The sequence below is a fragment of the Neobacillus sp. S1227 genome, from assembly GCF_055385255.1.
This window is the reverse complement of the sequence record NZ_AP038276.1, coordinates 5,212,239-5,327,581: the sequence shown is the minus strand read 5'-3', so window position 1 is coordinate 5,327,581 and position 115,343 is coordinate 5,212,239. Positions and strand designations below refer to the sequence as shown.

General features: G+C 42.9%; 98 protein-coding genes, 2 pseudogenes and 1 riboswitch (2 of these 101 cut by a window edge). Of the genes and pseudogenes, 76 read left to right on the top strand and 24 right to left on the bottom strand.

All coding sequences use genetic code 11. From position 1 onward, the window contains the following. The 10 genes and pseudogenes from ACZ5AE_RS26575 to ACZ5AE_RS26530 form a co-directional block, all read left to right on the top strand. On the top strand, nucleotides 1–1,056 hold the 3' portion of the coding sequence (locus ACZ5AE_RS26575; protein WP_464567646.1) for an NADH dehydrogenase subunit 5. It extends 489 nt beyond the left edge of the window; the window shows 1,056 of its 1,545 coding nt (coding positions 490–1,545); its start codon lies beyond the left edge, outside the window; the stop codon is at nucleotides 1,054–1,056. Then, nucleotides 1,041–3,659 carry a DUF2309 domain-containing protein gene (locus ACZ5AE_RS26570; protein ID WP_464567644.1) on the top strand — a complete coding sequence of 873 codons (2,619 nt, stop codon included), beginning with the start codon at nucleotides 1,041–1,043 and terminating at the stop codon, nucleotides 3,657–3,659. Before ACZ5AE_RS26575 ends, ACZ5AE_RS26570 begins: the two co-directional genes overlap by 16 nt. 81 nt (nucleotides 3,660–3,740) lie before the next feature. After that, nucleotides 3,741–4,106, top strand: a complete 366-nt coding sequence (locus tag ACZ5AE_RS26565; protein ID WP_464567642.1) for a Na-translocating system protein MpsC family protein — start codon at nucleotides 3,741–3,743, stop codon at nucleotides 4,104–4,106. Between the two features lie 43 nt (nucleotides 4,107–4,149). Next, entirely contained in the window at nucleotides 4,150–4,641 is a 492-nt protein-coding gene (locus tag ACZ5AE_RS26560) for a carbonic anhydrase (RefSeq protein ID WP_464567640.1), read from the top strand. 516 nt (nucleotides 4,642–5,157) lie between these two features. After that, the gene (locus ACZ5AE_RS26555) at nucleotides 5,158–5,808 is read left to right on the top strand and encodes a GntR family transcriptional regulator (RefSeq protein WP_464567638.1); all 651 of its coding nucleotides are present in this window, start codon (nucleotides 5,158–5,160) and stop codon (nucleotides 5,806–5,808) included. A 27-nt stretch (nucleotides 5,809–5,835) separates the two neighbouring features. Beyond that, nucleotides 5,836–7,155, top strand: coding sequence for an MFS transporter (locus ACZ5AE_RS26550; protein ID WP_464567636.1), 1,320 nt, complete (start codon nucleotides 5,836–5,838; stop codon nucleotides 7,153–7,155). Then, complete coding sequence (locus ACZ5AE_RS26545; RefSeq protein WP_464567634.1) at nucleotides 7,155–8,543, top strand: amidase; 1,389 nt, start codon at nucleotides 7,155–7,157, stop codon at nucleotides 8,541–8,543. The genes ACZ5AE_RS26550 and ACZ5AE_RS26545 overlap by 1 nt, the downstream gene beginning before the upstream one ends. 227 nt (nucleotides 8,544–8,770) lie before the next feature. Continuing rightward, the gene (locus ACZ5AE_RS26540; protein ID WP_464567632.1) at nucleotides 8,771–9,190 is read left to right on the top strand and encodes a DUF1801 domain-containing protein; all 420 of its coding nucleotides are present in this window, start codon (nucleotides 8,771–8,773) and stop codon (nucleotides 9,188–9,190) included. Between the two features lie 183 nt (nucleotides 9,191–9,373). Then, nucleotides 9,374–9,574 (top strand): annotated as a pseudogene (locus ACZ5AE_RS26535) (transposase); the annotation flags it as partial. Continuing rightward, nucleotides 9,573–9,794, top strand: a pseudogene (locus tag ACZ5AE_RS26530) (transposase); the annotation flags it as partial. The pseudogenes ACZ5AE_RS26535 and ACZ5AE_RS26530, both read left to right, overlap by 2 nt. Before the next feature lie 632 nt (nucleotides 9,795–10,426). Here the strand turns inward: ACZ5AE_RS26530 and ACZ5AE_RS26525 are convergent. After that, the gene (locus ACZ5AE_RS26525; RefSeq protein ID WP_464567630.1) at nucleotides 10,427–10,648 is read right to left on the bottom strand and encodes a YdbC family protein; all 222 of its coding nucleotides are present in this window, start codon (nucleotides 10,646–10,648) and stop codon (nucleotides 10,427–10,429) included. Nucleotides 10,649–11,297: 649 nt separating this feature from the next. Between ACZ5AE_RS26525 and ACZ5AE_RS26520 the strand changes: the two genes are divergently transcribed. The 6 genes from ACZ5AE_RS26520 to ACZ5AE_RS26495 all read left to right on the top strand — a co-directional run bounded on the left by ACZ5AE_RS26520 (nucleotide 11,298) and on the right by ACZ5AE_RS26495 (nucleotide 17,884). Continuing rightward, a complete protein-coding gene (locus tag ACZ5AE_RS26520; RefSeq protein ID WP_464567628.1) occupies nucleotides 11,298–12,038 on the top strand; it encodes a hypothetical protein in 741 nt (246 codons plus the stop codon). Nucleotides 12,039–12,812: 774 nt separating this feature from the next. Next, nucleotides 12,813–14,090, top strand: a complete 1,278-nt coding sequence (locus tag ACZ5AE_RS26515) for an IS110 family RNA-guided transposase (RefSeq protein WP_464567626.1) — start codon at nucleotides 12,813–12,815, stop codon at nucleotides 14,088–14,090. A gap of 385 nt (nucleotides 14,091–14,475) precedes the next feature. After that, a complete protein-coding gene (locus tag ACZ5AE_RS26510) occupies nucleotides 14,476–15,408 on the top strand; it encodes an ABC transporter ATP-binding protein (RefSeq protein ID WP_464567624.1) in 933 nt (310 codons plus the stop codon). Beyond that, nucleotides 15,401–16,345: an ABC transporter permease gene (locus ACZ5AE_RS26505; RefSeq protein ID WP_464567622.1), complete on the top strand. Its 945-nt coding sequence runs from the start codon at nucleotides 15,401–15,403 to the stop codon at nucleotides 16,343–16,345. Before ACZ5AE_RS26510 ends, ACZ5AE_RS26505 begins: the two co-directional genes overlap by 8 nt. 868 nt (nucleotides 16,346–17,213) lie before the next feature. Further along, the gene (locus tag ACZ5AE_RS26500; RefSeq protein ID WP_464567620.1) at nucleotides 17,214–17,375 is read left to right on the top strand and encodes a hypothetical protein; all 162 of its coding nucleotides are present in this window, start codon (nucleotides 17,214–17,216) and stop codon (nucleotides 17,373–17,375) included. A gap of 332 nt (nucleotides 17,376–17,707) precedes the next feature. After that, nucleotides 17,708–17,884: a hypothetical protein gene (locus ACZ5AE_RS26495; protein ID WP_464567618.1), complete on the top strand. Its 177-nt coding sequence runs from the start codon at nucleotides 17,708–17,710 to the stop codon at nucleotides 17,882–17,884. A 158-nt stretch (nucleotides 17,885–18,042) separates the two neighbouring features. On the opposite strand, the gene ACZ5AE_RS26490 is transcribed toward ACZ5AE_RS26495, so the two are convergent. Beyond that, nucleotides 18,043–18,942 carry an EamA family transporter gene (locus tag ACZ5AE_RS26490; RefSeq protein WP_464567616.1) on the bottom strand — a complete coding sequence of 300 codons (900 nt, stop codon included), beginning with the start codon at nucleotides 18,940–18,942 and terminating at the stop codon, nucleotides 18,043–18,045. 301 nt (nucleotides 18,943–19,243) lie between these two features. Between ACZ5AE_RS26490 and ACZ5AE_RS26485 the strand changes: the two genes are divergently transcribed. The 6 genes from ACZ5AE_RS26485 (at nucleotide 19,244) to ACZ5AE_RS26460 (ending at nucleotide 25,134) form a co-directional block, all read left to right on the top strand. After that, the gene (locus tag ACZ5AE_RS26485; protein WP_464567614.1) at nucleotides 19,244–20,218 is read left to right on the top strand and encodes an HD-GYP domain-containing protein; all 975 of its coding nucleotides are present in this window, start codon (nucleotides 19,244–19,246) and stop codon (nucleotides 20,216–20,218) included. A gap of 86 nt (nucleotides 20,219–20,304) precedes the next feature. Continuing rightward, complete coding sequence (locus ACZ5AE_RS26480) at nucleotides 20,305–20,928, top strand: diguanylate cyclase (protein ID WP_464567612.1); 624 nt, start codon at nucleotides 20,305–20,307, stop codon at nucleotides 20,926–20,928. Between the two features lie 161 nt (nucleotides 20,929–21,089). After that, nucleotides 21,090–21,599: a CBO0543 family protein gene (locus ACZ5AE_RS26475; protein WP_464567610.1), complete on the top strand. Its 510-nt coding sequence runs from the start codon at nucleotides 21,090–21,092 to the stop codon at nucleotides 21,597–21,599. Then, entirely contained in the window at nucleotides 21,590–22,135 is a 546-nt protein-coding gene (locus ACZ5AE_RS26470; RefSeq protein WP_464567608.1) for a CBO0543 family protein, read from the top strand. Before ACZ5AE_RS26475 ends, ACZ5AE_RS26470 begins: the two co-directional genes overlap by 10 nt. 80 nt (nucleotides 22,136–22,215) lie before the next feature. Continuing rightward, nucleotides 22,216–23,421 (top strand): DUF3298 and DUF4163 domain-containing protein, encoded by a 1,206-nt coding sequence (locus tag ACZ5AE_RS26465; protein ID WP_464567606.1) that lies wholly within the window; start codon nucleotides 22,216–22,218, stop codon nucleotides 23,419–23,421. Between the two features lie 117 nt (nucleotides 23,422–23,538). Further along, complete coding sequence (locus ACZ5AE_RS26460) at nucleotides 23,539–25,134, top strand: FMN-binding glutamate synthase family protein (protein ID WP_464573742.1); 1,596 nt, start codon at nucleotides 23,539–23,541, stop codon at nucleotides 25,132–25,134. 245 nt (nucleotides 25,135–25,379) lie between these two features. On the opposite strand, the gene ACZ5AE_RS26455 is transcribed toward ACZ5AE_RS26460, so the two are convergent. Then, nucleotides 25,380–25,862 (bottom strand): DUF6376 family protein, encoded by a 483-nt coding sequence (locus tag ACZ5AE_RS26455; protein WP_464567604.1) that lies wholly within the window; start codon nucleotides 25,860–25,862, stop codon nucleotides 25,380–25,382. Nucleotides 25,863–26,155: 293 nt separating this feature from the next. Here ACZ5AE_RS26455 and ACZ5AE_RS26450 point away from each other — a divergent pair, with 293 nt between their 5' ends. Then, nucleotides 26,156–27,271, top strand: a complete 1,116-nt coding sequence (locus ACZ5AE_RS26450) for a mechanosensitive ion channel family protein (protein ID WP_464567602.1) — start codon at nucleotides 26,156–26,158, stop codon at nucleotides 27,269–27,271. 695 nt (nucleotides 27,272–27,966) lie between these two features. Here ACZ5AE_RS26450 and ACZ5AE_RS26445 read toward each other — a convergent pair. From ACZ5AE_RS26445 to ACZ5AE_RS26430, 4 genes are all read right to left on the bottom strand, one after another. Beyond that, the gene (locus ACZ5AE_RS26445) at nucleotides 27,967–28,434 is read right to left on the bottom strand and encodes a thioesterase family protein (RefSeq protein WP_464567600.1); all 468 of its coding nucleotides are present in this window, start codon (nucleotides 28,432–28,434) and stop codon (nucleotides 27,967–27,969) included. Between the two features lie 40 nt (nucleotides 28,435–28,474). Beyond that, a complete protein-coding gene (locus ACZ5AE_RS26440; protein WP_464567598.1) occupies nucleotides 28,475–29,437 on the bottom strand; it encodes an L-carnitine dehydrogenase in 963 nt (320 codons plus the stop codon). Continuing rightward, nucleotides 29,437–30,333: a beta-keto acid cleavage family enzyme gene (locus tag ACZ5AE_RS26435; RefSeq protein ID WP_464567596.1), complete on the bottom strand. Its 897-nt coding sequence runs from the start codon at nucleotides 30,331–30,333 to the stop codon at nucleotides 29,437–29,439. The genes ACZ5AE_RS26440 and ACZ5AE_RS26435 overlap by 1 nt, the downstream gene beginning before the upstream one ends. Nucleotides 30,334–30,476: 143 nt before the next feature. Further along, nucleotides 30,477–31,013 carry a GbsR/MarR family transcriptional regulator gene (locus ACZ5AE_RS26430; protein ID WP_464567594.1) on the bottom strand — a complete coding sequence of 179 codons (537 nt, stop codon included), beginning with the start codon at nucleotides 31,011–31,013 and terminating at the stop codon, nucleotides 30,477–30,479. A 259-nt stretch (nucleotides 31,014–31,272) separates the two neighbouring features. On the opposite strand from ACZ5AE_RS26430, the gene ACZ5AE_RS26425 reads away from it, so the two are divergent. The 5 genes from ACZ5AE_RS26425 (at nucleotide 31,273) to ACZ5AE_RS26405 (ending at nucleotide 36,594) form a co-directional block, all read left to right on the top strand. Further along, nucleotides 31,273–32,412, top strand: a complete 1,140-nt coding sequence (locus ACZ5AE_RS26425) for a betaine/proline/choline family ABC transporter ATP-binding protein (RefSeq protein WP_464567592.1) — start codon at nucleotides 31,273–31,275, stop codon at nucleotides 32,410–32,412. Between the two features lie 12 nt (nucleotides 32,413–32,424). Further along, nucleotides 32,425–33,078 (top strand): ABC transporter permease, encoded by a 654-nt coding sequence (locus ACZ5AE_RS26420; protein WP_464567590.1) that lies wholly within the window; start codon nucleotides 32,425–32,427, stop codon nucleotides 33,076–33,078. A gap of 18 nt (nucleotides 33,079–33,096) precedes the next feature. Then, a complete protein-coding gene (locus ACZ5AE_RS26415; RefSeq protein WP_464567588.1) occupies nucleotides 33,097–34,020 on the top strand; it encodes an osmoprotectant ABC transporter substrate-binding protein in 924 nt (307 codons plus the stop codon). A 4-nt stretch (nucleotides 34,021–34,024) separates the two neighbouring features. Continuing rightward, the gene (locus tag ACZ5AE_RS26410; protein ID WP_464567586.1) at nucleotides 34,025–34,711 is read left to right on the top strand and encodes an ABC transporter permease; all 687 of its coding nucleotides are present in this window, start codon (nucleotides 34,025–34,027) and stop codon (nucleotides 34,709–34,711) included. A gap of 140 nt (nucleotides 34,712–34,851) precedes the next feature. After that, nucleotides 34,852–36,594, top strand: coding sequence for a CocE/NonD family hydrolase (locus ACZ5AE_RS26405; protein ID WP_464567584.1), 1,743 nt, complete (start codon nucleotides 34,852–34,854; stop codon nucleotides 36,592–36,594). A 429-nt stretch (nucleotides 36,595–37,023) separates the two neighbouring features. Here ACZ5AE_RS26405 and ACZ5AE_RS26400 read toward each other — a convergent pair whose 3' ends face one another. After that, nucleotides 37,024–37,869, bottom strand: coding sequence for a MurR/RpiR family transcriptional regulator (locus ACZ5AE_RS26400; RefSeq protein ID WP_464567582.1), 846 nt, complete (start codon nucleotides 37,867–37,869; stop codon nucleotides 37,024–37,026). A 271-nt stretch (nucleotides 37,870–38,140) separates the two neighbouring features. Between ACZ5AE_RS26400 and ACZ5AE_RS26395 the strand changes: the two genes are divergently transcribed. The 9 genes from ACZ5AE_RS26395 to ACZ5AE_RS26355 all read left to right on the top strand — a co-directional run bounded on the left by ACZ5AE_RS26395 (nucleotide 38,141) and on the right by ACZ5AE_RS26355 (nucleotide 48,136). Beyond that, on the top strand, nucleotides 38,141–39,718 hold the full coding sequence (locus ACZ5AE_RS26395) for an ABC transporter substrate-binding protein (protein ID WP_464567580.1): 1,578 nt from the start codon (nucleotides 38,141–38,143) through the stop codon (nucleotides 39,716–39,718). Between the two features lie 27 nt (nucleotides 39,719–39,745). Continuing rightward, a complete protein-coding gene (locus ACZ5AE_RS26390) occupies nucleotides 39,746–40,696 on the top strand; it encodes an ABC transporter permease (RefSeq protein ID WP_464567578.1) in 951 nt (316 codons plus the stop codon). 17 nt (nucleotides 40,697–40,713) lie between these two features. Beyond that, nucleotides 40,714–41,619 carry an ABC transporter permease gene (locus ACZ5AE_RS26385; protein ID WP_464567576.1) on the top strand — a complete coding sequence of 302 codons (906 nt, stop codon included), beginning with the start codon at nucleotides 40,714–40,716 and terminating at the stop codon, nucleotides 41,617–41,619. Nucleotides 41,620–41,641: 22 nt separating this feature from the next. Continuing rightward, a complete protein-coding gene (locus tag ACZ5AE_RS26380; protein WP_464567574.1) occupies nucleotides 41,642–42,655 on the top strand; it encodes an ABC transporter ATP-binding protein in 1,014 nt (337 codons plus the stop codon). Then, nucleotides 42,636–43,628, top strand: a complete 993-nt coding sequence (locus ACZ5AE_RS26375) for an ABC transporter ATP-binding protein (protein ID WP_464567572.1) — start codon at nucleotides 42,636–42,638, stop codon at nucleotides 43,626–43,628. Before ACZ5AE_RS26380 ends, ACZ5AE_RS26375 begins: the two co-directional genes overlap by 20 nt. Before the next feature lie 16 nt (nucleotides 43,629–43,644). After that, complete coding sequence (menC, locus tag ACZ5AE_RS26370; protein ID WP_464567570.1) at nucleotides 43,645–44,757, top strand: o-succinylbenzoate synthase; 1,113 nt, start codon at nucleotides 43,645–43,647, stop codon at nucleotides 44,755–44,757. Between the two features lie 66 nt (nucleotides 44,758–44,823). Continuing rightward, on the top strand, nucleotides 44,824–45,975 hold the full coding sequence (locus ACZ5AE_RS26365; protein ID WP_464567568.1) for a M20 peptidase aminoacylase family protein: 1,152 nt from the start codon (nucleotides 44,824–44,826) through the stop codon (nucleotides 45,973–45,975). Nucleotides 45,976–46,089: 114 nt separating this feature from the next. After that, entirely contained in the window at nucleotides 46,090–47,202 is a 1,113-nt protein-coding gene (gene menC / locus ACZ5AE_RS26360; protein WP_464567566.1) for an o-succinylbenzoate synthase, read from the top strand. Between the two features lie 472 nt (nucleotides 47,203–47,674). Beyond that, entirely contained in the window at nucleotides 47,675–48,136 is a 462-nt protein-coding gene (locus ACZ5AE_RS26355; RefSeq protein WP_464567564.1) for a staygreen family protein, read from the top strand. 16 nt (nucleotides 48,137–48,152) lie between these two features. On the opposite strand, the gene psiE is transcribed toward ACZ5AE_RS26355, so the two are convergent. After that, nucleotides 48,153–48,593 (bottom strand): phosphate-starvation-inducible protein PsiE, encoded by a 441-nt coding sequence (psiE, locus tag ACZ5AE_RS26350; RefSeq protein WP_464567562.1) that lies wholly within the window; start codon nucleotides 48,591–48,593, stop codon nucleotides 48,153–48,155. Nucleotides 48,594–48,977: 384 nt separating this feature from the next. On the opposite strand from psiE, the gene ACZ5AE_RS26345 reads away from it, so the two are divergent. After that, entirely contained in the window at nucleotides 48,978–49,538 is a 561-nt protein-coding gene (locus ACZ5AE_RS26345; protein WP_464567560.1) for a hypothetical protein, read from the top strand. Between the two features lie 132 nt (nucleotides 49,539–49,670). Here the strand turns inward: ACZ5AE_RS26345 and ACZ5AE_RS26340 are convergent, their stop codons facing one another. Then, nucleotides 49,671–51,884 carry a glycerophosphodiester phosphodiesterase family protein gene (locus tag ACZ5AE_RS26340; protein WP_464567558.1) on the bottom strand — a complete coding sequence of 738 codons (2,214 nt, stop codon included), beginning with the start codon at nucleotides 51,882–51,884 and terminating at the stop codon, nucleotides 49,671–49,673. A 435-nt stretch (nucleotides 51,885–52,319) separates the two neighbouring features. Here ACZ5AE_RS26340 and ACZ5AE_RS26335 point away from each other — a divergent pair, with 435 nt between their 5' ends. Next, the gene (locus tag ACZ5AE_RS26335) at nucleotides 52,320–53,093 is read left to right on the top strand and encodes a transposase (protein WP_464567556.1); all 774 of its coding nucleotides are present in this window, start codon (nucleotides 52,320–52,322) and stop codon (nucleotides 53,091–53,093) included. A gap of 253 nt (nucleotides 53,094–53,346) precedes the next feature. Here the strand turns inward: ACZ5AE_RS26335 and nfsA are convergent, their stop codons facing one another. The 4 genes from nfsA to ACZ5AE_RS26315 form a co-directional block, all read right to left on the bottom strand. Further along, on the bottom strand, nucleotides 53,347–54,099 hold the full coding sequence (gene nfsA / locus ACZ5AE_RS26330) for an oxygen-insensitive NADPH nitroreductase (RefSeq protein WP_464567554.1): 753 nt from the start codon (nucleotides 54,097–54,099) through the stop codon (nucleotides 53,347–53,349). Between the two features lie 89 nt (nucleotides 54,100–54,188). Continuing rightward, complete coding sequence (locus ACZ5AE_RS26325; protein ID WP_464567552.1) at nucleotides 54,189–55,028, bottom strand: fumarylacetoacetate hydrolase family protein; 840 nt, start codon at nucleotides 55,026–55,028, stop codon at nucleotides 54,189–54,191. Nucleotides 55,029–55,049: 21 nt separating this feature from the next. Further along, nucleotides 55,050–55,979: a VOC family protein gene (locus ACZ5AE_RS26320; RefSeq protein WP_464567550.1), complete on the bottom strand. Its 930-nt coding sequence runs from the start codon at nucleotides 55,977–55,979 to the stop codon at nucleotides 55,050–55,052. Between the two features lie 81 nt (nucleotides 55,980–56,060). Then, nucleotides 56,061–57,644, bottom strand: a complete 1,584-nt coding sequence (locus tag ACZ5AE_RS26315; RefSeq protein WP_464567548.1) for a bifunctional 3-(3-hydroxy-phenyl)propionate/3-hydroxycinnamic acid hydroxylase — start codon at nucleotides 57,642–57,644, stop codon at nucleotides 56,061–56,063. Between the two features lie 468 nt (nucleotides 57,645–58,112). Here ACZ5AE_RS26315 and ACZ5AE_RS26310 point away from each other — a divergent pair, with 468 nt between their 5' ends. From ACZ5AE_RS26310 to pcaD, 12 genes are all read left to right on the top strand, one after another. Next, nucleotides 58,113–59,411, top strand: a complete 1,299-nt coding sequence (locus ACZ5AE_RS26310; RefSeq protein ID WP_464567546.1) for an MFS transporter — start codon at nucleotides 58,113–58,115, stop codon at nucleotides 59,409–59,411. A gap of 184 nt (nucleotides 59,412–59,595) precedes the next feature. Then, the gene (locus ACZ5AE_RS26305) at nucleotides 59,596–60,342 is read left to right on the top strand and encodes an IclR family transcriptional regulator (protein ID WP_464567544.1); all 747 of its coding nucleotides are present in this window, start codon (nucleotides 59,596–59,598) and stop codon (nucleotides 60,340–60,342) included. A 298-nt stretch (nucleotides 60,343–60,640) separates the two neighbouring features. After that, entirely contained in the window at nucleotides 60,641–61,573 is a 933-nt protein-coding gene (locus ACZ5AE_RS26300) for a 3-hydroxyacyl-CoA dehydrogenase NAD-binding domain-containing protein (RefSeq protein ID WP_464567542.1), read from the top strand. Nucleotides 61,574–61,739: 166 nt separating this feature from the next. Beyond that, a complete protein-coding gene (locus ACZ5AE_RS26295; RefSeq protein WP_464567540.1) occupies nucleotides 61,740–62,417 on the top strand; it encodes a cyclase family protein in 678 nt (225 codons plus the stop codon). 289 nt (nucleotides 62,418–62,706) lie between these two features. Then, nucleotides 62,707–63,768: a zinc-dependent alcohol dehydrogenase gene (locus ACZ5AE_RS26290; RefSeq protein ID WP_464567538.1), complete on the top strand. Its 1,062-nt coding sequence runs from the start codon at nucleotides 62,707–62,709 to the stop codon at nucleotides 63,766–63,768. A gap of 164 nt (nucleotides 63,769–63,932) precedes the next feature. Further along, entirely contained in the window at nucleotides 63,933–64,277 is a 345-nt protein-coding gene (locus tag ACZ5AE_RS26285) for a DUF3870 domain-containing protein (RefSeq protein WP_464567536.1), read from the top strand. Nucleotides 64,278–64,621: 344 nt separating this feature from the next. Then, nucleotides 64,622–65,959 (top strand): short-chain fatty acid transporter, encoded by a 1,338-nt coding sequence (locus ACZ5AE_RS26280; RefSeq protein ID WP_464567534.1) that lies wholly within the window; start codon nucleotides 64,622–64,624, stop codon nucleotides 65,957–65,959. A gap of 244 nt (nucleotides 65,960–66,203) precedes the next feature. After that, complete coding sequence (locus ACZ5AE_RS26275) at nucleotides 66,204–66,887, top strand: CoA transferase subunit A (RefSeq protein WP_464573741.1); 684 nt, start codon at nucleotides 66,204–66,206, stop codon at nucleotides 66,885–66,887. Continuing rightward, complete coding sequence (locus ACZ5AE_RS26270) at nucleotides 66,884–67,540, top strand: 3-oxoacid CoA-transferase subunit B (protein ID WP_464567532.1); 657 nt, start codon at nucleotides 66,884–66,886, stop codon at nucleotides 67,538–67,540. Before ACZ5AE_RS26275 ends, ACZ5AE_RS26270 begins: the two co-directional genes overlap by 4 nt. A 9-nt stretch (nucleotides 67,541–67,549) precedes the next feature. Next, nucleotides 67,550–68,749 (top strand): thiolase family protein, encoded by a 1,200-nt coding sequence (locus ACZ5AE_RS26265; protein ID WP_464567530.1) that lies wholly within the window; start codon nucleotides 67,550–67,552, stop codon nucleotides 68,747–68,749. 81 nt (nucleotides 68,750–68,830) lie between these two features. Beyond that, nucleotides 68,831–69,571, top strand: a complete 741-nt coding sequence (locus ACZ5AE_RS26260) for a carboxymuconolactone decarboxylase family protein (protein WP_464567528.1) — start codon at nucleotides 68,831–68,833, stop codon at nucleotides 69,569–69,571. A gap of 85 nt (nucleotides 69,572–69,656) precedes the next feature. Continuing rightward, the gene (gene pcaD, locus ACZ5AE_RS26255) at nucleotides 69,657–70,442 is read left to right on the top strand and encodes a 3-oxoadipate enol-lactonase (protein WP_464567526.1); all 786 of its coding nucleotides are present in this window, start codon (nucleotides 69,657–69,659) and stop codon (nucleotides 70,440–70,442) included. Nucleotides 70,443–70,669: 227 nt separating this feature from the next. On the opposite strand, the gene ACZ5AE_RS26250 is transcribed toward pcaD, so the two are convergent. Beyond that, nucleotides 70,670–71,200, bottom strand: a complete 531-nt coding sequence (locus ACZ5AE_RS26250; protein WP_464567524.1) for a hypothetical protein — start codon at nucleotides 71,198–71,200, stop codon at nucleotides 70,670–70,672. Between the two features lie 378 nt (nucleotides 71,201–71,578). Between ACZ5AE_RS26250 and ACZ5AE_RS26245 the strand changes: the two genes are divergently transcribed. After that, nucleotides 71,579–72,118 (top strand): CBO0543 family protein, encoded by a 540-nt coding sequence (locus ACZ5AE_RS26245; protein WP_464567522.1) that lies wholly within the window; start codon nucleotides 71,579–71,581, stop codon nucleotides 72,116–72,118. 62 nt (nucleotides 72,119–72,180) lie between these two features. Here ACZ5AE_RS26245 and ACZ5AE_RS26240 read toward each other — a convergent pair whose 3' ends face one another. The 3 genes from ACZ5AE_RS26240 to ACZ5AE_RS26230 all read right to left on the bottom strand — a co-directional run bounded on the left by ACZ5AE_RS26240 (nucleotide 72,181) and on the right by ACZ5AE_RS26230 (nucleotide 74,138). Continuing rightward, nucleotides 72,181–72,726, bottom strand: coding sequence for a PadR family transcriptional regulator (locus tag ACZ5AE_RS26240; protein WP_464567520.1), 546 nt, complete (start codon nucleotides 72,724–72,726; stop codon nucleotides 72,181–72,183). Between the two features lie 85 nt (nucleotides 72,727–72,811). Next, nucleotides 72,812–73,423 (bottom strand): L-2-amino-thiazoline-4-carboxylic acid hydrolase, encoded by a 612-nt coding sequence (locus ACZ5AE_RS26235; RefSeq protein ID WP_464567518.1) that lies wholly within the window; start codon nucleotides 73,421–73,423, stop codon nucleotides 72,812–72,814. Nucleotides 73,424–74,000: 577 nt separating this feature from the next. After that, on the bottom strand, nucleotides 74,001–74,138 hold the full coding sequence (locus ACZ5AE_RS26230; protein ID WP_464567516.1) for a hypothetical protein: 138 nt from the start codon (nucleotides 74,136–74,138) through the stop codon (nucleotides 74,001–74,003). A 23-nt stretch (nucleotides 74,139–74,161) separates the two neighbouring features. After that, nucleotides 74,162–74,246, bottom strand: a riboswitch (cyclic di-GMP riboswitch). Between the two features lie 176 nt (nucleotides 74,247–74,422). Between ACZ5AE_RS26230 and ACZ5AE_RS26225 the strand changes: the two genes are divergently transcribed. After that, nucleotides 74,423–76,618 (top strand): heavy metal translocating P-type ATPase, encoded by a 2,196-nt coding sequence (locus ACZ5AE_RS26225; RefSeq protein ID WP_464567514.1) that lies wholly within the window; start codon nucleotides 74,423–74,425, stop codon nucleotides 76,616–76,618. Nucleotides 76,619–76,932: 314 nt separating this feature from the next. Here ACZ5AE_RS26225 and ACZ5AE_RS26220 read toward each other — a convergent pair whose 3' ends face one another. From ACZ5AE_RS26220 to ACZ5AE_RS26210, 3 genes are all read right to left on the bottom strand, one after another. After that, the gene (locus ACZ5AE_RS26220) at nucleotides 76,933–78,075 is read right to left on the bottom strand and encodes an IS91 family transposase (protein WP_464565186.1); all 1,143 of its coding nucleotides are present in this window, start codon (nucleotides 78,073–78,075) and stop codon (nucleotides 76,933–76,935) included. Then, nucleotides 78,072–78,944, bottom strand: a complete 873-nt coding sequence (locus ACZ5AE_RS26215; RefSeq protein ID WP_464565188.1) for a tyrosine-type recombinase/integrase — start codon at nucleotides 78,942–78,944, stop codon at nucleotides 78,072–78,074. Before ACZ5AE_RS26215 ends, ACZ5AE_RS26220 begins: the two co-directional genes overlap by 4 nt. A 381-nt stretch (nucleotides 78,945–79,325) precedes the next feature. Then, entirely contained in the window at nucleotides 79,326–79,463 is a 138-nt protein-coding gene (locus tag ACZ5AE_RS26210; RefSeq protein ID WP_464567512.1) for a hypothetical protein, read from the bottom strand. Between the two features lie 918 nt (nucleotides 79,464–80,381). On the opposite strand from ACZ5AE_RS26210, the gene ACZ5AE_RS26205 reads away from it, so the two are divergent. From ACZ5AE_RS26205 to ACZ5AE_RS26175, 7 genes are all read left to right on the top strand, one after another. After that, nucleotides 80,382–81,287, top strand: coding sequence for a LysR family transcriptional regulator (locus ACZ5AE_RS26205; protein ID WP_464567510.1), 906 nt, complete (start codon nucleotides 80,382–80,384; stop codon nucleotides 81,285–81,287). Between the two features lie 197 nt (nucleotides 81,288–81,484). Then, nucleotides 81,485–82,000 carry an acyl-CoA thioesterase gene (locus ACZ5AE_RS26200; RefSeq protein ID WP_464573740.1) on the top strand — a complete coding sequence of 172 codons (516 nt, stop codon included), beginning with the start codon at nucleotides 81,485–81,487 and terminating at the stop codon, nucleotides 81,998–82,000. Between the two features lie 24 nt (nucleotides 82,001–82,024). Further along, complete coding sequence (locus ACZ5AE_RS26195; protein ID WP_464567508.1) at nucleotides 82,025–82,387, top strand: hypothetical protein; 363 nt, start codon at nucleotides 82,025–82,027, stop codon at nucleotides 82,385–82,387. 273 nt (nucleotides 82,388–82,660) lie between these two features. Beyond that, nucleotides 82,661–83,860 (top strand): sensor histidine kinase, encoded by a 1,200-nt coding sequence (locus ACZ5AE_RS26190; protein WP_464567506.1) that lies wholly within the window; start codon nucleotides 82,661–82,663, stop codon nucleotides 83,858–83,860. After that, entirely contained in the window at nucleotides 83,857–84,522 is a 666-nt protein-coding gene (locus tag ACZ5AE_RS26185; protein WP_464567504.1) for a response regulator transcription factor, read from the top strand. The genes ACZ5AE_RS26190 and ACZ5AE_RS26185 overlap by 4 nt, the downstream gene beginning before the upstream one ends. Before the next feature lie 797 nt (nucleotides 84,523–85,319). Beyond that, a complete protein-coding gene (locus tag ACZ5AE_RS26180; protein WP_464567502.1) occupies nucleotides 85,320–86,093 on the top strand; it encodes a CPBP family intramembrane glutamic endopeptidase in 774 nt (257 codons plus the stop codon). 593 nt (nucleotides 86,094–86,686) lie between these two features. Continuing rightward, nucleotides 86,687–89,746 (top strand): efflux RND transporter permease subunit, encoded by a 3,060-nt coding sequence (locus ACZ5AE_RS26175; RefSeq protein WP_464567500.1) that lies wholly within the window; start codon nucleotides 86,687–86,689, stop codon nucleotides 89,744–89,746. A gap of 137 nt (nucleotides 89,747–89,883) precedes the next feature. Here the strand turns inward: ACZ5AE_RS26175 and ACZ5AE_RS26170 are convergent, their stop codons facing one another. Beyond that, nucleotides 89,884–90,201, bottom strand: coding sequence for a hypothetical protein (locus tag ACZ5AE_RS26170; RefSeq protein ID WP_464567498.1), 318 nt, complete (start codon nucleotides 90,199–90,201; stop codon nucleotides 89,884–89,886). A gap of 287 nt (nucleotides 90,202–90,488) precedes the next feature. On the opposite strand from ACZ5AE_RS26170, the gene larB reads away from it, so the two are divergent. From larB to ACZ5AE_RS26115, 11 genes are all read left to right on the top strand, one after another. Then, the gene (gene larB, locus ACZ5AE_RS26165; RefSeq protein ID WP_464567496.1) at nucleotides 90,489–91,247 is read left to right on the top strand and encodes a nickel pincer cofactor biosynthesis protein LarB; all 759 of its coding nucleotides are present in this window, start codon (nucleotides 90,489–90,491) and stop codon (nucleotides 91,245–91,247) included. Continuing rightward, complete coding sequence (gene larC / locus ACZ5AE_RS26160; protein WP_464567494.1) at nucleotides 91,244–92,209, top strand: nickel pincer cofactor biosynthesis protein LarC; 966 nt, start codon at nucleotides 91,244–91,246, stop codon at nucleotides 92,207–92,209. The genes larB and larC overlap by 4 nt, the downstream gene beginning before the upstream one ends. Before the next feature lie 583 nt (nucleotides 92,210–92,792). After that, nucleotides 92,793–94,127 (top strand): gluconate:H+ symporter, encoded by a 1,335-nt coding sequence (locus ACZ5AE_RS26155; protein WP_464567492.1) that lies wholly within the window; start codon nucleotides 92,793–92,795, stop codon nucleotides 94,125–94,127. Between the two features lie 327 nt (nucleotides 94,128–94,454). Next, nucleotides 94,455–95,276: an ATP-dependent sacrificial sulfur transferase LarE gene (larE, locus tag ACZ5AE_RS26150; RefSeq protein ID WP_464567490.1), complete on the top strand. Its 822-nt coding sequence runs from the start codon at nucleotides 94,455–94,457 to the stop codon at nucleotides 95,274–95,276. 42 nt (nucleotides 95,277–95,318) lie between these two features. Further along, nucleotides 95,319–97,094, top strand: coding sequence for a PrpR N-terminal domain-containing protein (locus ACZ5AE_RS26145; protein ID WP_464567488.1), 1,776 nt, complete (start codon nucleotides 95,319–95,321; stop codon nucleotides 97,092–97,094). Between the two features lie 285 nt (nucleotides 97,095–97,379). Next, nucleotides 97,380–98,735 (top strand): four-carbon acid sugar kinase family protein, encoded by a 1,356-nt coding sequence (locus tag ACZ5AE_RS26140; RefSeq protein ID WP_464567486.1) that lies wholly within the window; start codon nucleotides 97,380–97,382, stop codon nucleotides 98,733–98,735. 56 nt (nucleotides 98,736–98,791) lie between these two features. Then, entirely contained in the window at nucleotides 98,792–99,799 is a 1,008-nt protein-coding gene (gene pdxA / locus ACZ5AE_RS26135) for a 4-hydroxythreonine-4-phosphate dehydrogenase PdxA (RefSeq protein WP_464567484.1), read from the top strand. Between the two features lie 104 nt (nucleotides 99,800–99,903). Continuing rightward, nucleotides 99,904–101,157, top strand: a complete 1,254-nt coding sequence (locus tag ACZ5AE_RS26130) for a nickel pincer cofactor-dependent isomerase, group 22 (RefSeq protein ID WP_464567482.1) — start codon at nucleotides 99,904–99,906, stop codon at nucleotides 101,155–101,157. 412 nt (nucleotides 101,158–101,569) lie between these two features. Beyond that, nucleotides 101,570–101,956 (top strand): MmcQ/YjbR family DNA-binding protein, encoded by a 387-nt coding sequence (locus tag ACZ5AE_RS26125; RefSeq protein ID WP_464567480.1) that lies wholly within the window; start codon nucleotides 101,570–101,572, stop codon nucleotides 101,954–101,956. Nucleotides 101,957–101,991: 35 nt separating this feature from the next. After that, a complete protein-coding gene (locus ACZ5AE_RS26120; RefSeq protein WP_464567478.1) occupies nucleotides 101,992–102,486 on the top strand; it encodes a DUF456 domain-containing protein in 495 nt (164 codons plus the stop codon). Nucleotides 102,487–102,658: 172 nt separating this feature from the next. Next, nucleotides 102,659–102,958 carry a hypothetical protein gene (locus ACZ5AE_RS26115; RefSeq protein ID WP_464567476.1) on the top strand — a complete coding sequence of 100 codons (300 nt, stop codon included), beginning with the start codon at nucleotides 102,659–102,661 and terminating at the stop codon, nucleotides 102,956–102,958. A gap of 59 nt (nucleotides 102,959–103,017) precedes the next feature. Here the strand turns inward: ACZ5AE_RS26115 and ACZ5AE_RS26110 are convergent, their stop codons facing one another. Both ACZ5AE_RS26110 and ACZ5AE_RS26105 read right to left on the bottom strand, forming a co-directional pair. Continuing rightward, nucleotides 103,018–103,704 (bottom strand): glycosyltransferase family 2 protein, encoded by a 687-nt coding sequence (locus ACZ5AE_RS26110; protein WP_464567474.1) that lies wholly within the window; start codon nucleotides 103,702–103,704, stop codon nucleotides 103,018–103,020. Nucleotides 103,705–103,719: 15 nt separating this feature from the next. Beyond that, nucleotides 103,720–105,054, bottom strand: coding sequence for a glycosyltransferase family 2 protein (locus ACZ5AE_RS26105; protein WP_464567472.1), 1,335 nt, complete (start codon nucleotides 105,052–105,054; stop codon nucleotides 103,720–103,722). Nucleotides 105,055–105,425: 371 nt separating this feature from the next. Between ACZ5AE_RS26105 and ACZ5AE_RS26100 the strand changes: the two genes are divergently transcribed. The 5 genes from ACZ5AE_RS26100 to ACZ5AE_RS26080 form a co-directional block, all read left to right on the top strand. Next, nucleotides 105,426–109,607 carry a S8 family serine peptidase gene (locus ACZ5AE_RS26100; RefSeq protein ID WP_464567470.1) on the top strand — a complete coding sequence of 1,394 codons (4,182 nt, stop codon included), beginning with the start codon at nucleotides 105,426–105,428 and terminating at the stop codon, nucleotides 109,605–109,607. A 135-nt stretch (nucleotides 109,608–109,742) separates the two neighbouring features. Next, nucleotides 109,743–110,993, top strand: a complete 1,251-nt coding sequence (locus tag ACZ5AE_RS26095; protein WP_464567468.1) for a helix-turn-helix domain-containing protein — start codon at nucleotides 109,743–109,745, stop codon at nucleotides 110,991–110,993. Between the two features lie 169 nt (nucleotides 110,994–111,162). Further along, nucleotides 111,163–113,514, top strand: a complete 2,352-nt coding sequence (locus tag ACZ5AE_RS26090; RefSeq protein ID WP_464567466.1) for a hypothetical protein — start codon at nucleotides 111,163–111,165, stop codon at nucleotides 113,512–113,514. A 21-nt stretch (nucleotides 113,515–113,535) separates the two neighbouring features. Continuing rightward, a complete protein-coding gene (gene murQ / locus ACZ5AE_RS26085) occupies nucleotides 113,536–114,438 on the top strand; it encodes an N-acetylmuramic acid 6-phosphate etherase (protein ID WP_464567464.1) in 903 nt (300 codons plus the stop codon). A 694-nt stretch (nucleotides 114,439–115,132) separates the two neighbouring features. Further along, nucleotides 115,133–115,343: the 5' portion of a PAS domain S-box protein gene (locus tag ACZ5AE_RS26080; RefSeq protein ID WP_464567462.1), read on the top strand. It continues 3,719 nt past the right edge of the window; the window shows 211 of its 3,930 coding nt (coding positions 1–211); it begins with the start codon at nucleotides 115,133–115,135; the stop codon falls past the right edge of the window.

Here is a 115,343-nt window from a genome sequence, read left to right as displayed (position 1 = left end):
ATATTTTTACTCAGCTGGTTTATTCTGCTGTTAGCAGTAATCTGGATTTCACAAACAACAGGACAATGGCAATTATCGGCTGTTCTTGAAAAAGGTAATCTTGCTCAACTTGCATCGTGGGAGAGGACCTGCATCAGCCTCCTATTGATTGTGGCGATGATCATTCCATCGGCACAGTTTCCTTTCCAGCGCTGGCTGCTAGACTCGGTCGTGGCTCCAACGCCGGTTTCGGCTGTCATGCATGCCGGCATCGTCAATGCCGGCGGTCTGATGTTTACTCGTTTTGCACCGCTTTTTAACGGCGGCGATTCAGCACAGCTAGTTCTGCTTGTTCTGTCCGGCATTTCCGTCCTGCTGGGGACCGGTATTATGCTGGTCCATGTCGACTATAAACGGCAGTTGGTCGGCTCCACCATTGCCCAAATGGGATTTATGCTGATCCAGTGTGCTTTAGGCGCCTATTTGGCAGCGATTATTCATGCAGTACTACATGGGCTTTTTAAAGCGAGTCTTTTTCTACAGGCCGGATCTGCCATCCAGCACCAGGAGACTCATTCCTTCAAGGGCCGTCCGTTTCCCTTTTTGTGGACGATCACAGGAGTGGCATTAGGTCTCATTTTGTCGATTGGCTATTGGCTGAATTCCGGTGGGGAGGGTTATCACATCATCAGCACCCTCATTTTGGGCTGGTCAGTGATCTTTGCTTGGGTCGGACTCGTTGCCTTCGGGGCAGGCCGAATTGGCCGGGTTGCAGGGCTTGTGTTCCTTGCGGGAGCGGTCATCATGTTTACATTCATCCACTCGCTTTTAGACGGTCTGTTACATGAAACGGTTCTATCAGGTGTGCAGCCACCTGCACCTGCCGTTATCTTGGTCCTTTTACTCTTGCTCGGTGGCAGCGCTTTTGGCTTATGGCTTGCGCACCATCACTCCTCAACGGCATTTACGGTTATTTATCTTTGGCTTGTCCATTTGGGCGAGCCTCACAAAGATTTAGTAGAAAGTCATCCCACATACTTGTCTTATAGGAGGTCATTCAGATGGCAACGACATTAGCCAAACCATTACAGTGGGAAGAGGTACAGGAAGATCTTAGTCTTGATATTCATGAATTGGTAAAGGCAGCGAGCGACGTCATCGCGCCGCTCGGCCCGATCAGCAAGTTTGCGGCACGCAGCCCCTGGGCCGGCTTAGAGCGGCAATCCTTTGAAGAGACAGCACGCCGTTTCAAAGATATTTGTGATATCGAGCTATTTCCCCATGATTCTGTATTAAAATCGGCACTGGATCAAGGCGAAATTGATGGGAAATTTTTAGAAGAAGGGGTGCGGAAATGGCTTGAGCAGCACTCTTTGGGACTCCCGCTCACTGATGCGGAGCAGTTTTGCCGCGCGGCACTAACAAAGGAGCAGCCATCTACTGATTTGACGGCACTTCCCGAAGTGAAAAGATTGGCCAATAAACTCAGTGGCTTTAAGTACCATTTGAAGGCAAGGCAATCCATGAAAACCCTTAGTCAGCGGTTCGAACAGATAGGCGGTGAGTCGGTGTTGCGGGATCTCAACCGCCATCTAATTAAATGGTGTAAATTGTTCTTGGATGAGTCCCAGGCTGTTTGGTCAATGCCAAACCGCGAGGAAGGCTTCTACCAGGCATGGCGGAGAATGGCTTCCTTAGACCCGGCCTTATCGCTTGAGGAACGCAGACAGATCAAAAATTTGCCGAAAGAAGCGGATTTTGCTTTAAATGAGGCCTTGTCCCATTTAGGAATCCACCCTTCAGAGACTAGAGGATATCTAGAAGCTCATTTGCTGGCCCTGCCAGGCTGGGCGGGAATGATGCTTTGGCGCTCGCAGCAACATAGTAACGAAAGCTCCTTGCTAACTGACTATTTGGCAGTAAGAATTTCAATGGAGCAACTATTGATGAAGCCATATCTTCCTATACCCACCCAAGGAACGGAAGAGGGCGTGCTCTTGGAATCGTTAATTGCTGCCTGGCTTCATTGGGGGAAGTTCCCCATCATGGCATGGCCGCAATTGCCTCCTGGTGAACAAAAAGCTCGTTTGAACCTCGCTTGGCAGTTTGATCAAATGGTCCGTAATAGACTTTGGATGGAAGCTTGGGAAAAAACATATGAACAGCAATTGATGGAAGAAATCGTCTCGAAGCAGCGGTTGTCCTCTGAGCCTAAGTCGCCTTCATTGGCACAGTTTGTTTTTTGCATCGACGTAAGGTCAGAGCCTTTCCGTCGCCAACTGGAACAGACAGATGGCTTCGAAACGTTCGGGGCAGCCGGGTTTTTCGGCTTGCCGATTGAAACCTGCAAACTGGATAGCGAACATAGCCATCCTTCTTTGCCGGTATTGTCCAAACCGCAATTCAAGGTAAAAGAATACCTGCTTGAATCGCAATACCAACCATTTCACGAGCGGCTACAGGCGGTCCATTCACTAAAAGGTACCTTTAAAACCATGAAGCACAACCTGCTTGCCAGCCTATTGCTGCCGGAGGTAAGCGGACCATGGCTTAGTATGCAGACGCTGGGCCGAACTTTTTTACCAAGAAGGGCTGGGCGCACATTCAAGAAACTGCGTGACACCTGGTTCAGGAAACCGGATGTGAAGCTGACGCTTGACCGTATGGAGGACCCTGAAACGGAGATCCCGGTTGGTTTTTCAGAAGAAGAGAAAGTGCAGTATGTGGAGCAGGCGTTAAAAACGATCGGGCTCACCGAACATTTCGCGCCACTCGTGGTCATTTGCGGGCACGGAAGCCACAGCACCAATAATCCATATGCTGCTTCGCTCGACTGCGGGGCGTGCGGCGGGGCATCAAGTGCTTTTAATGCGCGGGTGCTGGCGGAGATGTGCAACCTCCCCAATGTCAGGCAGTCCCTCAAAGCAAGAGGGATTTCTATTCCGGAGGAGACCGTTTTTGCGGCGGCCGAGCATATTACCACACTTGATGAATTGCATTGGGTTTATCTTCCGAAACTTTCGGATAAAGCTGAAGAAGCATATACACAAATCCAGGCGGCACTGCCAAAAGTGAGCGAGCAGGCTGTCCTTGAGCGAATCCGGGAATTGCCTGGTCTTAAAGGCAGCTTGAAAAATCCAAAAGCTGAAGCAGAGCGGCTTGCTGAGGATTGGAGTGAGATCCGTCCAGAATGGGGACTGGCAGGCAATGCGGCGTTTGTGATCGGGGAGAGAAGCTTGACCGAGGCGTGCAATCTCGAGGGAAGAGTGTTTCTTCATAACTATAACTGGAAAAAGGATAAAAGCGGTTCGCTGCTTAGCGGTATCATTGCTGGGCCGGGAACGGTCTGCCAAATGATTAATCTGCAATATTACGCATCGGCCGTTGCGCCTCATTATTATGGCAGTGGAAATAAAGCCACCCAAACCGTGACAGCAGGAATCGGCGTGATGCAGGGGAACGCCAGCGATTTATTATCCGGACTCCCATGGCAGTCCGTGATGCAATCGGACGAAACAGTCTATCATGCACCATTAAGGCTGCTGGTAGTCATCCAGGCACCAAAGGAATATGTGGAACGATTGTTGAATCAAGACCGGGCCTTTCAGCAAAAAGTCAAGAACGGCTGGCTGCGGCTTGCCTCCATTGATCCGGTAGGAAACTGGAAAAGCTGGTCGTAACGCTCGATGTAAAATATTTTTAGCCAGCTTTGGTTATAAAGTAATATAGCTATTTATGGCAGAGAAGGGATAAAAGTCGATATGGAGAAATCAAAAGGCGCTATTGAGGCTGAAATTAGTAAAGCATTAACGCAATGGGAGAAAAGTTACCTTGGACGGGGTTCCCTTTCTGTAAAGACTGATATTTTGCGGGATATGGTGATCGTTGTATTAAATGGCATCTTAACCCCCGCTGAATATGCTTTATGCAAAGATAAAGAAGGATTGTTATCCATAAAAACAACCCGAAACGGCTTGGTGGAATCAGGCCAAGAGGAGTTAAAACAAATTATTTTTTCGCTAACAGGTCAGGAACTCATCAGTTTTCATACCGACATCAGCACCCAAACCGGTGAACGGGTCATGGTTTTTAAACTATCAGGAAATTTGGGGAAAGAACTATCTTAATTGCGATTTCGTCTGTATTCAATTTAAAAATGAGGTGAACGTAATGAAAATGGCCGATAATAAAAAAGTGCTGTTTGTGATGGGAATGGAGCAAAGTCCGGAAAGTATCATGAACGAGATGAGTGGTCTTCATCCGGATCATATTTTAGTCTTGCAATCGTATGGGCCCGCCATTGAACCCTTTAGTGATCTCATGCGGGACCTCATTATTGCTGTCTATCGGGAAAATGTTGAAGAAATATTCGTTGCCGTTCCAACGGCTAATCGAAAGAATGCTAGAGAGACTCTAAAGAAAATATATAATAATAAAGAATTACAAGAGAAAATTCAAACATTGGATTATCTGTTTAAAAATAGTATGCCAGAACTTCCAAAAGGCAGCATCAGAGAATGGCTGGAGGGCAACGAAGCCTCTGCCAACAGCATGCAAAATAGTGCTGAAGTCATTCGAAACCACCCGTTAATGCCTTCCAACGTAAAAGTGACAGAATTATTGATTGAGAGTGAAAATCTATCAAAAGCAGCCGTTTTGTGAGTCATGGGGAGTCATGGGGACGGTTCCCATGCATCACTTTTTTTAGTCATGTGGACGGTTCTTTAAGCTGACAAACCAAAGTTTTGCGCGTAAAAGGGCACAGCTAGCGATCTTATGCTAGCTGTGCCTTAGTGTTTTTTTGTGAAACATCAAGTTGCGCGAAAGAAAGAAATGCCTATGTAACTTTTTTGAGTAATTGCCATTTATTTGGATATACTTTCCGAAATGATGCGGTTACTTTCCCATTTGATGATTTTACTATCAGATCTTGACCAAATACTTTCCTATTATCCACTATTACTTTCCAGTTTTGGTCATTTACTTTCCAACATTTTTGAGGATAAGGATGAGATGAGCATGCAAAAGCAAAATGCGAAGCCCATCCATAAGGTTAAATTAGGAGATTTTCCTTTATATAACTTCTCTAAGTAAAATTCAGAAAATTCCGTATTATATATAATATATTTACAGATAATTTTTATTATTATAAAATTTCATTTAAAGGGGGGGGCAAATATGAGGAACTATTTAGTCAGCCCAAAATCGTTAAAATCACAATCCTATCATGTTATTAAAGAAGCCATTATTAAGGGGGTATTATCTGATAATGAAGCGTTAACTGAAATGAAGGCAATGGAGCTGTTTGGTATTAGCAGAACCCCGTTTAGGGAAGCCATTCAAAGATTAGAAGCAGAAGAGTGGGTGATTTCCATTCCTTACAAGGGCACTTATGTAAGCCCTTTAACCATGAAAGATGTAGAAGAAATTTTACAAATTAGATTAATCATTGAAACGGCCTTGGCAAAAAGTGCAGCAGAAAATATGACAAGCGACAAAATAGAAGCACTGCAACATATTATGAGCAAAATGGAATCAGTTTCCTCTCTTCAATCAGACTACGAGTTTACATTGATTGATGAAGAATTTCATAAAACTATTAATCTATTTGGCGGTAATAAAAGACTCAATTCCATGAGTGATCAAGTATACGATGTCATGCGGAGAATTGCGATGACAGTCTTAAAAAGTCCGATTAGAAGAAAAGAAGTCATAGATGAACATTTGAAAGTGATAGAAGGTTTAAAAACGAATGATGTGGAAAAAACCTTGAGTCACCATTATGACCGTGTGAAATTTGAAGCACAAAAGTATTTTTCAAGTTTATAAAATAGGTAAGGAAAGAGCAGGTGTTATATGAAGAAAAATTATCGTTATCAAATTATGTTCATGATGGTACTGATGGTTATCATCAACTACATCGATAGGGGAGCCATTTCGTACGCTCAAAAAGATATAATTGGCGAGTATGGATTTGACCCTATTTCTTGGGGAGCCGTACTTGGCTATTTTGGGTTTGGTTATTTATTTGGATCTCTCTTTGGAGGAATTCTCGCAGATAAAAAAGGGCCGAAATTTGTTTGGATCTTTATCGGTGTGGGCTGGTCCGTTTTTGTCATAGCCACTGCCTTTGCCGGAGATATTGGTTTAGCCTTATTTGGCGGTTCGGCTCTAACTGGATTCGCCGTGATCCGTATCTTATTTGGTTTTGCAGAAGGACCGACTTTTTCAACGATTAATAAAACAAATGCAAACTGGGCTACACCTAAGGAACGCGGGTTTGCTGTATCGATGGGCCTTTTAGGAACACCATTGGGAGCCATGTTAACTGCTCCTGCTGCAGTATTACTGTTAACTGTAACAAGCTGGAAAGTGATGTTTCTTATTCTTGGCAGTTTAGGTATTGTATGGGTTATTTCATGGTCAAAAATGTTTACCGATTTACCTGAGCAAAATCCGAAAGTATCGAAGGAAGAGCTTGAAAGGATTCGTTCCGTTAAGGATTTATTGCCTAATGAAAAAGTGGTCGGTCAGCATGACGACTCTATTAAGTGGTATCATTTCTTTAAAAATCCAACACTTATTTTTAATGCTCTAGGTTATTTTGCATTCCAATATATAAATTTCTTATTACTAACTTGGACACCAAAATACTTGCAAGATCAATTTGGCTTTCAATTATCCTCGCTCTGGTATTTAGGAATGATTCCTTGGGTTGGAGCTTGTTTTACAGTCTTGCTTGGCGGGAAAATCTCGGATTATTTACGAATGAAAACTGGAAATTTGCGCATCGCACGATCAGGTTTAGCTGTCGTTTCGTTATTATTAACAGCAACATGCTTCATATTAATCCCTACTCAAGACACGATTGTCGGAGTGATGGTCTTAATGTGTATTGGTAACGCCTTCAATTCGCTTCCGAATTCTGTTTATTGGTCCGTCATTATTGATACAGAACCAAGTCGTGCCGGAACATTTGGCGGGATTACCCATTTTATTACGAATACTGCAACCATTATCGCACCAATTTTAACCGGTTTCTTAGTAGTTAGCTTTGGTTACTCTTCCATGTTTGTAGCAGCAGGAATTGCGGCTGCCGCTGGAATGGTAGCAATGTCCTTTGTTAAACCAGGTCAACGGCAAGTAAAAAACGAAGTAAAAAGGGTGACTGCCTAATGGATATTTTGTCCACCTCAAAATTGCTTGAAAATAAAGAATTATCACCAATTGACTTAGTCAAAAAAGCGTTAGACAAAATTTCGGAAGAAAACCCGAAAAACAATGCCTTTATTACAGTTTGTGAAGAAGAATCCTTACAAGCAGCACAGGAATTAGAGCAAGAATTATTGGCTGGAAAAATTAGAAGCCCGCTTCACGGTATCCCAATCGCTGTCAAAGATTTAATTTTTACAAAAGGAATTCGCACAACGATGGGGTCAAAGGTGTATGAGCAATTTGTTCCTGATGTAGATGCAACAGTCGTCCAAAAATTAAGGGATGCAGGTGCCATTATTATTGGAAAAACGAATACCCATGAATTTGCCTATGGACCAATTGGCGATCGTTCCTATTTTGGTCCATGCCGTAACCCGCATAATTTAGACAAAATTACTGGCGGTTCTAGCAGTGGATCGGGTGCGGCAGTTGCCTCTGGAATGGTTTTCGGTGCATTAGGAACGGACACAGGTGGTTCAATCCGGATTCCGTCTTCTGCATGCGGAATAGTTGGAATGAAACCAACCTTTGGATTAGTAAGCAAAAAAGGGGCTTTTCCTTTAGCCTATACCCTTGATCATATCGGCCCTATGACAACGAATGTGAGGGATAACGCATTAATGTTGAATATACTGGCTGGCTATGATGCTGAGGATTCCTATTCGCTGCATACGGAAAGCAGGGATTATTCCAGTCTAATTGGTCATGCCGTTAAAGGAAAAGTGATTGGCATCCCATCTGTTTATTTTGAAATGATTGATGAAGAAGTGCATGCTGCGGTCATGAATTGTATTCATCTTTATGAGCAGGCTGGAGCAGTCATTATGAAAGTGGAAATTCCTAATATGGCCAAAGTGGCAAAAGCTCAGGTTGTGACCATTCAATCGGAAGCAGCGGCGGTCCATGTTGATACATTAAAGCACCACAAAGATGATATAGATGATGAAGTTTTTGAGAGATTAGCAGCAAGTCAAGAAGTCAAAGGATATGAATATGTTCAATCCCAAATCGAAAGGAAACAAATCATTGCGGAGTTTAATCAGGTCTTTGATCAAGTCAATGTCTTATTGACGCCGACACTGCCCATCCTTCCGACGAATATTGGTCAGCGAGAAGTACAAATACAAAACAAAATAGAGGCGGTCCGCCACGCTTTGTTAAGGTTGACGTCGCCAACAAACTATACAGGCAATCCCTCATTATCAATTCCTTGTGGAATGTCAGCTAGTAAACTGCCGATTGGTGTCCAATTAATCGGAAAACATGGTCATGAAGCAGAATTGTATCAATTTGGGTATGTTTTAGAGCAAATATTGAATAAGGGTCATTTTTCGATGACAGTTTCTTAAAAGGGAATTTTTTAGAGGAGAAGGTACAATTCTCCTCTATTCATTTTGTCTACTGATTTTACCTTAGATTGATAGGTTTTTCTGATTGGGTGAAAATGGTAAAATGGGGCTGCAACTAAATTAATGTAGGCTGGCGTGGTTGTCACTCTTCTTTTCGTACTTCTATCGGAGAAACGACTTAAAAATGAGAAAACCACTCAAGCTTAAAAAAGGAGTGTTTCCCCAAAATGTATGAACAGAAAACCAAAGAAACCGGCAATAGTGTTGTAGAGTTTATTGAAACTGTTGACAGCCCTAGGAAGCGTGAAGATGCCTATAAATTATTAGAAATTTTTACAGAAACAACAGGGTTTGAAGCAAAAATGTGGGGGCCAAGCATTATCGGCTTCGGTTCCTATCACTATAAATACGCTTCCGGTCATGAAGGCGACGCGCCGCTGGTAGGTTTTTCGCCTCGTAAAGCCAAAATCAGCTTGTATTTTGCTCCAGGTGAAACCAAGCGCGAGGAATTACTGGGAGACTTTGGAAAATATTCAACAGGAAAAGCATGTGTGTATATCAATAAAGTAGCGGATATAAATGTTGACGTCCTAAAAGCCTTAATTAATGAATCGATCCGATTTTTGCAGGAAAAGTACCCGAGTTGATTATGTGGACGGTTCTGCTGGCTTTTTGGGCCCGGCAAATGATGTACGAAAACCGTCCGAGACCACTAAAAAACACTTCCATATAATTGGAAATACCATGAATAAATAGATAGAAAAGCCCTCAAATTTGGTATAATGGAGTTGACTAGAAACCAAAAAACCAAATTAGGAGGACTTTTCTATATGCTTAAAGAAAAAAATATGCAGTTAAGCATCTATTCATTATTATACGATAAAATTCCAGATAATCATATTCTTAGATTAATTAATGATGCCGTTGACTTTAGTGTTATTAATAAACTCCTTGAAAAATCCTACTTTAAATATTATGGAAGACCTGACAAAGAACCTGAACTAAAGGTGAAATTGCTGGTTCTACAAAATCAGCGCCCCGGAATTCTATGAGTATAGCCAAAAGCAAAAGACGGAGGAATTCAAAGAAAAATACAAAAAAAGGGCTTGCCAAGAATGGAAGAACGGGGAAATGAAAAATTTCCACGGGCTAGATCGTGCCAGGGGGTACGGTCTAAAAAGCATGTCCACACAAGCAAAGCTAACTGCTTTTGCGGTAAATTTAAAGCGGATAGCAAACATCCTATCCGCTTAAAACCCACATATTATTACATATTAAGCTCGATTCTTGAAAAAAGTCGATAATTTTATGGATTTTAAACAAAAGGCTCTTTTCTCAGAGATTGTTGCTTTTAACTATATTGAAAACACCGAGTGGATTGGAGCGAAAGGCGCTTGACTCCTGCGGGAAATAGAGGAAAGGTCGAGACCCCGCAGACGGAACGTCGAGGAGGCTCGACTTCCTCCCCGCGGAAAGCAAGCGCCTGTAGCGGAAAGGAACGGACAGTGTTATTCCCAAAAACAACAAACTTTACGAAAAGAGCCAAACAAAAAAACGTGAACCGTCTAACCAATGTAAAAAAAAATACCGACTTTTTCAGTAGTCTCGGACGGTTCTCGTGCCTCATTTTAGGTGTGATTCAGGGGGAGAAATAGGAGAATTTTAGAGGGGATTTCCACTTATTTGGATATACTTTCCGGAATGGTCCGGTTACTTTCCAAATTGATGATTTACTTTCTCTTTTTGACCAGATACTTTCCTATTCTCCCCTTTTACTTTCCAAAATTCTTAGTTTACTTTCCAACCTGATATTTTCCCATTTTCTCTTTAACCCCAAGAATAAGGGCTGACCCCTTTAAGTAGTCAGCCCATTATTATCAAGATTACAATTCCATCCCATTTAATAAATCTTTCAATGCCTGCAGTTCTTCTTTTGAAAGTGTGACTCCCTTACCCATCTTTTCATGGTTAGGTGCCCAATCCCGCAAATCATACTTGGGTTCTTTTCCGTTCCAGCTAACGAGATTCAGCTCCTTGCTCCATCCCTTAGGAGATTCGGATAGTTTGCCTATTGATGAAGTAATCTCATACTTAATCTCCGCCATACTGTTCCCCCCATTTCCTCTGCTGTCTATTATTATGGTCAAGGCTGTACGGCAATAAACGTAAGCCGCAAATTGAGCCTGCCCGTTAGCGCTATAAGATTACAGCCTGCACTCTTCAAAAACTTTCAGAAAAACCGTTCCGATTGGTATCGGTCCTCTGTGGAAGGGGGTCATTTTGTCCCAAGACCGTAAGAAATCAGTGAGCAACATCCTCATCAAGCTTCAAGTGGTAGACAGGACGGAGGCAGCCCTAAGGACAAAACAAGCAGGGCTTTGATGCAGGGGGACGGTTCTCGTGCATCTTTTAGTTAGCGGATTCCCTGGAAGGATGGAAGTTTTCCATGCTCTTTTCTTTACCCTTCGCTATTAACAAAGCAACAAACCTTGTATCACTAGTGGCGAAATAGCCAAGAGCCGGAGACAAGGATTCAGCGAAACACTGATCCAGAGACAAACCAAGGTTCCTTTTTAGAAAATAGCGGTGCTTGTGGTGTGATGATGTATGATTAGAGTCATACAGAGGCAGCCGAGAATTTCGTTGAAAGTTATTATGGTAGTATTATATATGAGTGAGTTTGGCAATAGACAAGTGCTATTACAATTCCTTACCCTGCACAACAGGAGCAATACTTCACTGGAGGAATTCAACATGAATGACGAATGGTACGATAACTATGACGGCGGCGTGTATACCGGCAGCGGTAGTAAGGGATCAAAGAGGAAAACGGTGACTAGAATACCGCGGTTTAAAAGTTTTATCCGTAAAGGACATCGCGGAAGGCGTTCCAGACGAGGTAAGGTAAGCGATCCGGAAACAACGATTGCCATATGGGTCGTTATTACAGTATTGGTGTCAGCATTTTTTCATGTGGAATTGATATTCGCTTCACTATATGCATTATTTGTTCTTTATACGCTTGTAACAAAGGACGTCTGGCCAATCCGATATGTATCAGTGGTCCTTACAACAATGGGCATCCTATTCTTTGTAGCAATCAGTTTGGCTGTAGTAGTAAATTTACTAATCGGCAGTAACATATTACAAGACCCCGCTACACAGGTCGCTTACAAATACATTATTAAAGTTCCATTATTAAGCTGGTCGATTGTTTGGCTGCTTGAGAATGGGATTGACTGGCTTCATCAAAGAAAATACGCAAAAGGGAACTTTGTAGAAAAGAAAAAGCTCCTGCTGCAAAAAATACCTAAGATTTGCCTCGCCTCTTCAACGGTACTACTTTTAGTTAATGTACTTCATTCCGTTTACGCTCTATTCCATTGGGGCATTTGGGGGTTACCTATGCTTAGTATCATCAACTCTTGGACAACCACCTTCATAATCGGACTCACTATATTAGGTAAAATTACACAATGGCGGCAAGCAAAATGAGACATGGGGACGGTTCGAGACCACTGAAAAAGGTGGATTAAAGACATTTTCAACCTCAGTCGAGGCGGTTTTGTCTTTAATAAGCCAATGTTAGGCGTGTTTTTTCAGTGATCTCGGACGATTTGTGCATCATTTTTTTCAATTTAGAAGGAGTGAGACATGAGAACCGTCCCCATGTACCGCTCTAGAGCATTTCTTTCAAATAAGGAATGCTTTTTATTTTTTGTCTGAATCCGTGATTGTTAAACAACAAAAATAACATAAAAATAAATAAAAAATTATTGATAATCGATAAAAAATGTGTTAAATTCCAAATAACCATAAATATGTGAGGTGCATGAGGCATAAGAGTGTCAGCCGAGATATTAGAATTCAAAATTTATGAAGACATTCATGGATGATTAAGTAAGAATCGTTAACATTTGCTGACAAAAGGAGAAGACGTCCAAATCCATTTCCGTGGTGATGTTAATTAGAAAAAGATTAAGAGAGGTACCATCCCTAGTTCTTTCATACTGCTTGTTAAGATTTGCTGGGTATCCTGATCTCAGGATGAAAAATAAAGAGGAGATTGGATTTCCGAATAGTATGAGTAAGTTAGGGTAGTTAAAATTTTTCAGCAAGAGGACAAGAGGTCCAAGTCCATTATTAAAGGAGCATTCCTGTTAGAAGGATTTTCGGGGACTTGAACAAAAAAGAGCCCTCTTGGTATGATACGGGGTGTCAAAATCTGCAGAAATTGACCCCTAATTTGTTAACCAAGGAGGACTCCATATGGATTTTAAACAAAACCATAAAATAAATCAAGTCACTGAAAAAACACTCGTTGTCGGAATCGATATTGCGAAGAGAAAACATTTCGCCTACTTTGTAGATGATCGAGGGCGAGTGCTCCAAAAATCATTTTCTATATTACAGTCTAATGATGGTTTCCAGCATTTTTATCATCGTATTCTAACTGCGATGAAAGAACACGAAAAAACAGAAGTCATCGTTGGGATTGAACCTACTGGCCATTACTGGCTTAATTTAGCTTATTTCCTTGAGGAACGAGGCATTCCCCTCGCAATGGTTAATCCTTTGCACGTCAAGCGCTCAAAAGAGTTGGACGACAATTTACCAACCAAACATGACCGCAAAGATGCGCTGGTGATCGCTCGTCTCATAAAAGATGGACGCTTTAGTTATCCACGTATTTTGAAAGACATTGAGGCGGAGCTTCGTGTTGGGTCAACATTTAGAGGTAAGTTGACAGAGGAATTAGGTGCTGTCAAAAACATGATGATTCGCTGGTTAGATCGCTATTTCCCTGAATTCACTCAGGTGTTTCCGTCATTCGGCAAAATGGCTCTGGCTGTGCTTGAATGTACTCCATTTCCAAGTGATCTTTTTCAAAAGCAACCCGATGAAGTCTTATCACTTTACCGACAGGTTGAGGGGCTAAAATCTCCACAACGACCAAAAGCAATACAACTTATTGAAGTCAGTTCTAACTCCATCGGAGTAACAGAAGGACGTGAGATGGCCCGTATTGAAATTGCCACGCTCGTTCGCCGTTACAACCAGTTGGAACAAGAAATTGAAAGCATTACACAGCAATTAGTCACGCTTGTACAAACGTCTGTAGAATACGAATGGCTCTCAACGGTTCAAGGACTGGGTGATACCACAATCGTTGATTTGTTGGCTGAAATCGGTAGCTTTTCACACTATGAAGATCCACGCCAAATCATTAAACTTGCGGGATTAACTTTACGTGAAAACTCTTCCGGCCAGCACAAAGGGCAAAAACATATCTCCAAACGGGGAAGAAGAAAGCTCCGTGCCCTCCTTTTCCGAGTAATGATGCCAATGGTTCGCCATAATGAAGCCTTTCGAAAGCTGCATGAATATTACACTAACCGTAAGGTTAACCCGTTACGGAAGAAGCAATCTATTGTGGTTCTATGCGGAAAACTATTAAAAGTCTTACATGGAATAAGTACAAAGCACAAAGCGTTTGACGCACAGCGAATGATGAAGGATATTCCTAGTCTCGCAGAGGCTATGTAAAGTCTACATCCCCTTATAGACCTAGACAACAGGATGACACGGAGAAGCTGGCAATATTTTTCCCATCCGACCTCGAGTCCCTAAAGGAGCTTCGCTAGCCTCTGCCTTATGACTAGACCGAACGAAGGAATGTAGGCACTTAGATGCCCAGAGACATGGGAGGGTACGTCATCATAAGCTACGCAGAGATCCATTGTGCATTGCATAATTCCAGAGCACTACTTACCATCATTATCCAGTAGTGACCGCGTAGCGTACCCATACATTGGAATAGTTTCACATAATATGAAAAATTTATTAGGATTAGTGTCGAAAAATATTTTATCGACACTCCACCAACGGGTCAAACCGTTGATAAATCAACATTTATAGAGGGAGGAACTATATGAGCAACGAACCTATCATCAGCTTGCGGAATGTGACCAAACGGATTGGCCGGACCACAGTCATCGACAATCTTACGTTTGACGTGCCGCAAGGTGAAATTTTCGGTTTCCTTGGTCCGAATGGGGCCGGTAAAACCACTACAATCCGTATGATCGTCGGCCTGATGTCGATTACCAACGGTGAGGTCTTGATTAAGGGGAAAAATATTAAAACTGAATTCGAGCAAGCAATCCGCCACGTCGGTGCCATCGTGGAAAGTCCCGAAATGTACAAGTATTTGAGCGGGTACCGTAACCTTGTGCATTACGCCCGTATGGTGCCGGGGGTAACCAAGGAACGGATTGACGAAGTGGTGTCGCTGGTCAAGCTGGAAAACCGCATCCATGACAAAGTCAAAAAGTACTCGCTTGGCATGCGCCAGCGTCTGGGAGTCGCCCAAGCACTGCTGCATCGGCCATCTCTACTGATCCTTGATGAGCCGACGAACGGGCTGGACCCGGCAGGGATTCGCGAGTTGCGCGATTATTTGCGACATTTGACCCGAACGGAAGGAATTTCGGTTATCGTTTCCAGCCATCTGTTGACCGAGATGGAGCTCATGTGCGACCGGGTTGCCATCCTCCAGCAGGGCAAGCTGGTCAATATAATGCCGGTTGAGCATTTTATCCGGGGAAACGATCGAACCCAAAGGTATCTGATCCAAGCACAGCCGCCGGAACAGGCATTGGCGGCTATCAGACAGATGGATGGGGTTCAGGAGCTAAAGCTCGCACAGGGGGGGATTGTCGAGGTAACAACCGAGCGGGAACGGATCCCGGATATTCTGGCAGGGTTGATGCAGAACCATATTCGCATCTATGGCGTTCAATTGGTTAGCCAGTCTTTAGAAGATCGATTCTTGGAAATAACGGGGGTTGCACAAATTGGTTAATCTAGTACTCAATGAAAATATGAAGATATACCGGCGGGTGAGAACATGGATCCTGGTCGGCCTGATGGCGGCTTTTGTGCTTTTTGTCAACATCATTGATTGGCATTCCGATGGAAAAAAAGCGCAAGGCGAAAAGTGGCGGGCAGAACTGAAGCAGGAGAATCAGCAATGGAGCGAAATTCTGAAGCAGCCCAAGCTGGGTGAAGAGGATCGAACGTTCTACGAGCAGCGGATTGCTATCAATGAATATCACTTGAAGCACAATATTCGCTCGACAGATGGAACGATGTGGGGTGGCGTAAACGGTTCGGCCAGCATGATGATCGTGATTACCATTTTCACCATCATCATTGTGGGAGACAGTGTGGCTGGCGAATTTTCGTCCGGTACCATCAAACTGCTGCTTATCAGGCCGGCTAGCCGGGTCAAGATCCTCGTCTCCAAGTATATCTCTTTTCTGTTGTTCAGCATGTTGTTGTTACTCACGCTGTTTGTTATATCCGTCGCAGTGAATGGGATCCTATACGGCTTTGGGTACATGGATTTACCGTTGATCAACATGACGGCGGATGGGAAAATTGTCGAAAGGAATATGGTCCTCAATCTATGGAAAACGTATATGCTTAACGGTGTATCCACGGTCATGTACGTAACCATGGCCTTTATGATTTCGTCCGCCTTCCGAAGCAGCGCGATGGCTATCGGGTTTTCCATCGGTGCCTTGTTTGCGGGCAATATTGTTATGGAAGCACTGCAGCGTTTCGATTGGAGCAAATACCTGTTGTTCGCCAACACCGATCTCACCCAGTACCTGACCGGACGTCCTTTCCAAGAGGGAATGACCTTGTCCTTTTCCATCTGGGTGCTAGCTGTCTATTTCCTTGTATTCAATCTAATCTCCTGGCTCCTTTTTACACGTAGAGACGTGGCGGCATAAAATTTGGGGGGCATGGGTGAGGCACTGGGACGGTTTAAGCCACAGAAAAAACACACCCATACCTCGGTTTTATTAAGATAAAGGCTCTTTTCGTAAAGTTTGTTGTTTTTGGGAATAACACTGTCCGTTCCTTTCCGCTACAGGCGCTCAGCAAACCCGCGGGGAGGAAGTCGAGCCTCCTCGACGTTCCGTCTGCGGGGTCTCGACCTTTCCTCTATTTCCCGCAGGAGTCAAGCGCCTTTCGCTCCAATCCACTCCGTGTTTTCAATATAGTTAAAAGCAACAATCTCTGAGAAAAGAGCCAAGATAAAAAAGAAAGGCAGAGTTGGGTAGGTTAAAATGTGTCTTTACCCCCCTATTTAAAAGACCATCTAAAGGTCAATGAGGACCAAAACAACTTATTTAGGGGACAAAAATGTCTCTCATTCGCCTTTTAAGGAAGTTCAGTGTCTCGAGCAGTGCTCTTGCCGCAATCTACCCCCCGCTTCTGTTAGGGGAGGAAAGAGGATTTTTTCTAATTTTATAAGAAAAAGTGGGTTTGCCGTACTGGGCATACCCCTTTTTCTGTTTAGAATAATTGCCTTCCAGACCACCAGGTATTTTTCAAGGGAATACTTCCTTTTTCCAAATAGATGGCCACTTCATACGTATAAGGTCTCAAAAACTTCATCGAGGCGAAAAAATTAAATGCGAGATCTCAGAAAAATAAAAGAAAGGAGGGGAAGAATTTTTAAAAAAGTTTTTTGTTAGAAGCAAAACGTTAGTATAATCTATGAAAAAAGTGTCCATCCTTAAAATATAGTTATCTTGGGGAAGTTTATGAGATTGGCAGAAATAGAGATAGTATAAAAGGTAGGGGTGGCTATTCATGACAGTAGAGGAATTAAACAAGATTATTGAAGTAAAAAAGATGGATTTAGAAGAATGTGAACAAGAGCTTTATAACCGTTACTATCCTTCCATAGTCAGAGTCGCAATGATGAACTACATACTGACCCTGAAAGAGCAAATAAAGGAATATGAGGCGTAGGGACGGTTCTCATGCATCATTTTCATTTGATTTTGGATAAAAAGAAGCAGTGGAATCGCCCCATGTATCACTAATTATTATACGTGCCTATTTATAAAAATCCGCCCGCTTTTGATTAAGTGGGTTGTACACTCTTCACTTGGTGCACTTTGTCAAAACTTGTAATATAATAATCTTTGAATATGTAACCGTTTTCAATTATAATAAGAACAGGTGGATGGCGCGTGTGGCCATCATGGTATTGTGCGTAGGGTGGGGCCGATACTGTAAGGCTAGGCATTTAACCGAGGATTAAATCTTAAGGTAAAACTATTTTTATTCAGATATGGTGTATGTCTAGATTTCCAAATCACGATGAAAGGGGAAGAGACGTGGAAAAAAATAAAACCTTGTTTGACGACTTTTTAAAAGAAGACCGATTTGAACTGCAATCTTATCTCACTTACCTGTTTACTCGTATTTCTGACTATTTTCCGGAACAAACAGAAGAAAATATGATTAATCAATAACACAGGGAGACAAATACATGAGCAAAAATAAATAAAGCGGCCAATTTCAGTTAAATGAAATTGGCCGCTTTTTTGATGTGTGGGGCTGGTTCTTATGCACTAAACGTGTCACTGTGCATCAACAAAATGAGGCATGAGAACCGTCCCCATGCATCATCCTACGAGGCGACCCTTAGGATCAGGATGCCAATAAAGGCCAGGATGAGGCCGGTGACTTCGCGCCTGTTCCATGCTTCTTTAAGGTAGAAGCGTGCGTAAAGAATAACAAAGGCTACGTTCATGGCGACGATGGCGGAGACAATTCCGGTAATCCCATCGCGGAAGGCCGGGAAGATTAAAATCATTCCCAACGCATTGGTGATCCCCACGCCCATTCCAACACCGAGTGTTTTTTTCACGGTCCAGCTGCGGGCACTGCCCATACCCTCTGACTCAACCGCAGCTGCAGCCTCGTGTCGGGCTTTGTTTGCTTTGGCATTGCCGAATGCCCATGATAGTCCGAACAAGACTGCTCCAGTTGCAAACATGACCGTTAAAGCAGGAAACGTTGACGCGCCAGACAAGGTAGCTAGTTTGACGGTCGTATCGGTAAATCCGAAAAATAGCATGGTCAAGATTCCCCATTGAATCCCTTTTAATTGATTGAGCTTTAAATCCTGTGAATATTTGATTAAAAGCAGACCCGCCAACACGATGAAGAAGGCGATGAACTGCCACGTCGAAAGTGCCTCGCGCCAAAGGATGTAAGCAAGAATCACGACTACCAGCGGCGGCAGTCCTGTAAATAATGCGATAATTGAGGCCTTACCGACAGCATACCCCTTATACATAGAGGCATTTGCAATAAACGAAAATAACCCCAAAAAGAAGCCCAACAATGCTTCAATGGTCCACGGCTGCTGGAACCATACATTGCTGGCCAGCGTGATAACGGTTCCAGAAATATAAACGCCTAACAGCATCAGATTACGATCAATCGGCCGCTGCGAGGTCCAATGATAAAGAATTCCCCGCATCCCAAAACAAGTAGCTGCCAAAACAGCAAAAACAAACCACATAGCAAACTCTCCTAATCTTTAAAATACACTCCTTCCAGTATACATCAAACGCTTACATGGCGGGGTTTAGTTTTTTTGTCATTTTATGGGGGGGAATTTTAGGTGTGTGGTATAAGGACGGTTCTCGTGCATCAGTCAAGGATGATTTTGGATAGGGTGAGGCAAGTGAATCGTCCCCCTGGAGCAGCTTTTTGTCGAAATTTCGAACTCTGGCCGGGGAAAATTATTTTTTAGGATAAATATAGTAAAATTGTCAGTAGATAGATATACCCATTGATTTGTGTTTGGGGGAGAATCATTTATGAATGACCTGTTAAATAAGCCTGTTATTTTTCGTTATGGTTTTATTATTGTCATGGCCATTAATCTCTTTTTTCATTTCCTTAATACGGGGGAGCAAAATATATACATTGGTTATATCCTCGCTGTCATTTTTTTAGGCATTGGCTATTATCGGCGGTCCAGTTTATTCTTGGTTACCTTAACCACGTTGGTGGTTTATAGCAGGTTCCCGCTTGACCTGCAATCTAATACGTTATTAAGATTCATCATCCTAGAAGGTACTTATCTTATCGTTCTATATATTTCTGTTGGATTTATGAAAAAAAGCCAGAAGATAAAAGAGGATCATTTGGAATTAATCTCTGCTTTATCAAATGCATTAGATTCAAGAGATACCTATACATCGGGACATTCCCACCATGTATCCGACTATGCCGCAAAAATTGCTAAACAATTGAGACTGCCAAGTGATATGATTGAGTCCGTTAGAATAGGAGGATTACTCCACGATATTGGAAAAATTGGGGTCCCCGAATCCATCCTTTTAAAGCCAGGAAAATTAACGGAGAAGGAATTTTCTTTTATAAAAAAACATCCTATCATTGGCTGCGAAATGATAAAACACGTGAAAGAGTTTGAAGAAAAGGGTGTTTTAGACATCGTTTTATACCATCATGAAAGATTCGATGGAAAGGGCTATCCCATGGGGCTAAAAGGGGAAGAGATCCCATTAGCCGCTCGAATCGTCGCGGTTGCGGATACCTTTGATGCCATCATATCAAAACGTGCATACAGTCCAGAGGTACCGATGGAATTGGCGTTGCTGGAGATTGAAAAGAATAAAGGGAAGCAATTTGACCCGGTTATTGCGGATGCTTTTTTAAGATTATTCGAATGGAAAAAAGAAGACATCATGATGAAAAGAAATGACCATTTTCCTACCGGCAGCATATTGTCCAAAAAACAAAGGGACCGTTTCACCGGCACACTTTAAGACCCCGGGAATAGTCCAAATGAAACTTTCAGTAGAAAAAATGAAGGGTTTTAGCATTTTTAAATGATAAGAAGGATGTTGGTCTTATGGGGATAAAGGGCAGGGTTGTAACCGTCTTGATCGTTTTCATCATTAATACCTCTTATATGAGCTATTATTTTTATAGGGATGGATATGTAAGCTTGGTTGAAATAATCGGATTACCTTTCATGCTTGCGCTTGCTTGGTGGTTCGGGAAACAATATGATATTGCCATCTATTATTCAGAAAAGGATATTTTGACGACACTTTACAATAGAAGATTTGTTGAGAAATATATTTCTACACAGAAGGTCCAAAACTTTGCTCTTTTGCTGCTGGATGTGAATGATTTTAAGGTGATAAATGACGTTTATGGCCACAAGGCCGGCGATCAATATTTAATGACGATCGCTGCTCAATTAAAGAAAAGTGTAAAGGAAAAGGATATCCTCGCACGGTGGGGTGGAGATGAATTTTTAATCATTACCCCAGGAACCAAGAAAAAGGAAAATTTGGCTGAAATGATGGACGAAATCCATCAAAACCTAAAAGATGCATCGCCTGTTGAGGTTGAAATCCGCGTATCCATCGGTGCAGCCCTGTATCCCAGCGAAGGAAGTACATTTGACGACCTATTGAAATTAGCTGATAAGAACATGTACAGTATGAAGGCGCTTAAACATGGGTGAGGTAGGGGGACGATGTCGTGCCTCAATTTTGCCTGCGAAGGAAGGGGACGTTCCGCTGGCAAAAGCCAGAAGAATCGTCTCCTTGTTTTTATGTCTTTTTTATAAACCAAAAGTATTTGTATCCGATAAACTCCTAATACTACCTCCATAAGGAGGAGTATATGACCTACGATTATTTCATTCTTATGATGATTTGGATTGTTTCTATTATCATTTTGTTTATAGTCATTCCGAAGCCAAAAATTCGGGAGTATATGGCGGTTTTCTTCTTTTTTCAGTCATTAACTTGGATTTTTGGCATTGTCTTTACCGCCCTTGGCGCCTTATCAGCAGATTTTCGCCTATTTGAAAAAGCAACCAAAATTAGCTTTACCTCGGAGTTTATGTTCTTTCCGACCATGGCCGTTGTCTTTCATCGATGGTATCCTGACCGGGGCGGGAAACTGAGAGAGGTTCTCCATTACGTTCTATTCACCGGGGTCATTATTTTATATATGTATTTACTAGCGACGTTTACAAGAATTATGATTGTCGATGCCCAGCAACTAATTAGATTCTTTTTTAATTTTGTATTTGAGTTTTGGGCCTGCAGAAGATATGTCGTCTGGCTTATGGGAACCACAAAGCTACAGGCTTATCATGAAGTGGGAGGATCGGAAGAATGGAAGTGACAATCCTCTATGCAATCTGGTCCATCACCATCTTCTCATTGGTCTTAATCCCTAAAAAACGTTTAAATGAAGCAAGTATCATTTTTGTTTTTCAGCAGTTAATAACTTGGTCTTTAGGCCTTATCGTGGCAGAGTTAAATTGGATCGAATACCCAGTCAGGGAGTTTGCTTCGGTTAACAGAACAAGTTTCACCTTTGAGTTTTGGGTATATCCTCTCATTAGTGTTTTTTATGTCTTGTATTATCCAGTCCATAAAAGGATTTGGAAACGTATATTTTACACATCCGTTATCACAACTGTCATAATCATTTCAGAAGTCTTTTTTGAAAAATTCACAGACCTTATTAAATACGTTCATTGGGAATGGTACTTTTCCTGGATTTCAGTCTACGCCACCCTATACCTAGCTCACCGTTTTCACCGTTGGTTTTTTAAGTTTGCAGCCCTATACCCCAGCGAAGAAAAAACATTCGATGACTTATTGAAACAGGCAAATAAGAATATGTATAGTAGGAAGGCGCTTAAGCATGAGTGAGGCATGGGGACGTCATGCCTCGTTTATATATGATTTTAGTTTGAGCTAGAGTGATGCATCAGATGAAGGGGAGTGAGAGGATGAGATTAGGGTGGTTAGTGTCCGTTATTTTAGTTGTTTTCTTTATGGCAGGGTGCGGAAGTGGGGATCGTTCAAAGCCTGTTTCAGATCAGCCAAAAGGAAGTGTAAAAAACGAATCGGAAAAGCCAGGGGGCGAACCGAATCAATCTGGCGGCGGCAGTCAACCGGAAAAGCCTAACAATCAGCCGAGTAAAGATACGAATCAACCAGAAACAGCTTCTTATCAAACCATTAAAATTCATGACGAGTCGATTATAAAAGACAGTCCGATTATCAACATTATTTATCCTCAAATTGATGGCATGAAGGACAAAGGGGCACAAGACCAAATCAATGCAATATTGAAGAAAAAGGCTAACAGTACAGATGAAAAGCAAATGACCAATGATGACCCGAGTATGCCGCCCTCGTTTTACTCAAAGTACAAAATCACCTTTCAAAATGACCATCTAATCAGCTTTGTCTATGACCAATATCTCTATCTTAGCGGGGCTGCACACGGAATGCCGGTGTTGGTTCCGATTTTAGTTGATTTGGATAATGGGAAAATTGTGGAGCCGAACGAATTCTTTACTGGTTCGAATCCGAATCAAACAAAACAACTGATTAGCCAGCTCATACTAAAACAAGATGTTTTGCACACACTTGATTCGATGGGGGAGTTTGCACAAATCAGCACTGAGGATTTAAAACAGGTTTATCTGACAAGGGATGGCTTGGTGATGTATTTCCCGCCCTATGAGTATGCTTCTTTCGCTGAAGGCACGCTTCAATATCACCTTTCTTTTTCCGATCTTCAAAGCCTGCTAAACGCTGCATTTTTCAAAAGTCACGGGATTGAGATTTCGCAGCTAACTAATTCCACAACCACCGTTTATTTTTCTGAAGGATATCATTTTTCGATTCCAAAAACATGGTTTGATCGTTTGATATTTGAAAGGGCGGATTACGAGCAGAATAATCCTTGGTTTGCTGAAATGAATGTCTATTATCATTCTCCTGACAAACCGTTATTGTTTAGTGTCCACATGTATGAAAAACAAGTATGGACATCGTTAAACCTGGGAACGGAATTCAAATTAACGGAAGACAGTGAGATTATTTACTCATACTCTGCAGTACAAAGTCCTCAAACTAATTTACAAGCCAATGAATTCATAAAGAACGTACTACCCGGCATGATGAAAACATTTCAACTGGAATAAACGACCCTAACCTTAACCCACTCACCCAAAGTCTTCATCATCTCATTCATAAATTTCCCAATTCTGGCGAATATTAAGTCTATATACCATACTAGATTTGATAGGAGCTTTGGAATGATGGAAATTGCCGATATATTTGTTATTATTGAGTTTGTTTTTATTGTACTTGTGCTGCTGGGTGTAGTTGTTTTTATTGGATATTTGTTAATTTTCGACCAGAATCAGAAACAGCATTCGATTTTGCGGAATTATCCAGCCTTGGGCCGGATTCGTTATTTTTTTGAAAAAATTGGTCCAGAAATGCGGCAGTATTGGTTTAACAGCGATACGGAGGGAAAGCCTTTTTCGCGGGACGATTATGAGCATATTGTCAGAAGCGCGAAGTATAAGCGGGATGTAGTGGGCTTCGGGTCGAAACGCGATTTTGATGAAGATGGGTTTTTTGTCCGCAATTCTATGTTTCCGAAACTAACCGAAGAAATCAAAATGGACCAGGAAACAACTGTCACAACGAAAAAGTATCTATTATTGAAGGACCCATTGTTCACCGACCGGAAGGAAAAATGGGAGGATGAGGAATCGCTTGCCAATCTATTGGATGATAACGATGCTGTAGTGATTGGTCCCAAAACCAGGCATCCCTTCGTTGTCAAAGGTTTAATCGGTATGTCGGCGATGAGTTACGGCGCGTTGGGGAAAAACGCCATTACAGCATTATCCAAAGGTTTGGCCCTGGCCAAAGGGACCTGGATGAATACTGGCGAAGGCGGGCTGTCCCCCTATCATTTGGAGGGCGGCGCCGATATCATTATGCAGATTGGCCCGGCTATGTTCGGGGTTCGCGACGCTAATGGGGATATGGATTGGGATGAATTAAAGCGGAAAAGCGAGATTCCCCTGGTGAAGGCTTTTGAAATTAAGCTGGCTCAGGGGGCAAAAACGCGCGGCGGTCATATTGACGCGGAAAAGGTTAATCCGGAAATTGCCGCAATCCGCAAGGTGGAGCCCTATAAATCGGTGGACAGCCCGAACCGATTTAAACAATTTGGCGACATCGCATCGATGATTGACTTTATTGATAAAATTCGCGAGCATACGGGGAAGCCTGTCGGCATGAAGATTGTCATCGGCAGTCCCGACAGTGCGGAGGAACTGGCTAAATATATGAAGGAATCCGGAAAAGGGCCGGATTTTATTACCGTCGATGGCGGAGAAGGCGGGACGGGCGCATCCTATCAAGAACTAATTGACAGCGTTGGCCTGCCGATAAAATCGGCCCTTCCTATATTGGATTTAACCTTGAAAAAATATGGTGTGCGGGACCGTGTGAAAATCATTGCTTCGGGTAAACTGTTCACCCCCGACCGGATTGCCATAGCCTTGGCGATGGGGGCGGACTTGGTCAACATTGCCCGCGGATTTATGATTACCGTCGGCTGTATCCAAACACTAAAGTGCCATTCCAACGCTTGTCCGGTCGGAGTGGCCACCACAGACCCAGACCTGCAAAAGGCTCTCGTTATTGATGAGAAAAAATACCGTGTCGTCAATTTTCTAGTCACGCTCAGACAAGGACTATTCAGAATCGCAGCCGCGGCCGGATTGGACTCACCGGTCCACTTCGGCCCAAACCACATCTGCTACAAAGACGACAAAGGCATCGTCACATCACTAGAAAACATCCTAAAAGAAATGGAGCAGCAGATTGGATGAAGCATGGGGAAGGTTCCCGTCTTTCAATTTTGGCAAGAAATTGTGAGGCAGGGTGACGGGTTCTCCTGCCTTATATTATTTTGGATCAAAAGCGGCAAACGCCTTAAAAGATAGGCGGATAAGCTTTAAAGCAAGTAATGGGTCATGTCACACCTCTAATTTTTTTCACAAAAAGCTCTTCCCATGAGAAGGGCTTTTTGTGTTCTCCAGACACTAACCATTGATCAACGGCAAACAAAGGGGTTCTAGGTCGCTCCTTTTGCTCCAAGGGTATCCTGGACTTGAGCACCCAGCTCTTGAAGCTGATCGACCATACTTTGGATTTCTTGTATAGGATCAAGCAATTGGTTTGTTTCGAGGAGGGAAGGGTCCCATTTTCCGTCCATTAGACTGTTCAAGCAGATGTCAATTTGGTCAGTCAACTGGTTGTTTTGTTGGACTATTTGCTGGTGGAATTCAGCCGCCGTGTCTGGGACATCCAGTGAATTAAAGGCTTCGATGGCATTTTTCATGTCCTGGAGTTTAGCTTTGAGGTCATTTGCGGCTGTTTGGCTCTCCGCTGCCTGTGTGATGAGCGGTGAGATATCATCTGCAAACTGGGAGACATTGTCTAAGTAGTTCCTCGCATCCCTTACATAATCAAGCGTGTCATAGGCATTGCTCAAAAAGGAGCAACCGCTTAAAAGTAATAACAGACTGGTTGATAAAACAACTAACCATCTTCTCATGTCATAACCCTCCACTTCTATATTTGGGTATAAAATATCCCTAATACCATCCTATGTTCTTAGCGATGGAGGAAACACAGGGTCAGATCTCGTGGTGATTTTTAAAAGCCTTTTTAAGGATAGGGCTACTGCTTGCATCGGATCCTAGTTTCAATCTGAGACTTTTGTTGTATTCAAATATTTTGTGAAGAGATGTATGATAATTCGATGTGATGGTCTCTTTTTTTAGGTGACGGCCATCCACGTTCGTCCATTAATAAAAGTTTAAAAACAAGAGGGAAGGTATTTAAGAAATGTCTTTGGACTCATTAGTATTGGCTTTTTCCACAGCCGACATAGACTATGACATGTTGAAAAATTTAGGGATATCTATCGGGATTTTGGCTGTATTTCTTCTTTTTAGAAATCTGTTTACCAAATATGTATTCCAGTTGATTGTAAAATTAGCCAGGAAAACACCAACTGAATTTTTAACACAAATTTGTTTAAGTTTTGAGCGTCCTTTAGGATGGGCGTTTATTATTGTCGGTTTGTACCTGGCGATGGATTATTTTCCTTTTATGGAGCAGCAAAATGAGTTGTTTATCAAATTTTTGCGATCCATGATCATAGTGTTAATCACATGGGGCTTGTTTAATTTGTCCTCTCCTTCCACAGGGATTTTAATCAGTGTTAACGAAAAAATGAACAATAAGATTGATTTAATTCTTCTCCCGTTTATTTCAAGGACCATTCGCGTCATTATTATTGCCATCAGTATCAGTATTATCGGTCAGGAATTTAATTATGATGTCAATGGATTGGTTGCTGGCCTTGGCTTAGGGGGCCTTGCCTTTGCTTTAGCGGCGAAGGAAGCGGTCGGGAATCTCATTGGCGGGGTCGTGATTGTCACGGAAAAACCTTTTTCCATTGGAGACTGGATCAAAACGCCGAGCGTTGAGGGGATTGTAGAGGATATCAATTTCAGAAGCACGAAGGTTCGAACCTTTAGTCAAGCTCTGGTTACTGTTCCGAATGCAACCCTTGCAAACGAAGCGATTACGAACTGGAGCCGAATGGGGAAAAGAAAGATTGATTTTCACTTAGCACTTAACTATAAAACTACCAAAGAAGAAATTCAAAGAGTCGTAAGCCGAATTGAACAATTATTAAGGAATCATGAAGAAATCCATCCGGATACGATTATGGTGGTGTTCGATCATTATAACGAAAGCAGTCTAGATGTTCTAGTCTATTTTTTCACAAATACGACGGTTTGGGCAGAACACGTTAAGATCAAACATGAAATCAACTTACAAATCATGGGGATATTGGAGGAAGAGGGAGTAGAAGTCGCTTTCCCAACCCGCAACATTTACGTATCTCCACAAACAAGCGAAGTATTTCAAACCATGGGATCTTTTGATTAAGTGAGGCACAGGGACGGTTCGAGACTACTGAAAAACATTCCCTAAGAGGACGGATAAAGACATTTACATCCCTAGGATAAGCAATATTGTACTCATTGACCTAATAAAGACCATTTTCCTTTGGCCGGAGCAATTTAGTATTGAACACGTTCTTTTGCCTCCACAGTCTCATTGGACCTCCAAAGGGCCAATTCCTGCGGTTTTTGCGATGATTTTGTCCTCATGATGGCTCTATGAGGACACTTCCTGCGGTTTTTGCAACCATTCTGTCCTCATGAGAGCTCTATGAGGACACTTCCTGCGATTTTTGCGACCATTCTGTCCTCATGAGAGCTCTATGAGGACACTTCCTGCGGTTTTTGCAACCATTCTGTCCTCATGAGAGCTCTATGAGAACACTTCCTGCGGTTATTGCGACCATTCTGTCCTCATGAGAACTCTTTGAGGACACTTCCTGCTGTTTTTGCAACCATTCTGTCCTCATGAGAACTCTTTGAGGACACTTCCTGCGATTTTTGCGACCATTCTGTCCTCATGATGACTCTATGAGGACACTTCCTGCGGTTATTGCAACCATTTTGTCCTCATGAATCCCCTATAGAGTCATTTTCCCGTTTTTTTCAGTGATCTCGGACGGTTCGCGTGCATCCCGGACAGGGTAGGGCACAAGAACCGTCCCCATGCATCAACATGCTTCAAAGTCCGATTTTCCGCCCAGCTTCTTTCGGCATCGGCATTTGTTTATGAAGTGTCCCCACTTGTTCAATTTGAGATAGGAAGCTGGAAGGGAAGGGGGCTGACCGCCCTGTTTTTGTGTTGATGCCCATTAGCATTTGTTCGCTTGTGGCGAGCCGTTCGCCATGGGTGTTTTCCATCGTAAAAAATACGTGCAGCCGTTTTGCGTCATAATCAAGCAACTGCACTCCAATCCTCAGTTCTTGGCCTTTATGGGCTTCTTTTAGATAGCAGAGGTGGGTTTCTAGCGTGTAAATGGTGTACATTTCATATTGTCGGAAGTCAGCATCAATCCCCAGCCGCACCATCAGCTGGTCGACTGCGATGCTAAACACCTTTGCATAGGCAGAATCCGTCATATGGCCGTTATAATCAATCCAATCCTCATGCACTGTTTCAAGTAAGAGCGGGTTTTCGATTTGTGTCATTAAGCTGCATCCCCCAGTTCAAAATCAACCTTGATAAAAATCATATTCTCCCATTCAGATTAGCGCCCGGCCAATATTTTTCCAACAGCTGCTGAAGCTCAATCAAAAAGTCATCCCGCCGTTCCTCGAGCCCTGCAATCGAATGGCCGGCAGTCTGCCGTTTGCACCCGTCAATCACCTGATTGCTCAGTTCCTCCGTCAGCTCTGGTGCGACGAGTTTGGTCCAAGGCAGTTTCAAGGCAGGACCGAATTGTTCCAGCATATGTTTCATTCCTTGTTCACCGCCGGCAAGGTGAAGAGTAAGGAATGGCCCCATTAATGCCCACCGTAAACCAGGTCCGTAAATGATGGCAGCATCGACTTCCTCGGTTGTGGCAATTCCGTCGTTGACAAGGTGCAGGGCTTCACGCCAAATCGCCTCCATTAACCGGTCGGCGACATGACCCTCGATTTCAGAGGAAATGACCAGAGGCTTCATACGAATAGATTGATAGAATTGTTCCGCCTTCGCCAAAATCTCCGCTGCTGTCCGCTTACCGCCCACCAGTTCAACCAATGGAATTAAATAGACGGGATTGAAGGGGTGAGCCACGATGATCCGCTCAGGCCGGGTGCAGTCTGCTTGCAGCGTGCTCGGTATAAGCCCGGATGTACTGGAGGCAATGATTGCCTCAGGCTTTGCATTCAAATCAATTTCCGCCAGCAAACGCCGTTTTAAATCTTCCCGCTCCGGTGCGTTCTCCTGAATCAAATCGGCGTCAGCCACCGCTTTTGCCAGGTTTGGCTCGAAGCGGAGCCGGTCTTTCGAAGCCCCCGCAGCCAAACCCAGCTTCTCCAAAGCCGGCCAGGCACGCTCCACACTTGCACGCATCCGCTCCTCTGCACCGGATGCTGGATCTGTCGCGATGACATCATAGCCCTGCGCTAAAAAACGGGCGATCCAGCCATTACCGATTACTCCTGTGCCAACGACGGTTACTTGTTTAATAGAATGATTGTGCACTAGATCCCAGCCTTTCTATGAGGATTTTTTAAGCCTAAATGGGTTCGAGCTTCTTCAGGGGACATCGGTTCGGCACCAAGCCCCGCCATGATGGTAACGGTTCTATCTACCAATTGGGCATTGGTTCCCAGCACCCCTTTATCCAAATAGAGATTGTCTTCCAATCCGACCCGGACATTGCCGCCCAAGAGCATCGATTGGATCGCCATCGGCATTTGCATACGGCCGATGCCAAAGGCGGACCAGTGGGCATTTTTCGGAAGTTTATCCCGCATATAAATCATCGTTTCCGCATCGGCCGCTGCCCCCCAAGGGATACCCAGGCAGAATTGGAACATCGGGTCGCCGTCAACCAGGCCATCCTCGATTAATTGCTTGGCAAACAGGAGGTGCCCGGTATCGAAGCATTCCAATTCAGGCTTGACTCCGCTTTGTTGGATAAGGCGGGCCTGTTTGCGCAGCCAATCGGTGGTGCTTATGTAAAGCTGGTCACCGAAATTCAAGCTTCCGCAGTCTAATGTACAAAGCTCAGGCAGTAATCTCCCAATTGGCTCATGGCGTTCTTCCGGGGTCTGGATGTCTGTTCCAGGTCCGCCGAGGGCTGGGTTCTGTTCGCTCGGAATCCAGTCTCCGCCCCCTCCGGAAGTGAGGTTGAGGATGACGTCGGTTTCCGCTTCACGGACCCGTTCGACCACCTCTTGGAATAATGCCGGGTCATGGCTGATTCCGCCGGTTTTGGGGTCGCGGACGTGAATATGGGCGATCGTTGCGCCAGCCTTTGCTGCCTCAATGGCCGATTCGGCGATTTCATTAGGGGTAACGGGAACATAAGGGCTTTTCTTGACTGTATCTCCTGCGCCAGTGACCGCACAAGTAACGATGACCTTTTTCTGCATATATTTTCCTCCTCAAAAATTTATAAAAAAAAGAAAATGGCTTGGTCCATTTTCTTTTTTTAGCTAATAGAAAGGTATGAGCTAAACGACGCCTCTGCCTCGCCTTAGCGGCCAGTTATTTTGCAAGTCTTCTTGAACTAGTCTCATGGCTTTGGAACATATTTAAAAATTTCTCCGCTGTCAAAGAATTCAACCAACTGGGCTAACCAATAATAATAATCCAGCCATTCCTTTGTTTCTTTGAGGAGAGTATTAATTTTTTGTTCCAGCTCTGCATCGATTGTTCCGTTTTCCATAATGGAGTGCAGTTCAGCAGACATCTTTTTTTCAAACATTTTGTTTTTCTGGATGGCTTTTCGCCAGTTCGAGGTGAACAACGAAACGAAGGTTTGATAATAATCCTGCTCTACATTGTATAAGTCTTTACGGACGCCTTTTTCAAACACTTTTTCCGCAATATTCAAATCCACCATTTCGCGGACGACTTGGCTCATCCGGGTTTTGCTCATTCCGGTTTCCTCAGATAGTTCATCCAGTGTCATCGGCCTCCGGTTCATATAAATGATGCCCAGTACTCTCCCGACAGTAGCGGAGACCCCGTATGTTTGCATATTATCGGCAATTTTCTCTACAAACTGCTCTTGGATATGATTAATTTTTTCTAATGGTTCTACATCCAAAGGAATTCACCCTTCCAGTTACCCTAATACGTTGCCACTATATCACATTTTTTGAAGAAAACGAACAGGGGAATAGGGTTGTTAAAGGGAGGAATTGGGAGGATTTTTAAGAAAGGCTTGGAAAAATAAACCTAAAAAACATATAATCTGTAAATTTGATGTAATTTATAAAATTCATAAACTTTTTATTTTACAAAGTTTCTATTATACTAAATTTAGATAATTTAGATTTTTTGCATAAAAAATGGAGGTGCTTGCTTTGCTTAAATTTGATCATGTTTCAAAAGTGTATAAGGGAGGGAAACGAGCGGTACATGATTTGAACTTGGAAATTGCCAAGGGAGAATTCATCTGTATTATCGGCCCAAGCGGCTGCGGGAAAACAACGACCATGAAAATGATTAACCGGTTGATCGAACCGACAGAGGGTACCATTTCTATCAATGGTGTAGACATTATGAAGAGCGACCCGGTGACGCTGAGGCGTGAAATCGGGTATGTGATTCAGCAGATTGGCTTATTTCCCCACATGACCATTCAAGAAAATATCTCCCTCGTCCTAAAATTATTAAAAGTCCCAGAGAATAATCGCCGCGCTCGCGCACGGGAATTACTGACACTTGTCGATATGACACCTGATTATTTAGAACTTTACCCCCATGAATTGAGCGGCGGCCAGCAGCAGCGGATTGGTGTACTGCGCGCATTGGCAGCGGATCAGCCTCTGATTTTAATGGATGAACCATTTGGCGCATTAGACCCGATTACCAGGGAATCACTCCAAGAAGAATTCAAAAAGCTGCAGCGGAAGCTGGAAAAAACGATTGTGTTTGTTACCCATGACATGGATGAGGCGCTGAAATTGGCGGACCGGATTGTCATTATGAAGGACGGGCAAATCGTCCAGTGTGATACACCAGATGAAATCCTGCGTAATCCAGCCAATGAGTTTGTCGAAGAGTTTATTGGAAAAGACCGTCTTGTCCAGGCAAGACCGAATATCCAAACAGTCGAGCAAATTATGAGCCCTAATCCGATCACGATTACAGGAGACCGGTCTTTATCAGAAGCGATTCAATTAATGAAACAGCATCGCGTCGATTCCTTGCTTGTCGTGGATGAGTTGAAGGTTCTGCAAGGGGTTATTGATGTCGAAATTATTGACCAAAAACGGAAAAAGGCGAGTCTGGTGCGAGATGTGGTGGAAGCAGAGGTCTTTACCGTCAAAAAAGGGACGCTTGTTCGTGATACGGTCCGAAAAATCTTAAAAATGGGCATGAAATACGTTCCGGTGGTCGATGACAAACATCGTCTTGTTGGGATTGTCACGAGAGCTAGTTTGGTAGACATTGTCTATGATTCAATCTGGGGCGTGGATGAACTAACAAAAATAGGTTAGGAGGGAGATGACATGGATACCATTTTACAATTTTTGAGTACATACGGCGGTGAAATGCTGTATAAGACGTGGGAGCATTTATATATTTCGATTTTTGCAGCCCTGCTCGGCATTCTCATCGCCGTACCTCTGGGAGTAGCGTTAACGCGATTTCCAAAAGGGGCTGAAGTGGTGATGGGAATATTAGGTATCATTCAAACTTTTCCAAGCTTTGCTATTCTCGCTTTCTTTATTCCTCTTTTAGGTGTCGGAAAAACACCGGCTATCATTGCTTTATTTTTCTATTCAGTCCTACCTATCCTGAGAAACACCTATACGGGTGTGAACGGCGTGCAAAAGAGTCTGCTCGAAGCAGGACGCGGGATGGGTATGACTGGATGGGAACGAATCCGCTACGTAGAGGTGCCGCTGGCGATTCCCGTTATTATGGCAGGCATTCGCTTATCAACGGTTTATTTAATTGGCTGGGCGACCTTGGCGTCCTTTATTGGAGGCGGGGGCCTGGGGGATTACATTTTTAGCGGTCTGAACTTGTATCAGCCTGAATTCATTATTGCCGGTGCGGTTCCCGTTACTTTGCTGGCTCTATTGACCGATCTTCTTTTAGGCAAAGTCGAAGGCTGGGTCACGCCTAAAGGAATGAAAAAGATGAGAGAAGCTGCATAGGGGAAGGAGGCACTAAAGATGTTGAAAAGAAATCATTTACTGATTGCCATTATCATGACAGTGGCGGTCTTCATGAGCGGCTGTGCACTGCCCGGTTTGAGCGGAGCGGCCGACAACACGATTAAGTTAGGAACGATGGGGACATCGGAGTCACAAATTATGGGAAATATGGTTCGGCTGATGATTGAACATTATACTGATGCCAAGGTGGAAATGGTCAATAATCTGGGATCTTCCATTGTTCAGCATCAGGCCATGATGAATGGCGATATCGATATTTCGGCCACACGCTATACAGGAACAGACCTGGCGGGGGCGCTAGCCATGGACCCGGTCAAAGACCCTGGGGAAGCGCTTACGATTGTCAAACGCGAATTCCAAAAGCGCTTTGACCAAACTTGGTTTGATTCGTACGGCTTTGCCAATTCCTATGCGTTTACAGTGACAAAGGCGCTGGCGGAAAAAGAAAACCTGAACACCGTTTCCGATTTACAACCGTTTGTATCTGACTTGAAACTTGGTGTCGACAATGCCTGGTTAAAGCGGAAAGGGGACGGTTACGAGGGGTTTGTAAAAGAGTACGGATTTGAATTCGGCCAGACCTTCCCGATGCAGATTGGCTTAGTGTATCAGGCAGCTGCGAACGGAAAAATGGATGTTGTCCTGGCGTATACCACCGATGGGCGCATCAGTGCCTATGATTTAAAGGTATTAGAGGATGACAAGCATTTCTTCCCGCCATATGATACGTCACCGGTCGCACGAAACGATGTGTTAAAGGCACATCCGGAATTAAAGGAAATCCTTCAAAAGCTGGCTGGAAAAATTAGCACTGAGAAAATGCAGGAGCTCAATTATGAAGCAGACGGAGAAATGAAGGAACCAGCCGTTATTGCAAAGGAATTTTTAGAAGAGCACAAGTATTTCGAAGGGGAGGGGTGAAACCATGGAGACGATCACTGATATTTTGTATTATTATTCGCAAAATGCGTCGTATGTGTGGGTCGAGTTTTATCGGCATTTCCTCATGTCTGCCTATGGCGTTTTATTTGCTGCGATTGTCGCCATCCCGGTAGGCATCTTCATCGCCCGCTACAACAAGCTGAGCACGTGGGTGATTTCGCTCGCCAATATTATCCAAACCATTCCGGCGTTGGCGATGCTGGCTGTGCTCATGCTTGTCATGGGGCTCGGAACCAATACGGTCGTATTTTCCTTATTCCTCTATTCTTTATTGCCGATTATTAAAAACACTTACACTGGCATCCGGAACGTTGACCATGCCTTGCTTGAATCGGGAAAAGCGATGGGAATGACCAAGTTTCAGGTTCTCTGGATGGTTGAGCTGCCGCTGGCGATGTCCGTGATAATGGCCGGACTGAGGACGGCATTGGTCATCACAATCGGGATTGCGACCATCGGGACCTTTATTGGTGCGGGCGGCTTAGGTGACATTATCTTGCGCGGCACGAATGTAACGGACGGAACACCGATTATTCTCGCGGGTGCCATCCCAACCGCCTTGATGGCTGTCATTGCCGATGTGGTGATGGGCTGGCTGGAAAGAAGGCTGTCGCCGATTAAAAAGCGAAAAGGCAGTTTGAAGAAAAAACTAGCTGAACGGGCCGTATAGCCCAGCTCACTTTTACGAAAAAGTCCATCCCGATTTTGAACTGCGGGTGGACTTTTTTCTTGATTTGGTGCTGTGCTGGGGCATAGCGTGCAGCTTCAGGCGCTTATTTATTTTCGAGAGGAAAGGGTGAATTTTTAAAAATGAAGATTGAACAGATTTTAGTAGAGAAAAATGTGCCTTGTAGAATGCGGGACGGGATCACGCTTTATGCAGATGTCTATCGGCCAAGTCAAGAGGGGAAGTTTCCGGTGCTGTTGACCCGGCTTCCCTATAATAAGGATTTGCCGTTCTATTCCCATCGCTATCTGGATACCCACCGCCTTGTGCAGCATGGCTATGTCGTGATTGTCCAGGATGTCAGGGGCCGCTTCAATTCGGAAGGCGAATTTTATCCATTTTTATATGAAGCGGAGGATGGCTTTGATACGGTTGAATGGGCCGCGGCCTTGCCTTATTCCAACGGAAAAGTAGGTATGTTTGGTTTGTCGTATTATGGGTATACGCAATTGCTGGCTGCTTCCGATCAGCCGCCGCATTTGGAGGCGATTGTTCCGGCGATGACGCTGAATGATTGGCGGAATAATTCAATGGATAAGGGAGGAAAGTTTCTCGTTGCTTCCTCGGAAACATGGGCGCTGGAGTCGGTGGCCCCTGAGCAGATGAGAAGGAAATATGGCGATTCAGCAGAGTATACAGTGCTGATGGAAAAATGGGCAGACTTCTATAACCAGATTGAAGAGTGGTATACGTATAAACCGATTCAGCAATGGCTGCCGCTGAAGGAGCTTGGTGCGGCCGGCTATTTTTTTGACCTGCTGGAAGGGAATGTAATTGAGGATTTGGGGGAGCGGATGAGTATATTGAACAAGTACCATCAGATACATGTCCCGGCCTATCATATTGCCGGCTGGTACGATAATTTGTTGCAGTCAACCTTAAGAAACTTTACGGAACTGCAGAAACAGGGCAAGGGGTTAAATAAATTAATCATCGGACCGTGGGGGCATGGGGTCTTCAGTTCTGTGATTGGCGAGAGGAATTTCGGGCTTCAAGCAGGCGGTGACTGGATTGATGGGCAGGAGGATTTGACGGGTTTGCACATTCGCTGGTTTGACCACTGGTTAAAGGGCGAAGACACGATTGTCGCCGAGGAAGCGCCGATCAAGCTGTTTGTGATGGGGATCAATGAGTGGCGGGACGAGCAGGAATGGCCGTTAGCGAGAACCACGTATGTCCCATATTATCTGCATAGCAACGGCAAGGCTAATTCCCGTTTTGGCGATGGACGCTTGAGTGTGGATATGCCGGAAAGGGAGGAACCGGAGGACAGGTTTGTTTATGATCCATCAAACCCGGTCCCGACCAATGGCGGCGGGACCCTTTACGCAGGGGTCCAGACGATGGGCCCTAAAGATCAACGTCTGTTGGAGGAAAGAGACGATGTACTTGTTTATTCCTCTGAACCGTTGGCAGAAGCGCTTGAAGTGACCGGCATGGTTAAAGTAATCCTGTGGGCACAAACGGATGCTGTGGATACGGACTTTACGGCAAAGTTAATCGATGTCTTGCCTGATGGTACTGCATATAACTTAACAGACGGGATCGTTCGTGCTTCCTATCGAAATGGGGAGATCTGTGGAGCCTCAGAATCTATTAAGGATAAAATTGTGGAGTACGAGATTGACCTATGGCCAACCAGCAATGTCTTCCTCCCAGGCCACCAAATCCGGCTCGAAATCTCATCCAGCAACTTCCCGCGTTACGACACAAACCTAAACAACGGACACACCATGCTCACAAGCAGCGATTACAACACGGCAAACCAAACCATCTACCACCAACAAACCTACCCATCACAGCTAGTTTTGCCGATTATTAAGTGAGGCGAGGCATGGGGACGATTCTCTTGTCTCATTTGGTGCGTGCTAGGTTTTATTAGGGGACAATTAAAGTTTTTAGCATGATAAGATGCCCGGCTAGCGGATAGGAGCTAGCCGGTTTTTTTAGCTAAAGCAAGGGACACCCTTCCTTGGATTTTTTCCCAATCACCAGCAAGATTAATTTAAAGAACCATCTAAATAATAAAAACGGACCTATACCGCTGAAAAAAAACACTCCTTACCTAGCCCTCTTAAAGACAAATCGCCTGGAGTAAAAATGTTTAAATAAACCATCTTTTTTGCCCATTTTTTCAACATGAAAAAGCAGGATTCTCCACTTAAAACCATCCTTAAGATTACTAGCTTGTTAACTCAAATATTTCATGGGACCTACATTTTTGAGGCAAAAGAACCGTCCCCATGCATCACTGTTTAAATTAAGAATTTCCCCGGATTAAAACTTTCATATGCTTCTCTTCGTTTTTCAAAGCCTTCCTTATCGATGACCGCCACGCCGGCAACAAGTGCATTTATGAGTGAAAAGGCAACTGGTCCGGTTTCGATGGTGGACGTAGAAGGTAACTTTATTGGTAAAAGGATATCGGAATGGTCTTTTAATGGTGAAAGATCAGAATCGGTGATTCCAATAACATATGCACCTTGCTTTTTCGCTAATTCAGCTAACTCAATCGTCAGTGAAGAGTAACGATGAAAGGTTATAGCGATAAAGATACTTTGTTCGTTTATTTTGGATAGCAAATAGTTCATATCATCTACACCGGGGTGAATCAGATGGGAACTCCCTTTGATAATATTAAGGGTAAATGAGAGCCACTGTGCGATGGCAAAGGATGTACGGACACCTGAAACCAAGATATTATTTGAGTCATAGATTTTTCTAGCAGCCATGTATAGGTCTTCTTCATTTATTTGCTCTTTTAGTAATTGAATATATGCCTGATCACGCTGCATGCTTTGGATAAAAAAGTTGGGCTGGTCCGCAATTCCCTCTTTGTTTGCCTGATATTCCTGCAGGCCGCTCTTTTGAAAAATAAGATATTTCCTTACCTCATTTTGCAGTTCACTAAATCCACTATACCCAAGTACATAACAAAAACGAATAACGGTTGTCTCACTGACACCGGCATCCTGTCCTAATTGACTAGCTGATTTTAAAGCTGCTTCCTGTGGATGATCTAATACATATTTCCCCACTTTTTTATGTCCGGAGGATAATGTGGGATAGTGATGTTTAATTTTTTCTTTAAAGGTGTCCATTGGATCAACTCCCACGGTTTATGCACTATGCATTTCTAAATGTGTAAATAATTGTGAAGTGTAGACTTTATTAGTATAAAATTGAAGTTTGTGCTTTTACAGTATCAAATGGCTCATACTTTGACAATATGAATTTTTTATAAAATCTAGAAAGACTATTGTGAAAAGACTGAATATATGATAAATTTTTAAAAAAGTGTAAACTTCATATTTTTAAAAAATGAAGTGTGAACTTTTTTTGAATTAAAAATATATAAGGGGGAAATGGAAAATGAAGAAAGTAAGCCTGTTATTCTTAGTGTTAATTCTGGCCTTCTCGATCATTGGCTGTTCGGGAGCAGAGGAATCAGGTTCAAAAAAATCAAATTCGGGAAGTGAAGAAAAGGTCAAAGGCGGTGAGCTCCAAGTAGCCTACAACGCCCAGCCGCCGACCCTTGACCCGCTTCTAACTACGGCAGTTGCGACACGTGATATTACAAGACATATATATGAATCGCTTGTTACCTTCAACCAGAAGTTTGAAGTGGAACCAATGCTCGCTGAGTCCTACAAAGTTAGTGAAGATGGAAAGAAGATTACGTTTGTATTAAGAAAAGGAATTAAATTCCACAATGGTAAAGAGATGACGGTTGAGGATGTTGTGGCCTCAATGAATCGTTGGAGAGACGTCACTCCATTAGGGAAATCTTATTTTAAAGATGCCACATTTACTGCTGAAGGCGACAATACTGTCGTGCTTGAAATGCCACAAACGCTCTCGACGGCACTCGCGATGCTGGCTGACCCAGGACAAGCAGCGATTATTACTCCTAAAGAGGTTAATGAATCCGCAACAGAAAAAGGACTTACGGAATTCGTTGGCACGGGACCTTATAAGTTCGTTGAGTGGAAAACAGACCAATATGTCCATTTGGATAAATTTAAAGACTATCAATCTCTTGAAACAAAAAGCAGCGGTTTAGCAGGAAAAAAGGAAGCGTTGCTTGATGATATCTACTTCCAGTTCGTTACAGATGCCTCCACACGCTTAGCGGGAATTCAAACAGGCGAATATGATGTTGCCAATGCGATTCCGTTTGACAATGCGGAGCAGTTAGAAGCAAATGAAGATGTAGAAAACCATGTTGATCATAACGGATTTAATGGAATTGTATTTAACAAGAAGAATAGATTCTTTCAAGATGTAAAGGCTCGTCAAGCTGTGAATGCTGCTTTAGATGAAGAGGAAATTTTAATGGCTTCCTTCACGAATAAAAACTTCTATGAATTAGAGCACGGTCTGATGATTAAAGACCAAGTAGAATGGTACAACGAAGCCGGTAAAAAATTATATAACCAGCATGATACAGAAAAAGCGAAGAAACTTTTAAAAGAAGCAGGATATAACGGCGAGGAAATTGTTCTTTTAGCCAGCCGGGATTATGAAGACCACTACAATGCCGCTGTGGTTGTGCAGCAGCAACTTGAGAAAATTGGCATGAAGGTCAAGCTTGATGTTTACGACTGGCCGACGCTTCTTCAAAAGCGTGGCGATGCGAATGCTTATGATATGTTCGTCACAGGTTTCCCAACTGAGCCGATTCCAGCAAAATATGTATTTTTAGATTCAGCTAGCCAATGGCCGGGCTGGACGAACGACCCTGTCATTGATGAGCTATTAGAAAAAATTAACGCTGCCACTTCCCAAGAGGAGGCAAAGGAATATTTTGAACAGCTTCAGGAGGAGTTTTATAACTATCTTCCAATGATTAAATTCGGAAATAAGACTACTATTACCACAACTCGTTCAAATATCAAGGGAATGGGCTTCTTACAAGGAATCACCCTTTGGAATGTCGAGAAAAAGTAACTAGTCTTAAGAGGGAGTGGTGACACTTTGAAAGGATATATTTTAAAACGGCTACTGTCACTGATACCTGTATTAATGGTTGTATCCGTTGTTGTTTTTCTCATTATCCATATGACACCCGGTGACCCGGCAGCCGTTATACTGGGCCCGGAAGCCAGTCCCGCCGAGGTAGCCGAGCTGCGTGATCAGCTCGGCCTTAACCTCCCTCTATACCAACAATTTTTCAGTTGGTTCATTGGTATAGTGCAAGGGAATTTCGGATTTTCCTTCTTTATGGATGAGCCTGTGCTTCATGCGTTTGTTTCGCATTTGGGACCTACCTTTTCTTTAGCGATTCTTGCGCAGCTTTTTGCAATCGTGATTGCGATCCCGCTTGGCGTCATTGCAGCTAGAAAAAGAGGTTCGGTTGTCGATCAATCTTTTATGGGCTTTTCTTTATTAGGGATTTCCGTGCCAAGCTTTTTGCTTGGATTGTTTTTAATTCTCCTGTTTGCGGTCCATTTGAAGTGGCTGCCAGTAGCAGGCTATAAACCACTAAATGCGGGACTGTATCTTCACATCAGGTACTTAATTTTGCCTGCGATCGCCTTAGGAATGATGCAGGCAGCCCTGATTGCAAGAATGACCAGATCCTCGATGTTGGATATTTTAAATGCCAATTACATTAAAACTGCCCGCTCAAAAGGGGTTAAAGAAAAAGTGATTGTATATAAGCATGCGTTAAGGAATGCGTTCATTCCCATCATAACAATCATTGGTCAAACCTTTGGAACCCTTGTGGCAGGGGCGGCGGTAGTAGAGACCGTCTTTAATATCCCTGGAATTGGGCAATTAATTGTCAACTCGGTAGAACGCCGTGATTTTGCGGTTATTCAAGGGTCCATTATGCTTGTCGCGTTTAGCTATGTCACGATTAATCTCATCATTGACTTATTATATGGTGTCATCGATCCACGAGTACGATTAAGCAGGAAATAGGAAGGGGGAGCTAATTCATGCAAACATCAACCGTCACGGAGGAAAGAGTTTTATCCAACGTGAAAAATCATATTAAGAAAGAACGACGGGAATTAATGTTTCGGCGTTTCTTTTCGAATAAATTAGCCCTCACAGGAAGCATTATTATTTTGCTGATTCTTTTGTTCACTCTTGTTGGGCCATTGCTGACTGCTCATGACCCTTATGAATTAGATGCCAAAAAGCGCCTGCTTGGGCCGAGTTCGGAATATCTTTTGGGAACGGACAATTATGGCCGGGACTTGCTTGCCCGGGTGGCACATGGTGCCAAAGTATCGATTGGGGTAGGGTTTTCTGTTGCGTTGATTACCTCATTGGCTGGAATGGTGATCGGACTTTATGCCGCTTATTTTCGTTCATTGGATAATATTTTGATGCGGCTTTGTGATGGGTTAATGGCTTTTCCGGCTATTTTGCTCGCGATTGCGATTATGGCTGCAATGGGACCAAGAGTAGAAAACGTTATTATTGCTTTGGGTATCGTGTTCACACCTTATGTTGCGCGGACAGTCCGTTCCTCGGCACTAGTTGTAAAGGAGCAGACCTATATTGAGGCACTGAGGTCTCAGGGCGCCAGTTCATCGAGAATTATCTGGTCTAACATTGCCCCTAACGTGATATCCCCATTGGTTGTTCAAGCAACCTTTATCTTTGCAGATTCGATTATTACAGAAGCAGCGCTAAGCTTCTTAGGTGCAGGTATTCCCGCACCGGCTCCAAGTTGGGGAAATCTGCTATATGATGGCAAGATGGTTATTTTTAATGCCTGGTGGATGACTGTGTTTCCGGGTATTGCCATTATGCTTACGGTATTGGGCCTTAATCTGTTTGGTGATGGCCTTCGTGATTTGTTGGACCCTCATAATAATAAAGCAAAGAAATAAAGAGCAGAGGAGGGCAGCGTGAATGATGGAAAAATTGTTGGAAGTAAAAAATTTAAAAACACATTTTAGGACGGAGCGGGGAGCGGTTACTGCTGTAGATGGTGTTTCCTTTAGCGTTTATGCGGGGGAAATTGTTGGTGTCGTTGGGGAATCCGGATGCGGAAAGAGTGTGACAGCGGAATCAATCCTGCGGCTGTTGGATGAAGGCTCCACTATGTATGAAGGGGAAATTCTCTATCAAGGTAAAAATCTCTTGAATTTTTCCGTAAGCGAAATGCAGGCCATTAGAGGAAATGACATCTCGATGATTTTCCAGGATCCGATGAGCTCGTTAAATCCGGTGTACACAGTAGGCAATCAAATTGCGGAATCCATTCTTCTGCATCAAAAGTGCAGCAAGAAAGAGGCATATGCTAGGGCGGTTGAAATGCTTCGTTTAACGGGTATTCCTTCTCCGGAAAAAAGGATCCATGAGTATCCTCATGAGCTTTCAGGGGGGATGAGGCAGCGTGTGATGATTGCAATGGCCCTATCCTGTCAGCCCCGGCTGTTAATTGCGGATGAACCGACAACCGCACTTGATGTGACCACACAGGCACAAATTCTCGATTTGATTCATGAATTGAAAGAGGATTATAACATGGGAACTATTATGATTACCCATGATTTAGGTGTAGTGGCTGAGGTTTGTACTCGGGTTGTCGTGATGTATTTGGGACAGGTAATCGAAGAAGCAGATGTAGAAACGTTATTTAAGTCCCCTTTTCACCCGTATACACGGGGGTTATTAAAATCCATTCCGCAATTAACTGGGAATCGTTCGGAAAAGCTTCATGTCATTGAAGGGAAAGTCCCGACGCTGCATCAAGTTCCGAAGGGCTGCAGATTTGCCCCGCGCTGTGAGTTTGCCAGCCAAAAATGCAAAGAAGAGATGCCGGAACTCAAAGAGGAAGTAAGCGGACATAAAATTAGGTGCTGGCACTATGAAGAAGTGTTGAAAGCAGGGGAGGATCGCTATGTCGGTACAAACAGCTAAAAGAGAACAGCCGCTCTTGCAGGTACGGAACATAAAGAAGTTTTTCCCCATCACCAATTCATTAGGAAAAGTGACTAGTCACGTGAAAGCAGTCAACGATGTATCATTTGATATATTCGAGGGTGAAACTTATGGATTGGTAGGAGAATCCGGATGCGGCAAGAGCACTACGGGACGTACCGTGATGCGGCTGGTCGAGCCGACTGGGGGAGAAGCTCTTTATCAGGGAAAGGATCTTTATAAGCTTAGGGGGAAAGAACTCCTTAACATGAGAAAAGAGCTGCAGATGGTCTTTCAAGACCCATACTCCTCCTTGAATCCAAGAAAAAGAATTGGTCATATTTTAGAAGAAACCCTAAAAATCCACCGTATTGGCAACAAAGCAGAACGGATGGATCGTGTCATGGATATTCTGCACAGAGTAGGATTTCAGTCGGAGCAATATTATCGCTATCCCCATGAATTTTCGGGAGGGCAAAGGCAAAGAATCGGTTTAGCACGAGCGCTGATGGTCAACCCGAAGCTGATTATTTGTGATGAGCCGGTTTCCGCTCTTGATGTATCCATCCAGTCACAGGTTTTAAATTTATTAGAAGAGATTCAAGATGAATTCCAATTATCGTATTTATTTGTTTCCCATGATTTAAGTGTTGTACGTCATATTTCGGACCGTATCGGGGTTATGTATTTAGGACAGCTGGTAGAAGAGGCGCTGACGGATGAATTGTATGCTAATCCGCTTCACCCCTACACTCAGGCATTACTATCAGCAGTACCAGTACCAGTACCAAATCCTGCTGTAAAAAAAGAACGAATTACTCTAAGAGGCGAGGTTCCTTCACCGTTAAACCCTCCATCTGGTTGTGTTTTTCATACAAGATGCCCATTCGCCACGGAGATCTGTAAACAAGAAGTTCCGGTGAAGAAGATGGTTGCAGTGAATCATGCAGTTGCGTGCCATCTATATGAATAAGATAGGGGATAAAAGGATGAAAATCGAAAAAGTTGTACTTAGAAGACTAAAGATGGATTTAAAGTTCCCGTTTCAAACAAGCTTTGGTACCCAGACAAATCGGGAGTTTATTATAACAGAGGTTTATGCTGGAAATGATATCGGCTACGGGGAGTGCGTTGTCAACTCCAACCCATTTTATAATGAAGAAACTGTCGATACGGCTTGGCATATATTAAAGGATTTCCTTATTCCGTTTCTTTTTCAAAAAGAAGAAATCAGCCATCCGGATGAAGTGAATGAGCTTTTTAAACAAGTCCGCCGTAATAATATGGCTAAATCAGCCTTGGAAGGCGCTATTTGGGATTTGTATGCGAAGAAGCAGGGGAAGCCTCTTGCGGAAGTAATCGGCGGAACGAAACAAAAGATTGCCGTCGGAGTCAGTATCGGGATTCAGGAATCGAAAGAGGCGCTTGTTGAAACGGTAGGGAAGTATCTTGAACAGGGCTTTCAAAAAATCAAAATCAAAATTAAGCCTGGGAAGGATATTGAAATGCTGCAGGCAGTAAGAGACAAATATGGCGATATTCCAATGATGGCCGATGCTAATTCAGCGTATACATTGAATGATGTAAACCTGTTTAAGCAGATGGATAGCCTGGGGCTGATTATGATTGAGCAGCCGCTGGCCCATGATGATATTGTCGATCACGCCAAATTACAGGCTGAGATTCAGACCCCAATCTGCCTTGACGAGAGCATTCATTCCGTTGAGGATGCCAGAAAGGCGATAGAACTTGGAAGCTGTAAAATTATTAATATTAAGATTGGCAGAGTAGGCGGAATCTCCGAAGCTATTAAAGTTCACCATTTATGCAAAGAGAACAATATTCCGGTATGGTGCGGCGGGATGCTCGAGTCCGGCATAGGGCGGGCACACAATCTAGCCATCACCAGCTTGGACAATTTTACCATTCCGGGGGATACAGCTCCTTCTGCCCGTTATTGGGAACAGGATATCATTGACCCATGGATTGATATGGATTCAGCGGGCAATATTGAACTCTCCAAAAAATCGGGAATTGGCTATGAGGTTAATCAAGCTGCTTTGGAAAAATATACAGTAGAAACGGAAGTTTTTGCGAAATAAATGGGGCTGGGGCGGTCCATGATTTCTGGAGAAGCCACGTCCCAGTAAAACAAAGGAGATTTAGTTATGAATGGAACCTTAGCGGTTAACACCCTTAAATCTCAGATCTTTGACATTTTTGAATACCTTCATCAACACCCGGAAGTGAGTTGGAATGAGGTAAACACCACTAAGTATATTGCTAATCTGCTAGAGGATTTAGGAGCAGAGGTGGTTCAGACATTTGATGATTGTCCAGGGGTGGTAGCGGAAATTGGCAAGGGGCCATTGACGGTGGGCCTCCGGGCAGATATGGACGCTTTGTGGCAAGAGGTGGATGGCACGTGGAAAGCGAATCATTCCTGTGGCCACGATGCCCACATGACATTAGCATTAGGTGTGTTTATGACACTGAAAAAATTGAATGTGAAACTGCCAGGAAAAGTAAAGTTTATTTTTCAGCCAGCGGAGGAAAAAGGAAATGGCGCCTTAACCATGGTCGAAAAAAAGGCCATTGATGATGTGGATTATTTATATGGGGTTCATCTGCGGCCGGAATTAGAGGTTGAAAATGGGAAAGCGTCCCCTGCTATTGTCCACGGAGCAGGCCAATTTATTTCAGGGAAAATTGTCGGGGAAGACGGTCATGGCGGCCGGCCGCATCTAGGGACAAATGCCATTGAAGTTGCATCCGCATTGGTTCAGCATTTGAATGGAATCCACCTTAATCCAATGGTCCCTTATTCCGTTAAAATGACAAAGCTTATGGCTGGCGGGGAAAATAGCAATATTATCCCGGGATCCGCTGAGTTCAGCCTTGATCTCCGTGCCCAATCTAATAAGTTGATGGGGCTATTGAAGGATAAGGTTGAAAAGGTCATTGCCAGTATTGCCGAGCTGTATCAAGCAGAGATTACCTATACGTTTGAATCAGGAGTGGTAGCGGCTGAGGTAAACGATGAAGCGAAGGATATTATGGCGGAATCGATTGCAAGTGTGCTAGGGGAAGAAAACCTGCTGCCGCCAAGCGTTACGCCAGGCGGCGAGGATTTTCATTTCTATTCTGTTAAACGGCCAGAGGTAAAAGCAACGATGCTGGGGTTAGGATGTGGATTAACACCAGGTCTGCATCATCCGAAAATGACGTTCGACCGTGAAGCTTTAATTGCGGGGACGGAAATCTTAACGAGGACAATTTTGGCAACCTTTGAAAAAAACGGGCTGAGGGTCGATTATTAAACGTTTTTTAGGAAACCAAGATGAACGGCTTTTTGTCTGGCGGATGATTAAATTGACGAGGAATTAACAGAAATTATAGCGACAGACATTTTGTCGTTTTGGGAGGAACCACAAATGAAAATTCAAAAAGTGAAATTTGAACGTTTAAAAATGCCGCTCCTTTCTCCTTTCCAGACGAGCTTTATGACGGAAACGGAGCGTGAATTTATTCTCGTTAGTGTTTATGGAGATGGTCATGTCGGCTATGCAGAATGCGTTGCGATGGATGCACCAGTTTATAATGAGGAAACAATCGATACTGCAATCCATATCTCCGAACAGTTCATCATTCCAAGGGTACTCGAAATGGATTTTCAATCTCCAGAGGATTTTACGAAAGAATTTGCCTGGATGCGCAGAAATAACATGGCGAGATCAAGTATCGAAAGCGCGATTTGGGATTTATACGCGAAGCAAAAGGGAATCTCCCTTGCGGAGGTATTGGGTGGAGAAAGAGAAGAAATTGAGGTTGGTGTAAGTATTGGTATTGAGCCAACCGTTGAAGGCTTGTTAAACAAGGTTGAAAAGTTCCTTGAGGAAGGCTATAAAAAAATTAAAATCAAAATCAAGCCGGGTGTTGATGTTGAGCGGGTAAGGGCTGTCCGTGAAAAATTCGGGTATGATGTGCCGCTTATGGCCGATGCGAACTCTGCGTATACATTGGCGGATATCGACATCTTAAAAGAGTTGGATCAATATGGGCTGATTATGATTGAGCAGCCGCTTGCCCATGACGACATTATTGATCATGCTAAACTACAGAGCCAATTAGAAACGCCAATTTGCCTGGATGAAAGCATTCATTCTGTAGAGGATGCCAGAAAAGCGATTGAGTTAGGAAGCTGTAAGATCATTAATATCAAAGTTGGACGTGTTGGCGGATTAACAGAGGCGAAAAAGATGCATGACCTCTGTCAATCTTACGGAATTCCTGTATGGTGCGGCGGAATGCTTGAATCTGGGGTCGGACGGGCCCATAATATTGCGATCGCATCTCTTGCAAACTTTACGATTCCAGGAGACACTTCTGCCTCCAAGAAATATTGGGCAGAAGATATAATTGAACCAGAGGTCGTCCTAAGCAAGCCAGGTATTGTCGCTGTACCAAACGGACCTGGAATTGGATTCAAGGTCCGACAGGATATTGTCGATAAATACCTTATAAGCTCGAAAGTGTACTCTTTATAGAAAATGAGAAAAGTGTGATTAGTTACTGGTCTTGCCATAGATTTAATTCATCATTAAGGGAACTTAAGGGGATTTATTAAAAGTTTCCCATTTGACATTAGAGATTTAGAGAGGAGTGCCACATGTGCACTTCTCTTTTTGTTATTCATACTAACCTATTAATGGTACTGTTTCGTTTATATTAAATATTGAGGTTTTATGGGAGATTAAGATGGAAAAGAAACGAGAGTAGAACCATTGGAAGACCGGGATAGAATGAAAGCGGAACTGGCGGCGCCTTCGCAAGGATGAAAAGATTATCAAAGTGCCACCGTTTAGTGACTTTGTTCTTCTGTCCTAATTTGAAGCAGAAGAACCTGTGCATCATAGTCTATTACTATATACAAAAGAACAGCCAAAATAGTTTCACTGTCTTCATTTTTTCGAAATACTCTATAGAGGGTTAGTTGAATCTTCTATGGGGAGTATGATTATGAGTCCGGATTTTAATCCTTCTAAGCTGCATGTTAACTGGTTGTCTGGTTCGACCTCTATGCAGGTTCATGGACGAAAGTACACGCTGACACATTCCGATGCAACCGGTGACTTGTTTTTAAGCATTGGCAATCATTACGATTTAATTAACGTTTCCAAGCGTGATGAGGTATTGGCAGAATGGATGACAACGAAGAAAGGTATGCCTTTTTTAAGTGGAAATGTGTATGTGAGTGGAGGAGAGTTTGATGAACAAGCGGCACAGCTGCGATTCCTAATTTTTCAGCGTGAATTAAACCTTGCCCTATCTGCCATCATCTATGGCGACCATTGTCTTTTCCGTCAGTACCCTGAACTGTACGATGCAAACATCTTTATACACTTTAACTCGATCTTTCCAGCCTTTAACCAGACCATGTACTATCGTACTCCACGCTATTATACAAAGAATGGGGCATAAGAACCGTCCCCGTGCATCAACCATGCCTCCAAATCCTCTCAGGCCTTTCACGGGGAGTTAGGTTGATAATGAAATACCCAATGATAAGGATTAGGATGACAAGCGAATAGAATAAGGTACTTAAAGCAGAATCGTGCTCCACGATGATAAGCCTGATCATGGCGGTAATGCCAATGTATAAAAAGTACCGGATCGGGAAATGGTATTGTTCTTTGAAGTATTTAACAATCATCGCGATGAACTCAAAGTATAAAAAGAATAGCAGGATATTGGCAAAAAACTGTTGGTGGTTATGGCTGCTATTTTCTAATAACATTTGACCAAAAATGAGTAATTCCTTCACCAATAATATGGCTAGAATGATCGCTAATAACACCAGAGACACATTCAAAAATATTCGGAGAGCACTAGGAATTAGCATCAGTATAGAATGAAAATTCTTTTTTACTTGTTCCATGCATACCATCCCCCGTTTGATGAAAATCCTTGCTTGATTACTAATCTTATTTTTAAAACAGTGGAAAATCAAGACTCTTGTCAGAAAATTTACTATACTTTTACAAAACGATATGTCCAACATGAAAAAGCCACCCTCCTTGAATTGTGAGGGTGGCAACTTGGGACATAGGGACGGTTCTTTTGCATCACATTGAAATAAGGCAGAACCTTCCCTTTGCATTATTTAATGTTCTTTTTTAGAAACTTAGATTAATACAATGTATATAGGGATTAGGAAGGGGGGGCTTTAGGCCGGGGAACTGATGTGGCGCTTTTTGCTGATTTGACGGGAAAGGTTGAATTCATTTATCAGGAATGCGAATGTAAGGGAGGAGTGTAGATTATGACCATATCTTCATTTATTCGTTTTACTGGTTTGTGTTCAATTATTTCAGGAATTCTTTTTGTCTCACTGTCAATTTGGTATAACATTTCAATGGAAGCGTTTGGAGCATATGTTGATTTAGTTGGCATGCTGCTCCTGCTGCTGGGACTTGCCGGTATGTATCTTCGACAAATAAATGTTTCTGGCGCCGCAGGGTTCATTGTTTTCCTGATCGCATTCTTCGGTGCTGCTATGTGGACGGGACATGGCTGGGTTCAGTCCTTTGTAGTGCCCGTGCTGGAAAAATCTGCTCCAGCGCTGCTTGATAATCCTCCGGACTTACTGATGACCGGGGTCTCCTTATCACTATATCCATTTTTTATCGGAATCCTGCTATTTGGTCTATGGACTGCTGTAAAAGGTGTCCTTCCTCGCTGGCCGGCTATTATCCTCGTCATTGTTCCAATATTAGACTTCATCCCATACGGATCTTACGTAGCGCAACCTCTTGCAGGCGTAGCGTTTATTTGGCTCGGATACTCAGTATGGAAAGAAAATGATGTGTCAAAGCACAATTGAATTTATCGGAATATAAAGCAAGAACCGTCCTTTGACACGTGGGGACGGTTCTTTTGCATCATTTCCGCACGTTGCTTTTTAAAATTGCATTGCCTGACCACTATTTTGAGACATGAGAACCGTCCCCATGCATCACTCCAGTTCGAAGGTGTGGCTGAAGTGGGTTTTGCCGTTTTCGTCTTGGATTTCTACTGTTGCTTGTTGCCCAGCTGGGTCGACGCGGAATACGCCGAAGTTGAAGAAGTTGCCTTCTGCGTATAGTTTTTCAGGTCCGAAGGTTGGATCCAATGTTCCCGGGTTTATTTTTACCGCGCCGATTGGGCCGCTGATGAGTTCGTTATAATCCATCTTTCCGTCGTGGTTGGCGTCATATTTAATGACTTCCGCAAAATGGACGTCGGTTGTGACGAAAAATACGTTCTTGATTCCTTTTTCAATGATAAAATCAGAGATCTTCTTGAACTCGTTCTCATAACCGGTCGGGTCATTTGGGTTGACATTATAGCCGTTGGCCCATCCATCGCGCGCCATTGCTTTTCCCGTTGGGATTGAAATTGGCACGGAAGTTGCGACAAGTTTCACTTTAGCATCGGACTCAAGAAGCTGCTGCTCTAGCCATTGTAACTGTTCTTCCCCAAGCATTGTTTTATCCGCACTATCCGCCTCAGCATTTGCAGAGCGATAACTGCGGTTGTTGAGGATGATCATATCCATGGTGTTGCCCCAAGAATACTTATGATAAAGCTTGTCTGCCTCACTGCGTTCACTTGAAATCGGCCAGTAATCTTTAAACGCACTTAAACCTGTTGGTGTCAGTGGTTGTGACGGGCCGGAAAAGTCATTCGTTACCTCATGGTCATCCCAGATGGCAAAGGTGCCTGTTTTTTGCAAAAGGCTGCGCAGCCCGGCATCGGTACGGTTCTCCTTATACTTGGCCCAGAAATCCTGTACCGTTTCAGAAGGAGGGGTTGGAACAGCCGGTGTTGCATTATCGGCATAGATGGTATCACCGCTGAACAGGAAGAAGTCTGGATTTATAGCGGACATCGCTTTGAACGATTTATATGGCGGTATTTCTCCTTGTCCGCCCGTATCGCCGCCCCAAACCATCGTTAATGGTTTTAAACTGTTTTCTTCCGGTGCCGTTTTAAAGGTACCGTTCACAGTATATTTGCTGGAAACCGCATGGACACGGTAATAATAGGTCGTGTCCGGCTTCAATCCGTCAATTTTTACGTTGACTGTAAAATCATGTGCCGCCTCAGCGGAGTTTGTTTTATCCATTGTATCTTTTTTAAAAGTGCTGTCCGTGGAAATTTCAAATTGAACATTTGTTGCTGCGTTGGCTCGTGCCCAAAGAATCGCAGACGAATCAGTTACATCCCCGCTCGCCACGCCGTGTGAAATAAACGGCTTTTCTACTAAATCGACAAGCTGGTCGGTATTGTTTGTGAACTGTCCGTCCACGCCAAGCGAGAGCAAGGATACCATATCGTCCTTTGCATTGACGGTCCATGGATGAACAAGAAGCTTGTTCTGATGGGCAGCTTCCATTAGCTTAGGAACAACCAGTTCCTTGCTTGGGCCGACCCCCGCAGCATATTCAGAGATTCGCTTCATTTCCTGTGAGACATCCTTGCCAGCCAGCATAGCACCTGTATAAAGCTGGATGAGCTTGACATCAGGGGCAAGTGTTTTTAACTTGCGAAGCGAGTCCTCGCTGAATGATTCTAGGAACAGTTTTTCGCTGTCAAGAACGTCGGTTTTTTTCAAAATATCAATGACTTTCTCTTCCATTCCGGGGTAAACGTTCGGTGCTTTTGTCTCCATGTAAAGACCGACTTTGCCGTTTCCGTGCTTTTTGACAAACTCGATGGCTTCCTCAAGGGTTGGGACCTGCTGTCCAGTATACTCTTGCTTCGCCTTGTCCGGGTTGGCCTTGTTAAACCATGACCCTGTATCCAGACGCTTGATTTCTTCAAGAGTAAAATCCTTTACCCGCCATGGGGCGCGGTCCGGATAAAGTTCCTTGGCATTCGTTGTCCGCGCAAGTGTTTCATCATGCATTGCGATCAACTGGCCATCCTTGGTCATTTGCAAATCGAATTCCACATAATCTGCCTTCATCGTCATCGCCTGCTTATAGGCTGCGAGTGTATGCTCTGGAACGTAGGCGGAGGCCCCGCGGTGGGCGATCACCGCCACATCAGGGGTAAGCGGACGTAAGGTCGATTGTCCATTTTCAGTCGGAGAAATTTCAATCGGCTTGGCCAATGCGGCATAAGGAGCGTCTGCCGTCACAGCCAGAGATAAACAAGCTAATCCAGCTACTAAACTCTTTTTCATTTACCATCATCTCCTGTAAGATTATGTATTTCATAATTAAAAATACAGGAGAAATATTGAGCTGCTATTAATAGAATATGAGAATATTATAAATCGCACAAAAACAGGTCTTTTGATGCATGGGGACGGTTCTCGTGCATCAATTTTTTCCTTTCCGCCAAAAGGTAAATAGGTGAAAAACAAGGTTGATTAGTATATGATAGAGCTGTAACCTCAGATTTAACCCCCGGAACCAAGCGGAACCAAGGGACGGTTCTCGCTCTTCTTTTCAGCCCGTTTTTGAACCACATTACTATGACTTTCCCATATTGATAATCATATCGGTCTACAAGAATATTTTTGAAATTACAGCGTAATACAATTTTGAGACAAAAGAACCGTCCCCATGCATCACTTTGGTTTCCCCCCAACTAAATTCAAGGTCAGGTGATTGTGATGTCGCGAACTGCTAGGGTAAAAAGTGTTAGCGGTATTTATCACATTATGTGGAGAGGAGCGAATCGGCAAGAGATTTTTCATGATGATGAGGATTGTAGGAGGTACCTGGATATTCTCTTAAAGTACAAAATGGAGTCGCAAATTGAAGTATACGCCTGGTGTTTGATGGGCAATCATGTCCATCTTCTTATCCGGGAAGGGAATGAGGACATATCCACGACGATGAAACGGATTGGTGTCAGCTATGCCTCATTCTATAACTGGAAATACGACACGACAGGGCATCTGTTTCAGGGGCGATTCAGAAGTGAAAATGTAGAAGACAACCGGTATTTGCTAACTGTAATAAGGTACATCCACCAAAATCCAGTTAAAGCTGGAATCGCAGACAAGCCCGTTGAATGGAGATGGAGCAGCTGCCGTGATTATTACGCTTTTGTACATCATGATAAAAGAAAGCTGCTCGATGGAAATTTTATTCTCGGAAAGATATCAGATAATCAATCTTTTGCCATAGAAAAATTCAAAGAATATAACGAAAAAAGTAATAACGATGAGTGCTTGGAAGATAAAAGACGAAGGCTGCCAGATGAAGAGGCAAGGGAAGAAATTAAGCTGCTGTTATACCCTATCGAAATTGCCCAAGTAAAAGGATTGCAAAAGGCCCATAGAAAGGAAGTCCTCCAAAAAGTAAAGACCATCGAAGGTATAACCCAACGGCAGGCAGCCAGAATCTTAGGGGTCTCTCCAAATCTTATAAATAGAGCATGATGTATGGGGACGGTTCTTATGCATCATCAGGGTAAATTTTAAACAAGAACCCCCTCACGAGTCGTTTAAAGTTTGTTAGTTACACAAATAAATTTCTTTTTAAAAGTACCTCCCCAGATGGGGACGAGCAAAAAAATATCCAGCGCACTAAAAATGACGCCGGATATGATTCACTATTTAGATAATAGGAAAGTATAAATTCAACTTCGCCTCTGTCTTCGTCCTAACGACTCGCCAATCGGCGAGTTTTCATTTATTCCAAATGGAATCCTTTGCTTTCAATAAATTCCCGCATATGTACTCGTCTCTTATCCTTCATGAAGTGGGCCATTGATTCGGTCCAGTTGGTGTTTTTGGTGTTGGTAGAACGCTGCTGATAATAGGTACTCATGGTTTGATCATATTCTTCAAGTAAACCTTGGTATTTTTCCGCGTTATAGACATTTTCATGGAGAATAGCATCCAACGGAAGTCTAGGCTTTACCTCGTTCCTTTCGGCAGGAATTCCTAAACATAGTCCAAAAAGCGGAAACACCTGGTCTGGAAGACCAACTAGCTCGCTAATCGGACCTGGATTATTCCGGACGCCGCCAATATAGCAGCCACCGTAACCAAGTGATTCGGCCGCCGTGATGATATTCTGGGCAATGAGCGCGGTATCAATAGTGGCAACGATAAAATTCTCAAGATTATCATGTTCAATCACAATCCCGTGCTTTCTGCCGGCGGCTTCAAGGCGCTTTAAATCACCGCAAAATAATAAAAACTCTGAAGCGTCACTAATATGCTTATTTTTTGCAAGCTCAGCGATTTGGTCCTTTTTATCTTTATCGGTAATGCGGATAATCGAATACGCCTGGACAAAATGAGAGGAAGCTGCACTTTGGCCTGACTTTAGGATTTCCAACAAATGTTCCTTCGGAATCGGCTCTGCCGAATACTTACGAACAGAGACATGATTTTGCATCACTTTGATTGTTTCAGATAAAGTATTTGTATTTTTCATTTATAATCATCCTTTCGAAGCAGAGGGACGGTTCTCCTGCATCACTTTGAAATGAGGCAGAAGAACCGTCCCCATGCATCACCCATGCATCATTCTTCTTCTTTGATTTGGTTGCGAAGGATTCCAATTTTGCTTACTTCAATCACCACTACATCTCCGGCTTTCATTAGGACTTGCGGGTTACGTTTGAAGCCGACTCCGCCTGGTGTGCCTGTGACGATGACGTCGCCTGGCACTAGTGTGATGAAGGAGGAGAGGTAGTGAATCAGTTCAGGAATAGAGAAAATCATTAAGTCGGTTGTAGTATGCTGCAATGTTTCGCCATTTAAACGTGTTTCAAGCGTTAAAATCTCATTGTCTTCGATTTCATCACGAGTGACCATCCATGGCCCAAACGCACCTGTTCCTTCAAAATTCTTTCCAGGGCCCCATTGGTGGGTATGCCGCTGCCAGTCGCGGATCGTGGCATCATTGTAACAAGCATAGCCGGCTACATGTTCAAACGCTTGCTCTTTCGGAATCCGTCTGCCCGGTTTTCCGATGATGACAGCCACTTCGCCTTCATAATCCAGTACATCCGATTCCTGTGGCAGCAAAATCGCTTCATTATGGCCAATCTGCGAATCAGCAAGGCGGAAGAAAATCACCGGTTTTTCCGTTTTATCACGATTTACTTCTCTACGATGATCATCGTAATTGACTCCGGCACAAAAGATTTTATTAGGATTCGGAATGACAGGCAAAAAGGTAACTTCCTCGAAAGTATAATCCACTGTTTCATTTTCGAACTTCGAGGCTTCCGCTAAATCGGCGGCCAATAAAGACTTTAAGTCTGCAGCATCCAGACGCTTCGTTAAATCTACAATCCCATTATCCTTCGCAATGCCAAACTTGTTTTGGCTCTCCACTTGATAGCTTACTAATTTCATTACTAACACCATCCTAATCTATTAATCATGTATTTGTGAAACTAAACGATTGTTAAATTCTACTTTTTGTAAAACAGAGTCGATAATATCACGCTCTACTTTTGGATACCATTTGCAGTTGCCTGGCCACTCTCTTGGCCGCAATGGCAGCTCACTATGATAGGGACGCGGTTCAAAATACCCGAGCTCCGGAATATATTGGTCCATTTCCGTGTACAGTTCAATTAAATTCAGCTCCGGGTCATGATGATAGGAAGCGAGATTATGCCCGGCGGTATGCCTGAATGGCCCCCAGACTAGCGGGATATCTTTACTGGCAAGAAAATCGGCACTTAACGTATGGTGACTCGAATCTTTTAATTGAAAAGCAATATGGTGCATGATTTTATGTCCAAAATTTGAAATGTTCAAGACATGGTGATCGGAATTACAGGTTAAAAAGGCGGCCCGGTTGCCAATTTTATCCGTTTCAAGAAACCCTAAGATGTCCCTATAAAAATCAACCGACTCCTGCTGTTTTTTTGAACCTAATGCAATATGTCCTAATTTAAAGGGTGAAATCGAATCCCGCTTGTAACCCGGTGCCGGCATGTCGATATGGTGATATAGGTGGATGGTATAGCCATCCGGATCCTGCAGCTCCAATAACTTCCTTATCCCCGGCTGAAAATCGGATTTTAGTTCAGAATGTATCCCGGCCTGGGCCAGGAATTTTTGAATATTTTCCAAAGAACTAGTTTCTGCAATTTGAAAGCCAAGCGTTGATAGTTCACTTTTGCGGCTGCTTCTTAACACAATATTATGATGGTCTAAGCTGCTGCTAAGATATTTCTCGCCCTGATCTCCTTCTTCAACGAGGGACAACCCGACGACGTTTTCATAATAATCCGCCATCCTGGACAGATCCGTGCAGTTAAAATCGGCATAACCTAACTTAATCGTTTTAATCATAACCTCATCTCCAATCCGGTAATACAATGCTTCAAGTTCGTTGGGTGCTACCAAGGGCACCCTTGTAATTTTCATCTGATTTTAGTTCAATACTTTCATTCCAAGGTCGGCCGCTGCATCCTCCAATATCTGGTCAGCCGCATCAACCGCGCATTTTGCATAGACATATCGATCTGGACGAACAATCACGGCGTCAACTCTATTTTGTTCAAACCATTCCGAAAACTGTGGTGACTCCACCATGATTTGTCCGTCTTTGACTGGTGGAAGTGTCACCACCTGCAGGCAGGCAAAAAAGTCCGTTAGCCCAAGGGAGGCTAATTTTTGTTTTAACTCATCGAATTTATCCTTGGAAACGTTTGCGGAAACCACAACGGCAAATCTTCCGCCGATTACATTATCTGATTTGGCTTTTGTTCCGTCAGCCAATGTCACAGTCGATTGTGGGAACAAGATATTTTCTTCCTGTTTTAGAGTAGCGTGGTGAAACCCTGTCCCGATTGGCGAAGTGGACCGCACCAGGTTGCTTAATGCGTCTCTCACATTTGGAATGCTATTTAAATAGTTAAATAGACGATCTCTGAAGTCCGCGATTTCTTGGCTGTCGGTTTGGATAATTTCTCCGAGCTGTACAGCTTGGCGCATAATCCTTTCGACGTGCGGCAATCTTTCTTTTTCATAGGAATCTAGTATAGATTCATGGAAATCGTATCGGAGGACATGGACAATTTTCCAGCAAACATTCGCTACATCGCGAATTCCAGATGAAAGTCCTTGACCTAAAAACGGCGGCATTTGATGTGCTGAATCTCCAGCAAGGAAAATCCGCCCTTTACGGCCATGCTTTGCTAGCAAGGACCGGAACACATAGGTTACTTTTCGATCCACGGTAATATCTTTGGTGTCCATCCAATTTGATAGCAGTTCTTTGATCGACTCATCTGTTTTATACGTGCTCAGATTTTCGTCCTCATGTAGGGCAACTTCCCATCTATATAGACCGTTGCCAAGATAGATATAGGTTGCCGGCCGGAATGGGCTGCAATATTGCTGATTAATATTAGGCAAATTCAGTTCCTTTGGAGCTTTTACATCGACAATTAACCATGGATGGTTAAAATGCATATCTTCCCTTTCGATACCGATTAATTCTCTTATCTTACTCCTCGCGCCGTCGGCTGCAATCACATACTTTGCTTGATAGGTTTTTTCCTCTTTTGACGCTAAATCCTTTACAGTCACGGTTACAAGGTCGTTGTGTTCTTCCACATTCAGGACTTCATGATTACTAAACAACGTGACATTCTCATACTGTTCCAGACCGCTTCTTAATACCTTCTCAATCATAGGCTGCCTGATTGTCAATGATGTGGGATAGCCATTTGGTGTATTGCCATCCTTACGTTTAAAGCCGAACATTGGCACTCGCTGCTGATTTAAGAACTTATATCCTTTCGAAACGGTGGAGACCTTAAGTATTTCCTCTTCGAGCCCTGCAAATTGGATAATCCTGGCGATGTCATCATCGATTACTGCCGCCCTTGGGTTGGGATAAATATCCTTTAATTTGTCAAACACAATTGTTTTTAATCCGTATTTTCCTAATATATTGGCAGCCATGACCCCAGTTGGGCCGCCGCCCGCGACAATTACATCTGCATACATCAAGACTTCACCTCATTTTTGGTTTTTCATATATCCACTTTTAAAACAGTAGTTAATATTCATAATTATCAAACAGGTTGTTTCAATTTGTCAATAACTTTATCATAATTTGATAATTGTTTATAAAACATTTGGATATTTACCTAATATTTTATTATTAATTATCAAAATGGGATTATTGTGAAAAATTCTTAACTCTTATCTAATAATGGCGACAGTTTAATTTCGAGATATTATCATAATTTAATAAATAAATATTATTTTTTGTTAATTTTATAATTTTTTTAAAAATTTATATTGCATTATGATAAACACTACGAATATAATGTAAATAAATTTTTAAAAAATTCCGATAACAAAGGGTGTGGAAACAGAATCATAATAGTTCATCCAAAAAATGCAAGAAGGTTTTGCCATGGTCAAGGAGTTTACAAGAGTATAAGATAAACTTAATAGGGGGATTCGCCAATGAATGATTTGAAAGCGCATTCTGATTCAAAAATCAGTAAAAATGCATGGTTGACAATTGGTTTTCTATTTACTGTTTCTATTATTAACGTTGCCGATAAAGCCATAATCGGACTTGCTTCCGTCCCGCTTATGAAGGAACTGGATTTATCGCCCTCTCAATGGGGAATTGTCGGCAGCTCCTTTTTTTGGTTATTTTCTATATCAGCAATACTCATCGGGTTTCTATCTGACTCTGTAGGTACAAAACGAGTCATTACCGCAATTACGTCCGTTTGGGCGATCGTCCAATTTGCCACTATTTTTACGATGAGTTTGCCGTATCTTGTCATTACCCGCATGATCTTGGGTGCAGGGGAAGGACCAACCTATGGATTATCCATGGTTATGGCTGCGAAATCGGTTCCGAAGGAAAAAGTTGGGGTAAGCCTGACGTTGGTATCTGTCGGTAATACGGTCGGCGCAGCGATTGCCGCACCAGTACTGCTTTACTTTATCGTCAATCATGGTTGGCGATCCGCTTTCATCTTTTTAGGTGTCATTGGAGCCATTTGGACTCTATTATGGGTGCTGATTGTGAAGGAAAATAAAGAAGAAGTTGGAATGATATCCAAAGCGGCGAAAAAGGAGGACGGTCCGAAAGCAAGCTGGTCAGAAGTGCTGCCAAAGTTGGTTTCCCGTAATTTTATTTTCATTTCTCTTTGTGCTTTTGCTTCTTATTGGTTTTTCTCCATTGAACTGGCTTGGTTTCCTAACTACTTTGAAAAAGCTAGAGGAATCAATGGTACGATGCTGCAGCTCGCCATCATGATTCCATGGGTGTTGACGACTATATCACAGCTTTTTTTCTCATCGGTGTCAGACCGGATTTATGCAAAAACACAAAATGTTGTCCGTTCACGGGTATTTATTGTTGGGCCATTGATCCTTTTGGCAGCGGTCTTATACTTCCTGGCAACGGTAGTCGAATCGAATGTGATGGCAGTGGCCATCTTAGCTTTGGCGGTCTCACTAAGAAGTATTATTATGGTGCTAGGGCCGGCCATTTTAACTAGTGTTTTTCCAAAGGAACATTACGGAAAAGCACAAGGAAGTTATACGGCTATTTATTATTTAGCTGGGATTCTCGCTCCTTTCGTGACAGGTCTAATTATCCAAAATGCTGCCTCAACCATCACAGGGTTTCACCAAGCCTTTACTCTAGGTGCTGTTTTACTTTTTGTAAGTGGTCTTCTATTTTGGATTTGGGTTCGTCCGCAAGAGGCAACACAAACCATGAAAAGCCAAAAGGCAGGATGATGGATTTATTAGGTCATCCTCGAAATCGAGACTATCGAATGAATTAGGTAATCTGGGAAACCTTGACGTTGTTTTTAACTTCAGGGTTTCTTTTTTTATGCTTGAAAAGTTGGCAGGATTTTTTGTGAAAAGACCGTTATAATGGACTCAGAATGTGAAATAGTGGAAGAGGTGTTGGCCAGACATGTCAAGTCTTACGAAAATGTTGGCAATTCTTGATTTGTTTACGGAGCAAAAACCGATTTGGACGGCGGAAGAAATCACCAATGAATTTGATTTCTCCGTTCCAACGGGTTATCGATATGTAAGAGAATTAAGCAGTGCAGGATTATTGGCGAGGGTAAAAGGCGGTTCCTATGTGATTGGGCCTAAAATTATTAAATTGGATCGCCAAGTTAGAATTTCCGACCCTCTTATCAAAGCGGGGAAACCAATTATGGAGAACCTTGTGAATCTGACAGGCTGCGAGGTTTTATTGAGTAATGTTTTTAATGAAGAAATTTTGGTGGTACATACGGAAGCACCGGACAATAAACAAATGGATATCAGCTACTCAAGGGGGATTCCACACCCGCTCTTCAAGAGTTCCACGTCCAAAATTATCGTCGCTAATTTGCAAAGAAACGATCTCATCAAACTGTTTGAATCACGTCGTGATGAAATTGGGGAGGCCGGTTTAGGAGGCGATTGGGAGGAGTTTAAAAAAGAGATATCCAAAATTCGCCGCGATGGCTACTGCATCTCTCATGGTGAACTTGATGCCGGACTCTCAGCCATCGCTGCCCCCATCTTCAGCAATAATCAAATAAAAGGGAGCCTTAGTTTAGTCCTGCCTACAGCAAGATTCTCCGTATTCAACACGGACAAGCTCATCGAAATCGTCAAAGAGGCTGCCAATATAATCTCTAATTTGATATCTGAACCACTTTAAGGGTGGGACATGGGTGGGACATGGGGACGGTTCTCGTGCATCATTTTATACTCTGTGAAAAGTATTTTGATGCACAAGAACCGTCCCCATGCATCACTTGACGAAAATTAAATTTAGAAATATCATAATAGTATAAACAGTATTAATAGTTAATGAGAAGCAGTTTCTTAATGGTGAAATTACCCGTTTCATGTAATTTAGGATACCTAGCTTTCCATTGAAAGATAAGGATGTTCGTGTTCTTATCTTTTATGGGGCTGGGTTTTTTTATTTTCAGTATAAGGAGGGACCAGTTCTTATGGAGGATAGAAAAATTACAGTTGTTGGTGCGGGAACGATGGGCAGGGGGATTGCTCAATTACTTGCGCAACATCATGTAAACGTTCACATGGTAGAACAGAATCATGCTATTCTGAACGAAGCCGTGGATAGAATTAGAGATCAGTATGAGATTTTAAGAGAATATGAGTTTATCTCTGAACAAGAAATGAATGAGGCACTCGGCCGGATTTCACTTTCAGACAGCCTTCAAGATGTGCAAAACTCCTGGATGGTGATTGAGGCCATTCCGGAAGTCTTGGAATTTAAACAAACTCTCTTTCAAACGCTTGAAAAGATCTGTGAGCCGTCAACCATTTTTGCTACGAATACTTCAGGGTTATCCATTAACCAGATCAGCGAACAGCTAAAGCACCGGGAGCGTTTTATCGGCACGCATTTTTTCATGCCGGCGGCGATTATTCCGTTAGTGGAAATCATTCGCGGTGACGAGACTTCCGATGAAGTATGTGAGGAAGTACTGCAATTTTTCAAAGAAATTCATAAAGAACCTGTCTTAATTCGAAAAGACATCCCAGGTTTCATCGGCAACCGGATTCAGCATGCGATGGCGCGTGAAGCCATTTCGCTGTTGGAAGAAGGGATTGCAACAGCGGAGGAAATCGATACGGTGGTCCGCTGGAGCCTCGGTGTCCGGCTGCTTTTCACCGGACCGTTGGAACAGCGTGACTTGAATGGCTTGGACGTCCATCACCATATTGCGTCCTACCTTTATAAGGACTTGGAAAACCGGACCGAACCTTCCCGGCTGCTTTCGGAAAAAGTGCAAAAGGGAGAACTGGGAATGAAATCGGGCAAGGGTTTTTACGATTGGGACAAGGACGCTCAGACAGAAGCTCTGCAAACGAAAAATGCCCAGCTGCTTCAATTGATGAAATGGCTGAAAAAGTAGAGCGACTTGCTCATTTTTTTAGACTACTTTCTATAGAATTGACGTAGAAAAGAGTAAAATTACACCTATTTTGGGGTGATTTCAGGTATTATTTGCGATTCCTTAATAGCAACAATCTTTTTTCGAAAAGAGCTTTTTTAAAAAAAACTACCAGAGGTGCATAACGATGAAAACAGTAGATTTATCAGTATTGTTATATGACGGCTTAGTTTCTTTTCCATCCCATCCAAAAGTCGTGTTCATGGACCACATTACACACGATTTTTCAAAACCAAGATATACGGCGCCTTGTGAAGGCTATGCCAGCAAAATTTTTATGATGTCTGACCATAGCGGCACGCACATGGATGCTCCCTATCATTTTTTCAAAGATGGCTTAACGATTGAGCAGATTCCGATTGATGCGACGATGGGGGATGCTGTTTTAATAGATTGTTCCGATAAAAATCCTGCAGAACCGGTCACGCGGGAAATGGTAGAAGCGGTGGTTGAGCGGGATCAGCTGGAAATTAAAGAGAATAGTATTATTCTGTTCCGCTGCTGGGACGGGGAATGGAATGGCGAAGGCTTCCATCAGTGCAAATCCCTTGCCCCTTCTGTCGGTGATTGGGTTGTTGACAACAAGATTAAAGCAATTGGCCTAGATCTTCCAAATGCTGATATCAATGAAAACATGCAACGGGACGTCCACCTGGCCCTGCTGAGCAGAAATATTCTCATTATGGAAAATATCGTTAATTTGGACAAGCTTTCGAAAAAGCATTTTTATTTTATCGGAACGCCATTGAATTTAAAGGGGTTAACAGGTTCTCCAATCAGGGCTATTGCGGTGGAAGAATGGTAAGAAGGGTTTCTGCGGACAAAACTGGTTGAAAATGAAGAGGAAAAGTCCGTAAGAAGGGCATCTACGGACAAAACTGGTGAAAAATGAAGAGAAAATGTCCGCAAGAAGGGCCTACAAGGACAAAACCGGTTAAAAACGAAAGGAAAATGTCCGTAAGAAGAATTTATAAAGGCTTTTGCTCCCGAACCCAATTGATAAATTCTCCAAGCATTTTAATATGCGAAGAGATATTTTAGAAAAGCTTTTAAAAAATGCTGCAGCAAGATTAATCCAGGAAGGGTGAGAAAACATGAAAGCAGTTGTCAAAGCAACAAGAGACCATGGCGTAGAAGTAAAAGAAGTGGGAACACCTAAATTGAAAGAAAACGAAGTGCTAGTAAAGGTAGAGGCTGTAAGCATTTGCGGAAGCGACCTCCACATGTATGAAGGTATGCGCGCGTATGAGTGGGTGGCGACGCCTGTCATTCTCGGTCATGAATTTGCCGGAAGAGTCGTTGGCGTGAACAATCCCGACCATGAGCACCTGTTGAACAGCCGGGTCATCATCAATCCGTATGTAGCTTGCGGCGAATGTGCGAATTGTCAGCGGGGCAGGACGAATCTTTGCGACCACGGCAAAGGCGCGATGGACAAGGTGCCGGCGAAATCCCTGCAATATGGCTTTCGGCAAAATGGCGGTATGGCCGAATATGCGGCGATTCATTATAAAAATGTGCTGCCGATTCCGGAGTCGATGCCGATTGAGGTGGCTGGCATGCTCGAGGCGCTTGGCATTGGAGTACGTGCGCTTGAACGCGCCGACATTCTGCCAGGGGACACGGCGGTTGTCATCGGCCCTGGCCCAATCGGTCTTTCCTTAATCGCGTCCTTATCCAGCCTCGGCTTGAAAAAGTTGATTGTGACGGGCTTGACTGTTGATGAAGAAAGGTTGCAGCTGGCCAAAGAATTAGGTGCGACGGACATTGTGTATGCTGACAAGGTTAACGATGTGGTGGCCATTTCCGAGCTGACGAACGGACAGGGTGTCGACCATGTGTTTGAAACAAGCGGCTTCCATCAATCGATGGTGTCTGGAGTCAGAATGTGCACAAAGGGCGGCGAGCTGTTATTGGTAGGCATTTCCGCCAAGGAAACCGTACTGCCATCCAATGAAATTGTCCGTGGGGAAGTAACGGTCAAAGGGGTATACGGCGTGACCGAACAAACCCTGAAACGAACCATTGCCATGGCGGCTTCCGGAAAATTCCCGTACATGAAGCTGGTTTCGCACATCCTTCCACTTGAAAAAGCCGTCGAAGGCTTCGAGGTCGGCGTTCAAAAACAAGGAGTAAAAGTAATCTTAAAACCATAATTTGATGCACGGGGACGGTTCTCATGCCTCACTTCCATCTATTTGCAAAACAAAATGATGCAGAAGAACCGTCCCCATGCATCACCCATGCATCATCGTAGGATAACATTGAACGGGGCCCAAGACTCTAGTAAAATAATAGTAAAACTAAGGGAGGGCTCGTTTTGAATCCACAACATGAAATGAATACGGTGTTGGTGACTGCCTATGCGAAGGCGCCGACAGGAAGTGCGATGTACGAAATTTATAAGCATGCTGGAATTGTGCTAGAAGTTGATCCGATGAACCATTCCATTGTCGACGTGGAGTTTACATTTATTACCGACTTGGCCAAGGACTTTATTAAGAGGCTTGTGATTGGTTATGATCTATCGAATGGTGTCGACGAGCTTGTTAAACGGATAGAAGAGCATTACTTTGCACCTTCGGTCAATTCCGTGATTGTCGCGTTAAAAGCAGCCCATAAAAGATATTTTGAAAAAATAAACCAACTAGAAAATAAAAAATAATTTGACAATTCGACAAAAGGATATTATAGTTTTTTTATAACATAAATACCTTTCGAAAAGCGTCTTCTTAACAATGGAATTCACCCATTCCACCTTAAATTAAGAATACCCAGCTTTTCCAAAAGACAATAGGGAAACATCACGTTTTCTTGTTCCTTTTGGCATAGCTGGGTATTTTTTATTTCATTTGGAGGTGAGCGGTAGCACTGTAAACACAGTTACCCATTATTTGTTAATGAGGAAACCCATTTGGTTCCTTTACAATAAGGATAGAAGGATTTAACGAAGGGGATTTTTTTAATTGAAATGAAAGCGTTAACCAAAAACATCAAGGGGGCGAAAACATGGAGAAAATTACTGGCTTTTTCACGAATCTGATGAGGAAATATCTTCCCGATCCATTCGTGTTTGCGATTGGATTAACTATTTTGACGCTAATCTTAGCCGTTCTTGTCGAAGGACAGGGATTTGTGGCCGCCACAACCAGCTGGGGAGCAGGCTTTTGGAATCTGTTATCTTTTACAACTCAGATGGCTGTCATCCTGGCGATGGGCTATGTGCTGGCGAAGGCGCCGATTATTGATCGTTTCTTAAACAAAATTGTTTCGCTTGTCCATACACCTCGAACAGCTATTATCGTCGCGACGTTGGTTGGGGGAATCGGGAGCTATTTAAACTGGGGCTTCGGCTTGGTGATTGGGGGAATCATCGCCAAGAAACTTGCTTTAAAGGTCAAAGGGGTTCACTACCCGTTGATTATTGCAGCGGCATACAGCGGATTTACGATGTACGGATTAGGGCTTTCCGCTAGTATTCCAGTGTTGATTTCGACACCAGGCCACCCGATGGAAAAAGCAATGGGCGTTGTGCCATTGTCAGAAACAATTTTTTCAATACCAATGCTGGTAACCAGTTTGATCGTAATCATCACTCTTCCTTTATTGAATGCTTGGCTGCATCCGAAGAAAAAGGAAAATGTCATTGAAATCAATCCGGAGATTGAGGCGCATGAGCAGGTAGCAGCAGCATCAGCCCTTGGCAATGAAGAAGTGACGTTTGCAACTAAGTTAAACAACAGCCGCTTGCTTTCGCTGGCGATTGGGGTTATCGGGATCATTTACGTCGTATCCTTTTTCTCAAAGGGCGGCAGTTTGGATCTAAACATGATCAACTTTATTATTCTTTTCCTTGGCATTATCCTATTGGGAACTCCTGCAAACTATGTTGCTAGTTTAAATGATGGAATCAAGACGATTTCCGGCATCATTCTGCAATATCCATTCTACGCCGGGATCATGGCAATCATGGCGGGATCTGGCTTGGTGGACACGATTGCTCACTGGTTTGTGCAATTCTCTTCCAATCACACACTGCCATTCTGGGGACTGGTCAGCTCGTTCGTGATCAACTTCTTCGCTCCATCTGCCGGCGGCCACTGGGTCGTTCAAGGGCCATTCATGATTGATGCAGCGAAGGAATTGCATGCATCCATTGCCCACACGTCGATGTCGGTCATGCTCGGAAATGCCTGGAACGATTTAGTCCAGCCGTTCTGGATCTTACCAGCCCTGGCCTTATCGAACCTTAAGTTAAAAGATGTGATGGGATATACCGTTGTCATGATGTTCTGGGTTGGGATTATCTATTGTGGTGCTGTTCTGCTTTGGGGATTCTTTGGATAAAAAATAAAATAGTTTCATATAATAGAAGAAATCGGGTCACAAGCTGACTGCGATGATGGAAAGTTGAGATCTTCACGGTGAAAACGGCATCCCCATTTTCACAATACTGAGGGTAGCCCAGCCTTTCCAAAAGAAGTGCACTACAGTTGCGCTTTCTTTTGGGATGGCTGGGCTTTTTGTTTTAGAAAAAGTCGTAAATGGACGCCACACAAGTTTTGGCGATCAATTTTTAGAGGTGATAATCATGCAAAAACAAATGAAGCCGGAAGAGGCAATTATAAAAATTCAATCAGGACACACCCTGATGGTCGGCGGGTTCGGCCTTGTCGGTGCGCCGTTAACATTGATTGACGAACTGACACGCCATGATGTCAATGGGCTGACCGTCATCAGCAATAACCTTGGTGAGGCCGGAAGGGGCCTGGGGATTTTACTGCGTCAGGGAAAAATCAAAAAGGCAATCGGGTCTTATTTTACCAGCAATCGTGAAGTCGGCGATTATTATAACCAAGGCAAGCTTGAGATTCAATTAATGCCGCAGGGAACGATGTCAGAATCGATTCGCGCTGGCGGCGCCGGGATTGGCGGTTATTTTACAAAAACAAGTGCCGGAACGGAGCTGGCAAAAGGGAAAGAAACGCGGGAAATCAATGGCGAATTGTATGTGCTTGAGAATCCGCTTAAAGCCAATGTCGCACTTGTCAAAGCGGCCAAAGCTGACACTCTAGGAAACTTGGTTTATTACAAAACGGCACGGAATTTCAATCCGTTAATGGCAACGGCAGCGGACTTTGTGATTGCTGAGGTCGATGAGATTGTCGCAGCGGGCGAGCTTTCACCGGAAGAAATCGTCACCCCGCATTTGTTCGTGGACGCGATTGTTGAAAGCCAATTGATTTTAAGCAAAGAAGGAGTTGTTTCCAAATGACCAACAAAGAAATTCAAGAGTTGATTGCCAAGCGTGCTGCAGCGGAACTGAAGCCTAACTCAGTGGTGAACCTTGGAATTGGCATCCCTACGCTTGTCGCAAAATATGTCGAGCCGGGTTCGGTCTTTTTCCACACTGAAAATGGGATGCTTGGGGTGGAGGAGCTGACGAGTGAAGAGGATTTTGACCCAAGCTTGGTCAATGCCGGAAAGCTCCCTATTTCAGAAGGTATTGGTGCTTCTTATTTTAATAGCGGCGAGTCATTCGCCATGATTCGCGGCGGGCATGTGAATGTCGCTATCCTTGGTGCACTGCAGGTCGATCAGGAAGGGTACATTGCCAACTGGGCGATTCCTGGAAAAAACATCATGGGTGTCGGCGGCGCGATGGATCTGTTGAGCGGGGCCGGAAAGGTAATCGTTACGACAAACCATACCTCGAAAAATGGCGAGTCGAAGATCGTTGCTAAGTGTTCGTATCCAATTACATCGCTTCGGAAGATTGATGTCATCATTACTGAATTAGCCGTTTTTAAGATGGAAGACGGAAAGCTCGTGTTGAAGGAATTAATGCCTGGTGTGAGCTTGGATGAAGTGAAGGAAAAAACAGAGGCGTCATTTGAAATAAGTGAAACGCTTTTGGCGTTAAATTAGGGGGTTGAAATGATGGATAATCGAGTATTTGTGGTCAGCGCCCAGCGGACTGCGGTTGGTAAAATCGGCGGGACATTGAAGGGAATGCAGCCTGACGAGCTGCTGGTACCGTTATTTGAGGATTTGCTAGCGAAAAATTTGATACCTGTTGAGGAAATTGATGAAGTTATCATTGGCCAGGCGAAGCAAAGCCAGGACCAATCCAATATTGCGAGAAAAGCGCTTCTGATGGCGGACCTGCCTGAGTCGCTGCCAGGCTATACCGTTCATCGTGCCTGCGGTTCCGGTATGCAGGCCATCCATAATGCGTTTATGGCAATCCGCTCCGGCCTTGGCCATGCCTATATTGCTGGCGGGGTGGAAAGCATGAGTGCCGCTCCGTATTACATCCGCAATGGCCGCTATGGCTTCCTGTCAGGTAATGCTGAAATTTTGGACCCGAATAAAGAGAGCCAGCCTGGTTCACAGCCTGAAGATAAATATGGCCGGCTCGTGATGGGGATGACGGCTGAGAATCTTGCTGAAGATTATGCCATTTCCCGCGAGGAACAGGATGTTTTTGCCTATGAAAGCCAGGTAAAAGCGCATGAAGCCATTGAAAGCGGTGCTTTTGAGGATGAAATTGTTCCAGTGAAAATTTTTCAAAAGAAGGGTGAGCCGATTATCTTTTCAGTAGATGAGCACCCAAGGAAAACAAGTTTGGAAAAGTTGGCAGCACTGAAGCCTGCCTTTAAAAAGGATGGAACGGTGACGGCGGGGAATGCCTCGGGATTAAATGACGGTGCCTCCATGCTGTTGATCGTGTCCGGAGATATGGTCGAAAAATATAAGCTTGAGCCGCTGGCAGAAATTACGGCACTCGGGCTTTCCGGCGTACAGCCGGACCGGATGGGAATCGGCCCGGTGGAAGCAAGCGAAAGAGCGTTGAAAATGGCTGGAATCAGCAAAGAAGAGTTAGATTTGGTAGAATTAAATGAAGCGTTTGCAGCCCAGTCGCTAGCGTGTCTGAAAGAAATGCAGATACCGATGGAAAAGGTAAATGTCAACGGCGGCGCCATCGCCCTTGGCCACCCAATCGGTAACAGCGGCGCGAGAATCTGTGTATCGCTTATCCACGCCATGAAAAAAAGACAAGCAAAATGGGGGCTCGGCACCCTATGCATCGCTGGCGGACAAGGAATCGCGACGGTTTTTCGGTCTGTAGATTGAGGCATGGGGACGGTTCTCATGCATCATTTTTCCTGGTTCACGGGGACGTTCTTAGAAAAATAAATGTTTGGAGTTGGTGACATGTCAACAGAATTTAATGGGTTGGAATTTTTTGAACAGGTATACGGTCAGGTTCCAGATTGGGTAGCCAAAATGCATCATTTCGCTCCTAAAGCGCTTGAATATTACACAAAATTACGGGGCGAAATTTTAGTAGACGGAGCCCTTTCCAAAAAAGAAAAAGAATTAATCTTAGTCGGCATCAATGCGGCCCGCCGCTATGAACGCAGCATGATTTATCACACCAAGGGGGCCATCGATTCGGGCGCCACCCTAGAAGAACTTGCAGACATCCTATCCGTCTGCATCATCTCAAGAGGCATCCCAGCCTGGTTTACCGGTGTAAAAGCCCTAGAATATGCAGTTTCTGAACTCGGAGTGATGCAGGGGGACGTTTCTCGTGCATCATTTTCGGACGAGGCGGAGGTCAGTACCCAGGCTTATTACGAAAAGGAAGCAGGTGGAGAACTTCCAGGCTGGGCGAAAGTGTTGAATCAATTTAACCCGGCATGTTTAGACAGATACACTGATTTAAGAAAAACGGTGTTAAGAGACCACGTTGTCTCCCGTAAATTAAAAGAGTTGGTTTTAGTTGGAATCAACGTTGCAGAAATGTACCCAAAAGGGGTTGAACTTCATACCCAGGGTGCGAAAAGATTCGGCGCAACCGACGCAGAACTTGCCGATGTATCTCTTGTCGCCCTTCTCACAGCTGGCATTCCTGCTTGGTTTGAAGGCAGCGATTTTTTAGAGGTTGAATGATGTGTGTTGGTGAGGCACGAGGACGGTTCTTCTTCTGCCTCATCCATTTATTAAAGGCCATTATAAGTAACAGGGGTGTTTTTTAATGAGTTTTATAGAAGTTAACGGGGTTCGCCTGCATTACCGTTTCGACGGTTCGGAGGAGCTTCCGGTTGTGGTCCTTTCCAACTCGTTGGGGACGGACCTGACCATGTGGGATCCACAAATAGAAGAGTTAACGAAATATTTCCGTGTGCTGCGATATGACACACGAGGTCATGGGGCTTCCGATGTCCCTGCTGGCCCCTATTCCATCGAGCAGCTTGGCCAGGATGTTGTGGGTTTGTTAAATGGCTTGGGGATTGAACGTGCCCACTTTGCCGGCGTTTCGATGGGCGGCATGACGGGCATGTGGCTGGCTTTGAATGCTCCTGAGCGTCTTGGGAAACTCGCGCTCTGCAATACGGCTGCCTTTATCGGCCCGCGTGAGATTTGGGATACGAGAATTTCTGCTGTGCAAAACGGAGGGATGGAGCCAATCGCTGAAGGTGTAACAGCTCGCTGGTTTACTGAATCCTACGTGCAGCAAGAGACGAAGGAAGTGGCGCAAGTTAGAAAGGTGTTTTTAGAAACGTCTGCAGCAGGCTACGCTGCGGCCTGTGCGGCTGTTCGCGATATGGACGAGCGTGACACGGTGAAAAATATTACTGTGCCGACATTGGTTATCTCAAGCAAAGATGATTTGGCAACTCCTCCACATGACGGTCAGTACTTAACCGACCAAATTAATGGTGCGCGCTATGTTGAACTCGAGGGCTCCCACCTCTCCAATATCGAAACCTCAAAAGAGTTTACAAAGGCATTGGTAGATTTTCTGAGAGGGATTGTTTAAATTCGTATAAAAAAGACCTTAAAGAGTCGAATCACAGCCAAAAGCCCAACCAGCAATCGTCCGCTGGTTGGGTCTTTTTGTACAGAAACCAAGGAACATTGCACGAGAACCGTCCCCATGTTTTGGTACGTTCCTAAATGAATAAAAAGCCAGTTCATTAGCGAATGGCTTTCATTTTTGTGCTTTTTATACTAATTGTTTTCTTAATTTAATTTTAAGTTTACACTTTAAAATAAAAACCTTCCGATACTAATTAGACTGCTGAGAATTCCCAGTCCGCCTAATGCCCCTTTTCCAACTTTAAGTAAACCTCCAAACATCCCCGGCCGGCCTTGACCCGCGTTATTCCACAAGCCCATCGGAAATCTCGGATTGCCCCAGCCTGCTGGATATCCAAAATCCCCCCAGCCTGCCGGACCCCCAAGACCTCCCCAACTCATCATTTGCCCTTGATTATTCAAACCCGTTTGATTCCCCGGCGCCCAACTAGCTGGCTGTCCTTGAACACCTAGTCCTGTTTGATTTATTTTCGCTGCCGCCCAATTAACTTGATGGAAAGGATCATAGAAGTTAGCTAAACCTTCGGGATTCCACCAACCCACTGGATTAACTGGACCACTCCAGCCTGCTGGACTTCCCATCCCATTTGTTTGGTTAAGTTTAGGCATTTGTTGCTGCGGGTATAATGGTGGTGCAGAAATTTGGTTATTATATGTCTGTCTTTGTCCTCTTAATTTCGTATATTCATAATGGTACATAGTCATCCCCCTCCTATCTTAAAAAGATAATGTTAAGGTTAGGTTATGTAATTTGGCGTGTTACGATTGGTTAAATAACTAAGTGCATAAGCTAAAATAAAATAAAATAGTCCGCTGGCAGCAGGGGCAGGAAGTAGTGGAGCAGGTAAGAAAGGTGCTTATAGAAATCGAGGGCCTGCCTACATTCTTATAGAAGAAAAAGTCCTTTAAATGTCATATCAAGCAAAAGGACCAACCAGCAATCGTCCGTTGATTGGGGTTTTTGTGCAAGAAATTGGAATGAAGCACATAATCGTCCCTATGTTTCATTTTGTAGTTTAGGGCAAATAATAGAAATGATGGTAAAATTGTTTTTTCGAAAAGATTTGAGGGGACGTAATGTTACACACTGTGTTTTCATATTTAAGACTTGTGATGCCCTTTATTTATTTGCTTGGTTCCTGGCGCTGGGGTGATTGGAGGAACTGGAAGGAGTACTATCCAACCATTCTTTTTTTCGTGACCGTGAACTTTTTTATTTCCATTATTATGTACGAATTCCCATTATGGACTTATAAAGAATCTTTTTTTATTCCCAACCATACCATTGTTGATATTATCATGGCTTTACTGATTTTCCCCCAAATGGCCTTTATATTTCTTTCAAAATATCCTTTTAAGAAAAACATGCTTAAGCAGATAGGATATACAGCTATCTGGGTTATTTTTGGTGTCGTAATGGAGACCCTTTTTAAGGCTGCAAACCTAATCTCCTATGATCATGGATGGAATTTCTGGTGGTCTTTAGTGGTCTGGATCTTTATGTTTTTTGGCTTGCGCCTCCATTACACCAGACCTATCTTAGCCTGGCTTCTCTGTTTCGCATGTACCATTTTTTTAATCGTTTATTTTAACATCCCCATTTCAAAATACAAATGATGCATGGAGACGGTTTATGTATCATTTTGCGACAAGAAAAAAGGTGCCTTACACCTAGGGGTTCAGGCACCTTTCGTCATGGCAATCACGATTTTATCTAAAAATTCTATTTGGAGTTTGTATTGATCCAGGATGTTCTGGAAGGTGATCTTGGCTAAATCATTTACTTCAATAAACTGTGACTTAATCTTTTGCCCCGCTTCGATATCTTCCATTTTCTTTTGAAGGACTAGTTTCTGTTCCTCAATCGCATCAAGGATACGGTCGGTGTTGATATTATGATTGGGCAGGTTGAACATGGACAAGCCTGTGTACAAAAGGACGGGCAGGTGGACAGATGGCTCATTAAAAGCGTCAACCAAAAGCTTTTTATATTCCTTTTCGCCTTTTTCTGTAATCTCATAGATGGCTTTTACCCGATGGCCTGTTGCTTCCACATTCGCTACTCGGACCAGCCCTTCTTTATCCATTTTCTTTAAGGCATGATAAATGGACCCCGGAAGGATTCCCGCCCATTTATCTACCTCGCTTACTTGGAGGAGCTGCTGCAGTTCATAGCCGGACATTGGCTTGGTTCGCAGCATCCCTAATACCATGAGTCGTGTCATATAGATTGCACCTCAATATTAAATATTCAACGTTTACTATTATAGTAAAAATATAACACTCCTTCTCGAGTGATGTAAAGGGTATCTATCCATCAAAATCGGTTCGATCAAATTTGAAAAAGCAGTGGCTATCTCCTTTGGATAAAAGCTGCGGCCGTGAAAACGAGACGCCAAGCTTTTGAGGAAGCAATAAATCTCCCCAAATATCATCCATACCGCAAAACATCGGCATAACTTCCAATGCATTGTGCGACCGGAAAAAGTCAAAGAAAAAGCATTTCTTGATATGCAAATGATACGAATTTTCCGTGTCTTTAACAATTTCATGAGTGAAGTTTTGATTGCCATAGTGTTTTATTTGTTTTACTTTTGATATTTTTACAATTCGCTTAAACGGATTTCGGTCTAATAACAAATAAAGTTTCATGAAAAATTGCTGCTTCTTTTTGGTTCGGTCAATCAAGCAGTATCGAAGAATTTCTTCCCAATGGGCGAATTCATATTTTTTTAATACTCTATACGCAGCCAGGACCATAGAAGAAAATATCAAATTGAATTCAGTTGGTTTATCTGTTGCCAGACTTTGATTTTCCGCCAAAATCGTTTGAAAAAGACTACGAGCTTCCTTAGCTATTTCTTTCCCTGCTTTCTGTTGCAGCCCCTTAAAAAATCCATTTTCAATTAATTTACTAATCATATTTTCCTTCCTCCTTTTCATGTTTAACATTGTATAATCAACGTTGACTATAATTTAACACAAGTGGAATTATTTGTAAATAAATTTTTGAGGAATTTTTTGGTGAGGAATGGGACCGGTTCGAAGCCCCTGAAAAAAACGCGGAAAATGACTCAATGGAGGCTTCATGAGGACAAAATCGTCGCAGAAACGGCAGGAAGTGTCCTCATAGAGCTTCTCATGAGGACAGAAGGGTCGCAAAAACTACAGGAAGTGTCCTCATAGAGCTCTCCATGAGGACAGAATGGTCGCAAAAACCGCAGAAATCTGGCCCTATGGAGGTCCCATGAGACTGTGGAGGCAAAAGAACGTGGTCAATAAATACTAAATTGCTCCAGCCAAGAAGGAAAATGGTCTTTATAAGGTCAATGAGTACAATATTGCTTATCCTAGGGATATAAATGTCTTTATCCGTCCTCTTAGGGAATGTTTTTCAGTAGTCATGAAAGGTTCTATTGTCTCATTAATGCAGAAGAACCGTCTCCCGCGTAAAATAAAAAAGAGCAGCAATATCATGCTGCCCTTAAATTCGGAGTATCTACAATTGGTTTGAGACTATCGTCAGTAATGCACTAAGAACGATAGTGGCAAAAACAATAGAGGTATATACAAGGTTCTTCTTCATCTTTTTCCTTCTAAGTATTTCCTCTGGCGTAATCCAGTAACTCTTTGACATCAAAAAATCCCCCTCATTCATTTGATGGCAGCTGGCTGGCCTTGCTCAATCACAGAGGCCCCTATAGCTTTGCGTCATCACCTTTCAGTGATTTTGCCCTTACATAGATTAAAGGATTTTAAAGAATTTGTCTAGATTTGTCGAAATGAAAAATGGGGACGGTACTCGTGCATCATTCAGCTCGCTTTGACAGTGCAAGAACAGTCCCATGCATCGTTCTAAAACTCTCTTATTGTTAATAGAATATATTAATTTGAGGAAGTTGAAAGTGGTGAATATAGAGGATGAAGGAAACAGCCCATATAGAGATTAGTGGGATGTATTGTGCCGCCTGCGCTGCCAGAATCGAAAAAGTTGTCTCCAAAATAGACGGGGTCGAGGAAGTGCAAGTTAATCTGACAACGGAAAAGGGGCGTGTCACATTTAGCAAGAATCGGACAAGCATTCAGGAAATTATCAATAGAATCATTAAAATTGGATATGATGCAAAAATCGACCGTCAGAATCATATACAGTCTGAGATGGAGAAACGAAAAGAAATGACGGTTCTCAAGCGGCAATTCTTTGTCTCGGCCCTGCTTACTGTACCTTTGGCGTGGGCGATGTTTGCCCACTTTTCATGGGCTTCTTTTATTAAAGTGCCAGAGCTGTTTCTCCAACCCCTTTTCCAATTTGCCTTGACGATTCCCATTCAATTCGTGATCGGGTTCAAATTTTATGAACGGGCTTGGAAAGCGGTAAAAAGCGGTAGTGCCAATATGGATGTGTTAGTGGTGCTAAGTACGTCGGCCGCCTTTTTTTACAGCCATTATTTAACGTTCACACACTTAGGTCGTTCTGAACATCCAGTGTTGTATTATGAAACAAGCGCTTTTATCATTACATTCATTTTATTAGGAAAATTTCTTGAAGCCCGAACAAAAATGAGAACCACACAGGCGATCAAGCAGCTATACCAATTGCAAACGAAAACCGCCACTTTGTTTTTGAACGGAAAGGAATCTCAATCGCCTGTTGACCGGCTGTCGCCGGGGCAGGTGATTATCGTGAAATCGGGTGAAAAAGTCCCGATAGACGGGCAGGTTGTTGAAGGGAGCTCAATGGTTGACGAATCTTTGTTAACAGGGGAAAGCATCCATGTTGAGAAAAGCAACGGTCATCATGTCTATGCGGGGACTATCAATCAGAACGGCACTTTAAAAATAAAGGTCACAAAACGGGACTCAGAGACGACCTTGTCGCAAATTATTCGAATTGTCGAGGAGGCGCAAGGGTCTAAGGCGCCGATTCAGCATATCGCCGATAAAGTGACGGGCATTTTCGTCCCAATCATTATTTTAATAGCACTGCTTACGTTTGTGATGTGGTATTGGTTTTTTGAGCCAGGGGTTTTAAGTGAGGCGCTCGAGAAGATGATTGCCGTCTTAATTATTGCCTGCCCCTGTGCCCTGGGATTGGCAACGCCTACCTCCGTGATGGTCGGGAGTGGACGAGCCGCCCAGACGGGGATTCTTTTTAAAGAAGGGAAGTTTCTTGAATTACTAGGGAAAAGCAACACCGTTATTTTGGATAAAACCGGGACGCTCACGAAAGGGGAGCCGCACGTAACAGACGTGTTTGTAGAGCATGTCAGCGAGGGTGAGTTCTTTGCTATCGTTGGTGCAGTCGAAGGATCTTCGGGGCACCCAATCGCCAAAGCGATCGCAGCAGAAGTCCGAAGAAGGGGAGGAAGTCTTCCAGTTGCAAATGAGGTTGTTGCGATTCCGGGTTATGGAATTAAGGCTTTTGTGAGTGGAAAAGATGTGTTGATTGCGAATCCAAGTTATTTTTTGAAAAATAAACTCTATATCCCGCATCGAGCGGGTAAGGAAATTGCACGACTTGAACAAGAAAGGAAGACGGTCATGGCGGTCGCGATTCAGAATCGCTTTGCCGGGATGATTGCCGTTGCTGATGAGGTAAAACAAGCCTCCAAAGCGGTGGTTACCGCCTTGAAAGGGATGGGACTGGAAGTCATCATGCTGACGGGCGACAACCTTGAAACCGCCAAGACGGTAGCGAAAAGGACCGGAATTACAAAGGTGAAAGCAACCGTTACGCCGCAGGAAAAGGCGGAAATCATCCGGGCGCTGCAGAAGGAGGGAAAGCATGTTGTGATGGTGGGGGATGGGATGAATGATGCCCCGGCCTTGACTGTCGCCGATGTCGGTATCGCCATGGGGACCGGCTCCGACCTTGCCATCGAATCCGGTGACATTACCGTGATCAAAGGAGATTTGAGCAAGGTGGTCGAGGCCATTCAAATCAGCAAAGCTACCATGACCAACATTAAACAAAACTTCCTCTGGGCCTTCCTATACAACATCATCAGTATCCCATTCGCGATGCTCGGCCTCTTAGCTCCATGGCTCGCCGGCGCCGTCATGGCCTTCAGCTCCGTCTCAGTAGTCCTAAACGCCCTTCGATTAAATAGAAAATGATGCATGGGGACGGTTCTTTAAGAGGACAATCGGAAGTTTTGCGCGTAAAAAGGCCCGACTAGTGGATAGGTGCTAATCGGGCCTTGGTGTATTTATGGGTAAGATCTTTTCGCAAAATTTTTGATTGCCATAGAAGAATGAAGTCGCGGATTTGGTCTGTGGGGTTTCAATCTTCGGGCGATCCTTGATTTTTAATTTTTTTACCTGTTTTCATTTTCAAACAGATATTTTTTTGTTATTTCTATCTGTTTTTAGATACAATTTCCCCCTCCCCAATTAAGAGGCTTTTAAAAAATGTATTTATTTCTCTTCATTTATGGCACGGCTCCATGGACAGCTGACTTTAGATGAGACTTATTACAGGATGGGCATACTGTTACGTCTTTTCCCGTAATTTGCTTGATAATTTCTATGGTACTAAGTCCAGTAAATTTAGGTTTGTAAGTCGGGCTATTGGTTAACTTTCGGCACAGTTTGAGTTTGGTTTTCTTATTTCTATTAGCCAGTAGACCATAATGTCTGATTTTCACTAATCCCTTCGGGAGAATATGCATGAGAAATCGGCGAATAAATTCTACACCTTTCATGGTTACTGTCTTTATTTGATTATTGTTTCGATAGTCCTTCACCCTGATTGTAACTGTGTTTTTATCTATTGAAACAATTCGATTATTCGATATGGCGATTCTATGTGTATATCGCCCAAGGTACTGAACCACTGCCAATGGACCTGAAAAAGTCCGTTTAGTGTAGCTGTACCAGTTTAGTGAGTAACATTCATCTATTAAACACTGAAACTGTTTTGGGTCTTCGTACTTTTTTGCGTCGTTATAAAAGACAAGCAATTTCTGTTCATAATATTGCTTTAAATAAAATAGATACTTTCCACGGAACTTTTTGGACAGAACTTTTACAGGAATAAAGAACTTTTTACTCGAGTGACGCCACTTATTCTGCTTGGAAAGTCCTCCAGCCAAGACAACCGTATGGATGTGAGGGTGAAAATGCAAGTTTTGTCCCCAAGTATGCAAGACAGAGAAAAAGCCAATTTGCGCCCCCAGATACTTTTTGTCCATGGAAAGCTCCGCAAGCGTTTCTGCGACGCATTTGTACATTAAATCATAGAGTACCTTCTGATTATGATAAATTAACATGTGCAGCTGCGCCGGCATGGTAAATACCACATGAAAATAGGGGGCGTTGAGAATATCTTTTTTTCTATTATCCACCCAAACTTCTTTGTTAACCCCTTGGCACATGGAACAGTGACGATTCCGGCATGAATTGTATCGAACCTGGGTATGACCACATGTATCACATTCATAGGCATGTCCACCTAAGCTGCTTGTTCGACATCTAATGATGTCGTTGGCTGCTTTGGCCTGTTCAGGGGATGGCTTATATTTTTCTTTATACTGCGCATAGAACGCCATAAATATATCTTGGATGGTAGTCATTCCCTATGATTCCCCTTTGAATCTAACGGACTTTTAATGCCCATCAGACTTTTAGAGGTCATGTGCAGATACGTTAATGTTGTTTTAAGGCTCTTATGTCCAAGCATCTGTTGGATAAACACTGGATCTACGCCGTCTTCTAAGGAATGGGTGGAAAAGCAGTGCCGTAAAGTGTGGGAAGATATATTTGGATCAAGAGAAAGACTGTTCCTAAGTTTTATTAATGTATTCTTTATCGTTTTGACAGTAATGTGCTCGCCGGGGTTTTGGCCGGGAAACAGCCAATCATTTGGCTTATAGTTTTTAGCACTGAAATAAGTTTTAAAATACTCTCGAAGCACTTCCAGTGCTGTTTGGGATAAGATTGTATACCGGTTGGTATTATGTTTAGCATTATCAACACGGATTCGCATGGTCTTACTACAAATATCACTAATTTTTAATTTAGCCACTTCGCTTACCCGAAGGCCACTGCCATAAACAAGGTAAAGGATAGCCTTATGCTTTAAGTTATGAGTTGAATTTAATAGGGAAAGTATAACTTCCCGTGAGGGAACAACAGGGAACTTCTGAGTTCTTTTCATCCTTGGAACTTTCATTGAGTTCCATTCCTTTTCTAATACATAAGTATAGAAAAACTTAATGGCTGAAATGTAATTATTGATAGTCCCTGCCGTAAGTTCTTTATCTCGTTTGAGATAAAGGATGTATTGTTGGATATCCTCAAGGGTCATTTCTTCTATGGGTTTTTTTAGTTCTTGCATATAGTTTAAAAAAGCCCGCATTCTTCGCCAATAAGATTCCTGGGTGGAATCTGGGGTTCCCTTAAGTTCAAAGAAAAGCTCAATTTTTTGATCATATTGTTTCATGGTGTTGCCTCCTGATGATTGTTTAAAGTAAATAAATCAATAATCAAAAGGGCAGGAGGAGCTCTCTCGGAAATATGGGAAATATTAATATGTATTTTTCGCGGTATTCGTGTTAAAATCTCCATATGAAAAAGTATGTTCTTTCATGGTTTGTTTGGTTTGGCGATTAAACAATACCACAGGAGACATACTTTTTCATTTTTTTTATGCTTTTTTTAGGATGGAAAATTTACCAAAAAGCCATCGCGGAGCGATTTCGTTCTTCTCATGCATCATTTTCAGTGCGTTTTCTTAATGATGCATGGTGATGCATAGGGCCGAACTTACGCTCAATGACAAAAGCAGCTTGCCTCCATTACGGGCAAACTGCTTGATTATTAGTTATTTTTTATTAACTTGGCGTCCACTCTTTTTCTGGCTTTGTGAACTGGTGTTCCCAATTTGAAATTCATTGCCTAATTCAATATCATTCCGTTTATCGTGTTTCTCGATTTGTTCTCTCGTTTGATCTCGCTGCATTCCTGGTCTAGACACGGTGCATTCCATCTCGCTTTCCAATTAGTTTGTTTAAGTTCGCAAAATAAGGCATGAGAAAAAGGGGATACTGAAGCAAATCAGTATCCCTTTTTTTGTGGAAACACAGAAGAAATCCTGGGTTGGGTCTGTTCCGAAGACTTTTCTGATCTCACACAACTATTATTATGTACTTATACGCAATTTTATATTAGGTCATGGGTACGGTTTGTGCCTTACTTTTGAAAGCAGGTTGCTAATATCACAAACATCATTAAGTTTCCAATCAATGTTTGTGTAAATGACAAATTTCTCGGAAAAACTTTCAAGGAGATATAGCTGTAACAGGCATCCTGAATTTATTAATCAAACGTCTGAGCAGATTTCAACTGAAGGATATTGGTGAAAAATGTTTGTTTTTGAAGTCTAGAGGAAAAAGTATCTTCTATTTCCCAAGCAATTTTCGACGAGTTTTTCAATTTGATTCAAGGGAAAATGTGATAATAACGGGGTTTTGTCAGGATTTAACCAAAAGATAGGTTGAAAAAGAAGGCTCTTTTCTCAGAGATTGTTGCTTTTAACTATATTGAAAACACCGAGTGGATTGGAGCGAAAGGCGCTTGACTCCTGCGGGAAATAGAGGAAAGGTCGAGACCCCGCAGACGGAACGTCGAGGAGGCTCGACTTCCTCCCCGCGGAAAGCAAGCGCCTGTAGCGGAAAGGAACGGGCAGTGTTATTCCCAAAAAGAACAAACTTTACGAAAAGAGCCAAAAAGAAAAAAGGGAAAAGTTTCCCGAAAAGATAGGTTAGATTTCATTAGGCAGCTTTATTGAACGTGCCATTTTGAGGCATAAACCGTCCCTATGCATCAATTTGTGGTAAACTAAATAATATTTTAAATTTATGTAAGGTGTTTGATGTGCTTGGAGTTTAAACAGTTGGAGTGTTTTATTGAGGTTACGAGGACGGGGAGTTTTACGACGGCGGCGGAAAATTTGTTTATTACGCAGCCGGCGCTGAGCAGAATTATTAAATCCTTGGAGGATGAATTGGGGACGCCTCTGTTCATTCGGACTAGGAAAAAGCTGGAGCTGACGGATGCAGGCCGGGTTCTCATTAAACATGCATTAAAAGTTGAAGAGCAGCTGCAGCTATTAAGCGAAGAGCTTGATACCGTGCTTAAATTAAAAACGCGGCATGTCCGCATCGGACTTCCGACGATCATCAATTCGATATTTTTCTCGCAGCTTATTGCTTCGTTTCACCAGGAATATCCCGAGGTGACCTTCCAGTTGGAAGAGGCCGGGTCGAAACGAATTGAAGAGAAAATAATCAATGATTTACTGGACTTTGGGGTTGTCGTTCTTTCGGAAGAAAATGATCTTCTGGACAAATATATGTTTGTAAAAGAAAAACTAAAACTAGTTGTTCCCCCGCTGCATCGTCTGGCCGGAAAGGAAGCCGTGTCACTGCAGGAACTAAAAGAAGAAAGTTTTATCATGTTCAACAAGGATTTTGAGATGCGAAATCTTGTCATCACGGCATGCAAAGAAGCGGGATTTCAACCGTCCATTATTTCTGAGACCTCACAGTTGGATTTCATTCAGGAATTGGTTGCCTACAATATCGGAATTACGTTGTTGCCGGAGAGCACTTGTTTGGAATTAAAAAATGATTTTAGAACCATTCCCGTCACCAATCCGGCGATTGAATGGAATCTGGCGTTAATTTGGAAAAAGAATGAACACCTATCGAAGGTTGCCAAAGAATTTATCCGCTTTGCGAGGGAAAAACTGTCGAAGGCAAGCCCATCTGATGGTAATTTTTAGAAAGCTTCCGCTTATATAAAGAGGGAGCTTTTTTGTGTCGTTTGACAGGAAGCGCCTTCATACGATTTTGTTATGAACACCATGTTCTATCGGCATTGTATATTAGTACAGTAGTCGTATTATACTTTATAAGTAAAAAAACATCATGCTAATGAAGCAGCCGCTTCAAAGGCATTTTTATATATAGGGTGATGGAATTGCAAGCAAAGAAAGTAAAAGAAACACGTGTTGTACAAACCGACCAGGTGCTCATTAACGATTTGAACAACTATCATACATTGTTCGGCGGCGTCCTGATGAAGAAAATGGATGCGTGCGCGGTGCTTTCTGCCCGCAGGCATACAAGGGTTAAGGAATGTGTAACGGCATCGACCGACTCCGTCAACTTCATCGAACCAATCCGCGTCAGTGATTCGGTCTGCATCGAATCTTTTGTAAGCTATACTGGGAAAAAATCGATGGAGATCTTCTGCAAGGTGGTTGCTGAAGATTTGGAAACGGGAGACCGAAGGATCGCGGCAACTGCATTCTTTACTTTTGTTCCTTTGGATGAAAACAAACGGCCAATCGAAGTGCCTGCAGTTATCCCAGAAACTGAGGAAGAGAAGTTTCTTTTTGAAACAGGCAAAGAACGCGAACAAATCCGCAAGCTGAAAAGGCAGCAAAACAAAGAGCTTGTGTCCAAATTGACAGTTGATAAGCCATGGGATTAATACGAGTAAAGGGGGAGAAATAACATGGTCATCGTTTCTAGCTACAACGAATTGAAAAATGTGCAAACGGCTATTGAAAAATTAAATGCCTCGATTTATCAAAAATTTATCAATATCATTAAACTGACCCGACAACTTCATTACGGATATCAATATATGGGTACATTGATCATGGATGAAGATCCAAATCAATTCGAGCCAATTTCCCAAGACGATTACGTCTTATCAGTATACAAACAGGAAATCGACAAACTCAAAACAGACAACAAATTCCTAGACTTAAAACAACTCCTAAAAACCTACCAACAATTAGGCTACGTAAACATTAGCAAACTAGCATTAGGAGAAAACCCACAAGCCCTAGTCGGCCCATCTGTTCTGCGCTAGTGATGCATGGGGACGGTTCCCGTGCATCACTCGTGGCGAGATGCATGGGGGTGGTTCTAATATCTCAGCTAGAACATCCGCAAAATGAGATAAATTTGCCAGACTCCTTCAGCATAATGCTGGAGGAGTCTTTTTGGTATGTCAGCAAAAGGATAAATATTCCAACATTCTGTTTTAGGTGATAAAATGATTAATAGAAAAAATAAGCCAGGTTTCAGTAGAAAGAACCTCTAAACCTACCAATCTAATATCCCTAAAAGGAAGCTGATCAAAATGGAAGTCCAAATAGAAAAACGAACATGGTCCTCGCTGGATACCTTTATTTTTTTCATCCGGATTTTTTGGATTGTCTTTAATGTATCGATCAATGCCCTCCCGCTTTATCCGGACCCCTACAAAAAAATCCCGCTAGCCTTATGGTTTTTGCTCATCTTGGTTGTTCCCTACCTTTTTTACCGGCCGGGGAAGATACAGCTCCACCTCTATTTAACCTCAGAATTGATTCTGACAGGCAGTATGTTCATCTTTTTAGTCAACCAATTCCATCATTTTGGCCCGGAAATCCTAAGCATCATCAGTTTCCCGCTTTTCACGATCGCCTTTGTCAGCCAGTCCCGCCCTTATGTTTGGATTTCCCCCATCCTTAGTGCGGCTCTTGTTTTAATAGGAGCGCTGGCCGGCGATTATTTTTATAAACAGGATTCCTGGGGGCGGTTTGCTGATATGGCGATGCTGTATGGCTTTGGGTTCATGCTCGGGAGGATCGGCATGATCAACCAGCATCGCAATGAACTGCTAATGTCCATTCGTGAAAAAAATAAAACCCTGGAGCAATATGCGAAAAGAATGGAAGAATTGGTGATAAAAGAAGAACGAAGCAGGGTTTCAAAGGAAATGCACGATACGGTGGGACATGTTTTCACATCGGTGATTGCCAGCCTTGATGCGCTTCCGTTTATCATCAAGGCCAATCAAGAGGCGGCGGTCTCCTCGATTCAGGAGCTATCTCAGTTGACACGAAAAGGCTTGGCAGATGTTCGAAAAACCATCCATCAGCTGTCGGGGGACTGGAGAGACCAGGCCTTGGCCGCCAATTGCCAAAGTTTAATCGACGATTTCTCTATCCATACAAAAACAATTGTTGATTTTCAGGTGAGTGGGCATGAAACCGAAATCAGTGAAGGGGGGAAGTCCGCGCTGATGCGCAGCTTGCAGGAGTCTCTGACCAACGCGAAACGGCATGGGCAGGCGACGCACGTAACGGTTACCCTTCAATTCACCAAGACGATGATTCTAATGCAGATAAAGGATAATGGCGTGGGCCATGAGCAAATTCAGTATGGATTCGGCCTAAATTCGATGAAAGACAGGCTGATGACCTTTGGCGGCTCCTTCCATATTGAATCCTATGAAAAACAGGGAACGACGGTCACTTGTACGGTTCCAGTTCCAAAGGAGTGGAGTGAAGGATGATTCGATTAATGATTGTTGAGGATCAAGAATTAATCAGAAAAAGCCTAAAGATTGTGTTGGAAAGTATAGCGGACCTGAAGAATATCGTATTGGCCGAAAACGGGAAGGCGGCCATTGCCCATTGTGAGCAGTCGGTGCCTGACGTGATTTTGATGGATATTGACATGCCAATTATGGATGGGGTTCAGGCCACAAAGCTCATTAAGGAACGATGGCCGCAAGCCAAGATTATCATTTTAACAACGTTTGAAGATATCGATCACGTCCGGACTGCCCTTCAGGCGGGCGCAGAGGGTTACATTTTAAAAGCGGTGGATCCTCAGTTTTTAGTAAGAGGAATTGAACTGGTCTATTACGGCGGTTCGCTTGTACCGCAGCATTTGGCAAGAGAAGTTTTTCAAAGTGTGTCCGAATCACAGGCTGCCGCCACCGAGGAACCTTCCGCCAACCACCCGTATGACCTAAACCAGCAGGAATTGAAGATTTTGAACCTTCTCGCCCATGGCTTCCAAAACAAGGCCATTTCGGAAAAAATGTTCCTATCCCTGGGGACGGTGAAAAATTATATCTCCAGCATCTATTCGAAGCTTGATGTTAAAAACCGCTCCGCCGCGATTACAAAAGCGATGGAGGAATGTTTGCTGCCGGATGAGAGGAAATAGCTGCAAAAAGCTGACCTATATTGTAACAGGTTTACTTGTGAGGTGCAAAACGGTAAATCACAACCCTAACCACATAGCAAATCATAACCTTTGACAACACAAATCACAGTATATTGCACAGTCCATAAGGCTTTGAGATGAAAATATCTCTAAGCCTTATTTTCTTTATTGGACTAAAGCAAACGTAAGTGTACAAGTTCATTAGACAGAGTTTGATAAATAAGGGGAGAAATTTCCCTTAATTAGCAATTAAGATCAAGAATAACTAAAATAGGCGGAGAAATTTCCCCTATTGACTCAAAAAACTTCAGTATTGGGAATTTTGCTTTGTTTAAGCGAAAAACCTTCCCTTATTTACGCCGGAATGAGCCCTATTCTCCATTTAGCGGAAAAATTTTCGCTTATTTTATTACCACTAGTTACTCAATTAAGGATAAGACTTCTTATGTTTCAATGCGTTGGGGGAGTATAAAAATTCACACACCCTCCAATACCTTGTGAATTAGAAAATGAGAAGCAATTAAAATTCTCTAAAATGGTGATAAATCAATAAAAATCGCACTGTGAATCATATTGTGAATTCAAGTGTGTTTTGCTGTACCCTCTAAAGTGTATATTGGCAGCTTTTTTATTTTAAAAAAAAGAGCCTAATCGGGACCTCTATCATTTAAAAAAGTCATTTAAGAAAGTAACCAAAAAGTCATCTTCCCCCCTGAAAGATTATGACTTTTCGGCACTACGCTGACGCTTGTTTCTAGCGGTACAGTAGAGATACAAATTCACGGGGGGTTTTTAAATTGAAAAAGAATTACATTCGCTCGTTATCGATTGTTCTGATTAACGTTTTAACGATTTTCGTCTTGATGGTTGTCTGGGGCAAAAGGATGGACCCATTAAACATCGTCCAGTGGGGGACGCTTACGGTGATTGGCGCTGTGCTTCAAACCGTTACCATCCTGCTGTTCTACAAATATGTCGATAAAAAATCCTTTTCTACTTTACGGCTTAAGCTGAATCGGAAAGATGTGTTGTTTTCGATGCTTTCCCTATTGTTAACGGCCGGTATGGTCCTGTTTTATCTGTATCAGGCTGCCAAAGTGAATCATTTTTCGGTTGAATGGAATCTCGCAGTGTTTTCGAGCACATCGTTTTACCTGTTGCTGTTGCTGGCGGCATTTGCCTGGTTTCAGGCAGCCTTGACGGAAGAGGTGTTGTTCCGATGGTACCTCGTGACCAACCTTGAGCATCTGAGTACAGTAAAGCTCTACGTGATTACCAGTTTGTTTTTCATGCTGTCACATGTATTCAAAGGTTTTGATCCGATTTATATCCTGTTTTTACTGACCACCAGCTGCTCGCTTTTGTATGTCTATTTACGAAGCGGCCGAAAATTGCTGCCAGTCACCATTGCCCATATGGCTCAAAACCTGACCATTAATCACCTAATTGGACCAAGCGACATCGCCATCCTCCAATTTTCAACAGAACCAAGCAGCATCCACCTCATGACCCTATTCATCCTCTACAACGCCCTAATCATCGGCCTATCAACCATGATTTATAGAAAGTAGTACTTGGGGACGGTTCTCATGCATCACTTTGGCTGATTGGAACACGGGGACGGTTCTAGAGCACTGAAAAACACACTCTATGATAAACCTATACAGCCTTCGGACAAAATCGCTTAAAAAAGAGTCGGAAGTGTCCGAACCTATACAGCCTTCGGACAAAATCGCTTAAAAAAGAGGCGGAAGTGTCCGAACATATACAGCCTTCGGACAAAATGACTTGAAAAAGGGGCGGAAGTGTCCGAACCTAAATAGCCTTCGGACAAAATCACTTAAAAAAGGGGTGGAAGTGTCCGAACCTATATAGCCTTCGGACAAATCGCATAAAAAAGAGGCGGAAGTATCCGAATAACCATCTTAAGGACTGTTTTTCAGTGGTCTCGGACGGTTCTCATGCCTCATTTCAGCCTAATTAACACCACCATATTGATGCACAAGAACCGTCCCCATGCCTCACCCCTACCTCATTCCCTCTAGGTCTGAGGTCTTAGTTATAATTACAGCAGCTGCCCGAGGTTGATGGAGGGTTGGAAACCCTATAATAAAAAAGGTAAATCCATCCAAATAGTATCTGATTATAAAGGGGAAGAGAAGTTATGAAATCGTGGATTAGGTTTTCGTTAAAGAATGCAGGTGTAATTTTTATCGCGATGCTGATGGTGTTGGCAGGGGGGATTTATTCCGTTAAAACGATGAAAATGGAGTCGATGCCAAATGTTGACATTCCTTATATCGTTGTCCAGGTGCCGTATGTCGGCGCTACTCCGGAGCAAGGATTAGAGGATATAGGAAAGCCACTCGAAGAAACACTGTCAGGAATCAAGAAGCTTGATAACTTATACATCGAAGCCCATAGTAATATGGTTGTCGGAATTCTTGAATTTGAGATGAGCAAGGATATGGATGAGGCCGAGAAGGAAGTCACAACGGCAGCCTCAACCATCAAGCTGCCTGCCGGTGCAGAAAAACCGGAGATTCTAAAGGATGGCCCTTCCGCCATGCCGGTCTTTACCTTTGCGCTGTCGTCGGAAACCGCCAATCAATCCGACCTGACGCAATATATCAACGAGCGGATCAAGCCGGCATTGACTGGAATTGACGGAGCAGGCTCGATTGATATTTCCGGTGAAACTGAAAAGGAAGTCGCCATCAAGCTCGATCCGGAAAAAATGAAGCAGCACGGTGTGACCTATGAAACGGTTAAGCAAACACTGCAGGCGCACCATTTTTCATTCCCGGCCGGGCAGGTCAATATCAACGAAAAAACATTCAATGTGCAGGCAGATTTCAAACTGAATTCAGTTGAGGATGTCAAAGTAATTCAAATCTTGGCACAAGGGCCAACGGGCTCGGTTGAAAAACTGCAGCTGGCCGACATTGCCGACGTTTCTTACAAAAACAAACAAGAAATGGTGTATACGCGTCTCAACGAAAAGCCAGCGGTCCTTGTGGAAATGAAGGCACTGCCTGGCGCCAATACGGTTGAAGTCGTTTCACAGGCAAAGGAAAAGCTGGATGCACTGGATCTTCCAGTTGGCTACACCTTAACGAAATTATTTGATACGTCAAAAGAAGTGAAAACCTCCGTCGATGGCATGCTCCGTGAAGTATTGCTGGGAACATTGTTCGCCGTGATTGTCACGTTCCTATTCCTGCGTAACATCAGGGCAACGCTGGTGGCTGTACTTTCCATCCCGCTGTCCATCCTGGCCTCGATGATAACACTGAAGTATTTTGACTATAGCTTAAACATGATGACACTCGCGGGAATCGCAGTGGCGGTCGGCCGCGTCATTGACGACTCGATTGTGGTCATCGAAAATGTGTACCGCCGCACGTTAACAAGCCCGAATCGAAATGAAAGGCTGGTGCTGACAGCGGCCAAAGAAGTCGGCGGTGCCATCACTTCGTCAACACTGACAACGATTGCCGTCTTCGGACCACTTTCCTTTGTACCGGGAATCATTGGCCGGTTCTTTGCTCCGTTCGGCATTACGGTCATCGTGGCGCTCGCGTTCTCTCTAATCGTGTCCTTAACCGTCGTGCCGCTGTTGGCGAAGTTATTTTTACTCGGAATCAAACACAAAGAGGTCAAGGAATCCATTTTTGAAAAAGCCTATCGGCATACGCTTGCCTGGGTGCTAAATAAACGGGCCATCACCCTCATTCTGGCTGTTGTCCTGTTTGCCGGATCGCTAGTTTTGGTTCCGCTGATTCCAAAGAACTTCCTGCCGCAGGAAAAAGCCGTAGCGTACCGTCTGACAGGGGATTTACCGGCTGGAACTTCGCTAGAAAAGTCAAACCAGATTGCTGTAAAGATGGAAGAAATTCTAAAGCAGGAAAAACAGGTGAAACATGTCCAAACCGTTGTGAATGGCGAATATGTCCGCTTATCGATTGACTTGAAGGATAACGCTACAAAGAATCAAACAACTGATTTTGAGAAAAATGTCAGGGATAAGGTTGAAAAACTGGACCCCCAAATGCTTGTAGCGCTCAGTCCCGTTGGCCTTGTTGGTACAAGCGGCTTGGCATTAATGGTCGAAGGCGGGAATGTCAAGGATTTAGAGAAGGCTGGAAAAATGATCACAGAAAAGCTGAAAGGTATTGATGGTCTGGAAAATGTCGAATCCAACCTTTCAGGGGTGAAGGAACAGTTACAGCTGGAAATCAATGACGCAAAAGCTGCGGAAAATGGGTTAAACCCAATCATGGTGGCAGGCTACGTAAGAGAGTTGATTTCCGGAGATACGGTCGCCAACATGCAGGTCGAAGGGAAAACAACAAATATCCATCTGTCATTGGCGGGGGATTCGTTAGACTCCATTGATAAAATTATGAGCCAAGGTATGACAAATCTATTGGGGCAGCAAGTCACTCTATCAGAAGTGGCAACATTGAAAAAAGCACCAAGTCCGTCGGCGTTATACCGGTTAAATCAGCAGCAATATGTGCAGGTAACGGGCCGCATTACTACTGATAATGCTTCGGGTGTGCAGGCAGAGGTGGATAAACGGATGGCCGAGTTAGATTTGCCGGCAGGTATTACTTATCATTCCGAAGGCCAGGCGCAAGCAATGAATGAAGGCTTTACGAATATGATGATTGCTATGGCGGTCGCTGTTGTGCTGGTGTTTATCGTGATGCTTGTTGCATTTGGAAACTCGTTAATGCCAGTTGCGATTCTCTCGTCGCTGCCATTCTTATTCTCTGGCGGATTGCTGGGATTGTTTTTGACGAATCAGGCACTAGGGATGCCAGCGTTAGTTGGATTTTTAATGTTAATCGGAATCGTGGTCACCAATGCCATTGTGTTGATGGACCGGGTGAAGCAGAATGAACAGAAGGGCATGGAGCTAAAGTCCGCTCTGCTTGAGGCCGGAAAAACACGCTTGCGTCCCATCCTGATGACGGCACTTGCAACAATCGGCGCCTTATTGCCATTAGCCCTATCTGACGAAGGCGGGCTCATCTCTAAATCTCTCGCCATCGTCGTCATATCAGGCCTGCTCACATCCACCCTGCTCACACTCGTCATCGTCCCAACCATGTACCACCTACTCAGTGGTGCACGGGGACGGTTCTTACGCATCATCGCCAAGGGTGAAAAACCGAACGCGGGGACGGTTCTTGCGTTTCATCAGCAAAAACAGTAAAGCTGCCCCACTCCCTATCAAGGGAAACGGACGAAATCACTTTTTAACAGGTTGTCTTTATGGAAGGTGCCAATAAAAAATGCACATGCGGTTTGCAGCCCATGTGCATTTTTTATAACATTAGGGTTTACAGCTGTTTATTTCTTTTCGACCTTTACCAATCCTTTCCCGAAATTATGCTTATCAAAATAGCAAATGACCGTATCGTGAACACGAACCCTTTCACCCTTGATGATTTTATCCGCAGAAAATTCGATTTTTGTCCCGTCTGTACTCTTACCGTAGTATTGGTCACCTTTAATATCGGTAATCTCGTATTCTATTGTAGTAAATCCAGCAGACTCACTGCCTGCCGTTGTCGTATTGTTCACAGGAGAAGTTGTATTATTTTTAATTAAAACCAATGCCAATAAAACTGATAAAAGAGCAACCAAGATAATTAGTTTTTTGAACATATTGCTAACCCCCATATATGTATTTTATGAAATGATAGACAAAAGTAATATCCTTCTAAATTCCCTCGGTCTTTCAACCTATAACACGTTACTGTGAACCTTTTTTGATGCACGAGAATCGTCCCCATGCCTCATACCCATACCTCATATGTGCTTTTTATATAAGATTATTCTATAATTGGGTGGGCTGGCAAGCAGCGGCTTTCAAAGTATGTTTGGACCAGTCAAGGAAAATAATAGATGATATGGTTTGGTTCGAACAAGTTTGTTTAAGGTGTGTGAAAACTATGTTAGAAGAAATATTGTCGCAAGTCCAAAGTGGCAAATTAACGGTAACTGAGGCGAAGGAAAAGTTAGCCACCTATGAAAACTTGGGGTTTGCAAAGGTTGACCATCACCGGAAGAATCGCCAGGGGTTCCCGGAAGTGATTTATGGGGAAGGGAAGACGCAAGAGCAGATCCTTTCTATTATCCAAGCAATCCGATCAAAAAATAATGATGTTCTTGTTACACGGATTTCAAAAGATAAAGCGGATTATATCCTTCAGGAGCATCCGGAATTTATTTATAATGAAACAGCACAAATTCTCTTTTGGAAAAAGAACACCATTAAAGAGGATGAATATCAAGGCTACATTGCGATTGTGTGCGCCGGCACGTCTGATCTGAAAGTGGCAGAAGAGGCTGCTGTTACGGCCGAAGCGCTGGGCAGTAACGTCCGTCGCTTTTATGATGTAGGTGTTGCAGGAATCCACCGCTTATTTGATAATATTGAACAAATCCAACAGGCGACCGTCTCCGTCGTTGTTGCAGGCATGGAAGGGGCGCTGCCGAGTGTGGTTGGCGGGCTTGTCTCCCATCCGGTCATTGCCGTTCCGACGAGCATTGGATATGGTGCAAATTTCAACGGTTTGTCCGCACTGCTGACAATGTTGAATTCCTGTGCTTCAGGAATCAGTGTGGTCAATATCGACAATGGATTTGGCGGAGCATACAACGCAGTCCTGATTGATAACATCGCAAAAAAAGGAGCAAAAATGGGATGAGAACACTTTATATTGACTGTTTTTCAGGGGTAAGCGGTGATATGTTTATCGGCGCTCTTCTAGATGCAGGGGCAGATCCGGCTATTTTAGAAAAAGAATTAAAAAAACTTCATTTCGAAGATGAATACCAATTAAGCTGGAATAAAATCGTGAAGAACGGAATTACTAGTACGAAGTTTGATGTGTTGTTAACACATAGCCAACAACATCATGAACATGACCATCAACATGAACATGACCATCAACATGAACATGACCATCAACATGAACATGACCATCATCATGAACATGACCATCATCATGAACATGACCATCATCATGAACATGACTACCATCATGAACATGCTCACCATCATGAACATGACCACGACCACCATCATGAACATGACCATCATCACGAGCATGACCACCATCATGAGCATGACCATCATCATGAACATGACCATGGGCATCAACACCGCTCATTCAGTGATATTGTAAAAATGATTGAATCATCTGATTTGGCAACTGAAGTAAAAGCAACTTCCTTAAAAATATTTCAAAAAATTGGTGAGGCTGAAGGGCATATTCATGGTGTCCCATTAGAAAAGGTTCATTTTCACGAAGTTGGTGCCGTTGACTCCATCATCGATATTGTAGGAGCCGCCATCTTACTTCATCATTTGGACATCCAGAAAATAAAATCCTCGCCCGTTCCAGTCGGTACAGGAAAAATACATATCGACCACGGCATTTATCCCGTCCCAGCACCAGCTACATTAGAAATTTTAAAAGGTGTGCCGATTGAACAAAGCGATGTCAGATTTGAACTCACAACCCCAACAGGTGCAGCCATCACAGCGGTACTAGCAGAAGAATTTTGCACGATTCCATCTATGGAGGTAAAAGCCATTGGTTATGGAGCAGGCACAAAAACCTTCAAAGACCGACCGAACGTCCTCCGGGTCATCATTGGGGAATAGGCCATTAGCATATAAAAATAAGAAACACGGATAAAAGGTGTCTGCATTTATCCGTGTTTTTTTATTTTTATTAATAATTCCTAGGAGAGAATAAACAAATCACAATGGGAAAAATAGAATGTAACCCCGTTGTCTAGGTCAAAAATGAAAGATTGCTTCGGTGTTGCAGGTGAAGAGAGGGATTTTTCTTTTCACACATGAAGACTGTTGAAAAAATAAACAAAATAATCTATTTAATCCTATTGACAAGATTATTCGAAAAAAGATAAAATGATAACGTTCACAATGTGATGCAAATACCAACGTTATTTAGGGTTTGGTATTATCTGAAACATTATGTGAATAAATGTGTTGCAAATATTATCTATTTACCATGAGTTGGGTAAAATGCCTTCATGATGATAACCTTTTCACTGAACAAAAAGCCTTTATTTTTTTATTTCTTTTGTAAGCACTTGCATGTGTGAATAAGAATATTCGGTGAAGGTGTATTGACCGTCTGGGCAACAAACCTATATGGATCAAGGTAAAAAGATAGGCTGCAGCATTTAAAAAATACAAAAAACACTTGGGGGATGACATTATGCCTTTAGTCATAATTGCTATTGGGGTACTATTATTACTTCTTTTAATTATGCGCTTCAAATTGAACACATTTGTATCCTTAATTATTGTTTCCTTTATTGTTGCTCTACTATTGGGGATTCCAGTGAAGGATGTTGTTCATTCAATTGAAACCGGTTTAGGCGGAACACTTGGCCATATCGGAATCATTTTCGGACTTGGCGCCATGCTTGGCCGATTAATCGCTGATGCAGGTGGTGCGCATCGTATTGCCACAACGTTAATTGACAAATTTGGTGAAAAACGAATTCAATGGGCTGTATTAATTGCTTCATTCATATGCGGTATTGCCTTATTCCTTGAAGTTACCATTGTATTATTAATTCCGATTATCTTCTCAATCGCAAAAGAAGCAAAAGTTTCGGTTGTTAAATTAGGTCTTCCAATGGTTACTGCTGCATTGGCGGCACATGCTTTCTTGCCGCCGCATCCAGGACCAATCGCTGTTGCTGCTGAATATCATGCAAATGTTGGTCTAATGTTACTTTACGGAATCATTGTTGCGATACCTACGGTTATTATTGCGGGTATTTGGTATCCTAAGATGGCTCAAAAAATTGTTCCAACTGCATTCAATCGAGAAGTCAGCTCTTCCTTTGGTGTGGCGAAAGCATTTAAATTAGAAGAAACACCTGGTTTTGGAATCAGCGTTTTCACTGCCTTATTCCCTGTTATCTTAATGGCGATTGGTGCGATTGTCGATATTTTGGGATTAAAAGAAAATGCGTTCATCACCGTTATTCGCTTTATCACGAACTCTGACACCGCTATGATTCTTTCTGTTCTGTTCGCTGTTTACACAATGGGTATTGCAAGAAAAATTCCGATGAGCAAGTTGATGGATTCTTGTGGTTCAGCCGTTAATGCATTAGGTATGCTGCTATTAATTATCGGCGGCGGCGGCGCCTTAAAGCAGGTTATTGTTGATGGCGGCGTTGGTGATTATGTTGCAAAAATATTCGAAGGTTCACATATGTCACCAGTACTGTTTGCTTGGATTGTTGCCGCATTACTACGTATCTGTCTTGGATCAGGAACTGTTGCAACCCTAACAACTCCTGGTTTAGTACTTCCATTGCTTGCAACTATGCCGAATGTTAACTTGGAGTTAGTTGCACTTGCAACAGGTGCCGGCAGTGCCATTGCATCACACGTTAACGACGCGGGATTCTGGATGGTTAAAGAATCTCTAGGCATGACCTTGAAAGAAGCATTCGGTACCTATACCATTCTTTCCACTATCGTAGGTGTTAGCGGATTAGTATTTACTTTAATATTAGATATGTTCTTATAAGAGACAGAGGGGGGGCCATTTTATAGAGATTCTATAAAATGGTCCTTTTTTTGGCTACTAGGAAATTATAAATTTTCATCAAAATTTATAATTTCTTAACGCATAAATTCAGCTGCGCCTCATGAACGGTCCTATTGGATTAGCCAAATCGGCGAGTCTTCGTTTAAAAATATATTCTTGAAATCGCTTTAGTAATTACTTTTACTTTAGAAGGAATTCACTTATAATTATAATGTGTTGCAAAATGCAAAGAACACAATTGTTTTTTTAATTGGTTTGTTTCGCATCAATAAAATATAGATAAAAAATAGATAGGTGGAAATCTGTATGAACGAGAAATATGAGCGTTTGAAAGAAATCTTAAAAGAGATGGGCAATGTGGTTGTTGCTTTTTCCGGCGGTGTCGACAGTACCCTTTTATTAAAAGTGGCGGTTGATGTTTTAGGAGTGGAAAACGTACTGGCTGTAACGGCGGATTCTGAAACATACCCATCCAGTGAATTGGAAGAAGCGAAAAAGCTTGCCAAGCTGATCGGGGCCACACATCAAGTAATTGAGACCTCTGAACTGAATATTCCGGGCTATGCAGAAAACGACCGGAACCGCTGCTATTTTTGCAAAAATGGGTTGTTCGAAGAAATTGTACCGATTATGCACGAGAAGGGATTTCAAAACGTGGTCTATGGTTTAATCGCCGATGACATGAGTGAACATCGTCCTGGCGTCCGTGCAGCGAGAGAGCATGGCGTCCGCGGGCCGCTTCAGGAGGCAAATCTTTTTAAAGAAGAAATTCGAGAGCTTTCCAAGCAATTAAACCTGCCCACCTGGGAAAAGCCATCTTTAGCCTGCTTATCATCCCGGATTGCTTATGGGGAAAGAATTACGATGGAAAAACTAACAAAGGTTGAAAAATCTGAAGCATATTTAAAATTACTAGGGATTCGGCAAGTCCGTGTTCGGACGCATGAAGAGATTGCAAGAATTGAAGTAGAACCTCAAGATATGGGATTAGTTTTAGCAAACCATCAAGAAATCCAAGAAAACTTACAGCGGTTTGGTTATAAATATGTCACTTTAGATCTTCAAGGATATATGAGCGGCAGCATGAATAAAGTACTAACACCAAGCTTTACTAGAGGTGAGTCCTGATGGAAAATAAAAGAATTGAGGATATTTAGTAGGTGAGGGAACATGATTAAAGCGTTGGTTATTGTCCCGTATGAGGGGCTATACGAAATGATGAAAGAAATTCAGCAGGAAGTGAAAGATTTTCAGCTCGATATCGAACTAGGAAACCTGTATGAAGGTGTGGCTGTTGCAAAAGAAGCCGAAAATAACGGCTATCATGTCATCATCAGCCGCGGTGGTACAGCGTCCTTGATTCAGGAAGCCGTATCGATACCCGTGATTGACATTCAAGTGACCGGCTATGATGTATTACGCATCATTACCCTTGTAAAAGGATTTTCTCGCAAATCGGCGATTGTTGGATTTTCGAATATTACTCACGGTGCTGCAACAATCTGCAAGATTCTTGATTTGGATATTAAAACATTAACGATTTCAAAAGATACTGAAGTTAAAGAAATATTAACAAACTTAAAAAGGCATGGCTATGAAGTGATTATTGGGGACGTGGTCACGGTGCAAGCTGCCAAGCAATTAGGGCTGACGGGAGTGCTAATCACTTCCGGCAAGGAAGCGATTATGGAGGCATTGGAAGAGGCGAAAAGATCTCATCGCATCTTCTCGCAGCTGCAGCAGGATGTTTCGTTATTTCAGTCCATTCTTGATTGTAACGAACAGCCAATCGGTGTGTTTAATAAAGAAGAGAAATTAATTTATGGAAACGAGCGTTTTAATAATGAATTTCATTGGATGATTGTTGAAAATTCCACCGATATAAAAAAGCTGATTCAAGAAACGGCGTTAACAGGGGAAAAGCAAACAAGAGCCATTCACATCAATCAGTTATTATGGAATATCACATCCTGCCCTCAAGAAGGTGCGATTGCTTTATTTTTCGAAAAGAATCATTTGAACCAATCTGCCGTGCAGAATGGGGAGAGTGAAGTGAAAAATGCCATCGAATTCCGTACATCGGCTGCCTATGTCTCTATTTCTGGAAAAAGTGAACCCATTCAAAAGGTGTTAAAACAGATTGATCAATATAGTGTAAGCGATTTAACTGTGTGGATATCCGGAGAAAAGGGAAATGGAAAAGAATTAGCGGCCCACGCGATTTATGCTAAAAGGAATAACCTGTATGACCCTTTTATCGTGTTGCATGGTGATTTATTAAGGGCAGGGCAGCTGAAGGATTTCATGGTCGAAGACTTTTTTCAAAAATACGCAAATGGCGTCATTTATGTAAAAAACATTGATCAATTAAGCTCTGATATACAAAAGGAGCTATATCATATCGTCAAGAATGATAATCATGCAAAGATAAAGTGGCTGGTGTCTTCCGAAAGCAATATGGAAGAAAAGGTCAGAAACGGCACGTTTGATCGAGAACTGCACCAAACCTTAGGACAGCAAAAAATTTATATTCCGCCACTACGGGAACGAAGGGAAGATATTGAGGATTTAGTTCATGTCTTTATTTCAGATCTGCATCCGAAATACGGCAATGGGGTCGTCGGAATACGGCCGGACGCTTTGGCGGAGCTTGCCAATTATGAGTGGCCGGGCAATGTAGAGCAGCTCAAACAAGTAATCGAGCAATTGTTTAAACAAACAAGTTCCTATTATATCGAAAAGGAAGCTGTGGCAGCCGTTTTAGCACGATTGGAGCAGCCAGAGAAAAAAGAGGATGCCTTAACCCCTATCGATTTAACCGGCACGTTAGAAGAAATCGAAAAACAAGTCATCACCAAAGTCCTTGAAGAAGAAGGCTTAAATCAATCAAAAGCAGCCAAACGCCTAGGCATTAACCGTTCTACACTGTGGCGCAAGCTAAAATAAAGCTTGCGTTTTTTTATTTCGAAATACGATGCAAAATACAACACAATAAATTTTTTTGTGACATTTTTTATAGATGTATTGCCAAATGCAACATTATGTTTTAATATTAATAGTGCTGAAAGCGTTTTTAGATAAAAAATAAAACGGTATCTAGAGCGTTTATAAAAAAGTCAACTGGTCTGTTGCAGAACTTATCATACCTGGATGTATAGGCGATTTAAGTCAGATAAAAAATAATTAAACTCGATAAAAGACAAACTAGAACTAGCATATAAGGGGGTCGGGATGCAGGTGAAACTAGCGGTTATTGCAGACGATTTAACGGGTGCCAATGATACCGGTGTTCAATTTGCCAAACAAGGGTTAAACACGACAGTGCTATTTGCCGAAACAAAATTACAACCAGCACATTTAAGTGCAGATGTGATTGTCTTAAATTCGGATAGCCGTGCCTTAACATCTGAGAAGGCTTATGAAGCGGTTTTTAATCTAGCGGCCCAATTAAACAAATTGTCTGTTTCAAAGGTCTTCAAAAAGATTGATTCTACCATGCGGGGGAATATTGGTCCGGAAATCGACGCCGTTATGGACGCATATAAGTTAAAGACCTCGTTTGTGGTTCCGGCTTTTCCGAAAAGCAATCGAGTGACCATGAACGGAAATCATTATGTGAATGGTGTCCTTTTAGAGGAAACACCGATTGCTCAGGATCCTGTCTGCCCGGTAACAGAAAGTTACCTGCCTAAGTTGCTGCAGGAGCAAAGTAAACGGGAAGTTGAATTCATTTCCATATCAGATGTAAAAAAGGGGAAAAGTCATTTATCCCAAAAAATGAACGAGCTAAGCTCGGAAAGTGTTTCAAAAATTATCATTGTAGATGCAACGACTGATGAGGAACTAAAAACAATAGTCGAAGCTTCAGAATTATTAAATGAGAATTTCCTTTGGGTAGGTTCGGCCGGAATCGCCTATCATCTTTTCAACACTGGCCAGCCTGAAGAGCGATTGCGGCATCAACAATCAGATGACCGGCTTCCAGTGCTGGTCGTTGCTGGCAGTGTAAATCCTGTCATTGACCGGCAAATCCAAGTCCTGAAAGATAACTATCATGTTGAAGAAATAGTTATCTCTCCGGAAGAATTCTTTTATGAAGATAGAAGGAAACGGGAAATTGAACGGATAGTGAAAGCTGGCCAGGCATTGCTTGAAAAAGGCGATCTAGTGGTCACGACCAATCGCGAGCGCGAGGCCATTAATCGAGTAAAGGAACTGCAGCAGAAACTTGGGTTAACGAATTTTGATGTCGGTTATACGATTGCCGAATCGATGGGCGTTATTGCCGGCCGATTAATTGACAGCAAGCCTATTTGCGGGGCTGTGTTAACAGGCGGAGATATCGCCGGAGCCACTTGTAAGGTTTTGAATGGTGAAGGAATTCGAGTCATTGGTGAAGTGGAGGCCGGGATTCCTTACGGAAAATTGTTTGGCGGAACCTTTGACGGTATGCCGGTTGTGACAAAAGCGGGTGCCTTTGGAACAGATCAGGCCCTTGCCAATGCCTTACAAACTATTACGGATGTAAATGCTCATGTTAAAAACCGTGATTGGCGTCATACTAATCCGTCTTATGTATGCAGCTAATTGCAACGCTTTAATATGAAGCTTATTTTTAAAAAGGATAACGGGAGGAAACGAAGATGGCAGCAAATAAACCAATTATTGCAATTACAATGGGAGATCCCTCAGGTGTAGGACCTGAAATTATTGTGAAGTCGTTAAATGACAAAAACGTCTATGAAAATTGCCGTCCCTTTGTAGTCGGCGATTTGAAAATTTTAAAAAGAGCTTTAGGTGTTACCAATGTTGATCTTCAATTAAACAGCATTGCTAGTCCAGAAGAGGCCAAATACGAATACGGAACTATTGATATTATCGATCTAGATTTAGTTTCTGAAGATTTACCTTGGGGCCAAGTTTCTTCTGAGGCAGGAAATGCCGCATTCCGTTACTTAGAAAAATCCATTTCTTTTGCGAATGAACAAAGAATTCACGGTATTTGTACCGCACCTTTAAATAAAGAAGCGCTTCACAAAGCCGGCCATATGTATCCTGGCCACACTGAAATTTTGGCGGAATTGACTAATACAAAGGATTTCGCGATGATGCTTTCTGCACCAAACTTACGAGTGATCCATGTGACTACCCATATCGGCCTTCTTGACGCCATTCATAAAATTAATGCTGAGCGTCAATATACGGTTATCAAACTTGCGCATGATACACTACAAAAAGCAGGGATCAAGTCACCAAGAATTGCCGTTTGCGGCATTAACCCGCATGCAGGAGAAAATGGCCTGTTTGGACACGGTGAAGAAGAAGAGAAAATTGTTCCTGCTATAGAAAAAGCGCAGGCAGAAGGCATTAATGTACAAGGTCCGCTTCCTGCTGATACCTTGTTCTTTAGAGCAAGACGCGGTGATTTTGACATTGTTGTGGCCCAATATCATGACCAAGGACATGGACCAATTAAAGTATTGGGTCTTGAAGCAGGCGTAAATATTACCGTTGGTCTGCCAACAATCCGTACCAGTGTTGACCATGGAACTGCTTTTGATATCGCCGGAAAAAATATTGCGGATGAGCAATCATTAAAAGAAGCGATCCGCATGGCGATTGAATTGGCTCCTGAGAACTTGGCAATATAAATATGATGAAATGAAGCAAGAGGTCATTCCGATCTCTTGCTGCCTTTGTATGTGTGAAATTCTTTTATGAATAAGGTGTTTATTTTTGAAAGGGGAGTAGTACAATGTCTTTTCCGAAAATGGCGAAAATAAGACAAAAATTTCAAGTCGAAAGTTTACAGGATATCCCTGGAACGATTGCAGAACAATTTCAGCAAGTCAATGCCGATGAAAAAATCAAGCCGGGCATGGAGATTGCCATTACCGTAGGCAGCCGGGGGATTAACAATATCCCTTTAATCGTAAAAAGTGTAGCGGATGAAATTAGGAAGAGAGGCGCTACCCCGTTTGTCTTTCCGGCAATGGGAAGCCATGGCGGCGCTACAGCTGAAGGGCAAAAAGAGATGGTGGAAAGCTTGGGTGTAACCGAAGAATTCACCGGCTGCGAAATCCGTTCCTCCATGGATGTGGTGGAAGTTGGCGTCACCTCAGAGGGAATTCCTGTTTATGTTGACAAGATTGCTTACAATGCAGATGGCATCATCGTGATGGGCCGCATCAAGCCGCATACAGATTTTAAAAATAAAATTGAAAGCGGCGTCCTAAAAATGGCGTCGATCGGAATGGGTAAGCATAAACAAGCTCTGGCTTTACATACTTATGGCATTAAAGGAATCAGCGAAATGATGCCTGAGGTTGGGAAAGTGGCGATAGCCAAGTCCAACACCTTATATGGTATTGGCATTGTGGAAAATGCTCATGAAGAAACGGCGATCATTGAAGTAATTGAACCGGATCAAATTGAAGAACGCGAAAGAGAATTATTAAAAAAAGCCTTTACCTTGATGCCGAGCCTTCCAGTCGATGAAATGGATATTTTGGTCGTCGATGAAATCGGCAAAAACTACAGCGGAACCGGCATGGATACGAACATCATCGGCCGTATTCGTGTATTGGGCGTGAAAGAACCGGAAAAACCAAGCATCAAATATGTCATTGCTTCTAATTTAAGCGAAGTCAGCCACGGCAACGCTCTGGGGATTGGCTTAGCGGATTTAACAACCCAGCGTTTATTTGAAAAAGTCGATTTTAAAACCATGAATGAAAATGTCGTCACCAGCACCTTCTTGGCACGTGCAAGTATTCCGATTGTCCTGGACAACGACCAAGAGGCATTGAAAGCAGCACTGCGCGCTACCTGGGGAGTGGCACCGGAACAAGCAAGAATCGTACGGATTCCAAACACCCTCCACATCGGTGAACTATACGTATCAGAAGTCATCTATAACGAATTAAAAGACAAAGAAAACATCGAAGTACTAGAAGACCTCCAAGAAATGAAATTCGACCAGGACGGGTATTTCTTGCCAATGCATTGATGCATGGGGATGGTTCTCGGGCCTCATAGATTAAACGGCTTTCCATAGCGGGAAGCTGTTTTTTTATTTTTTAAGGCTCTTTTCTCAGAGATTGTTGCTTTTAACTATATTGAAAAAACCGAGTGAATTGGGCGAAAGGCGCTTGACTCCTGCGGGAAATAGAGGAAAGGTCGAGACCCCGCAGACGGAACGTCGAGGAGGCTCGACTTCCTCCCCGCGGGTTTGCTGAGCGCCTGTAGCGGAAAGGAACGGCCAGTGTTATTCCCAAAAACAACAAACTTTACGAAAAGAGCCTTTTTAAATAAAAACAGTAGTAACATCCACTATTCGACAACTCAACTACCTTTTTTATAGGATTATTTTATCAGCAAATAGAAATGATGATTGTATACTGTATAGGAGGAGTATTTTCATGGCCCATAATAAACAAATTACATCCAAGCTGGGACTGGATGCGGAGAATCAGATTAGGGAAATATGCAAGGCACTGCCTGAGGTTATGGTGCAAGTTGATGGTTTTGGTCATACATCGTTTCGGGTTAAAGATAAGCCATTTGTCATCCTGGGGGAAAATGAGGGCGTTGTTTCGATTTCGATTAAGACATTGCCTACAACGCAAGAGTTTCTCCTGCAGCAGCCGGGCTATTCTAAAACCCCCTATATTGGACAACATGGATGGACCTCTTTTCAGACCAAACAGGATTTAAACTGGGAAGAAATCCGCGGATATATTTTTGAAGGTTATGTAAGAGCCGCACCTAAGAGTTTGGCGAAATTAGTCTCAAATGCTGAAAGCTAAAGGTGGATGAGCTATATAGGAATTGAAAAGTAGAGGTGATTTGTATTCTTGATATCGTATTTTGGATCACAATTATTGCCTGTTTTGTATTTAGTTTTGTAGGCCTGATATACCCAATTATCCCATCGGTACTGCTCATTTGGGCCGGAGTTGTCCTCTATCATTTTGGAATCAATCCGAATGAACTTTCCTGGATTTCATGGACCATGCTGGTACTATTGACGATTGTATTATTTTTGGCAGACTATTTGGCGAACCTTCACTTTGTTGATAAAGCGGGTGGATCGAAATGGGGAATGCGGGCGGCAACGATTGGATTGATTGTGGGCAGCTTTGTAATTCCGCCGTTTGGCGTCATCATTGTCCCGTTTGTATTGGTATTAATTGTTGAAATGCTGCAAAAGAAATCGATTGGAGAATCCACGAAAGTGGCGTTTGCTACCTTAATCGCCTTTTTAAGTGGAACGGTTGCAAAGGCTGTTATCCAGCTGATTATGATTGGTGTGTTTGTTTTTGATGTAATTATCTAAAAAGTACTCCTTGGAAGGGTTTCGTCGGCCATCCCTTTTCGCTGTATCCCTATTTTACCTGGGAATCAAAATAGTTATTTCATCATCTGAATCTATTCCACTTTTATTTATTTTTTATTTAGTTCCATTATCACTTTTTAAACATAAGGATATGGATAAGGAGTGGAATGTGATGAAAAATGAACAGGAACAGTTTGATACCGAAACGCTTCAGCTTATTCAAAATAGACTTGATTATATTTACTCCATCGCCAAAAGGTATAACAGTGATCACCCTGAATTAATGGACACGATTGAAAGTTTAGCAAACATAGCGAACATGTTTGCAAAGATTCAATATGAGGAGTTGAAGGGCAAGGAAGAAACAGCGAGCCCCCAAGGATACATTGTAAGAAGGCTGGGAAATTCATACTCCAGAATGAGAGAGTATGAAAAACGAAAAGAGATGGACTTTCCGGAGTGGAAGCTCTGAATATGAAACACAGGGAAGGTTCTTCTGCTTCTGATGCAGAAGAACCTTCCCCATGCATGCTAATCTTTTTCTTTTGAAATAATAGTCTGGAAGTCCTCTGTATAAGCGACTAGTTCGCCCCAGTCCATTAAATCTTCATCAGCAACCTTCCAAGTATGGTCCTCAGTATGATGGCGAATGACTACGAAGTCATTGTGATCAAGGGAGAAAACAGTATATCCGCACTTTTTAGCTTGGTCAATAAAAAAGTAATCCTCTGCTCGATTGACCTTTTCGAATTGGACTTTTTCAAAGATCTTCTTTCTAAAAACTAAGGAAGCACCGGCAACAGTATCAGTAAAGTCGTTCTCTACCCCAGGTACCAGGACTAATGCTTTCTTATTTTTAAAATAAATATAATAGGAACCTTTTCCGGCAATAGATACTTTATCACTTTTGAAGGCGTTCATTGCACCAGTTAGGTAATGGGGTCCATAATAATCATCATCATCAAATTTGGCAATCACATCATAATTCGATTTATAGATACCAAAATTTAAACAGTCTCCAAGTGTCGCTTTTTCGTGAAGCTGAAAGACCCTAATGTTGGGATGTTTCTTTGCTCTTTTAATCCATTTATCTATTTTCATAGTATTTTTATTTAAGATAATGATGAGTTCTTTTTCAGGCCAGTCCTGTTGTAAGAAGTTTTGAAAGACATTTTCTATAAAATCCTCTCTTATGGTACATGTTATGACTGAAACCATCTTTATTCACCCCAATCATGAGTTGATAATTTTCATTAATACATTCGTTAAAGTTGTATAATTCCCCAATTCTTTAATCTCATCGATGTCCTTCAAAAGCTCAGTTTTCTCGTCTGTTCCATATCCAGCAGCCCCTAAAATATTAAAATGCCTAATATCAATCAGCAATAGCAACGCGATGGTTTCGAGAATCGTGATAAATTTTTCCTGAAATGAATGCAATTGATTGGAATACTCTTTCATTAGCCGTTTATATTCGAATAAAGCTTCGTTCATGGTTAATAAATCCGTCAATCGTGCAAGCTCAAGTCCAAGCATGAGAACATCCACATCGTGATGCTTTGAGATGAATAGATGAAAGTTTCCGATTGCCTCATTCCAATTACTTCCTCCGACAGGATGCATTTGATGATAGGTGACGACGTTATCTTTAATAAGAAATTGAGCCCCTTGTTGAAATAAGCGGTACCCTAATTCCCAATCTTCATAACCATATTTGATAAATGATTCATCAAACAATCCAGCTTTTACTATGGTCTCTTTACTCACAGAAACATTGCCAGTTAAAAATGCCATCCACGGAAATTGAAATCCTGTTAACCTTTCGTCAAAGTTTCTCGTTATTTGTCTGAACCATGGTCGCCTTTTAATGATTAACTGTTTATAGGTTTGATTCATAATATCTTTTTTATCTATTAGTGGGTACGGTAATTCGCTGGACTGCTTAAAGTTTTCAAATCGCTTAGAAAACACGGAATTACCTTGAATAAGAGAGGAAACTTCTTTCAGTTTGCTATTTTTGGTATTTGGAAAAATACTGGTAATCACATTTTTTAAGTGCATGACACCAGTAACAATTACGTTCTTGTTTGACTGATGGCATTGATAATGATTTTTTACAAAGTCAGGCTCGGTAATCATTTCTGCATCTAAGAAGATTAGAATATTCCCACTTGCGTGTTCAACACCTAAATTCCGAACTTTTGCCCTTCCTAAATTCCGCTCATTTCGAATGTATTTAAAGTGAAAAGGAGGTTTATAGTTGTTTAGTTTTTCATGTGTTTGATCTGTTGAAGCATCGTCAATGAAAATCACCTCCATCTTTGAGGGATCGAAAGTCTGATTTTCTAGTGAATAGAGAGAAAATAAGTTAAGCGGGTATCTGTTAAAGGAGGGGATAATAATACTGACCTCGATATTTTGATTAGTCGATAAGTGTTCGCCGAGATAGCTTTTTCGACTAGTGGAATATAGTGGTGCATCACTATATTTTCGCCGTCTAATAGTTGGTGAAATTTCGCCTCCATATTTTTGCCGTCTAACATTTGTTAATGGAAAATCATCCGACATTTTATCACCCCTTCCCGAGTTTCTTACGGGTTGTACTACAAAATATGTATCGCATTTCGCTTTGTCTAGACTTTTCCCCATCTGCTGGTGATATTGTGATGCATCACCCTTTTTTGCAGAAATAGGGGTAATTTGTTGCCTATATATTTATGATATTTGTAGATAGAACGTTTATTTCTTGGGGAATAATAACTGAATTTGTCGAGAGGTGTGATTTTTTTATCGATTCGTGACTTTGGAACTATTCGTGTTTAGTCTGATTTCCTATTCTATTACCCCAATTTACAATGAATCTTCGCCCCCTTTAAGATAATAAATATAATGGTTTTATTTTTAGAACTATTCAAATAACTAGTTAGCGGGGGGACGAGATGAAGACAAACAAAAAGTTTTTGAAAAGTGCCTTAGCAGCAAGCTTGCTTTTATCGGCTGCCATACCATTTAATGTATTGGCCGAGGGAAAGACGATTTCAATCGAGGACGCAGAGAAAATCTTGGCAGGTCTTACTGCTGAACAAAGACAAGCCTTAGAGGAACTGGAAATTGGACCGGGCTTTGTCGTTTCGCCGGATATTAACACAAAATCGAGCGAGCTTGTCGACATTATCGTAGAATTCAATCAGGCTCCAGCAAAGGTAGAAGTGAAAAAAGCCGCATTAAAAAATAAAAAGATGTCACTTGCAGCTGCCAAGGAAAAGGTAGAAAACTCTCATAAAGACTTTAAAGATTACATTAAGGCATTTAAGTCCAAGAAAAGTGAAACCATCTATGATCCTAGTAAAATAGCAATCAAGCGAGAATATAAAAATGCTTTTAACGGGGTCTCTATGACTCTGCCAGGGACAGCTGTAGAAGAGCTGCTTCAATCTGGAGCAGTGAAACGGATTTGGAGCAATGCCCAAGTTCAATTGGAGCTGCCGCCGAAATCGCAGATCCAGCCGAAAATGGCGGATAGCATCCCGCAGATCGGGGTGGACAAGCTTCATGCAGAAAACATTACGGGAAAAGGCATTAAAGTGGGCGTATTGGACACCGGAATGGACTATAATCATCCGGATTTAGCGGCCTCTTATAAAGGGTACCGGTCCCAAAGCGGTGTGGATCCGCAAACAATTGATCCCGCCACAGTCAAAGGATGGGACTTTGTGAACAATGATGCTGACCCGATGGAGACGACCTACAAGGAGTGGCAGGCAACGAAAGATCCCGAATTCCATCCGGCCACAGGCGGTGCCTATTATACCTCACACGGGACGCATGTTTCCGGAACGATTGCGGCGCAAAAACATAACAAAGTTGATTACGCCGTTAAAGGTGTAGCGCCGGATGTTGACTTATATGCTTATAAGGTGCTGGGCCCATATGGCTCAGGCACAACCGAAGGCGTATTGGCGGGAATTGATAAGGCTGTTCAGGATGAAATGGATGTGATTAACCTTTCACTTGGCGCATCGGTGAATGATCCGCTGTATCCAACCTCTGTCGCGATCAATAATGCTATGTTGTCAGGGGTCGTAGCTGTTGTGGCAGCCGGGAACGCCGGTCCGAATGAAAAGACGCTGGGTTCTCCTGGAGCCAGTGCCTTCGGGATCACGGTAGGGGCCAGTGATGCAGCGATCTCCATTCCTGCCTTTTCGGCCAGCATTGGCGATAAAACATTCGAGTCTATGAAGCTATTAGGCAAGAACTTTACCGACAACCTTAAGAGTTTGGAAGGACAATCTTATCCAATTGTCTTTGCCGGCCTTGGAAAACCTGAAGAATTTAAAGAAGCTTCTGGAAAAATTGCTCTCATAGAGCGCGGTGAACTGACGTTTGATGCCAAGGTTGAAAATGCCAAAAATGCCGGCGCGGCGGCGGTGATTATTTTTAACAATGTGGATGGTGACATTCCAACCTATATTGGTGAAAATACGAAGTACATTCCAACGCTTCAGCTCTCAAAAGCAGATGGGGAGTATGTAAAAGGTCTTTCGGATGCGGTTGTTTCATTCAACAAATTAGCAGAGGTGAAAACGGAAGGCGACTCGTTGGCGGACTTCAGCTCAAGGGGTCCGGTGGAAGGCAATTATGATATTAAACCAGATATTGTTGCGCCAGGGGTTTCCATTTTTTCCACTTATCCGGAATATATGAACAACCCGCAGGATGGAATAGATTACAGCTCCGCTTATGCCCGTCTTCAAGGCACATCAATGGCAACACCTCATATTTCAGGAGTGGCTGCACTTATTTTACAAGAACATCCGGACATGGACCCGTTTGCAGTAAAAGCGGCGATCATGAATACGGCAGAAGACTTGAAAAGTGATTACTCGGTTTATGAGGCGGGTGCCGGACGTGTGGATGCTTATCAAGCTGTTCATACCAATGTATCCTTTAAGGTGTTGGATAAGACCGATAATATTGAAAATGGAGAGTATGTCAAAGTGGACGACATTACCGGCTCCATCAGTTATGGAAATCACTATTTGGACGGTGCCGATGTGAAAGACAGCCGATCCATCCAAGTGACCAACAATGGCCAGCAGGATCAAGTCTACCAAGTGGAAGTGGAATACCATACAGCAAGAACTGGGGTGCAGGACGGTGTGAAAAACAAGATTCATGTCAATACTCCTGAAAGTGTGACGGTTGGCGCAGGCCAATCGACGGCGATTCAAGCTGAGATTATGGTGCCGCAAAGTGCGGAAAAGGGCCGGTATGAGGGCTATCTTCATTTTGTGAATCAAGCAGATCCGAAGGACCGCTATCAAATTCCGTTTGCGATCCGCGTTTCGGATAAAGGGATCGAATATATGGAGCCGCTCTCGCCTTCGGTGACGAACGACACGACCTTCCATCAATATATGGCCCCTGGTTCACATATTGTTTTTAAGTTGAAGAGCCCAATGGAGTATTTTGATTTGATTGTCAAGGATGCAAAGACGGGTAAAGCGGTTGGCTACATCGGCCGGTATGATGGGAAGCGGGCGCTGCCGGACAAGGAATATTTGATTTTCTTTGGCCATCGGGGATTGGTGTATCCGTTCACGAATAAAAAGGATCAGCCAATCGCTGATTACATGATGAAGCTGCCGGAGGGCGAATATGTCCTTGATATGATCGGCACGGATGCTGAGGGGAAGACCTATCATTACGATAGTGTCGGCATTGTCGATAATACTCCTCCTCAGGTAAAACTCGATATCGAACCCGGCGTCATTGAAATTAATGATTCAATGCTGACAGAAGAGGATGGCCAGCGTGCATTCTGGGCCCATGGAGCCGTAACTGATTCCACTGTTGATGTGCTCCAAGCGAAGGGTTTGAATTTTACGCAAAAGTCAAATACTGCCGCTTATTATGAAAATGGAATTCCATTTATTATGGGCTTCCTCCGTTTGGACGATAATGGAAACACGAAGTTCGGGGTTCTTCCGGAAGAATATGATACAAACCCATATCAATTGAAAATATTCCCTTGGGATATTGCTACTGCTGCCAATTCAGCGACGGCTCCTCAATATATCTTTATGAAGGAAGGAACAGAATACGCAGCAAGCCGCTATGATAAAGAAAGCGTCAAGTTGGGCGATGAAATCACGATGACCATGGATTTAAACAATGTGAAGAATTTTATGGGCGGTCAATTTGAACTGGAGACCTATGCTTCTGATATTTATGAGTTTCAAGGAGTCAAGGTTAATAAGGAATTCCAGGCACTTGCAGACAAAAACGGGGTAGAGGTGAAGCTTGACGAACCGGTGGTCAACCAATCGGTAACAAAGGTGGGCGCGTCCCTTTCCAAGGAAGGTTTCACCGGATTTGACGGAGACATGCCGTTCCTCGACCTTACCTTTAAGGTCGTGAAGGATACGCTATTTAATCGTAATGGCGGGTTTAGTTTAAATGAATTGACGTACCAAAAATACGGGCAGACAGCACCGGCAAAGATTCCGGCCTATAGCCTGACGAGCTTTGAGTTTATTTCAAAGCATACATTGATAAGCGGCAATATCGGTCCAGAAGCTTTCTTGACTGCAAGCGGTTATATCGACAACAAGTATGATTTTACAAAATTGAAAAGTAAGGTGTATGCGAAGGATGCTGACGGTGTGGAATATCCAGCTGAGATGGATAACCGAGGATTGTTTGATATCATCGTCCCAGCCACCGGCAAACCTGTCACCGTCTATGTGGAGCTGCCAGGCCATACGGTTGAATTGCAAAAAGTGATGTCCAGCATTGAAAAAGACGGGGAGTACTATGGAATTTATCAACGTATTGTCCCTGGCAAAAACAAAGCTGGCGATGTTACCGGGGACCAAGTCATTGATATTCGCGATATCAAGCAGGTAGTCGAGCATTACGGTGAACAAAAACCAAGTGATCCAAACCTGGATGTGAATCAGGATGGGGTCGTGAATGAAGTCGATGTAAGATTTGTCGAGAAAAACTTCTCATATATCGGCCCTAAAGCAGGAAAAGGGGCGTCAGCAAAAGAAACAATCGGTAAGAAGGGACTGGCTGACTTTCTGAAAAGTGTCGGTCTGGAACCAGAGGGAGAATAGACCATTCCCAGGATAAGCGGAAGATGAATTCTTCCGCTTTTTCTATGTCATTAAAAGATCTAAGCATTTAATTATTCTCGCCAACCTGCAAATTTTCGTTTATCTTAATAGAAGATAAAGAGAATTAGGGGTGGGATGATGGTTGAGGGGAAACTGATTAAGTTTTATCGTGAAAAAGCGGGCTTGACCCAAGCGCAGCTTTGTGAAGGAATTTGTTCCGTTACGCATCTTAGCAAAATTGAACGGGGGATTACGGAATACTCAGGAGAAATCACTCAATTATTGTCCCAAAGGCTGCAAATCTGCCTTGAGGATGAATTCGTGCGTTATCAGCATCTTCATGAGAAACTCAAGCAATGGCAGGAAACGTTTGTGATGCAGCAAATGAAGGACTCAGTAAGATTGAAAAAGGAACTGGAAGAAGAGGTCTTGATTGAACTTCCTGACTTTCATGTGTTCTACCAGCTTCTCTCAGTGCGTTATTATTTACAGAACTTTCAAATAGATAAAGCGTTCATGATAATTAGGTACCTGCAAAAACAGGAATCATCTTTATCACCGCACGATACAAATATGTTAAAACATATTCTGGGCATGTATTATTTTCACATTGGACAGTACCGGGACTGTATTCTGGTTCTGAAATCCATTGACCCCAGCCAATATCAGCAGTTTGAATATTATTACCATTTAGCACTTGCGTATCATTTAATTGATTCGAATATTATTTCCTATTACTATGTTGAGAAAGCGCTTCATTATTTTCGAAAAACATTAAACGTGATCCGAATCATCGATACGGAGACGATTATGCTATTGCAATTAAATTCAAAGGAGCTTCATGATTTTGAAGAAACAAAGGCACGCTACGGGCAGTTACTCCGCACGTGTGATTCGATTCATGAGATTGACCGAAAATCAAAGCTCCTCAACAATCTGGGGTTTGAATTTTTCAAGAGAAACCAATATCAGGATGCAGCAGAATTATACCGAGAAGCGATGGACCTCATGGACGAACAGACTCCTCATTACTTGACGACCCTGGATGGATATATTAACGCTTGTCAAAAAGGAAACCTGCTTTCTAATGAAATGTTAATGGAATTGGCCAAAAAGGGACTAGCCATCGCAAAATCCACGAAAGCATATCACTGGGTTTTCTTTGAACTGCATCTTTATCAGCTGACGCGTTCAGAAGACGAATACTATCAGTTTATGGAGAAGACTGCACTGCCTTTCTTGAAAAACATGGGGTTCACGATGTTTGTAGAACATTATGAAAGGGAGCTCTTCCAATTTTATAATAAAAAGGGTGAAGCCGAGAAGGCTCTAGAGATTGCGAGATCCTACATACAAAATAACCAGAATGATTTTTTGGCAACATAAGGTGATGCATGGGGACGGTTTCCCGTGCAACAATTTGGTGGTGCACAAGTGCTGTAAAGGGATGGTCCTCATGCCTCAACCATACATTGAGGCACAGAACCGTCCCTTTATCTCATACTTTCATGCTAAAATAGATCTAAGATTTTATTGTTGAACAAAGGGTGGTTTTGTGCAAAAGATTGCACTTATTCAAAATCAAGTTTATATGTCCTATGCGAGTAAGTCAGATGTTCGCCCTTTGGTGGTGAAGTTTGGGTATAAGCCTGAGCAAGTAGTGTTATTTACTTCGCATAATATTTCGAGGCTGAAGGTAGAACTCGATTCTGGTGAAATTGATGCTGTCATTTTTACCTCCAATTCACTTAAGGAGGGCACAATCAAGCAAGAAGTAGAGTCTGAGGCTTTTCAGCAGTCTTTTTCTCATTTTTTGAATCAGGGGAAGGGATGTTTAATCCTGCATCAGTTGGGACTGGCTTCTGCTAGTGATGCCCAGGACGCGACTGGCGGCACTTATGAATTCTTGCCTCAAAATTTGCGTAAGGTTAAAGCGGTCCTCCGAAATGAGGAAGCGAATTTAGGGGATTTTAGCATACCTAGATTATCGCAGGGTCATCCTATCTTTCATTACCCCAATGCGGTTGATCCAGAAGCGTTAAAACTATATTGCAAAAAGAAAAAGGGACTCTATTGGCATTATTTGATCAATCTTGATTCTTCTGAATGGGATGTCCTTTTATATGATGAAAACCAAGATTCAAAAAGGAGCCTGCTGATTTCAACCAAGGAAACGTCCAAGCAGCGGGTTGTCATAGCCTCGTTAAATCTCGATTGGCAGAGAGAAGAGGTTCTGTTTCATAATTTATTGGTATATGTACTTGAGGGAAAGTGCAACACCGCCATTTTAAAGGATAAAGATTACAACAGCATGGCGTTTGATTTCTTTTTAACGACACTGAAATCAAAGAATTACCGCTACCAGGAGTATGACCTGGCGCAACTGGATGATTTGAAGAAGCATATTGAAAAGGGCACACATTCGATCGTCGTAATGGGTCCGACTCTATTAGATAATGAGGAAAAGATACAAAAACTCCAAGCGGTTGACCAGTACCTGCTAGATTCTACGAATGAGGGAAAAATTAAATATATCGGCATTGAATCAACTGCGGAAAATTTAAAGCAGTTTTTCGTAGCGGGAAGGGAAAAATTTGCTTTAAGTATTTTGCAAGATACGGAGATTAAAATCCAGCGAGTTTTTCAACAAAAGAAATTGATTGATGGCAGCTTCTGGAGCTCGGTTGATGCCCTTAAAGTGCTTCACCGGCTGGAGAGAGGGGCTATGCTTTCAGTGGAAACCATCGAGCCCATTTTTGCCGATGTCCGCAAGCGTTCGGTTGATGAGGCATCCTATGATGGTTTGCTCGTTCCAACTACTTCCTTGTTGTGGCTCCGGGCAACCTACTTTGGAAAAGAGGCTGAACAGACTCTCAAAACAATCAATTGGATTAAAAACGCCCTTTTAGGGGAGGACGAGGCCGAAATTGAATGTGTATTAGCCTACAACACTCTTATTGAGCTTCAAATTGAGACAGAATTTGCCGAAGAGCAGTTAATGCGACTGATTAAGGACAAAGACCTAATTCATAATAATGAAATTGAAATTGTCCATTATATAAAAGCTGCCATTCTTTTGAAAGATCTTGTCCATATTAAGCGTTTTATTAGCACCCTCAAATCGAAGAGAAATGAAGAGATGCTTTGGATTGATATTTCCATTTCGGCAACAATCGTAAATTTGCTGTTGGATGCTTTGGTCATGCTAAAGGAGCATAGCGCGAATACAGAGGAAATTGAGCAGTCAATTGAGGATATGGTTTTTCCAACTATCATCATAATGCAAAGCTTGGAAAACAAAATTCCGGGGGCAAAGCAGTATCATTGGGATAACAAAGCCAATACGACGTTAAAGTGCGTCAATGCCATGCTAAAATTTGAGGAATTAATCGATCTCCCAGTTACAGAAATGGTTCAATCTTTATTGAGCTACACCCAAACAAGCCATCAATTATCCGATAATAACACAGCGCTGCAGATGATTGAGGATTTTAAGAATGAAAAATCGCAGCTGGAACAGAGGGTCCAGGAGTTAGAGACCCGGATGACGGAGGAAAGGCAGAAACAGCAGGAATTAATACGGGAGAATGAAAAGTACCGGGAAGAAGTGCAGGAATATAATAATGAACTAAAAGAATTGAGAAACTTGAACCGAAAATTTGAGGATGATATCCAGCGGAAGGATAAACATTCAGGGATTTGGACGTTTCTTACAGCTGCAGGGGTCATCGCTCTAGTTGTTGCTTTGCTACTAGCCATCTTTTTCTTTTATAATAAAAATGCCTATAAGGAACTAACCGCCTTTTATCCATGGTGGAAGCCTGTTCTAGGGTCTTTTACCGCCATTTATACAATCTTGGTGTTTTTATTGCCAAAAAGGAAGAATAACTCAACCATAAATTTATAAGGGTTAGAAAGGGACGGGTAGATGAATTTACACAGACTCTTGACCGAGCAGGTTAATCCGAAAACAACGAATATTGACACTTTGTCCTCGCTGGAAATTGTACGTCTCATGAATGCTGAGGATGAGACAGTGGCTCGCGCTATCAGGGCGGAGCTTCCCAGCATTGCTCTGCTTGTAGATGCTGCAGTGCGTGTGATTCAGAAAAATGGACGGGTGTTTTACATAGGGACTGGGACAAGCGGTAGGCTGGGCGTCTTGGATGCCTCCGAAATTCCGCCAACTTTTAATGCAAGTCCTAATCCTTTCATCGGGATTATTGCGGGCGGAGATAAAGCACTTCGCGCATCCGCGCCTGCTGTTGAAGACCGTGAAGCCGCTGGGGCTGAAGCTTTAGAGGCATATTCCGTCTTCTCTGATGACCTTGTGATTGGATTGACCGCCAGCGGCAGGACGCCTTTTGTTCGTGGTGCGCTCGAGTATGCTAAAACAAGTGGGGCGTTTACCGGGTTAATTTGCTGCAATAAGCAGGCCGAGCTTTCGCCTCTTGCGGATGTGAAAGTGGAAATCGAGACAGGACCAGAAGTCATTGCAGGTTCTACACGTTTAAAAGCGGGAACGGCCCAAAAAATGGCATTAAATATCTTCTCCACTGCCACGATGATCAGGCTTGGAAAGGTCTATAAAAATTTAATGGTAGATTTAAAGGTTAGCAATGAAAAACTTCATGACCGGGCAATAAGAATAATCCAGGAAGCAACCGGTGTTACGCGCGAAGAGGCAGACAAGGCGTTTCATGCTTCGAATGGTCAGGTTAAAGCGGCCATCGTACATTTACTTACGGGTGAACCGATAAATAAAGTCGAAGAGAAGCTGGTTATCCATAGAGGCAGGGTCCGTGATGTGCTAGGTGAAATTGAGGGATGAAATAAGTAACGGGAAAGTTGAGCAGGAATAGGTTTTCCACTCAACTTTTCTTTTTTAAATTATATTTCCAATAAGTACCACCAGACAAATGTAACCGCTTCCATTATAATAGAGATAGAGATAGGAAAGGGGATGCAGCAATGGAACTATTAATGGAACTACTAGCCAACAACCCGTCGGAGGAGCCTTGTGAAGAAAATTCCCCGACAATAGAAGAAGAGAATTACGATGTGTCTGACTATGATTATAATAAGAGGATATGGTTTTAATAGATGAAAAGTGGGGACGGTTCTCGTGCGTCAATGATGCACAGGAACCGTCCCCTTGCTTCATACTCTCCTTCAGTGAACCAGATGATCGGTATCTTTATCAATATATAACGTCCCATCTTTTTGAAGTTCTGCGTAAACACCCTCGCGAAAATTTCAACCACGCGACTCCCACCATCCTTTTGTAAAAATATTCCTGCCATATAATCTCGCCAGAAGAAATGACAAATATTCTGTTTATGAAGTGACACACGAGAACCGTCCCCCATGCATCATCTGGAGTAGGATTTTTTTCTATTTTTCTTCCATTTCTCTTTATTGGCAGAAATAGTATAATGATAGGAGAGCATTTTGAATATTTGGAAATAAATGGATTTTTTTGGAATCTATAAAGGGATAAGTCTTGAAGGAGCGGGGTATTACATATGAAGGTCATGTCGATTGCTGCCCTTTTTGATGAGCATATAGGGATGAATGAAGCATTAGGGAAACTATTTGATAGCCCGGATTTAACGATTTGGTATAGGGATTTGGCAAAGGAAACGTTATGGGTTTCGAAGGGAAATGCCGCCATCTATGGATATACACAGGATGATTTTATGAATAATCCATTCCTGTGGCGGAACTCTGTTTACC

Coding starts and splice junctions, on each gene's coding strand:
- ACZ5AE_RS26435 (WP_464567596.1), bottom strand. CDS start 30,333: ATGCAGAAAAAGGTCATCGTTACTTGTGCGGTCACTGGCGCAGGAGAT.
- ACZ5AE_RS26310 (WP_464567546.1), top strand. CDS start 58,113: ATGAATGATTTGAAAGCGCATTCTGATTCAAAAATCAGTAAAAATGCA.
- ACZ5AE_RS26210 (WP_464567512.1), bottom strand. CDS start 79,463: ATGCAGCGAGATCAAACGAGAGAACAAATCGAGAAACACGATAAACGG.
- ACZ5AE_RS26565 (WP_464567642.1), top strand. CDS start 3,741: ATGGAGAAATCAAAAGGCGCTATTGAGGCTGAAATTAGTAAAGCATTA.
- ACZ5AE_RS26500 (WP_464567620.1), top strand. CDS start 17,214: ATGACAGTAGAGGAATTAAACAAGATTATTGAAGTAAAAAAGATGGAT.
- ACZ5AE_RS26170 (WP_464567498.1), bottom strand. CDS start 90,201: ATGTTCAAAAAACTAATTATCTTGGTTGCTCTTTTATCAGTTTTATTG.
- ACZ5AE_RS26460 (WP_464573742.1), top strand. CDS start 23,539: ATGGAAATTGCCGATATATTTGTTATTATTGAGTTTGTTTTTATTGTA.
- ACZ5AE_RS26260 (WP_464567528.1), top strand. CDS start 68,831: ATGTCAACAGAATTTAATGGGTTGGAATTTTTTGAACAGGTATACGGT.
- ACZ5AE_RS26100 (WP_464567470.1), top strand. CDS start 105,426: ATGAAGACAAACAAAAAGTTTTTGAAAAGTGCCTTAGCAGCAAGCTTG.
- ACZ5AE_RS26110 (WP_464567474.1), bottom strand. CDS start 103,704: ATGGTTTCAGTCATAACATGTACCATAAGAGAGGATTTTATAGAAAAT.
- ACZ5AE_RS26550 (WP_464567636.1), top strand. CDS start 5,836: ATGAAGAAAAATTATCGTTATCAAATTATGTTCATGATGGTACTGATG.
- menC (WP_464567570.1), top strand. CDS start 43,645: ATGAAAATCGAAAAAGTTGTACTTAGAAGACTAAAGATGGATTTAAAG.
- ACZ5AE_RS26140 (WP_464567486.1), top strand. CDS start 97,380: ATGCAGGTGAAACTAGCGGTTATTGCAGACGATTTAACGGGTGCCAAT.
- ACZ5AE_RS26155 (WP_464567492.1), top strand. CDS start 92,793: ATGCCTTTAGTCATAATTGCTATTGGGGTACTATTATTACTTCTTTTA.
- ACZ5AE_RS26545 (WP_464567634.1), top strand. CDS start 7,155: ATGGATATTTTGTCCACCTCAAAATTGCTTGAAAATAAAGAATTATCA.
- ACZ5AE_RS26115 (WP_464567476.1), top strand. CDS start 102,659: ATGAAAAATGAACAGGAACAGTTTGATACCGAAACGCTTCAGCTTATT.
- ACZ5AE_RS26355 (WP_464567564.1), top strand. CDS start 47,675: ATGAGTCCGGATTTTAATCCTTCTAAGCTGCATGTTAACTGGTTGTCT.
- ACZ5AE_RS26095 (WP_464567468.1), top strand. CDS start 109,743: ATGATGGTTGAGGGGAAACTGATTAAGTTTTATCGTGAAAAAGCGGGC.
- larB (WP_464567496.1), top strand. CDS start 90,489: ATGTTAGAAGAAATATTGTCGCAAGTCCAAAGTGGCAAATTAACGGTA.
- ACZ5AE_RS26295 (WP_464567540.1), top strand. CDS start 61,740: ATGAAAACAGTAGATTTATCAGTATTGTTATATGACGGCTTAGTTTCT.
- ACZ5AE_RS26185 (WP_464567504.1), top strand. CDS start 83,857: ATGATTCGATTAATGATTGTTGAGGATCAAGAATTAATCAGAAAAAGC.
- pdxA (WP_464567484.1), top strand. CDS start 98,792: ATGGCAGCAAATAAACCAATTATTGCAATTACAATGGGAGATCCCTCA.
- ACZ5AE_RS26555 (WP_464567638.1), top strand. CDS start 5,158: ATGAGGAACTATTTAGTCAGCCCAAAATCGTTAAAATCACAATCCTAT.
- ACZ5AE_RS26290 (WP_464567538.1), top strand. CDS start 62,707: ATGAAAGCAGTTGTCAAAGCAACAAGAGACCATGGCGTAGAAGTAAAA.
- ACZ5AE_RS26385 (WP_464567576.1), top strand. CDS start 40,714: ATGCAAACATCAACCGTCACGGAGGAAAGAGTTTTATCCAACGTGAAA.
- ACZ5AE_RS26125 (WP_464567480.1), top strand. CDS start 101,570: ATGGCCCATAATAAACAAATTACATCCAAGCTGGGACTGGATGCGGAG.
- ACZ5AE_RS26280 (WP_464567534.1), top strand. CDS start 64,622: ATGGAGAAAATTACTGGCTTTTTCACGAATCTGATGAGGAAATATCTT.
- ACZ5AE_RS26480 (WP_464567612.1), top strand. CDS start 20,305: ATGGGGATAAAGGGCAGGGTTGTAACCGTCTTGATCGTTTTCATCATT.
- menC (WP_464567566.1), top strand. CDS start 46,090: ATGAAAATTCAAAAAGTGAAATTTGAACGTTTAAAAATGCCGCTCCTT.
- ACZ5AE_RS26130 (WP_464567482.1), top strand. CDS start 99,904: ATGTCTTTTCCGAAAATGGCGAAAATAAGACAAAAATTTCAAGTCGAA.
- ACZ5AE_RS26320 (WP_464567550.1), bottom strand. CDS start 55,979: ATGATTAAAACGATTAAGTTAGGTTATGCCGATTTTAACTGCACGGAT.
- nfsA (WP_464567554.1), bottom strand. CDS start 54,099: ATGAAAAATACAAATACTTTATCTGAAACAATCAAAGTGATGCAAAAT.
- ACZ5AE_RS26470 (WP_464567608.1), top strand. CDS start 21,590: ATGGAAGTGACAATCCTCTATGCAATCTGGTCCATCACCATCTTCTCA.
- ACZ5AE_RS26510 (WP_464567624.1), top strand. CDS start 14,476: ATGAGCAACGAACCTATCATCAGCTTGCGGAATGTGACCAAACGGATT.
- ACZ5AE_RS26410 (WP_464567586.1), top strand. CDS start 34,025: ATGGAGACGATCACTGATATTTTGTATTATTATTCGCAAAATGCGTCG.
- ACZ5AE_RS26520 (WP_464567628.1), top strand. CDS start 11,298: ATGAATGACGAATGGTACGATAACTATGACGGCGGCGTGTATACCGGC.
- ACZ5AE_RS26395 (WP_464567580.1), top strand. CDS start 38,141: ATGAAGAAAGTAAGCCTGTTATTCTTAGTGTTAATTCTGGCCTTCTCG.
- ACZ5AE_RS26225 (WP_464567514.1), top strand. CDS start 74,423: ATGAAGGAAACAGCCCATATAGAGATTAGTGGGATGTATTGTGCCGCC.
- ACZ5AE_RS26375 (WP_464567572.1), top strand. CDS start 42,636: ATGTCGGTACAAACAGCTAAAAGAGAACAGCCGCTCTTGCAGGTACGG.
- ACZ5AE_RS26230 (WP_464567516.1), bottom strand. CDS start 74,138: ATGTCAAAGAGTTACTGGATTACGCCAGAGGAAATACTTAGAAGGAAA.
- ACZ5AE_RS26465 (WP_464567606.1), top strand. CDS start 22,216: ATGAGATTAGGGTGGTTAGTGTCCGTTATTTTAGTTGTTTTCTTTATG.
- ACZ5AE_RS26420 (WP_464567590.1), top strand. CDS start 32,425: ATGGATACCATTTTACAATTTTTGAGTACATACGGCGGTGAAATGCTG.
- ACZ5AE_RS26490 (WP_464567616.1), bottom strand. CDS start 18,942: ATGTGGTTTGTTTTTGCTGTTTTGGCAGCTACTTGTTTTGGGATGCGG.
- ACZ5AE_RS26495 (WP_464567618.1), top strand. CDS start 17,708: ATGTCTAGATTTCCAAATCACGATGAAAGGGGAAGAGACGTGGAAAAA.
- ACZ5AE_RS26540 (WP_464567632.1), top strand. CDS start 8,771: ATGTATGAACAGAAAACCAAAGAAACCGGCAATAGTGTTGTAGAGTTT.
- larC (WP_464567494.1), top strand. CDS start 91,244: ATGAGAACACTTTATATTGACTGTTTTTCAGGGGTAAGCGGTGATATG.
- ACZ5AE_RS26340 (WP_464567558.1), bottom strand. CDS start 51,884: ATGAAAAAGAGTTTAGTAGCTGGATTAGCTTGTTTATCTCTGGCTGTG.
- murQ (WP_464567464.1), top strand. CDS start 113,536: ATGAATTTACACAGACTCTTGACCGAGCAGGTTAATCCGAAAACAACG.
- ACZ5AE_RS26195 (WP_464567508.1), top strand. CDS start 82,025: ATGGTCATCGTTTCTAGCTACAACGAATTGAAAAATGTGCAAACGGCT.
- ACZ5AE_RS26445 (WP_464567600.1), bottom strand. CDS start 28,434: ATGACACAAATCGAAAACCCGCTCTTACTTGAAACAGTGCATGAGGAT.
- ACZ5AE_RS26215 (WP_464565188.1), bottom strand. CDS start 78,944: ATGAAACAATATGATCAAAAAATTGAGCTTTTCTTTGAACTTAAGGGA.
- ACZ5AE_RS26265 (WP_464567530.1), top strand. CDS start 67,550: ATGATGGATAATCGAGTATTTGTGGTCAGCGCCCAGCGGACTGCGGTT.
- ACZ5AE_RS26300 (WP_464567542.1), top strand. CDS start 60,641: ATGGAGGATAGAAAAATTACAGTTGTTGGTGCGGGAACGATGGGCAGG.
- ACZ5AE_RS26250 (WP_464567524.1), bottom strand. CDS start 71,200: ATGTACCATTATGAATATACGAAATTAAGAGGACAAAGACAGACATAT.
- ACZ5AE_RS26145 (WP_464567488.1), top strand. CDS start 95,319: ATGATTAAAGCGTTGGTTATTGTCCCGTATGAGGGGCTATACGAAATG.
- ACZ5AE_RS26515 (WP_464567626.1), top strand. CDS start 12,813: ATGGATTTTAAACAAAACCATAAAATAAATCAAGTCACTGAAAAAACA.
- ACZ5AE_RS26345 (WP_464567560.1), top strand. CDS start 48,978: ATGACCATATCTTCATTTATTCGTTTTACTGGTTTGTGTTCAATTATT.
- pcaD (WP_464567526.1), top strand. CDS start 69,657: ATGAGTTTTATAGAAGTTAACGGGGTTCGCCTGCATTACCGTTTCGAC.
- ACZ5AE_RS26245 (WP_464567522.1), top strand. CDS start 71,579: ATGTTACACACTGTGTTTTCATATTTAAGACTTGTGATGCCCTTTATT.
- ACZ5AE_RS26325 (WP_464567552.1), bottom strand. CDS start 55,028: ATGAAATTAGTAAGCTATCAAGTGGAGAGCCAAAACAAGTTTGGCATT.
- ACZ5AE_RS26365 (WP_464567568.1), top strand. CDS start 44,824: ATGAATGGAACCTTAGCGGTTAACACCCTTAAATCTCAGATCTTTGAC.
- ACZ5AE_RS26400 (WP_464567582.1), bottom strand. CDS start 37,869: ATGGACACCTTTAAAGAAAAAATTAAACATCACTATCCCACATTATCC.
- ACZ5AE_RS26105 (WP_464567472.1), bottom strand. CDS start 105,054: ATGTCGGATGATTTTCCATTAACAAATGTTAGACGGCAAAAATATGGA.
- ACZ5AE_RS26190 (WP_464567506.1), top strand. CDS start 82,661: ATGGAAGTCCAAATAGAAAAACGAACATGGTCCTCGCTGGATACCTTT.
- psiE (WP_464567562.1), bottom strand. CDS start 48,593: ATGGAACAAGTAAAAAAGAATTTTCATTCTATACTGATGCTAATTCCT.
- ACZ5AE_RS26405 (WP_464567584.1), top strand. CDS start 34,852: ATGAAGATTGAACAGATTTTAGTAGAGAAAAATGTGCCTTGTAGAATG.
- ACZ5AE_RS26475 (WP_464567610.1), top strand. CDS start 21,090: ATGACCTACGATTATTTCATTCTTATGATGATTTGGATTGTTTCTATT.
- ACZ5AE_RS26335 (WP_464567556.1), top strand. CDS start 52,320: ATGTCGCGAACTGCTAGGGTAAAAAGTGTTAGCGGTATTTATCACATT.
- ACZ5AE_RS26455 (WP_464567604.1), bottom strand. CDS start 25,862: ATGAGAAGATGGTTAGTTGTTTTATCAACCAGTCTGTTATTACTTTTA.
- ACZ5AE_RS26315 (WP_464567548.1), bottom strand. CDS start 57,644: ATGTATGCAGATGTAATTGTCGCGGGCGGCGGCCCAACTGGGGTCATG.
- ACZ5AE_RS26240 (WP_464567520.1), bottom strand. CDS start 72,726: ATGACACGACTCATGGTATTAGGGATGCTGCGAACCAAGCCAATGTCC.
- ACZ5AE_RS26570 (WP_464567644.1), top strand. CDS start 1,041: ATGGCAACGACATTAGCCAAACCATTACAGTGGGAAGAGGTACAGGAA.
- ACZ5AE_RS26175 (WP_464567500.1), top strand. CDS start 86,687: ATGAAATCGTGGATTAGGTTTTCGTTAAAGAATGCAGGTGTAATTTTT.
- ACZ5AE_RS26270 (WP_464567532.1), top strand. CDS start 66,884: ATGACCAACAAAGAAATTCAAGAGTTGATTGCCAAGCGTGCTGCAGCG.
- ACZ5AE_RS26275 (WP_464573741.1), top strand. CDS start 66,204: ATGCAAAAACAAATGAAGCCGGAAGAGGCAATTATAAAAATTCAATCA.
- ACZ5AE_RS26485 (WP_464567614.1), top strand. CDS start 19,244: ATGAATGACCTGTTAAATAAGCCTGTTATTTTTCGTTATGGTTTTATT.
- ACZ5AE_RS26415 (WP_464567588.1), top strand. CDS start 33,097: ATGTTGAAAAGAAATCATTTACTGATTGCCATTATCATGACAGTGGCG.
- ACZ5AE_RS26380 (WP_464567574.1), top strand. CDS start 41,642: ATGATGGAAAAATTGTTGGAAGTAAAAAATTTAAAAACACATTTTAGG.
- ACZ5AE_RS26560 (WP_464567640.1), top strand. CDS start 4,150: ATGAAAATGGCCGATAATAAAAAAGTGCTGTTTGTGATGGGAATGGAG.
- ACZ5AE_RS26220 (WP_464565186.1), bottom strand. CDS start 78,075: ATGACTACCATCCAAGATATATTTATGGCGTTCTATGCGCAGTATAAA.
- ACZ5AE_RS26450 (WP_464567602.1), top strand. CDS start 26,156: ATGTCTTTGGACTCATTAGTATTGGCTTTTTCCACAGCCGACATAGAC.
- ACZ5AE_RS26235 (WP_464567518.1), bottom strand. CDS start 73,423: ATGATTAGTAAATTAATTGAAAATGGATTTTTTAAGGGGCTGCAACAG.
- larE (WP_464567490.1), top strand. CDS start 94,455: ATGAACGAGAAATATGAGCGTTTGAAAGAAATCTTAAAAGAGATGGGC.
- ACZ5AE_RS26305 (WP_464567544.1), top strand. CDS start 59,596: ATGTCAAGTCTTACGAAAATGTTGGCAATTCTTGATTTGTTTACGGAG.
- ACZ5AE_RS26525 (WP_464567630.1), bottom strand. CDS start 10,648: ATGGCGGAGATTAAGTATGAGATTACTTCATCAATAGGCAAACTATCC.